Origin of the sequence: Alkalihalobacillus phoenicis, assembly GCF_047302405.1 — a bacterium.
Lineage (GTDB): Bacteria > Bacillota > Bacilli > Bacillales > Bacillaceae_D > Alkalihalobacillus.
In genome coordinates this window covers 1,384,115-1,499,457 of record NZ_CP154853.1, presented here as the reverse complement: position 1 = coordinate 1,499,457, position 115,343 = coordinate 1,384,115, and the positions used below count along the sequence as shown (strand labels likewise).

115 protein-coding genes, 2 pseudogenes, 5 riboswitches and 2 other annotated features (1 of these 124 cut by a window edge) are annotated in these 115,343 nt (G+C 37.7%); of the genes and pseudogenes, 20 read left to right on the top strand and 97 right to left on the bottom strand.

The window, feature by feature from the left end; genetic code table 11:
- Window positions 1-743 precede the first annotated feature (743 nt).
- Window positions 744-972: a binding site (T-box leader), on the top strand.
- Window positions 973-1,096: 124 nt separating this feature from the next.
- On the top strand, window positions 1,097-2,719 hold the full coding sequence (serA, locus tag AA0017_RS07135; protein WP_413380399.1) for a phosphoglycerate dehydrogenase: 1,623 nt from the start codon (window positions 1,097-1,099) through the stop codon (window positions 2,717-2,719).
- A 152-nt stretch (window positions 2,720-2,871) separates the two neighbouring features.
- Here serA and AA0017_RS07130 read toward each other — a convergent pair whose 3' ends face one another.
- The 19 genes from AA0017_RS07130 to AA0017_RS07040 form a co-directional block, all read right to left on the bottom strand.
- Complete coding sequence (locus AA0017_RS07130) at window positions 2,872-3,264, bottom strand: hypothetical protein (RefSeq protein WP_413380398.1); 393 nt, start codon at window positions 3,262-3,264, stop codon at window positions 2,872-2,874.
- A gap of 71 nt (window positions 3,265-3,335) precedes the next feature.
- Window positions 3,336-4,505, bottom strand: coding sequence for a peptidoglycan DD-metalloendopeptidase family protein (locus tag AA0017_RS07125; RefSeq protein WP_413380397.1), 1,170 nt, complete (start codon window positions 4,503-4,505; stop codon window positions 3,336-3,338).
- A 98-nt stretch (window positions 4,506-4,603) separates the two neighbouring features.
- Window positions 4,604-5,716 carry a Ger(x)C family spore germination protein gene (locus tag AA0017_RS07120; protein ID WP_413380396.1) on the bottom strand — a complete coding sequence of 371 codons (1,113 nt, stop codon included), beginning with the start codon at window positions 5,714-5,716 and terminating at the stop codon, window positions 4,604-4,606.
- The gene (locus tag AA0017_RS07115; protein WP_413380395.1) at window positions 5,697-6,815 is read right to left on the bottom strand and encodes a GerAB/ArcD/ProY family transporter; all 1,119 of its coding nucleotides are present in this window, start codon (window positions 6,813-6,815) and stop codon (window positions 5,697-5,699) included. Before AA0017_RS07115 ends, AA0017_RS07120 begins: the two co-directional genes overlap by 20 nt.
- 26 nt (window positions 6,816-6,841) lie before the next feature.
- Window positions 6,842-8,338: a spore germination protein gene (locus tag AA0017_RS07110; protein ID WP_413380394.1), complete on the bottom strand. Its 1,497-nt coding sequence runs from the start codon at window positions 8,336-8,338 to the stop codon at window positions 6,842-6,844.
- 165 nt (window positions 8,339-8,503) lie between these two features.
- On the bottom strand, window positions 8,504-9,442 hold the full coding sequence (locus tag AA0017_RS07105) for a VanW family protein (RefSeq protein ID WP_413380392.1): 939 nt from the start codon (window positions 9,440-9,442) through the stop codon (window positions 8,504-8,506).
- Window positions 9,443-9,801: 359 nt separating this feature from the next.
- Window positions 9,802-10,383, bottom strand: a complete 582-nt coding sequence (locus AA0017_RS07100) for a cob(I)yrinic acid a,c-diamide adenosyltransferase (protein WP_413380390.1) — start codon at window positions 10,381-10,383, stop codon at window positions 9,802-9,804.
- Window positions 10,384-10,576: 193 nt separating this feature from the next.
- Window positions 10,577-11,917, bottom strand: a complete 1,341-nt coding sequence (locus AA0017_RS07095) for a heme ABC transporter ATP-binding protein (protein WP_413380389.1) — start codon at window positions 11,915-11,917, stop codon at window positions 10,577-10,579.
- Between the two features lie 13 nt (window positions 11,918-11,930).
- Complete coding sequence (locus tag AA0017_RS07090; protein WP_413380388.1) at window positions 11,931-12,989, bottom strand: FecCD family ABC transporter permease; 1,059 nt, start codon at window positions 12,987-12,989, stop codon at window positions 11,931-11,933.
- Complete coding sequence (locus tag AA0017_RS07085; protein WP_413380387.1) at window positions 12,952-13,923, bottom strand: ABC transporter substrate-binding protein; 972 nt, start codon at window positions 13,921-13,923, stop codon at window positions 12,952-12,954. Before AA0017_RS07085 ends, AA0017_RS07090 begins: the two co-directional genes overlap by 38 nt.
- Before the next feature lie 179 nt (window positions 13,924-14,102).
- Window positions 14,103-14,243: riboswitch (cobalamin riboswitch) on the bottom strand.
- Window positions 14,244-15,203: 960 nt separating this feature from the next.
- Window positions 15,204-16,976 carry an ATP-binding protein gene (locus tag AA0017_RS07080; protein ID WP_413380386.1) on the bottom strand — a complete coding sequence of 591 codons (1,773 nt, stop codon included), beginning with the start codon at window positions 16,974-16,976 and terminating at the stop codon, window positions 15,204-15,206.
- A complete protein-coding gene (locus tag AA0017_RS07075; RefSeq protein WP_413380385.1) occupies window positions 16,976-17,692 on the bottom strand; it encodes a response regulator in 717 nt (238 codons plus the stop codon). Before AA0017_RS07075 ends, AA0017_RS07080 begins: the two co-directional genes overlap by 1 nt.
- 207 nt (window positions 17,693-17,899) lie before the next feature.
- Window positions 17,900-19,090 (bottom strand): c-type cytochrome biogenesis protein CcsB, encoded by a 1,191-nt coding sequence (ccsB, locus tag AA0017_RS07070; protein WP_413380384.1) that lies wholly within the window; start codon window positions 19,088-19,090, stop codon window positions 17,900-17,902.
- Between the two features lie 2 nt (window positions 19,091-19,092).
- Window positions 19,093-20,772, bottom strand: a complete 1,680-nt coding sequence (locus AA0017_RS07065; RefSeq protein ID WP_413380382.1) for a cytochrome c biogenesis protein ResB — start codon at window positions 20,770-20,772, stop codon at window positions 19,093-19,095.
- A gap of 13 nt (window positions 20,773-20,785) precedes the next feature.
- Window positions 20,786-21,313, bottom strand: coding sequence for a thiol-disulfide oxidoreductase ResA (resA, locus tag AA0017_RS07060; protein ID WP_413380381.1), 528 nt, complete (start codon window positions 21,311-21,313; stop codon window positions 20,786-20,788).
- 225 nt (window positions 21,314-21,538) lie between these two features.
- Complete coding sequence (locus tag AA0017_RS07055) at window positions 21,539-22,267, bottom strand: pseudouridine synthase (protein ID WP_413380380.1); 729 nt, start codon at window positions 22,265-22,267, stop codon at window positions 21,539-21,541.
- Window positions 22,268-23,046: 779 nt separating this feature from the next.
- Window positions 23,047-23,577 carry a spore maturation protein gene (locus tag AA0017_RS07050; RefSeq protein ID WP_413380379.1) on the bottom strand — a complete coding sequence of 177 codons (531 nt, stop codon included), beginning with the start codon at window positions 23,575-23,577 and terminating at the stop codon, window positions 23,047-23,049.
- Window positions 23,578-24,171: a nucleoside recognition domain-containing protein gene (locus AA0017_RS07045; protein WP_413380378.1), complete on the bottom strand. Its 594-nt coding sequence runs from the start codon at window positions 24,169-24,171 to the stop codon at window positions 23,578-23,580.
- Window positions 24,164-25,312 carry a D-alanyl-D-alanine carboxypeptidase family protein gene (locus AA0017_RS07040; RefSeq protein WP_413380377.1) on the bottom strand — a complete coding sequence of 383 codons (1,149 nt, stop codon included), beginning with the start codon at window positions 25,310-25,312 and terminating at the stop codon, window positions 24,164-24,166. The genes AA0017_RS07045 and AA0017_RS07040 overlap by 8 nt, the downstream gene beginning before the upstream one ends.
- Before the next feature lie 207 nt (window positions 25,313-25,519).
- On the opposite strand from AA0017_RS07040, the gene AA0017_RS07035 reads away from it, so the two are divergent.
- A complete protein-coding gene (locus tag AA0017_RS07035) occupies window positions 25,520-26,236 on the top strand; it encodes a DUF421 domain-containing protein (RefSeq protein ID WP_413380376.1) in 717 nt (238 codons plus the stop codon).
- 10 nt (window positions 26,237-26,246) lie between these two features.
- On the opposite strand, the gene AA0017_RS07030 is transcribed toward AA0017_RS07035, so the two are convergent.
- The 7 genes from AA0017_RS07030 to AA0017_RS07000 all read right to left on the bottom strand — a co-directional run bounded on the left by AA0017_RS07030 (window position 26,247) and on the right by AA0017_RS07000 (window position 29,907).
- Entirely contained in the window at window positions 26,247-27,095 is an 849-nt protein-coding gene (locus AA0017_RS07030; protein WP_413380375.1) for a DUF421 domain-containing protein, read from the bottom strand.
- Window positions 27,096-27,112: 17 nt separating this feature from the next.
- Window positions 27,113-27,319: a DUF1657 domain-containing protein gene (locus AA0017_RS07025; RefSeq protein WP_413380374.1), complete on the bottom strand. Its 207-nt coding sequence runs from the start codon at window positions 27,317-27,319 to the stop codon at window positions 27,113-27,115.
- Between the two features lie 8 nt (window positions 27,320-27,327).
- Window positions 27,328-27,678: a stage V sporulation protein AE gene (spoVAE, locus tag AA0017_RS07020; protein ID WP_413380372.1), complete on the bottom strand. Its 351-nt coding sequence runs from the start codon at window positions 27,676-27,678 to the stop codon at window positions 27,328-27,330.
- Window positions 27,675-28,691: a stage V sporulation protein AD gene (gene spoVAD / locus AA0017_RS07015; protein ID WP_413380370.1), complete on the bottom strand. Its 1,017-nt coding sequence runs from the start codon at window positions 28,689-28,691 to the stop codon at window positions 27,675-27,677. The genes spoVAE (AA0017_RS07020) and spoVAD (AA0017_RS07015) overlap by 4 nt, the downstream gene beginning before the upstream one ends.
- 1 nt (window position 28,692) lies before the next feature.
- Window positions 28,693-29,172: a stage V sporulation protein AC gene (gene spoVAC, locus AA0017_RS07010; RefSeq protein WP_413380369.1), complete on the bottom strand. Its 480-nt coding sequence runs from the start codon at window positions 29,170-29,172 to the stop codon at window positions 28,693-28,695.
- An 11-nt stretch (window positions 29,173-29,183) separates the two neighbouring features.
- Window positions 29,184-29,618: a hypothetical protein gene (locus AA0017_RS07005; protein WP_413380367.1), complete on the bottom strand. Its 435-nt coding sequence runs from the start codon at window positions 29,616-29,618 to the stop codon at window positions 29,184-29,186.
- An 85-nt stretch (window positions 29,619-29,703) separates the two neighbouring features.
- Window positions 29,704-29,907 (bottom strand): DUF1657 domain-containing protein, encoded by a 204-nt coding sequence (locus tag AA0017_RS07000; RefSeq protein WP_413380366.1) that lies wholly within the window; start codon window positions 29,905-29,907, stop codon window positions 29,704-29,706.
- Window positions 29,908-30,131: 224 nt separating this feature from the next.
- Here AA0017_RS07000 and AA0017_RS06995 point away from each other — a divergent pair, with 224 nt between their 5' ends.
- Both AA0017_RS06995 and cls read left to right on the top strand, forming a co-directional pair.
- The gene (locus AA0017_RS06995; RefSeq protein ID WP_413380364.1) at window positions 30,132-30,812 is read left to right on the top strand and encodes a DUF421 domain-containing protein; all 681 of its coding nucleotides are present in this window, start codon (window positions 30,132-30,134) and stop codon (window positions 30,810-30,812) included.
- A gap of 134 nt (window positions 30,813-30,946) precedes the next feature.
- Window positions 30,947-32,401 carry a cardiolipin synthase gene (gene cls, locus AA0017_RS06990; RefSeq protein WP_413380363.1) on the top strand — a complete coding sequence of 485 codons (1,455 nt, stop codon included), beginning with the start codon at window positions 30,947-30,949 and terminating at the stop codon, window positions 32,399-32,401.
- A 392-nt stretch (window positions 32,402-32,793) separates the two neighbouring features.
- Here the strand turns inward: cls and AA0017_RS06985 are convergent, their stop codons facing one another.
- From AA0017_RS06985 to AA0017_RS06975, 3 genes are all read right to left on the bottom strand, one after another.
- On the bottom strand, window positions 32,794-33,672 hold the full coding sequence (locus AA0017_RS06985; protein ID WP_413380361.1) for a superoxide dismutase: 879 nt from the start codon (window positions 33,670-33,672) through the stop codon (window positions 32,794-32,796).
- A gap of 86 nt (window positions 33,673-33,758) precedes the next feature.
- A complete protein-coding gene (gene scpB / locus AA0017_RS06980; RefSeq protein ID WP_413380360.1) occupies window positions 33,759-34,346 on the bottom strand; it encodes an SMC-Scp complex subunit ScpB in 588 nt (195 codons plus the stop codon).
- Window positions 34,339-35,106, bottom strand: a complete 768-nt coding sequence (locus AA0017_RS06975) for a segregation/condensation protein A (protein ID WP_413380359.1) — start codon at window positions 35,104-35,106, stop codon at window positions 34,339-34,341. Before AA0017_RS06975 ends, scpB begins: the two co-directional genes overlap by 8 nt.
- Before the next feature lie 161 nt (window positions 35,107-35,267).
- Between AA0017_RS06975 and AA0017_RS06970 the strand changes: the two genes are divergently transcribed.
- Window positions 35,268-35,798, top strand: coding sequence for a DUF309 domain-containing protein (locus AA0017_RS06970; protein WP_413380358.1), 531 nt, complete (start codon window positions 35,268-35,270; stop codon window positions 35,796-35,798).
- A gap of 114 nt (window positions 35,799-35,912) precedes the next feature.
- Here AA0017_RS06970 and ribE (AA0017_RS06965) read toward each other — a convergent pair whose 3' ends face one another.
- From ribE (AA0017_RS06965) to AA0017_RS06865, 21 genes are all read right to left on the bottom strand, one after another.
- A complete protein-coding gene (gene ribE, locus AA0017_RS06965) occupies window positions 35,913-36,380 on the bottom strand; it encodes a 6,7-dimethyl-8-ribityllumazine synthase (protein ID WP_413380357.1) in 468 nt (155 codons plus the stop codon).
- Between the two features lie 13 nt (window positions 36,381-36,393).
- Complete coding sequence (locus AA0017_RS06960) at window positions 36,394-37,605, bottom strand: bifunctional 3,4-dihydroxy-2-butanone-4-phosphate synthase/GTP cyclohydrolase II (protein ID WP_413382449.1); 1,212 nt, start codon at window positions 37,603-37,605, stop codon at window positions 36,394-36,396.
- Between the two features lie 28 nt (window positions 37,606-37,633).
- A complete protein-coding gene (ribE, locus tag AA0017_RS06955) occupies window positions 37,634-38,287 on the bottom strand; it encodes a riboflavin synthase (RefSeq protein ID WP_413380356.1) in 654 nt (217 codons plus the stop codon).
- A gap of 2 nt (window positions 38,288-38,289) precedes the next feature.
- Window positions 38,290-39,369, bottom strand: coding sequence for a bifunctional diaminohydroxyphosphoribosylaminopyrimidine deaminase/5-amino-6-(5-phosphoribosylamino)uracil reductase RibD (gene ribD, locus AA0017_RS06950; RefSeq protein WP_413380355.1), 1,080 nt, complete (start codon window positions 39,367-39,369; stop codon window positions 38,290-38,292).
- 193 nt (window positions 39,370-39,562) lie between these two features.
- A riboswitch (FMN riboswitch) is annotated at window positions 39,563-39,717 on the bottom strand.
- A gap of 225 nt (window positions 39,718-39,942) precedes the next feature.
- Entirely contained in the window at window positions 39,943-42,126 is a 2,184-nt protein-coding gene (locus tag AA0017_RS06945) for a malate synthase G (protein WP_413380354.1), read from the bottom strand.
- Window positions 42,127-42,275: 149 nt separating this feature from the next.
- Window positions 42,276-42,398 carry a hypothetical protein gene (locus AA0017_RS06940; protein ID WP_413380352.1) on the bottom strand — a complete coding sequence of 41 codons (123 nt, stop codon included), beginning with the start codon at window positions 42,396-42,398 and terminating at the stop codon, window positions 42,276-42,278.
- Window positions 42,399-42,557: 159 nt separating this feature from the next.
- Window positions 42,558-43,841 carry an isocitrate lyase gene (gene aceA / locus AA0017_RS06935; protein WP_413380350.1) on the bottom strand — a complete coding sequence of 428 codons (1,284 nt, stop codon included), beginning with the start codon at window positions 43,839-43,841 and terminating at the stop codon, window positions 42,558-42,560.
- A 453-nt stretch (window positions 43,842-44,294) separates the two neighbouring features.
- Window positions 44,295-45,470, bottom strand: coding sequence for an acetyl-CoA C-acetyltransferase (locus AA0017_RS06930; protein WP_413380348.1), 1,176 nt, complete (start codon window positions 45,468-45,470; stop codon window positions 44,295-44,297).
- Between the two features lie 29 nt (window positions 45,471-45,499).
- Window positions 45,500-47,044, bottom strand: coding sequence for an acyl-CoA carboxylase subunit beta (locus AA0017_RS06925; protein ID WP_413380347.1), 1,545 nt, complete (start codon window positions 47,042-47,044; stop codon window positions 45,500-45,502).
- A 43-nt stretch (window positions 47,045-47,087) separates the two neighbouring features.
- Complete coding sequence (locus AA0017_RS06920; protein ID WP_413380345.1) at window positions 47,088-47,981, bottom strand: hydroxymethylglutaryl-CoA lyase; 894 nt, start codon at window positions 47,979-47,981, stop codon at window positions 47,088-47,090.
- 23 nt (window positions 47,982-48,004) lie between these two features.
- Window positions 48,005-48,217, bottom strand: coding sequence for an acetyl-CoA carboxylase biotin carboxyl carrier protein subunit (locus AA0017_RS06915; RefSeq protein ID WP_413380344.1), 213 nt, complete (start codon window positions 48,215-48,217; stop codon window positions 48,005-48,007).
- A 22-nt stretch (window positions 48,218-48,239) separates the two neighbouring features.
- Window positions 48,240-49,583, bottom strand: coding sequence for an acetyl-CoA carboxylase biotin carboxylase subunit (locus tag AA0017_RS06910; RefSeq protein ID WP_413380343.1), 1,344 nt, complete (start codon window positions 49,581-49,583; stop codon window positions 48,240-48,242).
- A 43-nt stretch (window positions 49,584-49,626) separates the two neighbouring features.
- The gene (locus AA0017_RS06905; RefSeq protein ID WP_413380342.1) at window positions 49,627-50,766 is read right to left on the bottom strand and encodes an acyl-CoA dehydrogenase; all 1,140 of its coding nucleotides are present in this window, start codon (window positions 50,764-50,766) and stop codon (window positions 49,627-49,629) included.
- A 547-nt stretch (window positions 50,767-51,313) separates the two neighbouring features.
- Window positions 51,314-51,796: an SMI1/KNR4 family protein gene (locus AA0017_RS06900; protein ID WP_413380341.1), complete on the bottom strand. Its 483-nt coding sequence runs from the start codon at window positions 51,794-51,796 to the stop codon at window positions 51,314-51,316.
- Window positions 51,797-51,814: 18 nt separating this feature from the next.
- Window positions 51,815-52,786 carry an AEC family transporter gene (locus AA0017_RS06895; RefSeq protein ID WP_413380340.1) on the bottom strand — a complete coding sequence of 324 codons (972 nt, stop codon included), beginning with the start codon at window positions 52,784-52,786 and terminating at the stop codon, window positions 51,815-51,817.
- Between the two features lie 16 nt (window positions 52,787-52,802).
- Window positions 52,803-54,500, bottom strand: coding sequence for a M3 family oligoendopeptidase (locus AA0017_RS06890; protein ID WP_413380339.1), 1,698 nt, complete (start codon window positions 54,498-54,500; stop codon window positions 52,803-52,805).
- An 87-nt stretch (window positions 54,501-54,587) separates the two neighbouring features.
- Entirely contained in the window at window positions 54,588-55,400 is an 813-nt protein-coding gene (locus tag AA0017_RS06885; protein ID WP_413380338.1) for a TIGR03943 family putative permease subunit, read from the bottom strand.
- Between the two features lie 11 nt (window positions 55,401-55,411).
- Complete coding sequence (locus AA0017_RS06880) at window positions 55,412-56,401, bottom strand: permease (RefSeq protein ID WP_413380337.1); 990 nt, start codon at window positions 56,399-56,401, stop codon at window positions 55,412-55,414.
- A 124-nt stretch (window positions 56,402-56,525) separates the two neighbouring features.
- Window positions 56,526-57,164: an SIMPL domain-containing protein gene (locus tag AA0017_RS06875; protein WP_413380336.1), complete on the bottom strand. Its 639-nt coding sequence runs from the start codon at window positions 57,162-57,164 to the stop codon at window positions 56,526-56,528.
- A gap of 265 nt (window positions 57,165-57,429) precedes the next feature.
- Window positions 57,430-59,139: an ABC transporter ATP-binding protein gene (locus AA0017_RS06870; RefSeq protein WP_413380335.1), complete on the bottom strand. Its 1,710-nt coding sequence runs from the start codon at window positions 59,137-59,139 to the stop codon at window positions 57,430-57,432.
- Between the two features lie 270 nt (window positions 59,140-59,409).
- Window positions 59,410-59,979: a small multi-drug export protein gene (locus tag AA0017_RS06865; RefSeq protein ID WP_413380334.1), complete on the bottom strand. Its 570-nt coding sequence runs from the start codon at window positions 59,977-59,979 to the stop codon at window positions 59,410-59,412.
- Between the two features lie 136 nt (window positions 59,980-60,115).
- Between AA0017_RS06865 and AA0017_RS06860 the strand changes: the two genes are divergently transcribed.
- From AA0017_RS06860 to AA0017_RS06850, 3 genes are read left to right on the top strand one after another with little or no spacing between them, the layout of a single operon-like run.
- The gene (locus tag AA0017_RS06860; RefSeq protein WP_413380333.1) at window positions 60,116-60,913 is read left to right on the top strand and encodes a hypothetical protein; all 798 of its coding nucleotides are present in this window, start codon (window positions 60,116-60,118) and stop codon (window positions 60,911-60,913) included.
- 3 nt (window positions 60,914-60,916) lie between these two features.
- A complete protein-coding gene (locus tag AA0017_RS06855; RefSeq protein ID WP_413380332.1) occupies window positions 60,917-61,300 on the top strand; it encodes a GntR family transcriptional regulator in 384 nt (127 codons plus the stop codon).
- Window positions 61,297-61,986: an ABC transporter ATP-binding protein gene (locus AA0017_RS06850; protein WP_413380331.1), complete on the top strand. Its 690-nt coding sequence runs from the start codon at window positions 61,297-61,299 to the stop codon at window positions 61,984-61,986. Before AA0017_RS06855 ends, AA0017_RS06850 begins: the two co-directional genes overlap by 4 nt.
- 252 nt (window positions 61,987-62,238) lie before the next feature.
- Here AA0017_RS06850 and tnpA read toward each other — a convergent pair whose 3' ends face one another.
- The 4 genes from tnpA to mmgD form a co-directional block, all read right to left on the bottom strand.
- Window positions 62,239-62,700, bottom strand: a complete 462-nt coding sequence (tnpA, locus tag AA0017_RS06845) for an IS200/IS605 family transposase (RefSeq protein WP_413382362.1) — start codon at window positions 62,698-62,700, stop codon at window positions 62,239-62,241.
- Between the two features lie 196 nt (window positions 62,701-62,896).
- Entirely contained in the window at window positions 62,897-63,811 is a 915-nt protein-coding gene (gene prpB / locus AA0017_RS06840) for a methylisocitrate lyase (RefSeq protein ID WP_413380329.1), read from the bottom strand.
- A gap of 11 nt (window positions 63,812-63,822) precedes the next feature.
- Complete coding sequence (locus tag AA0017_RS06835) at window positions 63,823-65,259, bottom strand: bifunctional 2-methylcitrate dehydratase/aconitate hydratase (RefSeq protein WP_413380327.1); 1,437 nt, start codon at window positions 65,257-65,259, stop codon at window positions 63,823-63,825.
- 18 nt (window positions 65,260-65,277) lie between these two features.
- Window positions 65,278-66,387, bottom strand: coding sequence for a citrate synthase (mmgD, locus tag AA0017_RS06830; protein WP_413382446.1), 1,110 nt, complete (start codon window positions 66,385-66,387; stop codon window positions 65,278-65,280).
- Between the two features lie 191 nt (window positions 66,388-66,578).
- Between mmgD and AA0017_RS06825 the strand changes: the two genes are divergently transcribed.
- Window positions 66,579-67,448 carry a LysR family transcriptional regulator gene (locus AA0017_RS06825; RefSeq protein ID WP_413380326.1) on the top strand — a complete coding sequence of 290 codons (870 nt, stop codon included), beginning with the start codon at window positions 66,579-66,581 and terminating at the stop codon, window positions 67,446-67,448.
- Between the two features lie 62 nt (window positions 67,449-67,510).
- On the opposite strand, the gene AA0017_RS06820 is transcribed toward AA0017_RS06825, so the two are convergent.
- Entirely contained in the window at window positions 67,511-67,960 is a 450-nt protein-coding gene (locus tag AA0017_RS06820) for a DUF2512 family protein (RefSeq protein ID WP_413380324.1), read from the bottom strand.
- A 260-nt stretch (window positions 67,961-68,220) separates the two neighbouring features.
- On the opposite strand from AA0017_RS06820, the gene AA0017_RS06815 reads away from it, so the two are divergent.
- Entirely contained in the window at window positions 68,221-68,592 is a 372-nt protein-coding gene (locus AA0017_RS06815; protein WP_413380323.1) for an iron chaperone, read from the top strand.
- A gap of 28 nt (window positions 68,593-68,620) precedes the next feature.
- Entirely contained in the window at window positions 68,621-69,097 is a 477-nt protein-coding gene (locus tag AA0017_RS06810; protein WP_413380322.1) for a hypothetical protein, read from the top strand.
- Window positions 69,098-69,583: 486 nt separating this feature from the next.
- On the opposite strand, the pseudogene AA0017_RS06805 reads toward AA0017_RS06810, so the two are convergent.
- Window positions 69,584-69,827: pseudogene (locus tag AA0017_RS06805) on the bottom strand (peptidylprolyl isomerase); the annotation flags it as partial.
- Between the two features lie 804 nt (window positions 69,828-70,631).
- On the opposite strand from AA0017_RS06805, the gene AA0017_RS06800 reads away from it, so the two are divergent.
- Together AA0017_RS06800 and AA0017_RS06795 are read left to right on the top strand one after the other, a co-directional pair.
- On the top strand, window positions 70,632-70,814 hold the full coding sequence (locus AA0017_RS06800; RefSeq protein ID WP_413380321.1) for a hypothetical protein: 183 nt from the start codon (window positions 70,632-70,634) through the stop codon (window positions 70,812-70,814).
- Window positions 70,815-70,955: 141 nt separating this feature from the next.
- Complete coding sequence (locus AA0017_RS06795) at window positions 70,956-71,147, top strand: hypothetical protein (protein WP_413380320.1); 192 nt, start codon at window positions 70,956-70,958, stop codon at window positions 71,145-71,147.
- A gap of 451 nt (window positions 71,148-71,598) precedes the next feature.
- Here AA0017_RS06795 and AA0017_RS06790 read toward each other — a convergent pair whose 3' ends face one another.
- The 6 genes from AA0017_RS06790 to AA0017_RS06765 form a co-directional block, all read right to left on the bottom strand.
- Complete coding sequence (locus tag AA0017_RS06790; protein ID WP_413382443.1) at window positions 71,599-71,763, bottom strand: DNA N-6-adenine-methyltransferase; 165 nt, start codon at window positions 71,761-71,763, stop codon at window positions 71,599-71,601.
- 76 nt (window positions 71,764-71,839) lie between these two features.
- Window positions 71,840-72,196 carry an HNH endonuclease gene (locus AA0017_RS06785; protein ID WP_413380318.1) on the bottom strand — a complete coding sequence of 119 codons (357 nt, stop codon included), beginning with the start codon at window positions 72,194-72,196 and terminating at the stop codon, window positions 71,840-71,842.
- Entirely contained in the window at window positions 72,193-72,582 is a 390-nt protein-coding gene (locus AA0017_RS06780) for a hypothetical protein (protein ID WP_413380317.1), read from the bottom strand. Before AA0017_RS06780 ends, AA0017_RS06785 begins: the two co-directional genes overlap by 4 nt.
- Window positions 72,583-73,146: 564 nt before the next feature.
- Entirely contained in the window at window positions 73,147-73,926 is a 780-nt protein-coding gene (locus AA0017_RS06775; protein WP_413380316.1) for a hypothetical protein, read from the bottom strand.
- A 254-nt stretch (window positions 73,927-74,180) separates the two neighbouring features.
- Window positions 74,181-74,537 carry a hypothetical protein gene (locus tag AA0017_RS06770; protein WP_413380315.1) on the bottom strand — a complete coding sequence of 119 codons (357 nt, stop codon included), beginning with the start codon at window positions 74,535-74,537 and terminating at the stop codon, window positions 74,181-74,183.
- 397 nt (window positions 74,538-74,934) lie between these two features.
- On the bottom strand, window positions 74,935-75,429 hold the full coding sequence (locus AA0017_RS06765; RefSeq protein ID WP_413380314.1) for a hypothetical protein: 495 nt from the start codon (window positions 75,427-75,429) through the stop codon (window positions 74,935-74,937).
- Between the two features lie 592 nt (window positions 75,430-76,021).
- Here AA0017_RS06765 and AA0017_RS06760 point away from each other — a divergent pair.
- Window positions 76,022-77,698 (top strand): IS1182 family transposase, encoded by a 1,677-nt coding sequence (locus AA0017_RS06760; RefSeq protein ID WP_413377571.1) that lies wholly within the window; start codon window positions 76,022-76,024, stop codon window positions 77,696-77,698.
- 27 nt (window positions 77,699-77,725) lie between these two features.
- Here AA0017_RS06760 and AA0017_RS06755 read toward each other — a convergent pair whose 3' ends face one another.
- From AA0017_RS06755 to AA0017_RS06695, 13 genes are all read right to left on the bottom strand, one after another.
- Window positions 77,726-78,160 (bottom strand): peptidylprolyl isomerase, encoded by a 435-nt coding sequence (locus tag AA0017_RS06755; RefSeq protein WP_413380313.1) that lies wholly within the window; start codon window positions 78,158-78,160, stop codon window positions 77,726-77,728.
- 112 nt (window positions 78,161-78,272) lie between these two features.
- On the bottom strand, window positions 78,273-79,592 hold the full coding sequence (gene lysA / locus AA0017_RS06750) for a diaminopimelate decarboxylase (protein ID WP_413380312.1): 1,320 nt from the start codon (window positions 79,590-79,592) through the stop codon (window positions 78,273-78,275).
- Window positions 79,593-79,715: 123 nt separating this feature from the next.
- A riboswitch (Lysine riboswitch) is annotated at window positions 79,716-79,894 on the bottom strand.
- An 87-nt stretch (window positions 79,895-79,981) separates the two neighbouring features.
- Entirely contained in the window at window positions 79,982-81,466 is a 1,485-nt protein-coding gene (locus tag AA0017_RS06745) for a spore germination protein (RefSeq protein ID WP_413380311.1), read from the bottom strand.
- Window positions 81,447-82,025 carry a stage V sporulation protein AE gene (locus AA0017_RS06740; RefSeq protein WP_413382440.1) on the bottom strand — a complete coding sequence of 193 codons (579 nt, stop codon included), beginning with the start codon at window positions 82,023-82,025 and terminating at the stop codon, window positions 81,447-81,449. Before AA0017_RS06740 ends, AA0017_RS06745 begins: the two co-directional genes overlap by 20 nt.
- Before the next feature lie 7 nt (window positions 82,026-82,032).
- Window positions 82,033-82,383 carry a stage V sporulation protein AE gene (gene spoVAE / locus AA0017_RS06735; RefSeq protein WP_413380310.1) on the bottom strand — a complete coding sequence of 117 codons (351 nt, stop codon included), beginning with the start codon at window positions 82,381-82,383 and terminating at the stop codon, window positions 82,033-82,035.
- Between the two features lie 3 nt (window positions 82,384-82,386).
- On the bottom strand, window positions 82,387-83,391 hold the full coding sequence (spoVAD, locus tag AA0017_RS06730) for a stage V sporulation protein AD (protein WP_413380309.1): 1,005 nt from the start codon (window positions 83,389-83,391) through the stop codon (window positions 82,387-82,389).
- A gap of 27 nt (window positions 83,392-83,418) precedes the next feature.
- On the bottom strand, window positions 83,419-83,877 hold the full coding sequence (gene spoVAC / locus AA0017_RS06725; protein WP_413380307.1) for a stage V sporulation protein AC: 459 nt from the start codon (window positions 83,875-83,877) through the stop codon (window positions 83,419-83,421).
- Window positions 83,878-85,109: 1,232 nt separating this feature from the next.
- Window positions 85,110-86,351: an ABC transporter permease gene (locus tag AA0017_RS06720; protein ID WP_413380306.1), complete on the bottom strand. Its 1,242-nt coding sequence runs from the start codon at window positions 86,349-86,351 to the stop codon at window positions 85,110-85,112.
- The gene (locus AA0017_RS06715; protein ID WP_413380304.1) at window positions 86,344-87,270 is read right to left on the bottom strand and encodes an ABC transporter ATP-binding protein; all 927 of its coding nucleotides are present in this window, start codon (window positions 87,268-87,270) and stop codon (window positions 86,344-86,346) included. The genes AA0017_RS06720 and AA0017_RS06715 overlap by 8 nt, the downstream gene beginning before the upstream one ends.
- A gap of 316 nt (window positions 87,271-87,586) precedes the next feature.
- A complete protein-coding gene (gene sigF, locus AA0017_RS06710; protein ID WP_413380302.1) occupies window positions 87,587-88,360 on the bottom strand; it encodes an RNA polymerase sporulation sigma factor SigF in 774 nt (257 codons plus the stop codon).
- A 12-nt stretch (window positions 88,361-88,372) separates the two neighbouring features.
- Window positions 88,373-88,816, bottom strand: a complete 444-nt coding sequence (spoIIAB, locus tag AA0017_RS06705; protein WP_413380301.1) for an anti-sigma F factor — start codon at window positions 88,814-88,816, stop codon at window positions 88,373-88,375.
- The gene (gene spoIIAA / locus AA0017_RS06700) at window positions 88,817-89,167 is read right to left on the bottom strand and encodes an anti-sigma F factor antagonist (RefSeq protein ID WP_003324817.1); all 351 of its coding nucleotides are present in this window, start codon (window positions 89,165-89,167) and stop codon (window positions 88,817-88,819) included. It lies immediately after the preceding gene.
- 122 nt (window positions 89,168-89,289) lie between these two features.
- A complete protein-coding gene (locus AA0017_RS06695) occupies window positions 89,290-90,456 on the bottom strand; it encodes a D-alanyl-D-alanine carboxypeptidase family protein (RefSeq protein ID WP_413380300.1) in 1,167 nt (388 codons plus the stop codon).
- Between the two features lie 243 nt (window positions 90,457-90,699).
- On the opposite strand from AA0017_RS06695, the gene AA0017_RS06690 reads away from it, so the two are divergent.
- Together AA0017_RS06690 and AA0017_RS06685 are read left to right on the top strand one after the other, a co-directional pair.
- The gene (locus tag AA0017_RS06690; protein ID WP_413380299.1) at window positions 90,700-91,506 is read left to right on the top strand and encodes an alpha/beta hydrolase family protein; all 807 of its coding nucleotides are present in this window, start codon (window positions 90,700-90,702) and stop codon (window positions 91,504-91,506) included.
- A 149-nt stretch (window positions 91,507-91,655) separates the two neighbouring features.
- On the top strand, window positions 91,656-91,988 hold the full coding sequence (locus tag AA0017_RS06685) for a heme oxygenase (protein ID WP_413380297.1): 333 nt from the start codon (window positions 91,656-91,658) through the stop codon (window positions 91,986-91,988).
- A 6-nt stretch (window positions 91,989-91,994) separates the two neighbouring features.
- On the opposite strand, the gene AA0017_RS06680 is transcribed toward AA0017_RS06685, so the two are convergent.
- The 10 genes from AA0017_RS06680 to AA0017_RS06635 all read right to left on the bottom strand — a co-directional run bounded on the left by AA0017_RS06680 (window position 91,995) and on the right by AA0017_RS06635 (window position 99,677).
- Window positions 91,995-92,207, bottom strand: coding sequence for a hypothetical protein (locus tag AA0017_RS06680; protein WP_413380296.1), 213 nt, complete (start codon window positions 92,205-92,207; stop codon window positions 91,995-91,997).
- Between the two features lie 79 nt (window positions 92,208-92,286).
- Complete coding sequence (locus AA0017_RS06675) at window positions 92,287-92,709, bottom strand: organic hydroperoxide resistance protein (protein WP_413380294.1); 423 nt, start codon at window positions 92,707-92,709, stop codon at window positions 92,287-92,289.
- A gap of 131 nt (window positions 92,710-92,840) precedes the next feature.
- Complete coding sequence (locus tag AA0017_RS06670) at window positions 92,841-94,145, bottom strand: pyrimidine-nucleoside phosphorylase (protein WP_413380292.1); 1,305 nt, start codon at window positions 94,143-94,145, stop codon at window positions 92,841-92,843.
- 21 nt (window positions 94,146-94,166) lie between these two features.
- Window positions 94,167-94,985 (bottom strand): purine-nucleoside phosphorylase, encoded by an 819-nt coding sequence (locus AA0017_RS06665; protein WP_413380291.1) that lies wholly within the window; start codon window positions 94,983-94,985, stop codon window positions 94,167-94,169.
- Window positions 94,986-94,998: 13 nt separating this feature from the next.
- Complete coding sequence (gene deoB / locus AA0017_RS06660; RefSeq protein ID WP_413382437.1) at window positions 94,999-96,198, bottom strand: phosphopentomutase; 1,200 nt, start codon at window positions 96,196-96,198, stop codon at window positions 94,999-95,001.
- Between the two features lie 111 nt (window positions 96,199-96,309).
- On the bottom strand, window positions 96,310-97,200 hold the full coding sequence (gene xerD / locus AA0017_RS06655; protein ID WP_413380289.1) for a site-specific tyrosine recombinase XerD: 891 nt from the start codon (window positions 97,198-97,200) through the stop codon (window positions 96,310-96,312).
- 19 nt (window positions 97,201-97,219) lie between these two features.
- Window positions 97,220-97,450: a YqzK family protein gene (locus AA0017_RS06650; RefSeq protein WP_413380287.1), complete on the bottom strand. Its 231-nt coding sequence runs from the start codon at window positions 97,448-97,450 to the stop codon at window positions 97,220-97,222.
- Window positions 97,451-97,803: 353 nt separating this feature from the next.
- On the bottom strand, window positions 97,804-98,286 hold the full coding sequence (locus AA0017_RS06645; protein ID WP_003321575.1) for a Fur family transcriptional regulator: 483 nt from the start codon (window positions 98,284-98,286) through the stop codon (window positions 97,804-97,806).
- A gap of 117 nt (window positions 98,287-98,403) precedes the next feature.
- Window positions 98,404-99,045 (bottom strand): stage II sporulation protein M, encoded by a 642-nt coding sequence (gene spoIIM / locus AA0017_RS06640; RefSeq protein WP_413380286.1) that lies wholly within the window; start codon window positions 99,043-99,045, stop codon window positions 98,404-98,406.
- A 92-nt stretch (window positions 99,046-99,137) separates the two neighbouring features.
- Window positions 99,138-99,677 carry an NUDIX domain-containing protein gene (locus AA0017_RS06635; RefSeq protein ID WP_413380285.1) on the bottom strand — a complete coding sequence of 180 codons (540 nt, stop codon included), beginning with the start codon at window positions 99,675-99,677 and terminating at the stop codon, window positions 99,138-99,140.
- A gap of 119 nt (window positions 99,678-99,796) precedes the next feature.
- Here AA0017_RS06635 and mciZ point away from each other — a divergent pair, with 119 nt between their 5' ends.
- Window positions 99,797-99,985 (top strand): Z-ring formation inhibitor MciZ, encoded by a 189-nt coding sequence (gene mciZ, locus AA0017_RS06630; RefSeq protein ID WP_413380283.1) that lies wholly within the window; start codon window positions 99,797-99,799, stop codon window positions 99,983-99,985.
- Here mciZ and AA0017_RS06625 read toward each other — a convergent pair.
- The 4 genes from AA0017_RS06625 to AA0017_RS06610 form a co-directional block, all read right to left on the bottom strand.
- The gene (locus tag AA0017_RS06625) at window positions 99,916-100,998 is read right to left on the bottom strand and encodes a DUF3866 family protein (protein ID WP_413380282.1); all 1,083 of its coding nucleotides are present in this window, start codon (window positions 100,996-100,998) and stop codon (window positions 99,916-99,918) included. The two genes, mciZ and AA0017_RS06625, sit on opposite strands and share 70 nt — an antisense overlap.
- Window positions 100,999-101,737: 739 nt before the next feature.
- Window positions 101,738-102,265 (bottom strand): TlpA family protein disulfide reductase, encoded by a 528-nt coding sequence (locus AA0017_RS06620; RefSeq protein WP_413380281.1) that lies wholly within the window; start codon window positions 102,263-102,265, stop codon window positions 101,738-101,740.
- 278 nt (window positions 102,266-102,543) lie between these two features.
- Window positions 102,544-104,106 (bottom strand): SPFH domain-containing protein, encoded by a 1,563-nt coding sequence (locus AA0017_RS06615; protein WP_413380280.1) that lies wholly within the window; start codon window positions 104,104-104,106, stop codon window positions 102,544-102,546.
- Between the two features lie 24 nt (window positions 104,107-104,130).
- Window positions 104,131-104,655 carry an NfeD family protein gene (locus AA0017_RS06610; protein WP_413380279.1) on the bottom strand — a complete coding sequence of 175 codons (525 nt, stop codon included), beginning with the start codon at window positions 104,653-104,655 and terminating at the stop codon, window positions 104,131-104,133.
- Between the two features lie 236 nt (window positions 104,656-104,891).
- Window positions 104,892-105,141, top strand: a binding site (T-box leader).
- Between the two features lie 58 nt (window positions 105,142-105,199).
- On the opposite strand from AA0017_RS06610, the gene AA0017_RS06605 reads away from it, so the two are divergent.
- Window positions 105,200-106,201 carry a tryptophan--tRNA ligase gene (locus tag AA0017_RS06605; protein WP_413380278.1) on the top strand — a complete coding sequence of 334 codons (1,002 nt, stop codon included), beginning with the start codon at window positions 105,200-105,202 and terminating at the stop codon, window positions 106,199-106,201.
- Window positions 106,202-106,505: 304 nt separating this feature from the next.
- Here the strand turns inward: AA0017_RS06605 and AA0017_RS06600 are convergent, their stop codons facing one another.
- The 5 genes and pseudogenes from AA0017_RS06600 to AA0017_RS06580 form a co-directional block, all read right to left on the bottom strand.
- Window positions 106,506-107,144 (bottom strand): SDR family oxidoreductase, encoded by a 639-nt coding sequence (locus AA0017_RS06600; protein ID WP_413380277.1) that lies wholly within the window; start codon window positions 107,142-107,144, stop codon window positions 106,506-106,508.
- A 167-nt stretch (window positions 107,145-107,311) separates the two neighbouring features.
- Entirely contained in the window at window positions 107,312-107,842 is a 531-nt protein-coding gene (locus AA0017_RS06595) for a 1,2-dihydroxy-3-keto-5-methylthiopentene dioxygenase (protein WP_413380276.1), read from the bottom strand.
- Entirely contained in the window at window positions 107,820-108,470 is a 651-nt protein-coding gene (locus AA0017_RS06590) for a methylthioribulose 1-phosphate dehydratase (protein ID WP_413380275.1), read from the bottom strand. The genes AA0017_RS06595 and AA0017_RS06590 overlap by 23 nt, the downstream gene beginning before the upstream one ends.
- Window positions 108,467-109,129: pseudogene (locus tag AA0017_RS06585) on the bottom strand (2-hydroxy-3-keto-5-methylthiopentenyl-1-phosphate phosphatase). Before AA0017_RS06585 ends, AA0017_RS06590 begins: the two are co-directional and overlap by 4 nt.
- Window positions 109,126-110,328 (bottom strand): 2,3-diketo-5-methylthiopentyl-1-phosphate enolase, encoded by a 1,203-nt coding sequence (locus AA0017_RS06580; RefSeq protein WP_413380273.1) that lies wholly within the window; start codon window positions 110,326-110,328, stop codon window positions 109,126-109,128. Before AA0017_RS06580 ends, AA0017_RS06585 begins: the two are co-directional and overlap by 4 nt.
- A gap of 106 nt (window positions 110,329-110,434) precedes the next feature.
- Window positions 110,435-110,538: riboswitch (SAM riboswitch) on the bottom strand.
- A 296-nt stretch (window positions 110,539-110,834) separates the two neighbouring features.
- Window positions 110,835-110,937: riboswitch (SAM riboswitch) on the top strand.
- 80 nt (window positions 110,938-111,017) lie between these two features.
- Here AA0017_RS06580 and mtnK point away from each other — a divergent pair.
- Together mtnK and mtnA are read left to right on the top strand one after the other, a co-directional pair.
- Window positions 111,018-112,235: an S-methyl-5-thioribose kinase gene (gene mtnK, locus AA0017_RS06575; protein ID WP_413380272.1), complete on the top strand. Its 1,218-nt coding sequence runs from the start codon at window positions 111,018-111,020 to the stop codon at window positions 112,233-112,235.
- On the top strand, window positions 112,232-113,287 hold the full coding sequence (gene mtnA, locus AA0017_RS06570) for an S-methyl-5-thioribose-1-phosphate isomerase (protein ID WP_413380271.1): 1,056 nt from the start codon (window positions 112,232-112,234) through the stop codon (window positions 113,285-113,287). The genes mtnK and mtnA overlap by 4 nt, the downstream gene beginning before the upstream one ends.
- A gap of 543 nt (window positions 113,288-113,830) precedes the next feature.
- Here the strand turns inward: mtnA and AA0017_RS06565 are convergent.
- The 3 genes in view from AA0017_RS06565 to AA0017_RS06555 are tightly spaced (at most 14 nt apart) and all read right to left on the bottom strand, a layout consistent with a single transcriptional unit that may run on beyond the window.
- Entirely contained in the window at window positions 113,831-114,289 is a 459-nt protein-coding gene (locus AA0017_RS06565; protein WP_413380269.1) for a GNAT family N-acetyltransferase, read from the bottom strand.
- 14 nt (window positions 114,290-114,303) lie between these two features.
- Window positions 114,304-115,017, bottom strand: a complete 714-nt coding sequence (locus AA0017_RS06560) for a GntR family transcriptional regulator (RefSeq protein WP_413380268.1) — start codon at window positions 115,015-115,017, stop codon at window positions 114,304-114,306.
- 7 nt (window positions 115,018-115,024) lie between these two features.
- Window positions 115,025-115,343, bottom strand: the final stretch of a protein-coding gene (locus tag AA0017_RS06555) for a sugar kinase (RefSeq protein ID WP_413380267.1). It continues 695 nt past the right edge of the window; only the last 319 of its 1,014 coding nucleotides appear in the window; the start codon falls outside the window, past its right edge; it ends in the stop codon at window positions 115,025-115,027.

The following is a 115,343-nucleotide window of genomic DNA, read 5'->3' as shown; positions in this document are numbered from 1 at the left end:
CGGGGTCTCATTGGACGGTTTATTCCTGCGGGAGTCTCCGTGTCTGTTTGTCCGCTAGATCATGGAATCGAATCTAGGTTCGGTTTTCTCATTGAATAAAAAAACAGTCATTCCTTCAAAGGACATGAGCTTGAGAATGATTTTTCTCCTTCCATGACTCATTCCGTTACAGTTGTAAAAAATCAGTGTGGATGCTCTGTACGTTAGCTAGATGATCGAGCTGGTTTCGATTTGAATCATGTCTTTTCATTACGGCAGACTTAGGAAAAAAATAGGTGGCAACTACCTATTTAGTCCCACAACCAACAAAGTGAAGAAGAAGAAGGTTCTTCTGCGTTAGAAATAGCTGATTGAGAATGGCCCTATCATCATAGCATCTCCCCTACACTTAGCGGACAAAACCATACGGAGACTCCCGCGGGAATAAACCGTGGAGCGAGACCCCGCAAGGCTTGCCGAGGAGGCTCGCAAGGTTCCCGCAGGACGCGGAGTATGGTTTTGGTAGCGACAGCCGAAGCGCTTCATTTTGCTGCACAGACTCCTTCAACAGCCTGCGAAGAGATGGGTTCAGACTGTCAGCGATTGAACCGTTCATGTAAAGTCAATTTGAGTATGGTATCACCCTAAAGTCAATCTCTATCAACGGTTAGGGGTCAATTATACGCTGCGAAAGTTGAGTAATTAAAAAATGCTAATTGACAGATCATTGTTGATATGATAAATTATCTAACAATTAGCAATCATTAAAAACTTCGATGAAGAATGAAAAAATGGTTTCAATTGTAGAGAGCTAGTGGTCGGTGCAAACTAGTTTGAGCCATTTTGGATAGCCCTTCTGAGTTGATGTGTTGAATGAACTTATTAGTAGACACATCCGGATAATCCGTTATCTTTTGACTAAAGTAGTCTCTAAGATGCACAGCTGTGCATAAAACGAGGGTGGTACCGCGGTTAATACCTTCCGCCCCTCACATACCGTGAGGGGTGGAAGGTTTTTTGTGTACCGCTTTCATTTTATTTCGTCTTTTCAGAAAAAAGAGAATTGACTATGTTACAGCAAAGCGTTACAGTAAAACCAAAAGAGGAGTGTAGAGAAATGAGTGATCAAGCAGTGGCTGAAAAAGTAAAAGCGGTGGAAACACAAACAAAATACCATATTTTAGTATCTGATTCTATGAGTGAGGAAGGGTTATTACCTTTATTAAAAAGTGACCGGGTTGAATGTGTCCAAAAAAACGTTGATCATGTTTTAGATTTAACACCATTTGATGCTCTACTCGTTCGTAGTGCGACTAAAGTAACAGGCGAATTACTCGATCAAATGCCCAACTTAAAAATCGTGGCCCGTGCAGGAGTTGGGGTCGATAATATTGACTTAGATGCAGCGACAAAGCGCGGTGTTGTCGTCGTAAACGCTCCCGATGGAAATACAATCTCAACAGCTGAACATACGTTTGCGATGATTTGCTCCTTGCTTAGAAAAATCCCTCAAGCGAATGCTTCCATCAAAAGCGGAAATTGGGATCGCAAATCATTCCAAGGCTCGGAATTACGCGGCAAAACACTTGGAATCGTTGGGTTTGGTCGAATCGGAACCCAAATCGCCCAACGAGCCAAAGCGTTTGAAATGCCTTTACTCGTCTTTGATCCTTTTTTAACCAAAGAACGGGCCGAAAAAATTGGTGTCACCCAAGCATCATTAGATGAGTTATTGGAAAATGCTGATATTATTACAGTCCATACGCCGTTAACGAAAGAAACAAAAGGGCTTCTAGGAATGAAAAATATCGCCAAAACTAAACAAGGTGTCTTTTTAATCAACTGTGCTCGAGGTGGAATTATTGATGAGCAGGCTCTCAAACATTATTTAGCGAACGGTCATATTGCCGGTGCTGCGTTAGATGTATTTGAAGAAGAACCAGCTACCGATCGAGAATTAATTGATTGTGAAAATGTCATTACAACACCGCATATTGCTGCTTCTACCGTTGAAGCCCAATTAAATGTTGCTTCTCAAGTATCAGAAGAAGTATTACATTTCTTAGAAGGTGAACCAGCCAAAAATTCTATTAACCTTCCAGCCTTATCAAAAGAAGTATATGAAAAGGTCAAACCATTTTATGATTTATCGAAAAAAATGGGAACCTTACTTTCACAAGTCATGAAAACACCAGTAAAAGAAATTGAAGTGTTTTATAGTGGGACCGTCACTAATTTTGAGACGACCGTGACGACTCGAAGTTTAATTGCAGGCTTTTTGCAACCACGTGTAGATGCTGCTGTTAATGATGTTAATGCATCATTAATCGCCAAGGAAAGAGGCATTAGTTTTGGTGAGAAGCACGTAACAAAATCCTATGGTTATTCTAATTTAATCCATGCAATTGTTCACGGGGAAGATCGTCATTTTGAGATTCAAGGTACGTATATTAAAGAGTACGGGGCAAGAATTGTGAATGTCAATGGATTTAATGTTGATTTTGTACCTCACGGGCATATCCTTTATATTCAGCATAACGACCGTCCAGGTGTTATCGGTCGGATGGGACAGTTACTTGCTGAACATAATGTTAATATTGCGACGATGCAAGTAGGTCGTAAAGAAGAAGGCGGAGAAGCGATTATGATGCTTACTGTCGACAAACCTGTAACAGATTCGTTAATTGAAGCTTTAACAAATATTGACGAAATTATATTTGCTAATAAAATCGAAGCATAAAAAGATGCTAAAGATGGGGTAACTATCTCTGCTTGTCGACCGGCTCGTTTCACGAGACTTTGTCGACAAGCTTTTTTGGCATTAGAGAGAGTAGCCGCTGTAGGCGCTCAGACTCTATTCCCTGGATGGAAGTACTTTGTTTTTCCTTTTCCTTATCCCCAAATATATTGAAATAAAAGGTCCAGTTGTTCCTCTTTACGCCTCTTTAAATAAACAAGTCCTTTTTCTGTCACTTGAATAAACTCTTGTTTACTTTCCACAAAGCCCTCTTTAAAAGCCACATTTAAATAAAACTCATACAATAGTCGAAATTCGTGCTCATTTATGTGATTTTTTGTTCCATAACCAAATGCTCGATTATGGGAACGCCAAAAGCGAGGGTGAATCTCTTTTTCATTTATAAGACGAATCGTTTTATGTCTTTTGATTTTCTTTAACATAAATAGAAAGCCATCAATTAAGTCAATTTGAGTTCCGGATAAATCCGTTTGCTCATTCAATAATTTTAATAAAGTTGTGTTCACAAACGATTGATCCCTATCCATAGTCATTCTCCATGTCAAATATTTAGTTCTATTCTACCATAGAACGACTATATTCTACATAGTTCTGCATTTTATTCAGAATCTTCCGCCAAAGATAATAACAACTTCAAGCCTGGATGAATCATGTCCCCTTCTAATTGGTTAAACTCCTTTAGGTCAGAAACAGATAGATGATACTCATTGGCAAGCTGATATAAATTTTCTCCTTGTTTGACAATATGGATTGGCTCTTCTACAAGTTGTTCATAAACAATAATCGTCTCACCAATTTGCAGTAAGTCGCTAGTTTTATCATTCCATCCTTTAATCTCTTCAACACTTACATGATATTTAGTCGCAATGGCCCACAATGTATCATCTTTTTCGATCACAATTTCATGAGTTACTTCTAATGGTTCTGACGTGCTCTGTTCGACATCCGTTAAAATGGTCTCCGCTCTTTCCACACCGACACGAGCGGACTGAATTTCGCCATCACTCTCACTAACTACTTCGTTTTTCTCTGTTTTTAACTCTTCTAATTCGGCATTTATTTTTTCTAAAACGGAAGCAACGGTTTCTTCAACCATCGCCATTGCATCCGTATAGTCTTCTTCTACTGACTCCGTTTCTAAAATTTTCTCTTCCTTTACTACCTCCCTCTCTTCGTCCAATAAATCTTCGTCAATATAACGACTCATCGTTTGGATAGCTTGGTCATCCATATAATCCAAAGCCGCATATAAAGAAGACGGTTCGTTAGACAAAAAGATAAGCGGGTCGATAGAAGCTGATTTTTCAATATCCCATTCTCCATGATGCATTTCAAAATGAAGATGATTTCCATGAGAACGACCTGTGTTCCCTACTGTCCCAATCATTTGTTTTGCTTGTACGATTTGCCCTTCTTCTACACCCCGATGATCTAAATGAGCATAGACGGTCTCGATATCACTTTCTTCATGTTTAATAAAAACAACATTTCCATAGGAATCAGAATAATACGATTTTGTGACAATTCCTTCTTCAATCGAAATGACTGGTGTTCCTTCTGGAGCTGCAATATCGAGCCCGAAATGCCCTCCACCTCTTGAACCATATGTATCGGTTATTTCTCCAATTGTTGGCCATACAAAACTTTCTTGCCATTTTTCTATAAAATGACTATCAGCCTTTGCTGTTTGATTAGTCCCTAAAAATAAAATTCCTATAAATAAAGCGATCGACAAAGCGATAACCACTCTTTTCATTAAATCAAGCATAAAAGCCTCCTTTAAATATCCATGCCGTTTAGCTCCTTTTTTTGTTAAAGCTTTAGACTAACACTACCCTATGACAGCATGACCCATTTTATGCTTGATTATTCAACAGCACCTGTTTGAGCTATTTCCACCTCTGCCTTGACATCAAATTCAACTGTACGATAAATGGAATTGATCCATACGTCGGGATCCCATTTTCTCGTATGACTTCTGTACAATTCTCCGACACCAATCGGATCGATATTGAGGTCTTGACACAATTGCAGAAGCTCTTTAGCGTTCGATTCGATCGTGTTAGCAATCGATTCTTCTATGGTTTTTCTATCCTTTCCATCACGTAAATTCACATCACCACCCGTATCATAAATCACCGATTCTACCTTTATCGTATAGGTAACATGTGGGTACCCCCTGTTTTTATCTAACGTTGAATCAAGCTTACTTTTGATCACTTCTATAACAACCGGTGTTTCTTGAGCGATTCCTTCAATATGAAACTGATGAAAGTTATGCTTCGATCGCTTTCGCATTAATTTCAAATAAAAACTTTGATCTAGTGTTAATTTGGTCTTCAGTTGGTCACGATCAAACAAAGCTAGACCTGTTATTTCTACTTCCAAACCGCCTATTCTTTTTATGATCGGCAAGGCAGGATCTCTTGCATCACTATACATACTAAATAAAAACTCATGCAGATTTGCTCTTGGAACTTGCCCGTTCTCTTGGTTTTGCTCAAGCAGGTCTGGAATGTAGACACCCGTTTGCTCTCCCGTTCCTACCTCTGCATTTAGAATATCAGATGCTTCACTTTCTTCAACAACTGCCATTAAGATACGATTACCAACAGTTGGATCTTTATACAAAGGTAAAACATAAGGCTCTAATCCTTTATTAGCTAGCTCTTCCCCAAATAGGACTACACGTAATTGTCCTGTTACTAATGGTTTTTGTGAACGATTACTCAAATCGTTTATAATGGCTCGAGGTGTCTCACCTTCCCCTTGCAACGCTTCTTGTTTTAAGGACTGTTCTGATACTTGCTCAGTAAATGTCGGATAGTTAACCGTTACTTTCACTAAATTCTCTTCCGAACCGGTGTCATAACCAATCGCCCTGATGATAGAAAGCTCATCAATAACTTCAGAATCAACATTACAACTCGTTAAAATAAACAAACAAATAACTATGATACTACATACCTGCCGTTTCATTTGTATCTCCCTTCTTAAACTTATAAACAATCGTCTGTAAAAGGACTAGAAAAGGAATATAAACAAAGGCAAAATAAAAACCAATTTGATTAAAAACGCCCGCTATAGCCTCAATAGCTGCTCGTGATGGAATTAAGGCCGCACTTGTACATAATAAAATGACAATGACAATGAGAACATGGCGTTGATTTAAACTAAAGACACGTTTTACTAAACGGCTCCCTGCCCAAATCGCTAGGGCGATATTCGGAGCCACCACAAACATCCATACCGTTATACCGACATATTCAAACCTCTCCAAAAAGGGAAATTCGATCACTTTAAACAAGGTTAACAAAGCCCAGATCGTTTTATTAATTTGTTCTTCACTATAAAAAAATAAACAAATGAGCGTAATATACGTATACAATAACGTTGTAAATGCTGCCCCTAACTGTGACCATTTTTGGCTCAGCTCTTTATGTTTTAAAAAAGGGAAATAGACAAGTAATAATTCAAACCCACTATAACTAAACGTTGCGACCTTGGCCCCTTCAATCACCTCTACTATACTGTGTTTCCAAACCGGAACGATATTATTATATTGAGCAAATTCTAATGTCATCAAAAATAACGGATAAATCGGTAAAGTGATAAGGAAACTTAAAAAGGCCAAACCAACTACTGTTCGAAAGCCCCCTGAGACCACATAATAAAAAAATGGAATCGACAGTAAAGCAAAAAACCAAGTCGGTAAATCTTCAAATACCCAAACCTGGACAATTTCAATATATGTTCTTAATATAATTAACGCCAAAAACAAAAGAAATGTAGCAATGAGCAAACTTAGGAGCCCACCAATCCATTTTCCGAATAACTCTTGATGAACTTTAATAATATCTCCGTCTGCTCTTTTTAAGATAATATACATACAAGCGATACTAAAACTCACTAATAACCCGGCAAGAATGACCGAAATCCAAGCATCATACCCTGTTTCTTTAACGATTTCACTTTGAAAACTTAAGACCCCAACTCCTACTTGCATAGAATGGATAATAAAAAAGGACAGAAAGGGTGAAATCAAATATTTTTCTTTTATTACTTTCTCTCCACTCATTGTTTCGCTCCTTTTTTATCGATTAACTACTCATCAATATCATGCTTTTTATTTGCTTCAAAAAAATCAAAGCGTTTTTTCTTTTGAGGTCTTAAATAAACGGGCCTTGATGACATCCAGCTAAAAGGCAATCGAATAAAAGCATCTTTCCAATCAGTAAATCTAGGTGGATATATCGGTGATAAATAGGGGCGCCCAAGTGATTGCAAATGCAATAAATGAACAATCGTAAAAAGCAATGCAGCACCAATTCCAATTAAACCAAACCAAGCAGACATAAGTAAGAATGGAAAGCGGATAATTCGAATCGTATTACCAATTTGATAAATAGGGGTTGTAAACGAAGCTAATGCAGCTAATGCCACAATAATTAACAGGATATTGCTCGTTAACCCAGCCTCAACGGAAGCTTGTCCAATGACAATACCGCCAACGATTCCAATCGTTTGTCCTACCTTTGTTGGTAATCTTGCCCCAGCCTCTCTTAATAATTCAATCGTTAATTCTAAAAACACCGCTTCAATAATCGGCGGAAAGGGGATCGTAATTCTAGACCCGATTATCGGTCCTAACAAATCTTTTGGAATAAGTTCGTAATGATAAGTTAAAACCGCTACATAAATGGGTGAAGCCAATGCAGAAAAGGTTACAGCAAAAAAGCGTAATAACCTAGTAAAAGAGGCAACTTGCCAACCTAAATAATAATCTTCTAAAGATGAAAAGAACTCAACTAAAGTAGTTGGGCCAAATACAACTTCAGGAGAACCATCCACTATAAAAGCCACTTTCCCTTCTGCTAAAACAGCCGATACTCGTTCTGGTCTTTCTGTGTTGATAAATTGTGGAAAAACCGATAAAGAGTCATCTGAAATCATCTGGGCAATGCTCCCAGAGTCAATGATTTGGTCATAATCAATCGCTTCTAGTCGTTGTTGCATCGTTCGTAAATTCTCTTCATCAACAATGCCTTCCACATATAATATAGCTATTCTTGTTTTTGTTAATTTCCCTAAGACTAATTTTTTTGTTTTTAATTCACCAATTGGAAGTCGTTTACGAATTAAATTTAAGTTCGTATCTAACGATTCAATAAATGACTCTTGTGGTCCTGTTACACTAAATTCAACCTCAGGCTGTGAAACTTCTCGATCAGAGGCTACACTTACTTCCAATAGAGCATACTGTTTTGGACTTGTTAAACTTTCAAGTAATAATTGCCCCCTCATTAATGATTCTTTAACATGATAACCTTTTGTAACCATTTCTTTTTTATTAATTGGAATAGTGTTAATCACTTTAGCTAAATCATTTGATTCAGCTTTATTCAAATAAGGAAGAAAATCCCTTATAATTCGATCCGGATCAACTAAAGTGCTAAAATAAGAAATCCTATACTCATGATGATTTATTTGATGGTGGAATTGCACAAAATCATCGGAGGATTTTAAGCTATTGACCACATCTTCAATGGATTCTGTCTTTTCGTTGTACTTAATCTTTTCTTTCATCCACCTTAATAACATAAGTCCCCCCCAATTTAGACTTTAGAATTCTCTCAGTTAGTATGATTTTCATGAAAAGGAATTATACAACTTATTATGACCATTCTACTTTTTTAACGAATTAAAAAAGCTAAGCCATAAGAAGGGAACTCTCATAGATTAGCTTACTCATAGTAAAATTTTTATTTATAAATGATTTTCTTCCTTTGTTAAAACTTGAATCGTAATCGAACCATTATCGACCGCCGTTTTTAAAATAACTGGATAGGAATAGGGATTTTTAAATTTAAAATCTGGCCCGCCCCACGAAACGGTCGCATCTCGTCCTGTTGGCACATAACCAATTTCCCTTGAATGGGTGTAGTGCTCGACGATTTCCAGACCGGCCTCATCAATTGCATTAAATAAAGTCGAGGATGTTTGGCATATTCCACCACCTATCCCCATAACAAACTCTTTATTAACAATTTCCATCGCTTCTTGATAACCTCTCCCTACTGTTCGTTCACCAACAACTACATTAAAAGAAAATGAATCACCTGGACCTAATATGACACGATCGATCGCACTTGCTGATAACTCAATATTTGTCGTTCGTCCACTGACACTCGCATCAAAATACGTTTTATACTCACCGATCACTAATTCATCAATACCAATCACATCTTCTTCTTTAACATTTGGTTCTGTCACATATATAGGCATTTGTAATTCCTCTTGACCTCGCTCCAAATCCATTAGTAGCTCCACTAATTCTTTTTCAGATAAAATCACTCTACTTTGGCCAGGAATAATGGTGCCATCTTCTGCTAGACTAGCATTTTGTAATGGTGTATCAATCGATTGTGCAAATGTGCTTGCTAAAGCTTCCAGCTGTTCTTGATTCAGATTCTGATTCCGATTGTTCATATAACCATAGTCATTTAGATTGATCTTATGATGCTCATCATTATAAGTATCAAATAAAACAAGCTCCCAGATAACATCCATTTTCTCGATTTGATTAATTGGTTCGCTAATCGGATGAAGAGCGGCCACATATGGGCTTTTCTCTTCCTGTTCTTGCATCCAATTAGTACAACCAACTAGTAATAGAAATGATGATAAAAAAATTGTTTTCTTCAAATGACTCCCCTCCATTTATAACCACAGAGCATTATATGAAAACAACGTAAGACTAATGCAAAAAAAGGAAGAAGAAAAAAACTCATCATGAAGAAGCCCGTAGAAAGCCTAGTTAACTCCTAGAACGAGAGAAAAAACAGAATTCTCACTTTTTCATAAAAAAAGCGATTCCGACTAGTTGAGCCGGAACCACTGAAAAAATCTTGTTAGTATTAGAATAAGTTTGGATGATTGGGTTTACTCCATTTTGGTCATTATCTTTGCCATATTATCAACAAAACATCATGTTTTTGAACGATTTTCTTTCATTAAAAATACATTCACTTTTTCAGTGACCGCGTGGAGCTGAAGTGTTTTTATTAATTTTCCTTCTTGCTTTCACGAAACACGATCGCACTTCTTTCATATTCGACATCCTGGATAGCTAAACGAGCGTTAACAGCTCGTGCCACTACGAAGAAAAAGTCCGACAAACGATTCATATACTTAAACACTAACGGATGAATGTCTTCTTGTTTTTGTAAGGAAGCGATCTGCCTCTCTGCTCTTCTTGTAATGGTTCGACAAACATGAATAAGGGCTGCTAATTCTGAACCACCAGGCAAAATAAATTTTTGTAACGGTGGGGCTTCTTCCATATATCGATCCATTTTCACTTCTAGTTGATCAATCATTTCTTGTTTCGTTTTATACGGAGGTTCTTTCTCTTTTTTTACAATCGCTAAATCACCACCACAATCAAAAAGCTCATGCTGAATCATAAGAAAATCAGCTCGGATATCAGCTAATAGAGAAAGATCCATTTTCGCTACAACTAGTGCTACGAATGCATTTAGTTCATCGATCGTTCCATACGCCTCAATTCGAATATCATCTTTATCAACACGCCCTCCAATCACACCCGTTTTACCTTCATCTCCGGTTCTCGTATAAAGTTTCATCATAAACCTCCTGTAATATAAAGCGAAGCCTGTTCGTTCAGAAGCGAGAATACTAAGGAACAACGCTAAGTTCGCGTCATCCTGCCGCAACGCCTTGTACCCACGTCCTGTGGGCAAGAACAGCTGATGAAAATGCTTTTTGTCTTCATTCAGATGGGCGATTTTTCTTGAGCTTCTAACAGGCGTAGCTGGATTAATATTCTAAAAATCCTTCCTGAGCAAAGAGTCCATTCAAAGTTTGGATAATTGCCTCTGACAACTTAAGCTGTACTTCACTCTTTTGATAAAAATCATTAATGGTTTCACCTATTTGACTAGCTGCAACCAACAGACTATCTTGATTGCCCTCTACTAAACTTTTTTGATTTCCAACAGCTAAATAAGACGACATTTTGGCTTCTGTTAAAAGCATTAGTGCTTGTAAAAAAGCCTGTTCAGATAAAGCCCCTTCGACAAAAACAAAAAGATGGATGTTTCGCTTTTGTTGACCAATTTGTTCGATACTTCCCACTACTAAAATCTCTGTTTTTTCAATTTTAGTTTTAGACTGTATTGTCTTGACAATCGTTCCTTCTGTAACGAGAACTCCCTTTTTCTCTTCTTCTGTTTTTGTATAATCAAGACCAAATGACTGGCTCCAGCCACTATTCGAAAAGTTAGAATAAAACTTCCACATATGCTCACTCTCAATCGCCAAACGACTCTCTTTATTTGACATATAGAGTGCGTTTATTAATCCGTTGATTCCACCTTTTTGTTCAAACGGTTCCAATGTAATAAGTGGCTTTGCTATATTTGGATGTTCATGGCGCTGAATCGAGGCGTTATACACTTTTTTTAATTGAGTCTCATTCATTACTCGATTCGTCTCAGCTAAATCTACCTCACATCCATTATCCATTAAAAGAAGACGATCACAATAAAGGCTAGCCAAATTTAAATCATGCAAGACCGCTATGACCGTTAAACCTGTTTCTTCTGTCCAATTTTTTAAAGCACCCAATAAACTCATCTGATGCGATAAATCCAGATGATTCGTTGGTTCGTCCAATAATAACACTTCAGGTTGTTGAGCTAGTGCACGTGCTAGTAGGACTCTCTGACACTCCCCACCACTTAATGTATGGAGTAACTTATGTTGAAATGCCTTTGTATTTGTATCTATAAGGGCTTGCTCGATAACCAGTTCATCTTCTTTTGTTAATTGTTGAAGCCAACCTTTTTGGTATGGGTATCTTCCTAAAGAAACAATTTCTCTTACATCATAATGAAAAGAGAGTTCCGACATTTGTGGTAAAACGGCAACAAGTCTTGCTAGTTCCTTTGAATGATAGGAACTTATGTTTTTCCCATGAAGAGTGATTGAACCTTGTGTGAGCTTTAGACTACCATTGATCGCATTCATCAACGTCGATTTCCCGCTTCCATTAGGACCAACAATCCCAAAAAACTCTCCTTTTGGAATGGCAAATGAAATATTGTTGACGACTTTTTTTTTATGATATTGGACAGAGACTTGCTCAACTTTCAACATCGAATCCCTCCTGTCATACTTGTTCTTTTCTTTGACGAATTAAGATAATTGCAAAGATAGGGGCCCCAATCATCGCTGTAATGACACCAATCGGTAATTCCGTTGGAGCGATAATCGTCCGGGCAACTAAATCCGTTAAGGCGAGAAATCCGGCTCCCACAAACATTGATAAAGGTAATAGGTGACGGTGATTGGCTCCCCATAATAATCTTGTAATATGGGGAACGACTAATCCCACAAAACCAATGGTCCCAGCAACAGCCACGGCACCACCGGTTATAATAGTCGCCCCAATTAAAATCACATATTTACGGATGCGTACATTAACACCTAACTGTCTAGCTGTTTCTTCTCCAAAAGCTAATGCATTTAACTCTTGTCGGTTAAAAAATAATAAAAGAAAACCGATGACTAATAAGGCGAATGCCATCCCCACATAATTCCAGCCCCGCATCGCTACACTCCCCATTAACCAACCGATAATTTGTCTCAGTTCTTCCCCTGTTAAAGCGATCATTAAAGAAATAAACGCCCCTAAAAAAGAACTAAATACGATTCCTGCTAAAATAATCGTTTCACTTGACATGGAACGTTGTACCATTCTAGAAAAGCTAATAACGAGGATTAACGTCATAAAAGCAGAAAATATGCTAACGACAGGTAATGTAAAAAAACCTAATCCTGGAATTGTTATCCCAAAAAAAAGGACAAAAACAGCTCCTACCGCCCCTCCCGATGAAACACCGAGAGTATAGGGGTCCGCCAGTGGGTTTTTCAAAAAACCTTGAAAGGCTGCTCCAGCTAATGCCAAACTTGCCCCTACAATCATTGCGAGCAGCACTCGTGGCAAACGAATTTGCATGACAATGTTCACAATATTCGCTTCGAACGGTTCATTAATTGGGAAATTTAAACCTTCCGCTAAAATAATTTGAATAACCATCTTAAACGGAATTTCAACACTCCCTTTACTGACAGATAAAATTAAAGCAAAGAAACAAAAAGCAACGACAACCGTGTATTGTATAACTCGATTATTGATTAAAAATCTCTGGATAAATGGCAGCAGCAAGTTCTTCAGCCCCTTCAACTAACCTGGGACCTGATCTTGTCACAGTATCCGAATCAACATCATAAATTTGATTGTTTTTAACAGCTGGAACATCTTGCCACCCTGGACGATTTAAGATTGCTTCTGCTGATTGCTCAACATAGTCACCATACGTTGTAATAATAATATCCGGTTGAAAATGGACCGCCTCTTCCTCAGTAAATGCAATCCAACCTTTAAATTGATTGGCTACATTCACAGCATTCATTAATTGAAGCAGCTCATCAATAAATGTATCGGCACCAGCTGAATAAATTTCTGGTGCAGGAGAAATTTCGACCCATACTGTTTTTTCATCACTTATTTCACTTACTTTTTTATTTATTTCCATTAAAGCCTGCTGCATCGTTTCAGTAAGCTCCAAACCTTTATCTACTTGATTTGTTATCATGGCCAGCCATTCAATGACTTCATATGTATCTTCTAATGATGATGCATCCTCTACCGCGATGACATGAATCCCTGCTTCTTTCACTTGTTTCAAACCTTCTCCATAACCCGTTACAGTTGATTCATGTGCAATAACTAAATCAGGATTTAACGAAATGACCTTTTCAACATTAAATTCCATCTCACCAACACTTTCAACCTCTAATACTTCCTGTGGATAATTGTCCCAATCCAGACGCCCAATTACCTTTTCTCCAACATCAAGGGCAAATAAAGTTTCAGTCACACTCGGAAATAAGGAAATGATGGTTTCTGGTTCCTCAAGTGTGATCGTCTCACCAAACGCATCAACGACCTCCACTTGATAGCCGTTTTTGTCCTCCTTTGTTAATTCCTTTTCTTCCACCTCTTCAACTGAAGAAATCGCTTCAGGTTCGTTTGCATAACAACCTAGTAATAAAATAGATAAAATCAGTGCAACAAAAAACCAGCTTCTATTTTTCATTTTTAATTCCCCTTCTATATCGCTCTTTATTTAGTCAAAAAGGCACTCCCCTATCGAGAGGAATGCCTGACTGTTTTAGCCACCAATTCATTTTGTTTAATAATAAAAATGGAGAGTCAAAAACTCACCCTCTTTAAACAAAATATTTTCGACTATTGTTTTCCCTTTGTCCTCGAAGGTTTTTACAATGATAATTAGGCAAGTAATCTGACTTATGCTTTTCCATTTCGAAAAAACAATCACAGTGGCGGGACCGTGTTGGAATAACACCAACTTCCCTATTTAACATATAAAATATGACCTAATTGTTAAATATATAAAATTAATAACTCAACTTTCGCAGCGTATAATGGACCCTTAACCGTCGATAGAGATTGACTTTAGGGCAGTACAATACTCAAATTGACTTTACATGAACGATTCAATCGTTGACAGTCTGAACACATCTCTTCGTAGGCTGTTGAAGGAATCTGTTCACTAGGATTAAGCAGCGCTTCGGCTGTCGCTACCAAAACCATACTCCGCGTCCTGCAGGAACCTGGCGAGCCTCCTCGGTACGACCTGTGGGGTCTCGCTCCACGGTTTATTCCTGCGGGAGTCTCCGTATGGTTTTGTCCGCTAAGTGTCGTGGAGATGCTTGGTGATATGGCTCTTTCCAAATCAGCTATTTCTAACGCAGAAGGACCTTCTTCACTTTGTTGGTTATGGAACTAAATAGGTCGTTGCCACCTATTTTTTTCCTAAGTCTGCAGTCATGAAAAGACAGGATTCTAATCGAAACAAGCTCGATCATCTAGCTAACGTACAGAGCATCAACACTGATTTGTTTACAACTGTAACGGAATTAGTCATTGAAGGAGAAAAACCATTCTCAAGCTAATGTACTTTGAAGTCATGACTGTTTTTTATTCAATGAGAAAACCGAACCTAGATTCGATTCCATGATCTAGCGGACAAACAGACACGGAGACTCCCGCAGGAATAAACCGTCCAATGAGACCCCGCAAGCGTGAAACGCTGAGGAGGCTCATGAGGTTCTCGGCAAGGACGCGGAGTGTCTGTTTGGGAGCGACCGCCGAAGCACATTGTACATTGTATATTTTTTTCTTGATGCACAGTTTATCCGTTTTGTGTGATAGTGCGTTCTCGCTTTTCGAACATGTCAAGGGCATTTGTTTAAGAGCTTCCCTTTCGCTCTGCCAACTCGTTGAACGGATTTTCTCGATGCGAAAGTTGAGTTAATGAATATACGATAAAAATAACTCTCGGTTTTCTTCCCTTTAACGACTGACGATCGGTAACTTAAAAGAGAAGCAAGTTCCTTCGTTTAATTTGCTACGAACCGTAATTTCCCCTTTATGTGAATCAATAATGTTTTTAGCAATAGCAAGTCCAAGACCTGTTCCACCTTTAGCTCGAGTTCTTGCTTTATCAGCCTTATAAAAACGTTCGAAAACATATGGCAAATCTTGTTCGGCAATTCCCGTTCCGTTATCATCGACATCAAATAAAAAGTAATTTTCGTCACGATTTACTTTTACGGTCACTAGCCCACCTTTTGGCGTATGACGAATGGCATTATGAATTAAGTTCGTTAAGACTTGTTCAATCCGATCAGGATCAAAATAGCCCATCGGTAAATCCGGTGTTGTTTCTAGTTTTAGAGAAATCTCTTCATCTTTTGCTAAGCCATTAAACTTGCGGACAACCTTTTGAATATAAGTGTGAATATCCATTTCATCCTTTTGTAAATCAACATAGCCCGCTTCCATTCGAGCGATATCAAGCAGTTCATTAACAAGCCGCCCCATTCTTAATGACTCATCATAAATAATCCGAGCCAATTCCTTTTTCTCTTCATGACTTTCAGCTATATCATCAATAATCGCTTCACTGTACCCTTGTAACATAGAAATGGGCGTACGGAGCTCATGAGAAACATTCGCAATAAAATCTTTTCGTAATTTATCATGCTGTCGCTCCTCAGTCATATCTCGAATTACAGCGACAGCCCCACGGATTTGCTCCGCATCATAGAGTGGTGTCATTAATATAGCCCAACTCCGACCTTGAATATTCATCTCCAACTGTTGCTCTTTCTCACCAGCCACAACCTTTTGGAAGAGATTATTCAATTCTACTGGAGTCATTTTTTGATTAACGACACCATCTTCGTATAACCATGACTCTAAAAAACGCTCAGCAGGAGGGTTTGTAATCATAATTTCACCTTGCCGATTAAACGTAATAACCCCATCAGCCATACTAATTAAAATTCGGGAAAGCTGTTCTTTCTCCTGATTTAATTCAGTAATGGAGACGTTTAAATCTCGTGCCATTCGATTAAAGGCCATTCCTAATAAGCCAATTTCATCATGACTGACAATCGGGATTTTCGATTCAAATTTCCCTCTAGCTAGTTCAAGAGCCGCTTCACGCATTCTTCTTAATGGGGCGGTAATTCTTGTTGAAAGAAAAAAAGCAAAAACCGTTGTCAAAACAATCGCGATTCCAGCAGATAAATAAATAATACTTTTTGTTTCTCGAGACGTTTCTTCAATAACCTCTAAAGATTGATATAAAAAAACGGCACTATTATCTAATTCATTCGTTCTTAACGGAACACCTGCGACCATAAGTTCAGGTGCGGTATAATTGGAATCATCCATCATAAATTTGCCTTCTTCTATGACGACGGCTTCCCCTTCAAATACACGTGATAACCTTTCATTCTGATAAAACACTTCTAATGGTAAATTCCAACTTCCAGGCTCGACTTTATCCATCACTTTTTCTCCTTGATTGACAAGGATAATGTTGATTTCTAAAAGCTCTGTATATTGACCAATCCTCATTAAAGCTTCATCTTGATCCGTATATCCGTCATAAATATTCGCAATCATATTCGCATGATGGGCGAGTTGAGATTCCGCCTCTTGAATATGGAATTTTTCAAATGAACGTAATAACATCACCATTAAAATCGTTAACACGACCGTCACGAGCAAAAGAAATGTAAACCATAATTTCCCAACAACACTTCGCCAAAGCATTACTCTTTTTGACCTTCAAACTTGTAACCGACACCCCAAACCGTTGAGATCATCGCAGCAGCGTCTTGCGAAATACGGTTTAACTTTTCTCTTAGTCGTTTAATATGAGTATCTACTGTACGCAGATCACCAAAAAAATCATAATTCCAGACATCTTTTAAAAGTTGCTCACGCGAAAACACTTTATCAGGTGCTTGGGCTAAATAATGCAGTAATTCATACTCTTTAGGTGTTAAATTAATTTCTTGACCTGAAACAGTTACACGGTGGGCATCATTATCAATCACAAGATTTTGAAAAACGAGCATATCTTTTGCCTGCGTTTCCGTTTGCAAAAACTTCGTCGTAGAAGAACGTCTTAGTAAGGCTTTAACCCGTAGAACAACCTCTCTCGGGCTAAACGGTTTTACGATGTAATCGTCTGTTCCAGCTTCAAAACCTTGAACCCGATTGGCTTCTTCCCCTTTTGCTGTTAACATCATAACAGGGGTTGCTTTCGTTTTTCTTAATTCTAAACAAACTTCAAGCCCATCCATTCCAGGCATCATTAAATCAAGCAAAATTAAATCATAATCTTGCTCTAATGCTTTTTGTAAGGCTATCTCGCCATTTTCCGCTTCTTCGACTTGATAGTTTTCGCGCTCTAAATACATTTTTAACAATCTACGAATACGATCCTCATCATCTACAACTAAAATACGTGCTTCTTTTTCCATTGAATACGCCTCCTATAATCAAAAGCGAAGTCCGTTTGCTTAATCTAACGAACATAGCTTACATTAGTTAATCTTTTAAAATACGCTCCCACCATTTGTACTTGTCTTTATTGTAACATCTTTCCTAATCCTTATTAATAAAGAAAATCGTTACTACAAATAGAGGATTTAAATAAAGAGACCCGTGCATTCGCAGGGTCTCAAAGGTCATCCCGCATAGGAATGTAGTCCAGCAATAACTAAATTAACAAATACAAGGTTAAACATAATGATCGCAAAACCGATAACACCCAGCCATGCTGATCGTTCGCCATGCCATCCTTTTGATAAACGTAAATGTAAATAGGCGGCATAAAAAAGGAATGTAATCAGAGCCCAGACCTCTTTAGGGTCCCATCCCCAAAATCTCGACCAAGCAACTTGTGCCCAAATCATCGCAAAGATAAGTCCACCTAATGTGAATACAGGGAAACCGATCGCGATCGCACGATAACTAACTTCATCAATCGTTTGCGGGCTAATGCCTTTTATTAATGGCTGGAATATGGCGGCCACACGTTTTCTCGCAATTAATCGAATTAATACATATAAAATGGCTCCAGCAAAAAAGGACCAAAGAACGGTATTTAAATCATCTGAACGAATGATCGCTGGGGCATTAATAACAGGTTCAAAACGCTCACTAGATAAAAGTGTTCCTTCATGTGGACCGATAATCGCCGGCATTTCGTAAACAATAGAGGCTTCCACGCCATTTTCATTAATATAATTGAACTCCGCTTCATAACCTACTGCATTAAAGATATTTGTAATTAAAATAAAACCGACCGTACTAATTAACCCATACATAATTAATTCTAATGAAACGGTCTTCTTATTCCGTTTTGTAAAATCAATAGTCCGGATTAAATAAATTAAACCAGCTGCAAAACCAATCGCTAATATCCCTTGACCTAATGCAGTTGTGATCACGTGGATTTTCAACCAGTTACTTTGCAGGGCAGGAATAAGTGGAGCAATTTCTCTCGGAAAAACAGATGCATAAGCAATAATTAACATGACGACTGGCATCGTAAATAATCCTAATACATTCGTACGGTAAATTGCATATAAAATCACAAAGGCGATTCCGATCGCAATTCCGAGGAATGTCATATATTCAAACATGTTAGAAACTGGGGCATGACCAGCTGCTATCCATCTTGTTACAAAATAACCTAATGAAAATAAACTTGCTATTACCGAAACAACAAAACCATATATTCCCCATTTATTATTTTTAATTTCTCCTTGCTTGTTGCGAAAGTTTTTCCCCGGTAATGATACGGCGAAAAAAATCGTCGCAGCAAGATAGAGGAAAAAGGCAACGAGTAAAAGATTCGAACTTAAAGCTGCCATTTTTAACCCTCCTGATTCCTTTTTTGATTTTCTAATTCATCTTGTTTCTCTTTTTCTTCAGACTGATCAATAGGTGCTAAAAGCCCCGTATCTTTAATGACTTCCCCAATGTCTGTTCTTAAAGTTAACCAGTTTTTATTCGTATGACCAGCAATCCAAACTTCTCCGCTAATACGCTGGAACCAAATACGACGGTGAGCCCAATAAGAACCTTGAATCAAACCGATCATAAAGATAGCTCCACCAGCAATTAATAATGGAAGCGTTAAGTCTTTTCTAACCCCAAGACCTGTGACATTGCTCATTTCAACATCAATAAATGATAGTTTAAAATCATGGTCTACATCTGCTACAGCTTGACCAGTCCCTGGCAATTCATAGTTTTGCATAATGCCGACAAAACTTCGCTCACCCTCTGGTGTCTCAGGTGTAACCGTATTAAAAATAAAGGCAGGATTATCCGGGATGCTAGAACGTGTAGATGGTTCATTGTTACTGTTTAAATAATAGTTTGGAAAGTATTCAACTATGGTTACGGTATACCCATCACCAAGATTATACACTTTTTCCGGATCATTTAAATCAATGTCTAAACGTCCAAATCGTTCTCCTGTTTCTTTATTTTCAACTGTAAAACTCATGTTTTGTAATTCATTCAACTTATAATCAAGCTGATAAAAATTAAACCCTTTATATTTTAATGGTTCATTTACTCGTATTTCCGAGCGAGCTACCTCTTCTAAATCACCGACAACGCCAACAGGTGCATCAGGATCCGCTTCATATAAAACAGCATTGGTCTGATAGGTTTTGACAACTGTACCGTCTGCACGTTCTATCGAATCTTTAAAGATTTCATCATCAGGGTCATAAAATTCAATGATAAATTGTTCGTTCCCAATATATAATTCTTGATTGGTCCCCGGAACAACTGTATATTCCCCTTCCCGAACCCAAACATGCTCGTCCACATAAAAACCTGGAAAATAACGTAACATACAACCCATTAAAAAGATAATAAGTCCAAGATGATTCACATAAGGACCCCAACGAGAAAAACGTCCCTTTTCTGCGACTAGATTTCCATTTTCTTCACGAACGTTGTATTTCTTATCCTTCAATCTACCTTTTAACACATCAAATTGCTCATCAATGTCCTCAATTTGTGAAGAACCAAAAACTCGTTGTCTTTTCATAAAATTTTGGTGACGAGTAATCCGTTGTTTCTTAAGAGCACGATAGAGTGGGACAACTCGGTCAAGACTTGCGATGATTAAGGAAACCCCAAGTGCGGCAATTAAAGCCATATACCACCACGAGCTATATAAATTATGAAAACCTAACTGATAGTATAGTTGCCCTAATGTTCCATACTCTTCTTGATAAAACACTGCTGGATCTTCTCCACCGATATAAAATTGCTGAGGGAAAATCGTTCCAAATATCGAGGCAACAAGTAAAATAACGATAATCCAAATTCCGACTTTAACAGATGAAAAAAACATCCAAATCTTATCAATAATATTAGATTTATACGTTTGAGAGCGTCTAGCTACACCTTCATAACGCATATTTAATAATGGTTTATCATCATTTTCGTTGCCTAAAGGCTTCCCACATGACTCACAGATAATTGTGCCATGTGGATTTAAATGTCCACATTCACATTTGATCTTATCCATTGTTACACCTCAATTATGAAGAAGGCTTGATTTCTTCCATAAACTCTCTAATAATTTCTTCTGTTAATAAACCTGTAAAAACGCGAACGATTGTCCCTTCCTCATCGACCAACACCGTTGTTGGAAGTGGCCGGATACCGTAAGCATCAATCACATTTCGTCCATTATCAATCACAACAGGAAAAGTTAAATCTAACCGAGATGCAAAACGTTCGACGGTTAATGGTGGTTCACTTGCATTAACGGCAACGATTTCAATCCCTTGATCTTTATACTCTTGATAAAGTTCCTCCATGATTGGCATTTCTCTTACACATGGTGGACAAAATGTTCCCCAAAAATTGATAAAAACACCTTTACCTTTTAGTTCATCTAATACAATCATCTCACCATCTAAATCCTCGAGGGCAAAATTAACCGCTTCATTTCCAGCTTTTGCTACACTTTTATCCGCAAAGAAGTTGTAATAAAATGTATAGCCAATCGCAACGGCCATAACAACTAAAATCGATGATCGCATTATTAAACGTTTTGTCTTCACTTTTACGTCCTCCCTTCTCCAGGTCCCGATAATTCTTTACCTATTTCAGAACCTCTAAGTGCCCCACAAAGAAATCTTGACATGAATAAGAAAGTCATCACCTTCATTTAACGGTTTTTTCTAATGACTTTTCAAATAAATTATGTAAGGCTATTTTTAGACAATAAGTTCATAAAATAGCCCAGTCTCATTATAACCTTAATTATTTAAATCTATCACTTTGCTTTATGACGGTTTAGTGACAGCTAACTCTTTTAAATGTTTTACTTCAATAGGCTTTAAAACCCGAGCGTCTCCTGGATTTAATCCATGTAAATTTAAAAAGCTGTACTGTTCTCTTTTTAACTTCATAACAGGATAACCAAGTGCTTCAAACATGCGACGAACTTGTCGATTTCTACCTTCATGAATTGTTAGTTGAATAATGGCCGTTTGCTTTTTCTTATCAAACGAAAGTATTTTCGCTTTTGCTGGTGCAGTCATCCCGTCTTCTAATCGAATACCTGTTACTAGTTTTTTTATTTCTTCTCTAGTAGGAATTCCTTTTACTTTGGCAACATAAACTTTTTCTATGTTAAATTTCGGGTGCATTAATTGATTCGCTAATTCGCCATCATTTGTCATTAATAATAAACCAGATGTATCGTAATCCAAACGACCAACAGGGAAAAGACGTGTTGCCGTTTCAATATAATCTGTGACAACTTTTCGACCTTTCTCATCCTTGACACTCGATATAACAGAAGTAGGTTTATAAAGGATATAATAAGCAGGCTCTTCTCGATCGATCGGAACACCATTCACTTCTATCTTATCTTTATTCGGTGTTACCTTCACTCCTAACTCTGTCACTCTTTTACCATTGACTGTAACTCTTCCATCCAAAATAAGCTGTTCGGCTTTACGTCTTGACGCAATCCCAGCTTGGGCAATCACTTTTTGTAACCGTTCCATTCCATTCACCTCACCTAACATGATAACTCTCTGCTTGCGAATATACAAGCGAGGAAATTCTCAGCCGGGTAAAGGTTAGTTCTAAAACCCCCATTTTGAGCAATTTATTTTGTGAGCTCATTATTGTAAACCTATACTCTTCAGGTTATTCAACAAGTGACAGGCACTTGACAAATGACATTGACGTCCTATGATTCCTTTTCCGGCTTTTATTTGCTGGCTTTGGGCTTCATTGGCCTCCTATGATTCCCTTTGCGGCTTTTATTCAATGGCTTTGGGATTCATTGAGAGCCTTTGATTCCCTTTGTGGCTTTTATTTAATGGCTTCGGGCTTCATTGAGGGCCTTTGATTCCCTTTGTGGCTTTTATTTGCTGGCTTCGGGCTTCATTGACCCCCTATGATTCCCTTTGTGGCTTTTATTCAATGGCTTCCGGCTTCATTGACCCCCTATGATTCCCTTTCCAGCTCTTATTTGCTGACTTCCGGCTTCATTGGCCTCCTATGATTCCCTTTCCGGCTCTTATTTGTTGGCTTTGGGCTTCATTGGCCTCCTATGATCCCCTTTCCAGCTCTTTTTCAACTGCTTCCGGCTTCATAGGGGATTTTTTTGACAAGTGACAGTGGGCACGTGTCGAATCACGAGCTTTAATTCTCATTCCTCCTTTAATAACTGACTTCAGCACTCATTTCCATCATTACTACAATACACAAAAAGAGGATGTCCAAATTAAGCACAGCACTTAACGGAAATCCTCTTTCTTTTACTCTTTCATCTTGATTATCCAAACACTAAAGTTACAACAACAATCGCAGCGATTAAACCAACGATATCAGCTAAGAGGCCAACTTTTAAAGCATCACCCATTTTCTTAATACCGACAGCTCCAAAATAGACAGTTAAAATATAGAGGGTTGTATCAGTACTCCCTTGCATTGTCGCTGCAAGTCGACCGATAAAAGAATCTGGTCCGTATGTTGCAATTAAATCAGTCGTCATTCCTAATGCACCGGTCCCAGAAATCGGGCGAATCATCGCAAGTGGCACAACCTCAGCTGGTACGCCGATAAATGATAAAAGAGGCTTTAACAAATCTACTATAAAGTCCATTGCTCCTGAAGCTCTAAAAACAGAGATGGCCACAAGCATCCCCACCAAAAATGGGATGATGGAAATCGCTAAACCGAACCCATCCTTCGCACCCTCAACAAAAGTCTCATAAGTTGGAACTTTTTTTAATGTTCCATATAATAAAATAAATCCAATTAAAGCGGGGATGATCCATATGGAAATAAATGTAATGATAGCCAATTAGGCTCTCCCCTTTCTTTTACGACGATAATAAAAATATCGGTCGATCAAAATCGCTCCTACCATAGAAATGAGCGAGGCAATTAAAGTCGTACCGACGATTTCAGTCGGATTTGCTGAGCCATACGTCATCCGAATCGAAATCACTGTCGTTGGAATTAAAGAAAGACCTGCTGTATTAATGGCAAGCAATGTGATCATTGACCGACTTGCTGAATCTTTACCACCATTTAATCCTTTCAACTCCTCCATCGCTTTAATTCCCATTGGGGTTGCCGCATTACCTAAACCAAACATGTTCGCTGTCATATTTGATAAAATATATCCCATTGCAGGATGATCAGTAGGCACCTCTGGAAAAAGTCGTTTAAAAATCGGCCTCATTAACTGGGCAAAACTTTTAAGTAAACCCGCTACTTCAGCAATTTTCATTAACCCTAACCAAAAAACTAATATACTAATTAAACCAATACAAATCGTCACCGCTTCTTTTGCCCCCGAAAATACCGCTGCATTCACTTCAGCAATCGTTCCGTTAAATGCAGCAAATATTAGTCCAATAAGAAGCAATGAGACCCAGATGATATTAATCAACGATTTTTACTCCAATAGTATGAATAAAAAAATGAAACCACTTTGACCAAAATCCTTTTTTCTCCGCCTTTTCGGGGCCATCATAATATAAGGGAGTTTTTTGGATTAATTCTTCTTGTAAATAAAACTCAACCTTACCAATAGGAGACGGAGCTTCAAAGTTTTCGTGTTCCTTCTTTTCAGGTGGCTTAATTAACGTCAATTCTCTTTTTAGATTCTCTTTTTCATTCACAGTTAATGGATACGTAATCTCCGTCTTAGAAATAATATGGTTTTCGTAAAAATCATCTTTAATTCCTTTTACTTGTCCTTCAGGTAAAATCGTTTCGATGTCATATTCAGAAAAACCCCATTCAAATAAATTCATATGATCATGCCAGTCACTTGGGGCATTAATCGTTACGACAATTAAATCCATCTCTTCTTTAGTCGCTGTTGAGACAAGTGTTCTTTTGGCTCTTTTCGTGTAACCTGTTTTTCCACCAGTTGAATGTGGATAAAACTCTGTTAACATCCGATTTTTATTTTTCCAAACACGGATATCTCCCCCTTCATCAACACGATGTGATTTCGTTTTCGATATCGTTTGGAAATCTTCACTTTGCATAGCGTATTGGGTTAATAGAGCCATATCATAAACACTTGAATAATGATCCTCATGATCATCTAAACCATGTGGGTTTTGAAACATTGTATTTGACATCCCGATCTCTTCTGCCTTTTGATTCATTAGGAGAACGAATCCTTCCAAACTTCCACCAACATGCTCAGCAATCGCCACTGCTGCATCATTTCCACTTCTAAGCATCAAACCATAAACAAGGTCTTCTAATTTAATTTTTTCGTTTAGTCGAAGAAAAATAGATGAACCTTCCGTGCCGAACGCCCGATCCGATACAGTCACAATCTCATCAAGTTGCCCAGATTCAATCGCCAATATCGCCGTCATTATTTTCGTAATACTAGCTATTCGTAATGGCTCATGTTCTTGTTTAGCATATAAGACTCTTCCTGATGATTGCTCCATTAAAATCACCGCTTGGGCTGAAACCGAAAAATTACGTTGATTGGCTGCTTGTGTCAAGTCTGAAAAAGGCAAAAGAAGCAAGAAGACAAGCACAGTTAGTACACTTTTTTTCATGAATTTCATCCAATCACCCACAATCCCTTTCAAGTAATAGTTTTATTTTGATTAAGGAACGCTTTTATAAAGAGAGCATGTCTCCTCTTAACAAAATGTATGCGGGACAACGATTGTTATGACATTTTTCAAAATTTCGTTTAAGAGATTATCGAATCGAACATACTAAAAGTTATATTATGGAAAAGGAGTATGAGGGATGCCATTATGTTAATTCAGGAACTAGCTATTGTCTTAATTCGTATTTTTTCGATATTCCCACTTCTTTTAGTCGTTACATTAGTGATGGGCAAACGTTCTATTGGGGAATTGCCTATCTTTGATTTTCTTATTGTTATGAGCTTAGCTTCTGTAGCAGGGGCAGACATTGCCGATCCTAGTATTCCCCATATTCATACCGCATTTGCGATCATTGTTATCGCTCTCTTTCAAAAATTCACAGCGAGACTTTTAATTAAAAATCGAAAGTTCGGAAAATGGATTACATTTGAGCCAACAGTCGTGATCCAAAAAGGAAAATTATTAGCAGGTAATATTGAATCAATTCGTTATTCAATCGATAATATTTTACAATTACTGAGACAAAAAGGCATTTTTGATATTGAAGATGTTGAATTAGGCATTATTGAAGCAAATGGGGATATAAGCGTTCAAAAAAAGCCTGAGAAAGCAACTCCGGCTTTAGAAGATATGGATTTACAACAAAAATCGAGTGGCATTTCGTACCCTGTTATTCTTGATGGTACGTTTCAATTAGAAATCATGGAAAAGCTCGGGATCACTGAAGAGAGAATTAGAAATTATGTAGAAGAAAGAGGCGTTATCCGTCTTGAAGATGTTTTTCTTTGCACATTGAACGGCAAAGGTGAACTCCATCTCTCCTATACACGGGAGGATAATCAAATTCAATTAATTCAGCATTAATTGAATTTGATTACCGCAAATCTCGTTCAATCTCTAAATAAGCTTCATTTATTTGCTCTGCACACCTTTTAAACATTTCTTTAGCCGTCTGGTTATCAGTATCTAATGAATAAAGTTGTAAATCTGCTTGAATTTTTTGCATAGTAGCTTTTAATAAAGGTATGGTCACAGGATCCTGCTGTTGTAAACTATCATCAAATAAATCAACATAGAGGTCTCCATTCGCATCAATTTGGGCTAGGAAAACACTTTCTAGTGAGACATCTTGTTTGGCTAACTCTGTTTGAAGCCAATCGCGGTTTAAACCACGATTCCCGAGATTTTGGTCAAGAATTCGGCCGTCAGCGACGACGGTTTCTGGCTGTTTATTTTTTTTCGTACTGCTTCTAGCCACTGCTTGCTTTTTGTCTTCCTTTAATAAAACATTTAGTTCACCATTTGTTTCGAGCATAGCGAATTCAACATCAGCAAATTGAAAGACATCTTTTTTACGTAGTTTTCTCAAAAGCTCATCCCCTGTTATATGCTGCTTATTTAAAGCATCTTCAAGGATTTTACCCCCTTGAATAACAGGTGTCCCTTTGCCAAATAACAAGACTCGAAACTTTGCGCTTTTTACAGACAAATAATAGATTAAAGCTGTAACCGTTGACCATACAATTAAGGCCGTAAAAGCCAAAGCAGATGGTATAGAAAGCATCGTTGCACTTATAGCAGCAATAATAACAATACTAGTTAATAAAGCAAATTCAAAAAACGAGCTTTCCCCCATCGGCTTTTTAACAATGATTTTGGACACGATGTATAATATAATAATCGCAACCATGGACCGTACGATTATCTCGACCCACCCTGGCATGATGAACCCTCCTTTCCTTAATTCCCTTTATATTGAGGCTCTTGTCTTTCTAGCTCTGCTACTCTTTTTTCTAATTCATGAATCACTGTTTTTGTTTTTAAACTTGCTTGATGAAATCGATTCCTTTTATCATGACCCTCAGCCTGTAATGAAATGGTCATTAGAGTTGCCTCGACCCCTTTTAATGAAGCTAACGTTCCTTTAACTTGACTTGCCACTGTCATGTTCTCACCTATCCTTTTGGTTTAAAAATTAAGGCCGCCATAAACCCGAAAATAATCGCCGCCGAAATACCTGCACTTGTCACTTCAAAAATGCCTGTAATAACACCAATCAATCCATTTACTTCCGCTTCTGCCATCGCCCCATGAACTAAAGAATTCCCAAAACTCGTAATCGGTACGGTCGCTCCAGCACCGGCAAAATCGATTAACGGTTCATATAACCCTAACCCATCGAGCACGGCTCCCGTTACAACCAAGGCTGTCATCGTATGAGCTGGTGTTAATTTCGCTACGTCCATTAATAATTGACCAATGACACAAATGAGACCACCTACAAGAAACGCCCACAAAAAGATCAAAACATCACACCTCCCGCTTCAATGGATACAGCATGTGCAATTGTTGGAATCGACTCTTTTTGCTGAAAAGAAAGTGGAGATAGTAAGGCACCAGTCGCTACAACTAAAATACGTTTAAATTCGCCACGTTTCATTCGATTTAATAAATGTCCATAAACAACCGATGCTGAACAGCCTGGGCCACTTCCACCTGCTAAAACCGGTTGACCTTCACGATAAATTAAAAGTCCACAATCTTGGAATTGTTCCTTTGTATAGTCCATATTTTTCTCTTTTAACAATTCTCTCGTAATACCAAGTCCTATTTTCCCTAAATCACCACTGACAATTAAGTCATAATGATCAAATGGAAGTTCAAGATCGCGAAAATGTGCTTCTATTGTATCAACGGCAGCAGGTGCCATTGCCGCCCCCATATTAAACGGATCAGAAATTCCCATATCAATGACTTTGCCAATGGTAGCTGAGGTAACGACCGGTCCATTTCCTTCTTTGGCGACTATAGCTGCTCCCGCTGCTGTTGCCGTCCATTGTGAGGTCGGTGGTTTTTGACTACCATATTCGGTCGGATAACGAAACTGCTTTTCAGTTGCGGTATTATGACTTGAAGCCACCGTGGCAATATAGTTCGCTCCCTCATTGTTAATAATAAATGACGCCAGGGCTAAGCCTTCCATCGAAGTCGAACAAGCACCAAATAAACCGATGTAAGGAATTGAAAGTGTTCGTCCCGCAAATGAAGATGGTGTGAGTTGATTGACTAAATCTCCGGCCATCATAAAAGTAATTTGTTCCTTCGTTAACTTCTCTTTTTCAATCGCTATTTGGACCGCCTCTTCAATTAAAACTTTTTGGGCCTTTTCATAGGAATCCTCTCCTAACCACAAATCATCGTGAAGTTTATCAAAATCACGAGCAATCGCTCCATTTGCCTCAAATGGTCCTGCGACCGTCCCTGTCGAAATAATAACTGGCTTTTTTTCAAATACCCATGATTGATGACCTTTCAACATTTCATAACCCTCCCCAATTAATTAAAATCGTTTTTATAAGAGCTATGACAAAAGCCGCAAACGTACCGAAAACGATCACCGAACCTGCTAATTTAAACATATTTCCACCGACACCAAGCACCAGTCCTTCTGTACGGTGTTCAATCGCAGCTGAAGCAATTGAATTGGCAAAACCAGTAACTGGAACAGCCGTCCCTGCACCAGAAAATTGAGCAAAGCGGTCATACACCCCTAAACCAGTAAATAAAGCAGCAAGAAAAATCAAGACTGCTACTGTCGGATTACCAGCCGTTCGTTCTGTAAAATCAAAAAACGTATAAAACATAATGTTTAATGCTTGCCCGATAATGCAAATAAATCCACCAACAAGAAAGGCTCGGATGCAGTTTTTTACGACTGGTCTTTTGATCTCATATCTTTTGGCGACGGCTTGGTATGCTTGTTGGGTTGGCGTTGATTGTTTTTGTTTACTATTTGACATGAAATCACCTTCTATCCTTTCATATATTTTTCAATTTTCCTTACTTTCTCTTTTAAATCCTTTTCCTTGATCGTCTCATTTTTTAGTTCTTTCTCTAGTTTCTCAAGCTCCATATAAACTTTTCTATCTGTTGAGACATGGATTTCATCTTCTGAGTATCGCTCCTTTATTTTGTCAAAACCTTCTTTTCTAATTTCCTTTAAACGAAACCGAGAAAATTGTTTCACTTTTGGGGCCACATAAATTTTGTCTTCAAAAGAAACCGCATGAACTTCAATTATTTCATTCATCTTCATTAATGTTTTTTTACTTTCATTCGCTTTCGTTTGATCAAAAGTGTCATTTTCGACTATTAATGATTGGGTTGTTGGCTCATTGACTGAAAGATTTTGGCACCCACTTATCAAAACGATAAGTACAAATAATGGAATCATTATTTTTTTCATTTTATCCCTACACTCCATTTTTATTTATGTAGAATTTGGGTTTTCCCATAAGGTCGTTTAAATAACCTTATGGGAGCCCAATTTATTACTGCCGATATTGTGGTTCTTCTTGCATCACTTGTTCAACGCGCGGCTCTAAATTATCAACAATCGTTTGAGTTTGCTGGGCCATTTGTTTATAAAGCTGTTTTGCTTGTTGATTATCGGTTTCTAAAGAAAAAGTTTCTAAACTTGCTTGAGCACTTTTTAAACCAGCCACCGTTTGTTGCATTTTTGCGATTACAGTCATGAATTAAACTCCTCCTTCAAAATCAGAATGCCTTTCATTGTTATGATTTGATTTTGCCGCCAAACTATTAGTTACAATTTTTGTAAACCAGATCATTTCATTAAAAAGGGTAAGAATAACTTTCCAATATAATTGGGCCCATTTTGAAAGACACTACAAATAAAGAATGATTTATTTCGTTTAGTATCGGTGATTAATCACAGTTAAGGACAGGTGTTTTCATTATGAATACGAACTTTGCATCGTTAACGATCGAATTATTTGTTGGCTTCTTCGCCTTGTTAGTTTTAACAAAGTTTTTAGGCAAAAATCAGATTACTCAATTGACTCCTTTTGACTTTATTTCTGCTCTCGTTCTAGGGGAATTAGTCGGGAATGCGATTTACGATCCATCAATCGGTCTTCATTATGTGCTTTATGCGATTGTATTTTGGGGCACTTTAATTTTCTTTATTGAGATGATTACACAAAAAATTAGAGAATCGAGGTCAATCTTAGAAGGAAAACCTTCCTTAATTATTACGAATGGTCAAATCCAATATGAAGAACTAAAAAAGAATAAACTTGATCTTAATCAATTACAGCATTTATTAAGAGAAAAAGATGTCTTTTCGATTCGTGAAGTACAAAACGGAATTTTGGAAACAAATGGAACAGTCAGCGTAATGAAAAAATATCGTTTTGACACCCCAACAAATGAAGATTTAAAAATCCCTGCTAAAAGTGTCAACTTACCCATTGTTTTAATAATGGATGGGGAAATCATTTACGATAGTTTAGATTTTTTACACAAAAAGGAATCTTGGCTCTTAGATGAGTTAACGAATCAAGGCATTGCTGGGCCAAAAGCAGTTTTATATGCTGATTGGGTTCCAAATGAAGGGTTTGAAATTCAAACGTTTTGAACCAAAATTATGGTGAAATAAGGGAAATCAATTTCATCCTTCCTATGGATCGGTTATTATAGAATGGAAGCAAAACTTTCATTAATAAATAGGTTGTTTAAGCTTTCATGTCAGAATGTGTAGGTAGGTAGATAATGGACATCGTTTCAACTTTTGTTATTATCCTTTTTATTACAAATTTCATCTTTGCGACTATTCTCATTTTTATTGAGAGAAAGGATCCAGCTGCCACATGGGCTTGGTTACTTGTCCTTTACTTTATTCCTTTTTTAGGTTTTGTCATTTATTTATTGTTAGGCCAAAACTTAACGAGGAGTAAACTTTTTTATTGGGAGGGCATAAAAAAAATCGGATTAGAAAGTTCAATTTTGGAACAAAAAGAGCAATTACAAGATCCTAAATTTACGTTTCGAAATGAGATGGTCGAACAAAATCGTGATTTAATTTTTATGCATTTAATGAATAACGATGCCTTGTTAACGAAAAAAAATCATATCGATATTTATTACGATGGAAAGGAAAAGTTTAACACTTTATTTGAGGACATCGATAGGGCAACCTCATTTATTCATATTCAATATTATATTTTTAAAAATGATGATCTCGGGAAAAAGCTCATTAAATTATTAACTAAAAAAGCAGCCCAAGGAGTTACCGTTCGATTGTTATATGATGATTTAGGTTCTAGAAAGCTTCGTAAAAAACATCTTGCTGAGCTCGAGAATGCAGGTGGCGAAGTCGGGGTCTTTTTCCCATCTAGCTTCACGATTATTAATTTGCGTTTAAATTATCGTAATCATCGTAAATTAGTTAATATCGATGGGAAAATTGGCTATTTAGGTGGTTTTAATGTCGGCAATGAGTATTTAGGAAAAAAAGAGAAGTTTGGTTACTGGCGAGACACACATTTGCGGATACTCGGACAATCCGTTCATGCGATCCAGACTCGTTTTATTTTAGATTGGAATCAAGCTGTGAAGAAAAAAGCGATTCAATACGAGGATCGTTATTTTCCAACTATTGATGAATTAGAAAATGAAAATACACCGATGCAGATCGTTTCAAGTGGTCCCGACTCTGAATGGGAACAAATTAAGAATGGCTATGTGAAAATGATCGCTCAAGCTAAGGATTCGATTTTGATTCAAACTCCTTATTTTATCCCGGATCAAACTTTATTTGATATTTTAAAAATCGCTGCCCTATCAGGGGTCGATGTTAAAGTGATGATCCCTAATAAGCCCGACCATCCATTTGTATATTGGGCTACTTATTCCTATGTTGGCGAATTATTAAAAGCAGGAGCACGTATCTATATATATGATAATGGTTTCATTCATGCAAAAACGCTCATTATTGATCGGAGTATCAATGCAGTTGGTACAGCAAATATAGATATGCGCAGTTTTAAATTAAATTTTGAAGTTACGGCTTTTATTTATGACCAAAATACATCTGAAAATTTAGCTCAAATGTTTGAGGAAGACATGAAATTATCCTTTGAATTAACACAGGAATTATACGATAATCGCTCGACATGGATTCGTTTTAAAGAATCGATATCAAGGCTTCTTTCCCCCATTTTGTAAATGTTTTTAAATTTTTAATCATTGTTGCTTTCAAGAACACGGCCTTACTTATTTAGTCCCCACTGAAATAGTTCTGTTAGTTAGGTTTGGATGCTTCGGCTTACTTCGCCAGCTCCATACCCTACACGTTCCGCGGGTGAACCGAGAGCCTCCTCGCGACTAATCGCTGCGAGGTCTCTCGTGTTTCACTATTCCCGCAGGAGTCTCCGGGTATTACGCTGGCTACGCTTTGGTCAAAGAAAAATCTGCTTAAGCCAAAATCGCTCATCTAATGAATCACCTAATTGTTTGAAATTCTTCCCAATTAAAAGTGACAATGAGATTTTTCAATGGTCTTACAAAGTTGCTGTGCGGTCTTACTGATTCCATAAAGTGAGACTTTTTTTGATGTACTAAGCTAACTTCCAGCGAATTGTTTCTGCTTGTTGAAAACGATTTGAAACAGCCGGCCAGTTAACGATATTCCACCATTGTTCGACATAATCCTTTTTCTCATTTAAATACTGTAAATAATAAGCGTGCTCCCATACATCAAGGACCAATAACGGAATCATATCTTGCTGAGAGAGGTTTTGATGCTTTTCCGCTTGTAATATTTCTAATCTACCAGCACGTGGTGCCCAAACGAGCATGACCCACCCTCCTCCTTCCACTTGATCAGCCGCTTCTGTGAAATGCTCCTTCATTTGTTCAAAACTACTAAAATCACGCTCGATTGCTTGAAGTAAAGCTCCTTCAGGCTGGCCCCCTCCATCAGGTGCCATAACCTCCCAAAAGATCGAATGTAAATAATGCCCTGCACCATGGAAAGCTGCTTCTCGCTCCCAATGTTTAATTAAATCAAAATCGCCTGTTTGCCTCGCTTCTTTCATCTTATTTTCCGCTTTGTTCAGTCCATCCACATAGCTTCGATGATGTTTATCATGATGTAAATACATAATTTCCTTTGCGATATATGGTTCTAATGCATCATAACTATATGGAAGTGGCGGAAGTTGATGCCCACCTATTGGGACGAGCGGCTCTCTTCCTTCTGCTCGAACGGCCCGTTTATGTTGTTGGGACAAAGTATATACTTTTGCCACCAATTCTGAGACGTATTGCTCATCACCGGGTTGCTTTTCTCGTTCCTCCACTAAAGCCGTTTCAATTTGAGCTAATAATTGAACAAACTCTTCTTTTTCTCTTCCTTCTAAAAGTTGTAATTCCTGCATAATTTGTTCCTTATTTTCCTCATACCACTTTTGAACTTCTTCTAAATAAGAACTCATGGTTCCCTCCTAAATATCATGATGTTCCTATATTATGAGTAGTCAGCCTATATGTTCTTATTTTTAAGCAAAGAAAAAAACAGAGGTTAATCCTCTGTTTGCTCTATTTCTAAATCACGCATAAATAAATCGGCATCTTCATCTATATCCTCTGCATCGGTATGCTCAGGTAATGGAGGAAGCTCATCTATCGTTTTTAAACCAAAATGATCTAAAAATTGCGGTGTCGTTCCATATAAAATGGGTCGCCCTGTTCCTTTTGCTCGACCAGCTTCTTTAATTAAAAGCTTAGAGCTTAATGACTGTAACGCTTTTTCTGATTTGACCCCACGAATTTCTTCAATTTCAATTCGCGTAATCGGCTGTTTATACGCAACGATCGCTAACGTTTCAAGAGCGGCTTGTGATAACCCTGTATGAATAGGAGAAATAGCCAACGCTTTAATATAACTTAAATGCTCTGCTTTTGTTGCTAAACGATACGTATTCGCTATTTCAATGATTTGTAACCCTCTTGATTTTTTTTTATATTCCTCTTTTAACTGCTCTAATGCAAGCTGTATTTCCACTTTCTCAACATTAATAATCTCAAATAACTGGGCTTCAGATAATCCTTCATCACCTGAAACAAAAAGTAAACTTTCTATTACCGCAACTAACTCTTTTTTATGCACGGAACGTCTCCTCTTCCATTTGGTAAATCATAATACTTGAAAAGTTCTCAGACTGTTGACATGAGATGGCTTTTGTTTTCATTAATTCTAATATAGCCAAAAACGTTACGACCATTTGGGAACGATCACTCGGCTCAAATAATTGTTCAAATGCACATTTCCCTTGGTTGATCAGTAAATAATCAATGACTTCATTCATTCTATCTTCAATCGAATATTCCTGATTTCTTACCGTTCTTGTTTGTGGTGCTTTTAGCTTCTGCCTTTTTAAAAGTTTCTGGTAAGCTGATAACATATCAAATAAAGAAACCCCTTGAATCGTGATGTCGCGTTTTTCTTGCTCTGATACATAAGGCTCTAAATCCTCTGGTGCTCTCGTTAAAACAAAACTTCTCTCTTCTTCTTTATCTTTTAAATCAGAAGCCGCTTCTTTATACTTTCGATATTCAACTAAGCGACTTATTAATTCTTCGCGCGGGTCATCTTCTTCATCTAAATCATAAACATCTTCCTCATAATCAAGCTCTTGATTAGGGAGAAGCATTTTGGACTTAATGGCTAGAAGAGTTGCGGCCATCACTAAATACTCACTGGCAATATCTAATTGAATTTCCTGCATCGTATGTATATAAGACAAATACTGATCGGTTATTTTGGCAACTGGGATGTCGTATATATCGACCTCGGCCTGATTAATTAAATGAAGCAATAAATCAAGAGGACCTTCAAAACTGTCCAATTTCACTTGGTATGAACTCATTCAGCCATCACTAGCACTTCCTATTAGCTTATTATTTTCATTGAATTATATCATATTTCCTCAGACACCGTAATGGTCTTTTCCTTGTCAGTCACTTCACAAGACAAATTGTTTGATGATACAATAATAGATAATAACAAGTGATTAAAGGATGGTTTACGATGTATCCGAATGCCTATATTGATTATTTAACTTATTTTCATGTTAATCAAGACTACTTTGAATGCCATGAAGTACTAGAAGAATATTGGAAGGAAAAAACAGCCAAACACCGTGATATTATTTGGGTTGGGCTTATCCAGCTTTCAGTTGGTTTATATCATGAACGGCGAGGGAATATTCTCGGTGCCAATAAAATGCTTTCAAGAGCTGCCAGCATTTTTACGAATAATCAGCCTGCATTAGAAAAATTATCGCTTGACCCTAAATTACTTATAAAGGCGGTAAAAGAACGAATCGCACAATTACCCAATCATAAAAACAATCCATTTGAACCTATTCAACTTCCCTTACTTGATCATTCTTTGTTAGTAAAAATGGAAAAAAGAAGAGGAGAGTTAAAGCTTGATTGGCAAAAAGATGGAGTAGTCCCCGATCCGTTTATCATCAACAAACATCGTTTACGAGATAGAAGCGACGTTATTGAAGAACGCGAACTTGAACTATTAAAGCGACAAAGAAGTTCAACCTAAAGAAAAGTCCTGTTCGCCATCATTTGTTGATGAACTGAACGGGACTTTTTTTATGAGATTGTTTTAATTTCATACTAATTTTTTAAAACGCTCTCGATTTTAACTTTCAAACCATTACTCAAAGGCTCTCCCTAAATTAGCCATTTCAATCGCTGCTGTTGCTGCATCCCAACCTTTATTGCCCGCTTTTGTTCCAGCACGTTCAACTGCTTGTTCAATCGTATCTGTCGTTAAGACACCAAAAATAACCGGTTTTCCTGATGATAAAGCTAAAGAAGAAACTCCTTTTGCTACTTCATTACACACATAATCAAAGTGAGGAGTTGCCCCACGAATAACTGTTCCTAATGTAATCACAGCATCATATTTCCCTGTATCAAGCATTTTTTTCGCGGCAAATGGAATTTCAAAAGCTCCAGGCACCCAAGCTACATCAATATCCGCTTCAGAAACTCCGTGACGAACTAAGCCATCCTGTGCCCCACTTAAAAGTTTACTCGTAATAAACTCATTAAATCGACCCACGACAATCCCTACTTTTAACCCTGTTGCGACTAAATTACCTTCATATGTTTTCCCCATCATAATTCCTCCTCTAATTTGTTGTTGAATGAAAATTCAATAAATGTCCAAGTTTTTCCGTTTTTGTTCGTAAATACTGTTCATTATCACGATTATGTGGAAGTTGTAATGGCACTCGTTCTTTTACAACTAAACCATAACCGGTAAGCCCTGTAATTTTCCGCGGATTATTCGTTAAGAGTTGCATTTCTCTAACCCCTAAATCACGTAAAATTTGTGCACCAATCCCGTAATCCCGTAAGTCAGCTGGAAATCCTAATTTCTCATTTGCTTCAACTGTATCATAGCCTTCTTCTTGCAGCTTATATGCCTTTAATTTATTTAGCAAACCAATCCCACGGCCTTCTTGCCTCATATAAAGCAAAATGCCCTTACCAGCTTTTTCAATTTGAGCTAACGCAGCATGTAACTGTGGACCACAATCACAACGATGTGAACCAAACACATCTCCGGTTAAACATTCCGAATGAACTCGAACTAGTGTTGGTTCATCACTTGATATATCTCCTTTAACTAAAGCAATACTTTCCACTTGATCGAGAACATTGCTATAACCTATCGCTTTAAAATGACCAAAATCAGTTGGTAGTTCAATTTCAACTTCTTTTTGAATAAGAGTTTCCATTTGCCGTCTGTAATGAATTAAATCCTGAATCGTAATCATTTTTAAATCGTGCTCATTGGCCAGTTTTTTCAATTCAGGAACACGGGCCATTGAACCATCTTCATTCATAATCTCACAAATAACGCCACCTGGATTTTTAGACCCGGCCAGCCTTGCTAAATCGACTGCCGCTTCCGTATGTCCCGCTCTTCTTAACACACCACCGTCCTTAGCAACGAGTGGAAAGATATGACCAGGCTTTTTAAAGTCCGCTTTTGTTGCCGTCTCTGCCATTAATTCTTGAACCGTTGTAGCTCGTTCAAAAGCCGAAATACCTGTTGTTGTTGTATGGTGGTCCACACTAACCGTAAAGGCCGTTCCATGAGGGTCCGTATTCACATCAACCATTGGGACTAATTCAAGACTTTTAGCTCGTTCTTCTGTAATCGGTACACAAACGAGACCACGCCCATAAGTGACCATAAAGTTTATGACATCTGGGGTTGTTTTATCGGCTAACGAAAGAAAATCGCCTTCATTTTCCCGATCTTCATCGTCACATACGATAATAACCTCGCCTCTTTTTAAAGCGTCAATTGCTTCTCGAATCGAATCAAATATTTGTTCATCTGCCACAATAATCCCTCCTTTATTTGAATCCGTTCTCTTCTAAAAATTGTGAAGTCATTGTATCTTGTTTAGGGTGAGGACTTTTTTGTTTGTTAAGCATTTTCTCAATATATTTCCCTAAGATATCACATTCAATGTTGACAATATCGCCAACTTCTTTTGTTCCTAAAATCGTTTCTTCTAACGTATGCGGAATGATTGAAATCGTAAATCGGTCGGTGTCGACACGAAATAACGTTAAACTAATTCCATCAACAGTAATTGAGCCTTTATAAACCATATAATCAGTTAATGATTCCTTCACTTGCACTTGATAATAAATCGCATTATGCTCACGTTGTTTTGAAATAATTTTACCAATTCCATCGACATGCCCAGAAACGATATGTCCCCCAAACCTTCCATCCGCTTTCATCGCTCGTTCTAAATTGACTTTACTCCCTCGATTTAGTCCATTTAAACTCGTGGCTCTAACCGTTTCAGGCATCATATCAACACTAAAGCTCTGATGATTAAATTCGGTTACTGTTAAACAAACACCATTTACAGAAATACTATCACCCAAATGTACATCTGCTAAAACCTTTCTTGCATTTATTTTCATAACAATCGCTTCACCATTTTGTTTCACCGTGGCAATTTCGCCAATTTCCTCGACAATTCCAGTAAACATTCTCAACCCTCCCGCACTTTTGAAATGATTTTTATATCTGGTCCAAGCTGCTCGATGCTCACAAATTCCAAACGTAAATGTTCGGCTAAAGACTGAATTCCGTTCCCTCCTGAAAAAGTCGGAGCCCTTTCACCAGCAAGCATCTTCGGGGCAAAATAAGTAATGACTTGTTGGACCAGTTTCTTTTCGATAAATTGTCCGTGAATTTGTGATCCACCTTCAACAAATAAGGAGGTGATTTCCTTTTGACCAAGTGTACGAAGCACATCATTTAAATCTGTACCAATCTGATAAACTTCGACTCCTACACTTTGTAGCTTTTTCACTTTTTCTAAAGGCGTTTCTCGATTTGTAAACACCCATGTAGGAGCAAGTCCATCTGTTACAAGCTTTGAATCGAGTGGGATTCGTAGTTCACTATCTAAGACAATTCGAATTGGGTTTTTCCCACCGAATTCAAGTCGCGTTGTTAAAGCTGGATTATCAGCAAGAACTGTCCCAATCCCTACCAAAATCGCATCATGTTTATGCCTGTATTGGTGTACATCCTCCCGAGCTTCCTCACTCGTAATCCACTTACTTTCACCTGTAACCGTTGCTATTTTTCCATCTAAAGTCATCGCTGCTTTTAACGTGACATACGGCTGTTTAGTTAATATATAATAAAAGAAGACTTCATTTAATTGAATCGCTTCTTCTTCACATACACCTACTGTCACTTGAATGCCTGCTTTTTTTAAACGAGTAATACCTGTACCTGATACTTGCGGATTTGGATCAACCGTAGCGACCACAACTCTTTTTACTTTTTTTTCGACTAACAAATCAGCACAAGGTGGGGTTTTACCATAATGGCTACAAGGTTCCAACGTCACATAAACGGTTGAACCTTCTGCTTTTTCATCTGCCATTTGTAAGGCAAGTACTTCCGCATGACCTTCGCCACGTTTGAGGTGAGCACCAAAACCAACGACCTGGCCATCCTTCACAACAACTGCACCTACCATAGGGTTTGGGGACGTTTGCCCTTCTGTTTTTTCAGCCAATCGAATCGCCAGCTTCATATATTCCTGATCCGTCACTTCCATCACCTCCTAATAAAAACGAAAAAACCCCGAAAGATAAACTCTCCCGGGGGTATGTAAAAACTAGCACTGAATAAGCCTAATTGTAGCCATATTTAAATAAACCGGTAGCTCCGTTTTTTTAAATAAAGCAAATAGACGCAAACAAACTATCAAAAAAGACAGATTGATTGTGTAAACAAATAGACATGCTCTCCTTCTCCCATCCAGACTATTACTGTCGGTCCTAGACTTACACTAGGTCAGCCGTTCATTAACTAAAAGCTAATGAGCGGGTCACGGACTAAGAGGGTAAAAACCCTCATCACCGCCGGTGGGGAATTGCACCCCGCCCCGAAGGATCATATGAAATTTTCTCCAATCAAAGTATAAACATTGGATTGATATGAATTTTATCACCCGTACTTTAAAATTGCAAGAAATTAAATTTTAACCTATTATACTCCAACCTTATTCGAGCGGAAACACTTTCTTACAAAAAAGCTTGCCAACTATCCCATTTCAGAGATTTTGTCGACAAGCTGAACTAAACATTTGAATGCGTTTGACTATGTGTTATTCTGATTCTATTTATATACTTTGTTTTTGTAAATGTTCTTCTTTTTCTTTCAGTCGATAGCGATGTAAAATTGGCTCCGTATAACCATTTGGTTGCTCCCTACCTTTAAGCACTAGTTCCAGCGCCGCTTCAAATGCGTTAGAACGTTGCCCATTATGCACTAATACTCGGTATGTCTTATCATCACGGTTTTGTTCGTCCACGACTTTGGCCATTCGATAAAAGGTGTCGATGACTTGTTCTTCTGTACAAATCTGATGATGTAACCAATTGGCGATATGTTGACTTGAGATTCTTAATGTCGCTCGATCTTCCATTAGTCCGACATTATGAATATCTGGTACTTTCGAGCAACCAACCCCTTGATGAACCCACCGTACAACATACCCTAATATTCCTTGTACATTGTTATCTAATTCATTTTGAATCGTTTGCCTATCCCAAGCACGCTCTTTTGAAATCGGCGGTGTTAAGATCTCCTCTAAGTACGAATGATTATCCTCCCTTTTTTTCATTTGAACATCGACTACATTAATTTGATGATAATGAATCGCATGTAAAGTGGCCGCTGTTGGAGATGGAACCCAGGCTGTATTTGCTCCTGACTTCGGGTGATCACTTTTTAGCTCTAACATTGCCTTCATCTCATCTGGCATAGCCCACATCCCTTTACCGATCTGAGCACGTTGTTGAAACCCCGTTTTTAAGCCACTTTTTACATTTGACCGTTCATAAGCCCGTAACCATTTCTCCTGCTTCATTTCTGCTTTCGGAACGACTGACCCTAATTCCATTGAAGTAAAGATTTCATCACCCGTACGGTCTAAAAAGCCTGTATTAATAAAGGCAATCCGTTCTTTTACTTTTTCAATACAATTGATTAAATTAACGGATGTACGACGTTCTTCATCCATTACCCCTATTTTTAATGTATAGCGCTCCATTTCTAACATATCTTCCACCATATTAAATATTCGGTTCGCGAACTCAACTTCTTCGGAACCATGCATTTTCGGTTTCACGATATAAATCGAACGTTCCTTTGAATTTTTAAGTTCACTTAAGCCCATAATAGAATGTTTCGCAATAAGGCTTGTTATAACCGCATCAATAATACCCTCTGGCACTTCTTGACCAACCTTATCTAAAATGAGATTTGAGGTCATAAGATGGCCGACATTACGAATAAACATAAGGGAACGGCCTGATAGGGAAAATTCCTCTCCATTCCCTCTTCTATAATGGCGATCTTGATTTAACTGCCGAAGTAGCTGCACACCATTTTTCGTAAAAGTCGATGTTAAATTTCCTTTCATTAACCCAAGCCAGTTACGATAAATATGCACTTTATCAGTTGTATCAACAGCTGCGACCGAATCTTCACAATCCATGATTGTCGTTAAAGCCGATTCTAAAATAATATCTTTAATACCTGCCTGATCAAACTGCCCAATTTCATCATGTCGATCAATTTTAATTTCGAAATGAAGTTGATGATTTTGACAAAGGATTGTTTTCGGTTCATCCAGTTCACCAACATAACCAATAAACTTCTTCGGATCTTTTAATTTAGTCACTTGACCATTTTCTAACGCAATAGAAAGCGTTCCTGCTGTGATTTGATATTGTTTCGCCTCACTATGACTTCCTTGCTCTAAAGGAATGACTTTATCGAGAAATAACTTTGTATACTCGACAACTTTCTTCCCTCTTAATGGATTGTATTGAGTTGTTCTTTTAGTATCTTCACTTTCATCTATCACATTTGTTCCATAAAGGGCATCATACAGACTACCCCATCTCGCGTTCGCTGCATTAATCGCATATCTTGCATTGTCTAAAGGAACAACGAGTTGCGGGCCAGCTTGCCTAGCAATTTCCTCATCGACATTCTCTGTTGTAATATGAAAATCAGCCACCCGCTTTTCTAAATAACCGATTTCCGTTAAAAACTCTTGATATGCCTTTGGTTCAAACGCACGATTATCTTGATACCATTGATTTATTTGCTCCTGTAAATGCACTCGCTTTGATAACAATTGATTATTAATTGGACTTAATATTTCAATCAGATTTTCAAACTTTGCCCAAAACTGATTTTTATCTAAATTTAATCCGATTAACGCTTCTTTTTCAACAAAGTGAACAAGCTCTTCTGCCACTTGAATTTGTCCGAACTTTTTATACGGTTTCAATTAGTCATACCTCCCAACACTTTTAAAAAAAGAAGGGTTGTTCAAGACATTCAACCCTTCTTGCCTAAATATAATTCGCAATATTCCGTCTTTATTTCCGAGAAATCGTTCTATGACCGAGAAGTGAACGTTTTAAAATAGGGTAGAATTTATTCTGTTTCTTTTCTTAAACAATGGTCACATTTTGTCATATACGTATCTGTTGGTGTCTTAACTGGGTGCCCACAATCCGCACAAATGATCATACTTGTTTTAGTTGTTGTCGTTTTCATAATAAACCCTCCCTATTTTTGATAATAAATAAAATGAATTTTCCATCACATTGGCTTTTAACCAATCTAACTAGATGAAGCATTCCTTCTAAATAAAGACTAAGCGTCTATCACACTTGCCCTCCTCCACTTCTCGGAGATTTGAAGGGATTACTTCTTTCAGCTTGAAATAAACTGTTCTGTTTCCGTTGAGTTTTTCATTGCGGTTGTAGAAGAAGTTCCCCCCGTAATGATTTGAGACACTTCATCAAAATAACCGGTGCCAACTTCTCTTTGGTGCCTTGTAGCTGTATAACCATATTTTTCACTCGCAAATTCTTCTTGTTGTAGTTTTGAATAAGCGGCCATGCCATGTTCCTTATAACCTCGTGCAAGTTCAAACATGCTATGATTTAATGCATGGAAACCTGCAAGTGTTACAAATTGGAATTTATATCCCATCGTTCCAAGTTCTCTTTGATATTTTTCAATCGTCTCATCATCAAGTTTTGCTTTCCAATTAAACGATGGTGAACAATTGTAGGCAAGCAATTTATCTGGGTACTGAGCATGTATAGCATCAGCGAACGCTTTTGCTTCCTCTAGATTCGGTTCTGCTGTTTCGCACCAAATTAAATCGGCATATGGAGCATAAGCAAGCCCTCTTGCAATCGCTTGATCAATCCCTGGTGTTGTTCGGTAAAAGCCTTCTGGAGTACGTTCATCTGTCATAAATGGTGCATCATAAGGATCAATATTACTAGTAATTAAGTCAGCTGCATTCGCATCTGTGCGAGCAATCAATACGGTTGGAACATCTAATACGTCTGCTGCTAATCGTGCTGAGATTAAGTTTTTAATCGCTTGTTGCGTCGGCAATAACACTTTCCCACCGAGGTGACCACATTTTTTCTCTGAAGCAAGTTGGTCTTCAAAGTGAACGCCGGCTGCTCCTGCCTCTATCATGCCTTTCATTAATTCAAAGACATTTAGTTGACCACCGAATCCAGCTTCCGCATCAGCGACAATTGGAGCAAACCAGTCTGTATCATTTTTACCTTCCATATGTTCAATTTGATCGGCTCGTTGCAAAGCTTGATTAATTCTTTTCACAACAGATGGGACACTATTTGCTGGATATAAGCTTTGATCCGGATACATCTGTCCAGATAAATTAGCATCTGCTGCTACTTGCCAACCACTTAAATAAATGGCCTTTAAGCCCGCTTTTACTTGTTGAACGGCTTGGTTTCCAGTTAGGGCCCCAAGCGCATGAATATAATCCTCTTCATTCAGCGATTCCCAAAGTCTTTTAGCCCCTCTTTCGGCCAATGTATATTCAATTTGTACGGAACCTCTTAATTTCAATACCTCTTCAGCTGAATAAGGTCTTGTAATTCCATTCCAGCGACTCTCATTTTGCCACGTCTCCTGCAATGCTTTTAATTGTCGATTATGATCCATGTTTCCCCACGCCTTTCTCCTCGTTTTTGATTTCATTTTTTGTTTCTTAAGTATTTTTAAAACAGAACTTCATCAAAATAAGCGTCAAACATTTACCATTATTTACATTTATTAAAGAAGTGTGACACCCCTTCCTAACTTGTTAAAACTATTATATAACAGATTAAATTGTTTGTGAATAGTTTTCTTAAAAATAGTTTTATTATTGATATTAAAGCATTTTATTGTTATGCAACAGATAAACTCAAAAACGTTGATGTATCAATATTTTTGGGTTTTTTCTCCATTCATTTTTTTATTCAAAAAAATTCAATGCAATCAATGCTTTTTTCGCTGCCATAAACTTGAAAAAATGAGCCAAAATAAAAATGCCTGTGAGATACAGTTCCTCACAGGCATTTTGTCTACAGTCTACTTTGATTAGAAAGAAAATGTATGTTTGATAAAGCTCACTTAAACTTCGATCATCATAGCGTCCCCTTGACCACCACCACTACAAATGGCGGCAATCCCTATTCCTCCTCCTCTTCGTTTGAGTTCATAAGCGAGTGTTAATAAAATTCGGGCTCCACTAGCTCCAATTGGATGACCAAGGGCGACTGCCCCACCATTTACATTAACCTTATCAGGGCTTAAGTCAGCTATTTTATTACTAGCAAGTGCAACGGCGGCAAAGGCTTCATTAATTTCAAACAACGTAATATCACTTACCTTTTTTCCAGTTTTCTCAAGAAGTTTCTCGATCACTAAACCTGGTGTTTGTGGGAAATCTTTTGCTTGTGTAGCAACCTCAGCATGCGCAAGAATTGTTGCTAACGGTTCTATCCCTTGATTATGAGCCTCTTCTTCATTCATTAAAACAAGGGCTGCTGCCCCATCGTTGACACCTGGTGCATTTCCAGCCGTAATCGTTCCACCCTGACCAAAAATTGGCTTTAAAGCGGATAAAGCTTCTAAACTTGCCTTTGCTCGCGGTGCTTCATCCTTCTCGATTAGAATCGGTTCTCCCTTGCGAGGTTGGATTTGCACCGGGACAATTTCTTCTGCTAATCGTCCTGATTCGATCGCTTTAACAGCTCGCTTGTGGCTTCTATAAGCCCACTTATCCTGTTCATCACGCGATATTTCTAGTAGAGCCGCTGTTTCATTTCCATAATGCCCCATATGAACACCTGTAAAACTACAAGATAAGCCATCATGAATCATCAGATCAACTAGGGAAGCATCCCCCATTCGTGCGCCCCACCTTGCCTTTGGCAGCACATAGGGGGTGTTTGACATCGATTCCATCCCTCCGGCAACGATAATTTTTTCATCACCTACACGGATGAGCTGATCGGCTAATGAAACCGCTCTCAAACCTGAGGCACATACTTTATTAATCGTCTCTGTTTTTACGTGCCAGGGTAACCCAGCTGCCCTGGCCGCTTGTCTTGAAGTGATTTGTCCTTGCCCAGCTTGAAGGACATGGCCAAAAATCACTTCATCAACCTGATCGTTTTTAAGACTCGCTCGACTAACCGCTTCTTTAATCGCAATTCCGCCTAATTCTACGGCTGATAATGAGCTTAAATGGCCACCAAATTTCCCAAACGGTGTCCTTGCCCCACTGACAATGACTGATTTCATAGACTAAAACCTCCTTCTTTTACCCTGAATTAAACAGGATAAACAGGGTGCTTACGATTCGTAAAATCAATGTGCTTAGATTGATAGAGCTCGTATCTTTTGACAAGTTCTTGTCTTAATTCGTTTCCATGAATGATTCCGTCAATCACCATTTCTGATGCTAATCGATACACATCAATGTCCGCTTTATATTCAGCTCGTTTTTCTTCAATAAAAGCCGCCCTTTGTTCCTCTGGAAGCTCACTAATTTTTTTGGCATAAACAGCATTGACCGCAGCTTCTGGTCCCATTACCGCAATTTGGGCACTAGGTAGAGCAAGGCAGCAATCTGGTTCGAATGCAGGACCACACATCGCATACAGTCCCGCCCCATAGGCCTTACGAACAATGATCGAAATTTTTGGAACCGTCGCTTCTGAAATCGCCGCAACCATTTTGGCTCCGTGACGAATGATTCCAGCTTGCTCAACCTTTGTTCCAATCATAAATCCTGGGACATCTGTTAAGAAAAGCAAAGGAATATGATAAGCATCACATAAATTCACAAATTTGGTTACTTTATCAGCCGAGTCTGGGAAAAGCACCCCACCTTTAACACGTGGTTGATTGGCAACGATACCGACTGAACGTCCATTCAGTCTCGCGACACCGGTAATAATTTCTGCTGCAAATAACTTCTTAATCTCAAAAAAGGAATCCTCATCAACAACTCGCTCAATTAACTCGTACATATTAAAAGGCATGTTCTGATTTGCCGGGATAATATCTTCAATGGTCTTTTCAAAACTCTTCGGCTCCATCGCCTTACTTATCGCTGGACGTTTGGAATAATTGGCCGGAAAATAGGAAAGGTATTGACGCCCAAGAGCAATGGCTTCTTGTTCATTCGCTGCCAATATATCACCACAACCGGAAACCGAGCAATGCATTCTCGCCCCACCCATTTCCTCTAATGTGACTTTCTCGCCAATAACCATCTCCGCCATTCTTGGTGAACCTAAATACATTGAAGCATTTTGATCAACCATGATGACAATATCACAAAAGGCGGGAATATAAGCTCCACCAGCTGCTGAAGGTCCAAATAACAAACAAACTTGCGGAACTCGCCCAGATAATTTTATTTGATTATAGAATATTCGTCCTGCTCCTCGTCTCCCCGGAAACATTTCAACTTGATCGGTAATACGTGCTCCAGCCGAATCGACTAAATAAAAGATCGGGACATTTAATTTTTCAGCGGTTTCTTGAATTCGAATCATTTTTTCAACCGTTCTTGCCCCCCACGAACCTGCTTTAATAGTCGAATCATTCGCCATCACGCATACCGTTTGACCTTCAATTTTCCCAGTGCCTGTTACGACTCCATCCGCAGCCAACCCCTCTGACTCACAATTAGCAAATAAACCATCTTCTACAAACGAATCTTGATCAAATAAAAGATTCAGTCGTTCTCTAACAAATAATTTACTTTTTTTTGCATTGCTTTCGTGATACTTAACCGCCCCACCTTTTTGAAGAGATTCAATTCTAGTTTGTAATTCTTGTTGGAGTTTTTCAGTGTTTAATGACATACGCCTTCCTCCTCATCAAGCAAACTTTAGCTAAAAAATCTTTTTATCTATTCATTTGTAAACTATAACTAGGTAAAGGACGCCCCAACTTCCTTTCAATAAATTGAGCCGCTGCGATGATTTTTTCTAAGCTGATCCCTGTCTCAACTCCGATCTGCTCGAGCATATACAATAAATCGTCGGTTGCAACATTGCCCGAAGCACCTGGTGCATATGGACACCCACCTATTCCAGCGGTTGAGCAATCAAAGGTAGTAATGCCACTATCAATCGCGACGACAACATTAGCTAACCCTAAACCACGCGTATTATGAAAATGTAAGGCTAATTTCTCTCGCGGAAACCTTTTTAATAAAACATTCAAAACATCCTCCACCTGCTTAGGGTTCGCAATCCCGATTGTATCGCCGAGTGAAAGCTCATCAACTCCACTTTCTAATAACGCTTCCGACACTTTGATCACTTGATCCAAATCGATCTTTCCTTCATAAGGGCAGCCAAAAACCGTCGAGATATATCCTCTTGTTTTTTTACCAGCAGCGAGGGCGTTTTGAACCACTTCATTTAAAATGGGAAAGGTCTCATCAATCGACTTCGCAATATTTTTTTGGTTATGGGTTTCACTAGCTGACATAAATACCGCTATTTCATCGATTTTAGCTTTTAGCGCATTTTCTAAACCTCTTTGATTTGGAACGAGAGCTGAATAAGTCACGCCTTTAACACGCTTTATTTGTGTCGCCACTTCATAGGAATCTCTTAGAGCTGGAATCCATTTAGGTGGGACAAAAGAAGTCACTTCAATCGACTTTAAGCCGCTTTCTGATAATCTATCAATCCAGGCGATCTTATCTTCTGTCGCAACCCACTTTTTTTCATTTTGCAAGCCGTCACGTGGCCCAACTTCCTTCAGCGTGATTTCCTTCATCCACTTCACAAAATCACATCCTCTTGCTTCGTTTATTCCAATTCTAAAATGACATCTCCTTCGTTTATAAATTCACCTTCACTTGTTTTCACTTCTTTTACAACGGCTGCTATTTCTGCGGTAATCGGGATTTCCATTTTCATCGATTCTAAAATGGCGACTTCTTGACCAACCTCAACTGAGTCTCCTTTTTTTACGAGTAGCTTCCAAACATTCCCTGCCATACTTGCTTTAACTTGTGCCATTTGTTATTTTCCTCCTATCAAGTTAAGAAACGGTTATATATCGGTTCAGAAAATCTGTCGTTGTATCTCCTTTTTGAAAGGCTTCATGCTGAAAAATCTCAATTAACAAAGGGATATTTGTTTTAATTCCTTCAATTTTGTATTCTTTTAAAGCGTTGACCATTTTTTTGATCGCTTGCTCCCGTGTGTCGGCATGGACGATTAATTTGGCAATCATCGGATCATAAAAAGGCGTGACAGCCGAGCCTTCTTCCACTGCCATCTCATGTCGAATTCCTTCTCCTTCAGGTCGATTTAAAGTTGTAATTGTACCAGGTGAAGGGTAAAAGGTTTTTGGGTCTTCTGCATAAATACGTGCTTCTATCGCATGACCATTATTTAAAATATCTTCTTGCTTCAAAATAATCGGTTCTCCTTGGGCAATATCAATTTGAGCTTCTACTAAATCAAGCTTTGTAATTTCCTCTGTCACTGGATGTTCAACTTGTAATCTCGTATTCATTTCAAGAAAATAATAGTTTTGTTGTTCATCAACGATAAACTCAATCGTTCCAGCATTTTCATAACCGATCGCCCTAGCTGCTTTGACGGCAGCTTCTCCCATTTTCTTTCGTGTTTCTTTCGTTAAGAAAACAGATGGAGCTTCTTCAATCACTTTCTGATGCCTTCGTTGAATCGAGCACTCACGCTCCCATAAATAAATCGTTTCTCCGCTTTTATCCGCCAAAATTTGTACTTCGATATGACGTGGATTATGAATGTATTTTTCCATATACATCGAACCTTCTCCAAAAAAGCTGAGGGCTCTTTTTTGATTGCCAGCAAATGCTTTTTCAAGCTCTGATGGATCATGAGCCAGTTGCATCCCAATACCTCCACCGCCTGCTGAAGCTTTTAACATAACGGGGTACTCTATTTCCTCTGCCACTAAAAGAGCTTCCTTTACATCTGTTAAAGGATGTTCGATACCTGGAACAATCGGAACACCTGCTTTTATCATCTGCTTTCGTGCTTCAATTTTGCTACCCATTTTTTTTATTACATCCGCTGTGGGACCAATAAAAACAAGTTTCTCTGCTTCACACCTTTCGACAAATTCAGCATTTTCTGATAAAAGACCATAGCCAGGATGAATAGCACTTACATTAGTTTTCTTAGCTATTTCTATGATTTTATCGATGTTTAAATAACTTTCAGATACACGAGGCCCACCTAATAAATACGCTTCATCTGCTTCTTTTACAAATGGAGAATTGCTATCTGCCTCCGAATAAACAGCAACCGTTTGGATGGATAACTTTTTACAAGTTCTTATAATTCTAGAGGCTATTTCACCGCGGTTCGCAATTAATATTTTTTGAAACATAAAAGTCTCCTTTTTATTAGAGTCTGTTATTTTTTCACCTCATTTAACAACCAATTTCACGAGCAATGACCATCCGTTGAACTTCAGACGTCCCTTCACCTATTTCAAGTAATTTCGCATCCCGGAAAAAACGTTCAACTTGGTATTCCTTCATATAACCATAACCACCATGAATTTGAATCGCTTGGTCACAAACCTTCATACATATCTCGGAAGCATATAACTTCGCCATCGCGGCTTCTTTTTTAAACTTTTTCCCTTGATCTTTTAACCAAGCCGCTTTAAAGACCATATTTCGTGCTAATTCAATATTCATGGCCATATCAGCCAACTTGAATTGAATGGCCTGAAATTGAGAAAGACTTTGGCCAAACTGTTTTCTTTCCTTTGCATATTGTAACGATTTCTCATAAGCACCTTGAGCAATTCCAACAGCCATGGCCCCTATTCCAATTCTTCCCCCGTCCAAAGTCGCAAGAAACTGCTTGAAACCATTGCCTTCCACACCTAATAAATCTCCATTGGTAACGCTTACATTTTCAAGTACTAGTTCAGTCGTATTGGATGAATGAAGCCCTAATTTTTCATATTGATCATAAATTTTAAACCCAGGATCATTCGTTGGTACGATAAAAGCACTTATCCCGTTTATCCCCTTAGATTTATCAGTAACCGCAGTCAAAGCAAGATTTTTAGCAAAGCTTGCATTTGTAATAAAACATTTTGTCCCTGTGATTTCCCAATGATCCCCTTTTCGTTCGGCCTTCGTTTGTGTTCCACCCGCATCAGAACCAGCATTCGGCTCCGTTAAACCAAACGCCCCTAAATATTCACCGGTACAAAGTGGTGTTAAGTACTTTTGTTTTTGTGCTTCTGTTCCAAATAAATACAATGGTGCTCCCCCAAGTGAAATATGGGCTGAGTATGTTATTCCAGTTGAGCCACATACCCGACTTAACTCTTCAACAACAATCGCAAAGCTGATCGTGTCAGCTTCGGCACCACCATACTTTTCTGGAAAGGGTAAGCCCATTAGCCCTAGTTTGGCTAATTTTTTATAAATCGGTAGAGGAAACTCCCCTGTTCGATCCCTTTCATCCGCCTCTGGAGCTACTTCATTCTCAGCAAAATCTCGAATCAATTTCTTAATCATCGTTTGTTCCTTCGTTAGTTCAAAATGCACACGGCTTCAACCCTTTCTATTGGCATTTCAGAAAAACTTCTCTTGAACAATCGCTTTCCTATTAAACTCTCTTTTGCCTTTTACAACGGTGTCAAACTTAGCTTTTACGGATTGAGTTCTTTGTTGAGAAATCACTGGTTCGGTTTGTTCTGACTATTAATTGGATAGTTATCTTTAAAGGGGACTTGTTGAGTAAAAATAGGTGTGTAATGAAATGTTACAATTTAATCTTAATCAAACAAAGTGGAAAATTCAAGCAAAACCTTAAAAGCCATTTGGTGCTAGGGTTTGAAAAAATGCTTTTAGGTAGGCACGCTTTTTTTATTACTTATGCTCTAATTTTCGCACCTTAATTTCGACCAATTGGCTTTTTCATTACTTATCACTAATTACTCGCACTCTAATTTCGGCAACCCGGCTTTTTCATTACTTATCACCGATTATTCGCCCCTCAATTTCTGCAACTCATACATTTCATTCCTTCACATCACTAACAAAGCAACAAAAAACCAGCTAAATTTAGGACTAGCCCTAAATAAAAAACCATTCAATTGAATGGTTTTTTACTCTCCTCATATTGAATAAATAATCCAATAAACTGCTCAAACGTCTCGGCCACTTCAATCTCTCGCCACACTCCATCCTCTTCATAAAAAAAGACAACACATGGCTCTTCTAAATTCGTACGATAATCAAAAGCCAGCCAGCTAAACAAATCACCCGTTATTAAAATAAGTCCATTCGGTAAATGAAACTCTTCAATAAAAACATCAGAAAGACCTACTCCTTTTTCTAATTCAATTTCTTGCAAATAATGAATGACATACGGGAGCTCTTCACTTGGATAAATCGGTACGGCCAATTCGCCACCATTTTGGATTTTCATCAATTGTTTATAAAGATTTGGCAAAGATAAGTTAAGGCTTGTTTCCACCGAGAACAGAAGGTCATCCGTTAACATCTCGCCTGGTTTATACACACTACGTTCTTTCCATACTTCTTTTAATTGTTGCTTTGTCCAACTTTTCATGATCACCCTCCATATTCGTTATTGTACCAAGAGATAAAGAATCGGCAAAACAACCACTAACATGGACGTGCTGACAATCCAATTAGCATTCGCTAACTCGATCTCCAATTTATATAACTGTGCTGGGACTAAAGCCATTACAGCTGGAGGCATGGCCGCTAAGATTAAAATGACCTTGATTAAGAGTCCATCTTGATAAGAGCCTAACCCTAAAAAATAAGCTACTCCTACAACCACTACTGGAACAAGGACAGATTTTATAAAAGCTAAAGTAAAACCTTCTTTTAGATAAGTCCGAACTGATTTGACTCGCATTGTAAATCCTAAAGGCACGACTAATAAAAAAGTGGCCAAAGGAACAAGAAATTCATTTAAAGTGCCAAAAAATTCAGGTCGCTCTATCGTTGAGAAGTTTAAACCTACTCCAAGACAAACGGCTATAAGTGTAACCATAATAAAAGGATCTTTTATTAATTGTTTTAATTTTGACTTTTTAGCTTCCTTTTCACCAGCTTCACCGTATCTCTTCGCAACTGGAAAACAAACGGTATAATAAAATAATTCCTCAAACAAACGAAACATGGCCGCAATCGCTAATCCCATTTCACCTAAAAATAAAAAACAAAATAACATTCCGAATGAACCTAGATTGGAGAAACTACCGCTAACAAACATAGCACCTGTTTGTTTTTTATTATGCTGATAAATTCTCGCTGCGATTAAGGCAAAAACCCCGCCTATGAGTAGCGTGAATATACCTATTACTGGTAAAAATAAAAACTCCATTTCTTGAATTTCAACGATCCAAAAAGCCCCGATTAATATAAGAGGATTCATTCCTAAAATAACAAATGGGATCATATTTTTGATCAGTTTATCTAAAGGAATATGGGCCGGGAGCTTCTGTGTTTCAATTAAAAACCTAAGGAGGCGACCTCCAATTAGGCCGCCAACAATAATTCCAATCGCTAATAAAAAAGTAGTAAACATGTCTCCTTCTTCCTAACTATTCTTGCTCTAGCAGAGTCAACTCTGTCTCAAGAAATTCCACCAATTCTTTAATCATTTCTTCAGAAAAATCAAAGCGAATCCCCGCCTTTTCATAAACTTCAGCTAATGATTTTGAACTTCCTAGAGCCATTGCCTCTTTATAGTTTGTTAATGTTTGATTTTTGTTTTCTTTATATTGACGATACATTTGCACGGCACCTAATTGGGCAATGACATATTCAATATAATAAAATGGCACTTCAAAAATATGTAAAACGCCAAGCCATGCTATTTCACGCCATTTTTCAAAACCGGACCAATCAACAAAATTACTATCGATTTCTGTTAACAATTCCGCATATTTTTGGTTTCTTTCTTCCACCGAATGGTTTGGATATTCATACAGCCAATGCTGAAATTGATCAATGACAACACCAACTGGTAAAAATTGAATAATTCCTTTAATTTGCTCTTTTTTCGCTCGAATGAAATCTGCTTTTGTTGGATAAAATTGCTCCCATTTATCCATCGTTAACAACTCCATCGTCATACTTGCTAGTTCACTAGATTCCATCGGAGTTTCACGATAGATTTGGAGCGGTAACTCCTTTTTAAAATCATTATGAATACAATGTCCCATCTCATGAAATAAAGTGATCATATCATCGTGTGTTTTGGCATGATTCATAAAAATAAAGGAGAGTTCTGAAACCGGTAACGGGGCACAAAAACCACCGGGAGACTTTCCTTTTCTACTTTCTAAATCAAGCATCCCTTTTTGATTCATCTGCTCAATTAATTCAGCAAATCTTGGGTCTAATTCTCCAAGCACTTTTCGAACTCCAGCAATCAATTCATCTGTATTTGAAAATGGTTTTAAACGTTCTTCTCCTGCCAACACAGCTGATACATCCCATGGTAAATAGGGATCAACGCCCAGTTTTTTAGCATGCTCTTTTTGTAATTTTTCTTTTAACGGTTTTACATGTTTGGCAATACTAGCCGCTAATGTTTTACAGTCTTCCGGAGAATAATCAAATCGTTCGTATTTTTTAAACATATAGTCTCGATAATTAGCTAGATTGGCGTACTCTGCTTTTTTCTGCCTAATTTCTATTAATTCGGACATGATTTTTTGGAGCGGCTCCTCCGATTCGATAAACTTCTCTCGCATGGCCGCCATTGCTTTTTCTCTTTTCTTTCGATCGGTATCTTGTAAAAAAGGAGATAATTGTGGAAGGGTTAACTGCTCCCCTTCCCACTCGACGACCGAGGCTCCTGTAATTTCAAAATAGTTGGTGGCGAGTCTGTCTTCTTCAATTTCGAGCTTCACATTTTCTTTTCGAAATAAACTTTCGGCATTCTTTTTTCGTTTGAGCATAAACGCGTACTCTTCTTCTGGGAGCTGTTCTAATGCTTTAGATGCAAGCAGTTTTTGATCGAGTTTAGCTTCATACTGCTTCACAAGTGGTTCGATTACCTCTTGATCTTGTTCAAAAGCTTTTTTGGCTTCTTCGCTATCATTGTAACTATTAAAATCAATATAATGACCTGTTAATGCCTCTTCAATCGCATCAAGAAGTTTGGTTTCTTCTTGCAAATAGAAAAGAATGTCCTCTGCAGACTGTAAAGGGAGTTGCAAAAGCTGCTCAAATTGGTCGGATAATTGTTGCGTATTCGAGAAATCAATCACTTCTTGATAAAATTTCGTCATTTTTTCAGCTCCTTTTCTCTTATCCTATCAAATAATCATCTAGAAAACGACCGCTTGCCCTATATTTAGTCTCTTTTTTGCTAGCTATTAGTTACCTGTTAATAAAGTCGGATAAACATAAGGCAACTCAGGTTGATAGACAGAAACCATCTCACTTACATCAATATGTGGAATTACCCTTCCCTCATACTCCCTTGTTTGAATCACTCCACGAACGGTTACCCAGCCAGAATTTAAATGTTCGCTATGCTCAGCTGATTGAACGATAAATCCATATCCAATCGCATCGGCCACACAGCATGTAAAGGCAAATCGTGCAATCGCAAGTTCCCCTTTCTCTAGAGATGGATCATCATGCACAAACCCAGTAAACTCAATTTCTTTGCCAATATATGAGTCTAGGCGTAAGTGTAATAACGCAAGTACATCTAAAAACATTTCATCTTGGACAATAAGCCTACCATTTTGCTCAACTTCCATTGCCACCATTGTATAATGCTCCTCAATAAAATCGCTATTTCTCTCTACCCGTTCATCTGATAGTGGAAAAGTATAAGAAATTCCTTTTAGTTCCGCCATCTTCGTTGAAAGGGCATAGTCTGGCAAAATAAATCCAATCACAAGAATGAGAAATAATAATAGTAATGTACTATTTTTCCCCTTTTTCGTTTCCGAATCAGCCACACAAGTACATGAAGTCGGTTCCTTTGCTGTACTTCTCCAAATTTGACTTAAACCTAATAGAAGGAAAAAGACCATACCGATAATCACAATAAAATGCATAGAAGGAGCCACGTAATAATCAAGCGATCCGGATAAAACCATCGCTAGCAATAATAAACCAAATCCTAATAATAAAATACCAGAGAAATAGGTATAGCTTCCATTTATTTTGTTCATTAAGATCCTCCTTAAATCACGGCGATAACGAGCATTGTCAAAAATACGACGACCGTAACCACTACATGAAAAGCGAGAATAAATCGCCATTTGAAGGTTGAAAGCATCATGAGTGTATTTTTTAAATCAAGCATTGGTCCATAGATAAGAAAAGAAAGGGTCGCTTCAAAAGAAAAAGTACGTCCAAAGGAAGCGGCTATAAAAGCATCGGCTTCCGAACATAATGAGAGTAAATAACCTAAACCCATCATCATCATAATGCCAAAAACCGTTGTATCGCCTGTTAACGCCAGCCAGTCCCTTGCAAAAAAGGTTTGAAATAAACTCGCTAAAAAAGCACCTATCACAAAATAACGAGCCATAAACAAAAAATCATCGGCTGTATGATAAAAAATCCCTTTAATCCCTTTCTCATGTACATGTTCTTTATGTTCACTCACCTCATCATCAAGCAACACATCTGTTTTCCCACGGTGACGAAAAATAACATACATGATAATCGCAATGAGGCATGTACAAATAAAGGCTAGTCCCATCCGCCACCCAACCATTGACCAGTCAAGATTAAAGGCATAATACGTTGAAGCGGCCACAATCGGGTTTAAAATCGGCGCAGCCGTCATAAACGCAACGGCGACATGGATTGGAACCCCTTTTCGAATGAAATTACGAATGACAGGAACGATCGCACATTCACAAATCGGTAATAGACATGCAAGAATTAAAGCTGGAATTAAACTTAAAAAAGGATGTTTTGGAATCCACTTTGAAATATGACTTGGTTTAATATAAAGACCAATAAGAGCTGACATCAGAGCACCCGCGAGCAAAAATGGAAAGGCCTCTATTAAAATACTAAGAAAAATCGTCAAAAAAGAAACAGTTGTCTCTGCTAAAACAAAGGACCACTCTGCTTGCTTAAAAGCTGGGAAAGCGACAAGTAAAATGACGATCCCAACTAAAAGAATAAAACCAAACACATCTGTAAAGAAAGCTTTCATCCTATCGCTCCTTTCATCCCCTTTACTATATCTATTAAAATAGAGAGGATATAGAACCTATGAAAGCTGATTTACTAGATTTGTTTGGTTTTTTATTTGAATCTATTAAAATTCTTTGCTATTTTTACGAGCGTCGATATTCGTAAACGGCCTCAACATTTGCTTGAACTTGTAATTGTCCAAGCTGGACGGGTGTATGAGAAGAGGCTTCAAATGAATGTATGCGCGGTGTAAAAGGTTGAACAGGTGCACTTAATTCTTTGACTGCAATCGGAACCTTATCTAAATGAACACCTATTTCCGCAGTTAATACCGTTGCTTTTCTAGTAACATCAGCAATTGCTAATGATAATGCTTCATCATAAGCAGCTTTTTCATCCTGCAGCGTAAACTGAATTGCCTGCACTCGATTAGCTCCATTTAAAACGGCCGCATCGACAACTTCTCCTGTTAAATCAATCTGATCAAGAGTGATTTGCACAATATGAGTAAGACGGTAAGCTCGAAATACTTGTTGGCCATCCTGATAGTCATACATAGGTACTAGCTGATATTCGATTGTACGAATATCATTTGCTGGAACACCTAATTGTTGGAGAGCCGCAATAATTTGATTCATTTTCTCCCCATTTTCAACTTGTACCGTTTCAACAAGGCTCCCTTCTGTTTCAACCCCAAGCTGAATCACACTCTGATCAGGTGTAGCACTAACCTCCCCCGTACCATTTACAATTAATCGATCTTTGCCATGTTCAAGATTCATAATTAACCTCCTTAAATATAAAGCGGAATCCGTTTGGTCAGAAGCGAGAAAAAATACAGGGCGGCTGTTGAAGACGCTCTTTGTCTTCATTAAGACGACCGATTTTTCTCGAGCTTCTAACGGATGCAGCTAGACTGAATATAAAGCGGAATCCGTTTGCCTAGAAGCGAGAAAAATATACGTTTATACTTATTCTAACGATAAAAACACAAGAACATAAAATATAAAAAGGCCGCAAATCGTTATCATTTGCGGCTAGCTCTCTTTACCCAAACTGAGCATAATGAAGGCGGCTATAGACACCATCTTGCTCGATTAATTCTTCATGTTTTCCTTGTTCCGTAATCCCCTCTTTTGTAACGACAATAATGCGATCGGCATTTTTAATCGTCGCTAAACGGTGAGCAATAACTAACGTTGTTCTCCCTTTTGAAAGTTCGGCTAATGACTGCTGAATCGCCATCTCTGTTTCTGTATCAAGGGCAGACGTTGCTTCATCCAAAATGAGAATCGGTGGGTTTTTCAAAAACATCCGGGCAATCGCCAATCTTTGTTTCTGTCCACCAGATAACTTCACGCCTCTTTCTCCAATCACCGTTTGTAAACCTTCTGGTTGTGAACGAAGGAAATCATCTAGCTGAGCTTTTTTAGCGGCTTCATAAATCTCCTCATCCGTTGCATCCAGCTTTCCATAAGCAATATTTTCACGAATCGTACCCGAGAATAAAAAGACGTCCTGCTGCACGATCCCAATTTGCGTGCGTAATGATTGTAAAGTAATGTCTTGGATGTTATGGCCATCGACATAGATATTCCCTTCTCCTACTTCATAAAAACGAGGCAATAAGCTACATAATGTCGTTTTACCAGCTCCTGATGGTCCAACAAAAGCAACCGTTTCCCCTGGTTGAATCGACAAGCTAATATTATCTAAAATATTCTCTTTTCCACCATATCCAAATGTGACATTTTGATAGGAAATCGCCCCATTTACGGTCATATCTTTTGCGTTTGGATGATCATCGATATCGGGTTCCGTATCCATAATTTCAGTATATCGTTTAAAACCAGCAATTCCTTTTGGATAACTTTCAATAACCGCATTAATTTTTTGAATCGGTCCAAGTAAAATATTCGATAATAAAATAAAGGCAACAAATTCACCATACGTTAATTCCTGATTAATGACAAAAAAGGTCCCAAAAAGAAGTGTAAATAAAGTCACGACTCGCATAAACATATAGTTGGACATGACGTTTTGTGCCATAATTTTGTATGATTCAAGTTTCGTTTGACGATACATTTGATTGTTTTTGGCAAATTGTTTCTGCTCGTATTCTTCATTAGCAAAGGCTTGAACGACACGAATTCCACCGATACTATCTTCCACACGAGAATTGATTTCCGCGACATCACCAAACATTTTGCGGAACGTTTTGGTCATTTTTTTATTAAAATGAATCGCAAAAATCATCAATAATGGAATGACGATAAACGAAATAATCGCAAGCTTCCAGTTGATGCCGAGCATAATTAAAAAAGCTCCAAGCAAGGTCATTAATGCAACAAATACGTCCTCTGGCCCATGATGGGCAACTTCACCAATTTCCTCAAGGTCCTTTGTTAATCTCGAAATCGAATGACCTGTTTTATTATTGTCATAATAGCCAAAGGAAAGCTTTTGCATATGGCCAAACAACTTTTGCCTCATATCTGTTTCAATATTAATTCCAAGCTTATGCCCCCAATAAGTGACAACAAAATGGAGAAATGTATTTAGACCATAAATAACAAGAAGACCTACACACGCCCAAATGATGATATGCCATTCCCCTTGTGGCAACAAACGGTCAATGACTTGGTTAACCGCGAGCGGAAACGCCAACTCAAGCAAACCTACTAAAATGGCACACGAAAAATCTAGAATAAAGAGCCATTTGTACGGCTTGTAATAAGAAAAAAATCGTCTTAACAATCTATCTCACTCTCCCTAACAAGTTCACTTTCTTTTTGGTACTTAGATAGACGAAATAATTAACAAAAAAAAAGCTTTATTTGTCTCTATAAATAAAAGAAAATAAACTAATTGATAATGATAATCAATTATAAACTGATTTCCAAACATTTTCAATGCTCAATTGAGAGCTTTTGGCAAATAAAAAAGAATGAAGAGGTCTAAAACTCCTTCATTCGAAATGAAACAAACTTATTCATTATTCTATTTATAATCGTTTCTCTTTTCAGGTCAGCTATAACGCTCTAATAAATCATATAAGAAACCACCATTATGACCAAGATCCAAGAAATCCAAAGCAAAATAGGAAATCACTCCGGTTACGACAGCCCAGCCGATTACACTACCTAACACCCAGGCAGTTACTAACTTCTTGCTGCTTCCAAGTGAAATAGCTAACAGTACAGCTAAATGACTTCCAACAAAAACAGGACCAAGAAGAGCTAAACCTGGAAGTCCGTATCGATTCATGATTTTTTCCGCTCTTGCATTTTTTTTATTTGAAACTTTTCCTTTTCTCTCTCTTCTTTCCCTCTGCCATTCTCTAATTCGATCAGCCAAAGCAATCACTAAAATAACCGTAATGACATTCCCCGCTACCCCAACTAAAGTAACAAGAAAAACATTTAATCCGGCAAGGGCGCCGACAGGAATCGTAAATACAACTTCAATAAATGGTGTCGCCGCCGCTAAAAAAACAATAATGTAGGCAATAATAAAAGCGATAATCAATCTCCTCCAATTTTTCATAATTTCTTTTATTTTACCTGTTCCTCTTAAAATGTAAAGAATTTGTCTCAATATCCTTCATTTTGAATTAAGTAACGGTTAAAGAAGACCATTTTTCCATAATATTGATAAATTCATTGACGCCTCAACTTGTTCTAGTGTACTATTAAATTAACACACTAGAACAAAATGTATAGGAGGAATAAATATGAGTGCTTGGATTCAATTAGTCAAAAAAGAATTTCGTTTAGGTATTGGGATGCTCTATGCCGTTTTGGGAGGAACAACGGTCGTCACAATCTTTAGTTTTATCGCCTCCTCTATTGTTGGTGGAGTGGCCTATGAACAGATAACAATGTTAGCTTTGTTACTTTTATTCTTTCATTTATTTTTTCTCATTATTTATCTCTTAAATAGTTTACAAAAAGAAAAAATCCATCTCTGGTTGCATAATCCCTTGCCCGGATATGCACTACTTTTAGCAAAAATGGTCGCAGGAGTTATCTCTATGGTTATTTCCATGACATTCTCGATTTTTCTTTTATTCATCCCTGTTCTGCTTGGGGGGGTAAACTTTTCACTCGAGCATGGTGGCATATCTGTTTTCCCAGAAGCAATCACGCTTTTTCTTTCTTTGTTTTTTAATTTTTCATTTCAAATGATGATCGTTTTTCTTTTCTTTTGGGTCATTTATCTATTTTCACAAAAATATATGAGCACAGGATTCAGTTTTATCCTAACCATGTTTCTCTTTTTCTTATCGATGTTTATCTATGGTCAATTTACACAAACCAGTTTTTTTTCTGTATTAACGAATTGGGGATTAATCTCACTTGAAAATACAACGAGCTGGTTCAACTTCTCCCATTCAATAAACGAAATATCAATTACAATTGAGCAAACTATTCCCTCTTTTTATATGGGGAGATATGTAATAGAAGGATTTATTCTCATTGGGTTATTTTTGATTACGAGTTGGACTCTTGATCGAAAAATTGAGGTGTAATCTATGAGCGATACTTTTCATTCTTCAAAACCAATCTACAGTCAACTAGTGGAACGAATAAAAAAAGAAATTGTTCGTAATGATTTAAAACCAGGGGATAAGCTTCCTTCTGTACGGGAGATGGCTCTTCAATCTGGAGTCAATCCGAATACCGTGCAGCGAACGTATCGTGAATTAGAGTCAGAAAAAATCGCTGAATCAAAACGTGGCCAAGGAACATATGTAACCGAGAATCAAGTCGTACTCGAAGAAATGCGACAGCGGTTAAAAAAAGAGGAGATTTCTCAATTTGTCAGTAGTATGTATGAGATGGGTTATCAAAAGGAAGAGATTTTAACGGGGTTAGAAGAATTTTTTAATAAATATAATCGAGGTGAAAAAGGATGATTCGATTTTCAAATGTGACAAAACAATATAAAAAGAAAACAGCATTAACGGATGTAAATCTTGAGTTATCGCTCGGTAAAATCATTGGTTTAATTGGTGAAAATGGCAGCGGAAAATCAACCCTCTTAAAATTAATTGCTGGACTCGTCCACCCTACAAATGGCGAGGTCACCATATCCGCGGAAAAAGCAAATCGTCGAATCGCCGCAAAAGTAAGTTATTTATCTGATCTTGATCACTTTTACTCTTTTATGACCGTTTCGGATACGCTCGCTTTTTATCAAAGTCAATTTGCTGATTTTAATATGGAAAGAGCAAAGGAAATGATTGATTTTATGAACTTAGTAGGCAGAGACAAAGTTAAACATTTATCCAAAGGAAATCGCAGTCGTCTAAAAATTACCTTAGCCTTAGCCCGCGATGTTCCAATCGTCCTTTTGGATGAACCGCTGTCCGGATTAGACCCACTTGTACGCGACTCGATTATTAAAAGCCTCATTTCCTTTATTAATTTAGATAAACAACTGATTTTAATTACGACCCATGAAGTAATGGAAGTTGAAATGATTTTAGATGAAGTCATCGTCCTAAAAGAAGGTCAAATCATCGGTCACAATCATGTAGATGATTTGAGAACTCGTGAGAATAAAGGAGTATTGGATTGGATGAAATCACTTTATGCATAGCGAAAAACTCAAAATGATGAATTTTTTATTCGCACCGTAATTTTGCATATTACGATTTTTCTTTCCCTATACTTATCCCCCTTTTTCCATATTCCTCTTAAAACGCATGATTCCACTAAAATCAAAACCACCAGTGTGAACTGGTGGTTTACTCTGCGGCTGAAAGCCTTTCTTACCGGCCTAGGCCTTAAAGGCCCACTGAACCGGTTTCCCTTTTGCACCACATTCACCCACTAATTCTAAAGAATTTCTTTATCTCTTCTTATTTTTCTCTCCGGTAAACGGGTCATAGTCTTCGAACAATGATAACTGATCACCCATATAGTCTTCTTTTAGCTGATTCCTAATGTATTCTTGTATCTGCTTCTTGTTTCTTCCCACTGTATCAACATAGAAGCCTCTACACCAAAACTTCCTGTTCCCGTAGCGATACTTCAAATTGGCATGTCGATCAAATATCATGAGACTACTTTTCCCTTTTAAGTACCCCATGAATTGTGACACACTTAACTTCGGCGGAATACTTACTAACATATGGATGTGATCCGGACAAGCATTTGCTTCATGAATCACGACCCCTTTTCTTTCACATAAATCTCTTATGATCTGTCCGATACTTTTTTTGTATTTTCCATAGATGATTTGTCTTCTGTATTTTGGTGCAAACACGATGTGATACTTACAATTCCATGTTGTGTGTGCTAAACTATTCATGTCCTTCACAGGGCATACCTCCTTCTTTGGTGCGATGAAGCGGTCGGGAAACCAACTTTATCCTACCATGAAGTGAGGTTTTTTTTTAATACCACGCTTGAAGCTTTTTAGAACCCCCGGCATAGCCAGGGGTTTTCGAAACCACTAAAAACGGCTTCAAAAGATCGACTGATCTTTTGAAGCAGCTCTTACATTATCATTTATGTTCGATCTCATCTAAAATCGTTTTAGCAATCTTCTCATCAAGCTCTTCAAAGTCATCATATGAAATCGTTTCATACAATTCCTTCCTTGTTTGCATATCTTCAAGAGCCCCGACCTGTGTACCTTCCTTTTGGATCAGTTGAAACACACGTTCATAAGCTTTCGCTGCTACTCGCAATGAAGTAACAGGATAAATGACGATTTGATAACCTAATTTCTCAAATTCCTCCGCTGTTAAATAAGGAGTTTTCCCAAATTCGGTCATATTCGCTAATAAAGGAACTTTGATATGTTGGACAAATTGCTGAAATTCCGCTTCTGATTGTAAGGCTTCTGGGAAAATCGCATCTGCTCCAGCTTCAACATACGCTTTGGCACGCTCAATCGTCGCCGCTAACCCTTCATTTGCCCGAGCATCGGTTCTTGCCACGATGATAAGAGATGGTGTCGTCTTTTTAATCGCTTGAATTTTTTGGATCATTTCCTCTGTTGTCACGAGCTCTTTTCCGTTTAAATGCCCACATTTTTTCGGCAATTGTTGGTCTTCGATTTGAACAGCTGCGACATGGGCTTCATACATTTCTTGGGCCGTCCTCGCAACATTTAACACGCCACCAAAACCTGTATCGATGTCAACAAGTAGTGGCAAGTTGGTTGCTCGTATAATTTCACGAGCTCGTTCTGCCACTTCTGTAGACGTAATAATCCCTAAATCAGGTAAACCTTTACTAGCGGTATAAGCTGCTCCAGATAAATATAATGAGACAAAGCCTGCTTTTTTCGCGACTAATCCAGCCATTGCATCATGTGCTCCAGGAATTTGTAAAATCTCTTTTTTTTCGATGAGTTGCCTAAATTGTCTAGCTAATTCTTCTTGCGATATTGGTTGTTCAATAATCCAAGCCATACTTCCCCTCCTTACTTTACATATAATTCAACAAAGTCATGGACATACATCGTAGAAAGTTTTGCATAATCGTAACTGACCGCTTCTATTTCTTTTAGTTGCTTTTTGGAATAATGAGTTAATAAATTATGGTGATATTTTTCCGTGATTTTTGGTTTTGCTTCATCACGACGGAATCTGTGACCAAGTGGATATTCACATTCGACTTCCTCTGTGTAATGACCATCTTTAAAATAAACTTGAACGGCATTGGCAATGGAGCGTTTTTCCGGGTCGAGATACTCAGCCGTATAACGTTGATTCTCATTAATGACCATTTTGGCTCTTAATTGATCAATTCTAGGATCAGCAGCGACATCATCCTCATAATCCTCTGCCACAATATTGCCTTTTAATAAAGCAATCGCTGTAATATATTGTAGACAATGGTCACGGTCAGCTGGATTATTTAATGGACCTCTTTTATCAATAATCCGAATAGCTGACTCATGGGTCGTAATGACAATTTTATCAATTTCATCTAAACGATTGATCACTTGTGGATGAAGAGTAACTCCCGCTTCTGCTGCCGTTTGAGCATGAAATTCGGCTGGATAAGAAACTTTAAATAAGACATTCTCCATAACATAGCTCTGAAGTGGTTGGCTTAACACCAATTCCTTCTTATTAAATAGAACATCTTGGAAGCCCCACCCTGGTGCACTTAAAGCCGTTTGATAACCCATTTCACCTTTAACCGCCATTAAAGCAAGTCTAACGGCTCGGCTCGTCGCATCGCCTGCTGCCCAAGATTTACGAGAGCCCGTATTCGGTGCGTGGCGATACGTTCTTAAGCTTGAATTATCGATCCAAGCATTGGATAGAGCATTGATGATTTCTTCACGACTACCACCAAGCATTTTCGTCACGACCGCCGTTGTGGCAATTTTGACATACAGAACATGATCAAGTCCGACTCGATTTAAACTATTTTCTAAAGCAAGCACTCCTTGAATTTCATGAGCTTTAATCATCATTTCTAAAACTTCCAACATCTTAATGGGCTCTTGGCCTTTTTTTAATCTTTCTTGACTAACAAAATCAGCGACTGCTAAAATGCCCCCTAAATTATCAGATGGATGCCCCCATTCCGCTGCTAACCAAGTGTCATTATAATCCAACCAACGAATCATCGTTCCTATATTAAAAGCTCCTTGAATCGGATCGAGCACATGTGAAGTACCTGGGACACGAACACCACTCGGGACGATCGTTCCTGGTACCACTGGTCCGAGCAGCTTCGTACACTCTGGATAATTTAAGGCAAGAATGCCACAACCGAGTGTATCAATGAGCACATAGTGAGCAGTCGAAAAAGCTTCTTCGCTTGTAATCTCTTCATGTAACACATAATCGGCAATTTCCTCTAATAAAAGATCGGTTTTCTGGTTTTCATTCGTTTTAATCATCAACTATCATCCCTTTACTTAATAATCTTTGCCAATATAACGAACACGAGGGCGGAATAAACGGTTATTTGAATGCTGCTCAATCACATGTGCGGCGAGTCCTACCGTTCTCGCACTAAAAAAGATCGGTGTATATAGTTCAATTGGAATTCCAAGCTTCCAATAAACAGGTGCCGCGTAATAATCGAGGTTAGGATATAGTCCCTTCTCTTCCCGCATCACTTTTTCACCTGCCTCACACATTTCTAATAATAAGAAATCACCATCTTTTTCACTTAATTGTTTTAACGATTCCTTCATAATTAACGCTCTTGGATCCATCTTTTTCATATAAACACGATGTCCGAATCCCATTACCTTTTCTTTTTTGACAAGCTTTTGATATAATTGATCTTCAAAATCAGCGACCGTGGACGCATCATTTAACATATACATCACCGCTTCGTTCGCCCCACCGTGCAAATGTCCTTTTAAAGAGGCAACCGCTCCCGTTAAAGCTCCATACATATCCGAATTTGTTGAGGCAATTACCCTAGCCGCAAACGTTGAGTTTGGCATCTCATGCTCACTATATAAAAGTAAAGAGCGATCAAAAATTTTCGTTTGCCAGTCTTCTGGAACCTCTCCCGTTATCATGTATAAGAAGTTTGCACTATAAGTTAGAAGAGGATTTGGTAAAATAGCTTCTTTTCCATTGAGAATCCGATGAGCGTTAACCGTAACCGTTGGCAATTGGCCGAGTAGCTGGTAGCCACGTTGCTTATTTATGTCAAAACGACGGTTTTCAATATCTATATCATAACCAGCTAAAGCAGAGAGACCTGTACGTAGCCCGTCCATTGGATGCGTATTTTTCGGTAGTAATTTCATGATTGAAAAAATCTCCACCGGAAGATCGTAATGCTCTTTTAATTTTTCAACGGTCTTTTCTTTCTCCTGCTCTTCAGGTAGCTCTCCTTCCAGTAATAAATGGACAATGTCGAGATAATCGTTCGTTTTAGAAAGCTCGATTAAGTCATACCCTCGAATGACGATCTTCTCTTTTTCTGTATCTAAAAATGAAAGCTCTGTTTCTGCAGCTATAACTCCTTCTAAACCAGGACCATATTCTTTTAAGCTCATAAACACCATCCTTTACCTCATTTTGTTTACTTCTTAACCATTTCTTTGTAAACCCTTTCATACCTTCAAATAAATCAAAAAATAACAACAATTCGTTATCTGCCTTTATTATAAAATTGATCAAACAATTAGAAAAATATATAATTTTTATTAATAACGATAGATTTTTTCTATATCTGGGATCGGAGTGTTCGCTTTTGAAGAAACAGGATTGGGAAATGCTCGTCACCTTATTTCACACAGAAAACATAACTTTAGCTGCTGAAAAACTATTCGTATCACAACCTACCCTTACATCGAGGCTACAAAAGTTAGAAGAATATTACGGCGTTCAATTAATTATTCGAAAACAGCGCGGGGTAATGTTTACACCAGAAGGAGAAAAATTAGTCTTACATGCAAAAAAAATGTTAGCAGAACTACAAAACATCGAAGAAACGATTGATAATATGAAAAACCAAGTTTCAGGCACATTACGAGTCGGCGTCTCTAACTTTTTTGCCACCCATAAAATGCCCAAACTTTTAAGACTCTTTAAGCAAGTTTATCCAAATGTTGAATTTCAAGTCGTGACAGGCTGGAGTAGTGATATGTATCGCCTCATTTTAAATCAAGACGTCCATATTAGTTTTATTAAAGGGAATTTTGCTTGGAAGGGAAAAAAAGAATTACTATACGAAGAGGAAATTTGTGTCGCCTCTCCTTGGGAATTTAAGTGGGAGGAGCTACCTAGTTTACCGAGAATTGATTATCATACCGATGAAAATATGAGAAACCTGACCGAACGATGGTGGTATACGCTCTATCAGCAACCACCTAATATTAATATTCAAGTGAATCAAGTGGAAACGTGTAAGGAAATGATTATCAATGGATTAGGCTATGGAATATTGGCGACTTTAGTTGTCAGACCTTATTCAGAGTTAATTACCAAACCGTTAGTGCTCCCTTCTGGTGAAAGATTAACACGGCATACTTGGATGTATTATCACGAGTCCACCTTACAACTAAACCTTGTTCGCTCTTTTGTCGAGTTTATAAAAAAAATAGACGTCAAAGCTCTTTAAACATAAACAACATATAGGCACAAAAAAACACCTAAGCAGTTTCCTTTACTTAGGTGTTTCACTCATTTAGAGTCATCATCTCGTTCAATTTCTTCTTTATTTGGAGCAATTTCTTCTGAGGCTTCTGTTTGATAGCGGTAAGGAGCTGTTCTTTTTTCCAACTTTTCACCATTATTAAGTACATACATCAGTAAGTATTGGTGATAGTAATACTCAAAGATCGCTAAACCTGTTGCCGCTAATAACGATGGGAAAAATAAATTTGCTCCATTTGTTAAACTTTGACTGACGAACCAAATAAGGAAAAGGGCTAAACCAAAATCAGTGATCGTTGCGACCGTATTACTAATTCGTGGCATAATAAACAAATCGCCTAAATAAGAAACAACACTTACTACTAAAGAAAGAACGAACACATTGCCGATTGATACATGATAAAATAAACCAAAAATGATAAACAAAAAGGCAAAAGAGATCACCCATTTAAGTAATAACGCTTTGAAATATTGCATTTTTTTGACTCCTTTCCACTATAGTATGTTTCAACCCAAATGATCTATTCACCCATCGCAGATTCAACGGACTCTAGCGAATAAAAAATGGATTCACTTTTGAAAAAAATCTTTCATAACATAAGCCCTCATAAGGTCATGAAAATGATAAAATCTAAAGGTGAGAACATATCTAAGCAAGCCTGTAAGAAGATTTATCGACTAATGTGACAAACGAAAGTTCTCTAAAAGTTCCCATATTTATTTTAGGAGGAAACAACATGTACGTTTTTGAAGAATATTTAGCGAAAATTGATAATCCCGAGCATCGGGACCGAACGGAAGAAGTTTTAACTTGGGTAACGAAAGAATTTCCAAATTTAATGCCAAAAATAGCATGGAATCAGCCAATGTTTACCGATCATGATACATATATTATTGGCTTTAGTGTATCTAAACAGCATTTAGCCGTTGCCCCTGAAAAAGCAGGGATTGATCATTTTTCTGATGAAATTGTCGAGGCTGGCTACGATCATACGAAAGAGTTGGTTCGTATGAAGTGGAACCGTCCAATCGATTTCTCCTTACTTAAGAAAATGATCGATTTTAATATAATCGATAAAGCAGACTACACAACTTTTTGGAGGAAATAATAAAAGAAAAACTGGAGGGCCAAGTTAAATGACTGAAAAAACAAATGATACAAAAGTAACTGCCCCGTACTCTTTTAATTTTATTATTTTCTGTTACTCACTATTAAACAATCAAAATCAAATAATCCCAATAAAACTTACTAATAGTGAAAAGCTCGAAAGTATTATAAAAATAGAACAATGCTGGGAAGAGCAATGTAAGTTAATAGAAAGAGAACAAGAGTATGTTATTTATGGTTCAACAGAAATGACATTGCTCGCTAATATTTTCCCTAATATAAAGGAAAAAACAAAAAAAGAAATCCTATTAGCATTTAATTCAATTTGGTCTTATATCACTTCTGGACTTTTATTAGAACAAGTATGCATTGCTAATTTAGATAGGATTAAACAAATAAGGAAAATAGAAAAAGAACTTTTTGTTGTATACGGCCAAATACCCCCAAATTGTAGATTGCACCTGAAAAATATAGGTGATTTTATATGTATTAATGAGTATTTATAAAAGGATAACTTAATGTTTTAATACTATATTGGCTTCGAGAAAGAGGAATCAAGGAGTTATCTTTTGAAAAAAACGTCATCAATAAGTACGATTAAACAAACATAGAGAGGCTGGGACAAAACTCTCCTCTGATTTCGTTCTATTTATTGGAACTGAAGCGGATGGCAATGAATGGCGTTCGACTCACCGCTCCCGAAAATCATGCTCCGCGTCCTGTGGGGTGGCACCGAACTAACTAGCTTCGCTAGTGGATTTCGGTTCTGCCACTACTTCCCACGGGAGTCTCCGCATGTTTTCGTCCGCTAGGGCACAGGACGATCTCCGTTTTCACACTTGTAAGAAATAGCGTGAAGTAATAAAACTCAAAACGGTGAAATATGGAACCGAAAAACAAATAAAATAAGTTTCTTGGACTCGTTTTCTACTGTTTCTACCTAGTTATGTCCCATCCTCTTTCACATATTACTCTTCCCAAACTTTTACTTCTTACATTACATCACCTTGCTTGATGCGGTAAATTGAATCAAGACCTTCGACAACTTGACCGAATACGGTATGTACACCATCTAAATGTGGTTGTGGCTTATGAACGATAAAGAATTGGCTACCACCTGTATCTTTACCAGCGTGTGCCATTGAAAGAGCACCTGCTACGTGTTTGTGTGGGTTTCCGGCTGTTTCACAGTTAGATGCTGTAGCCAGGACCACCTGTTCCATTGCGTAAGGGACAGTCGACATTATAAATAGCTGCCTGTGCAGTCTGATCGCTCATGGTATTGACCTGGCCAAGAAACCTTTCCTCTGAACTAGTGGTGATACTCGCTTCTCTTTCTTCAATAGCCAGGTATTTAAAGAGACGATACTTCTCTAGTTCAGTCTCAACTGCTTCCTTAGTTCTTTTGCGGTCTAATTCTGGTAAATTAAAGTCGAAACTCATGTAATCACCTACTTTAATAAGCATGACTTTACTAGCAAATGCATATTATTATATTGCCGAAATATCACCATTTTTTAATTACCTGAAAGTGGTGATAAAATGTTTGATTTGTTAATTGGAGCTTTATTTCAGTTTATTATCGGTTTATCAAGCAGCTTCTTTTCAAGATTATTGTTTGAATAGTTCACCTCAAGAAAAGAAAAAAAGCAAGGATAAATGTAAGAGTAATTAGTGATAATTTCGGCACAGATCCATTCATTATTTGGATATGAATCGATCTGTGCTTCAATAAAATTAAAATAATAGAAAACTGAAAGTAAATCTAAATGACGCTCATTTTTATCCAAATACTCCTCTTTAAACTCTGAATAACACTCATCCTCATCCTTCCCTCTCCTTCATAATCATCCACAAATACAGTCCTTTTATCAATTCAAATCCCAATTGTCATTTTAATAAAGTAAAAATAATAGGAATTCAAGAAGCGATTTTACTCGCCCTTCTTACTCCATGAAAATCTTAAAGAGAACCATCCCCAAACAAACAAGGGAGTAAAATAACTTTTATGATAAAATTAGTATGAGGAGGGATTATTTTATGTCAAATGCTTTTAAAACACCTATATTAATTGGCATTTTATTTTTTCTGATTGCAGTACCTATATTCTTATTTATTGACTCACCTCAACCTTTTTTAGCTGGCTTGTTTGTTGCCTTTCTTATCTTTGAAATTTCTTTTTTCCATAACCATAACAAACAAAAAGAAAAGCATAAGAGTTAAAAGGCCTTTCTAGAGGTCTTTTTTTATGACTAGTATTTGGATACTGTTGTCGTCAGACTGCGAAACTATCATAAATTGGTTGAATTCATCAACCCTTAATGTTAACTTTAATTTAAATAGTGTTTACATTAGGAGGTAATGATGAAACAACATATACTTGTACTAATTTCAAACATTACAGCAATCTTATTTATTGTACTGATCTTTATGTACTACCTTGATCTATGGACAGCTTCTAGTTTTATTCAAATTTTGTTTTTCTTTATCATGGTAGCTGTTATCTATCAAGCTGGGTTTACTTTTGCAAAATATTTGAATAGAAAAGCTGGGTAAAATTATCCGGCTTTTTCTCACAGTATTTGGACAAAATTCAATAAGTTATCCCCCAACCATCTCTCAACCTCGCATTAAGCTGACATCGTTGTAAATACTCATAAAGCCAAACACGCTGCTCACCTTCTCTGCGATATAAGTGATACCAGCCTTTCCCTTTTGCTTTTTACGGGCCACAACCATCACCCTCTTTGAGCTAATTTCCCATCGACACTAACTTAGGTCGAAAAATTACAACTATACTCGGAAAAGGAACTGGATCTTTTGCGTTTCCAAACTTTAGCCGCCCTTTTACCAATCTAATTTCGGCTTTACCGAATACATAGTCATGAAACAAATCGATATCTGTCCTTGAAGGTACAGTTGCCCCTTTACACGACTCTTCGTATGCTTTACGTACCCAATCAATTTATCCTGGTATATAATTCTTTGAATGCCAACCGCGTTCGGTTCATCTTTTCTTCGTACAATTCGGATTACACGCAACTTCTGGCTTTTGGTAGGGAGGATTCATCCAAACGGTTCCTGTCCAACTTTGTTTCAAACCATCTTGTTCTGGCGAGAAGAATCTATCACATTTCTTATCTAACTCAGTCGCACAAACATTTTCAAAAATTTTTCTGAGGTGCGCGATTGTGCCCCTGCTACCTATCTCCCCATCGATTCAAAAAATTCACTTTGATAGGGGGGCATTACTTAAAATAGTCAGGCATACTGTCAGCTTTACCCTCATTTCCCTCGATTACATGGCATTTCGGGCATAATAATTTGAGATTATTAGGTTCAAACGTCAACCTTGCATTTATTTTGATAGGAACAACATGATGCACATGAGCTCTCTTACTATGCACAAACTTCTTACACCTCTGGCACAACCCCTTCTCCCTTTGATAAACAAATGAACGTACGCTATCCCATTGAGATGAGTTGTAATATTTCTTATTGTTGTGCTTGTAATTCTTCTTCCGCTTATATCTTCTCTTATGGTCCAAGCAGTAGAATCCCTTAGTGATTAGCTTAGTACATCCCTGCTCACCACAGTACTTCATTTGGTATCAGATGCATCAACTGCAGCATTTAATTCCTCTTGAATATAATTACGGATAGTATCTTCCTTCTTCATATTACCCGGTACGTTTATATTTTGACGTTCAGCAAAATCTAACAGTTGTTCAACATCCATATCTTCTATACCGTTCATTAACAATGGAGGTTGAGTGTCTTCATTTGTTGAACGAGTAATGGCAGGTCCAGTACTTGTAGTAATTACAGTCCTATCTTTTCCAATTGCTAAATCTACTCCACCAATCATACTCTTAGGGTTTTCAGTGACCTTGAATGAAGGAACCTTCCCTTTAGGAACAAACAACACTCTTTTCTCTTTATTGTCCCAGTACTCAGTTCCTTGTGATGTCTTACGTGTTTCTACAATCATGATTAACAACTCCTCTTTTTAATCGTTGTATTTTCTTCAAATTATCCACAAGTTCATATCAGCTCATTAAAGGCTCATAGAGTGCTTTTATCTACCCTTCGATAAAATTCACAACTAAATTAAAAACAAATCGTCTTATATGAGCTTTCTGTGCTCTAGCACCACATTCTATTATTAGCATCATACAATCTATTAACTTTATTGAGTTCTTTGATAACTGTAGTTATCCTTATCTCTCCTACTAATAGATTTTAAAAAATAAAAAAACCTTACAAATCATTTTTGTAAGATTGTTCAGAGGTATATTTCTTTAGATCTTTCTTTAGCGATCGTGCTCTAATGAAGAAACTATTTTGCTTGTCCTAGTATAGTAGGACATCGGTGTCCTAGTATTAGTGTACAACCTTGTCCTAGTATAGTGGTACACCCTAGCTGAAAGTATTTGTATATCAAGTTTTTTCGTTAGGTGTCCTAGTATTGGTGGACAACCTGCTAATTTCTCTATTTTGACTAGTATTTGATGATATGAAAAAGACCACTCAGTGGTGGTCGGAAAATGTTTATTTAATCTTTATTATCAACATACTTTAGCAAATCCACGATTTTACTACCTAATTCTCTGTATTTTTCTTCAATCATCTTTTTATCAAAATTGCCCACTTTGAAGTTATCGGCATGTTCAAAGTGATCATTAGGGCTTTGAAAAAAATTAGATTCCAGCAGGTTTTCAATCTCATAAATTGAATTCACTATTGTTTCTGGAAGTATGATTACGTACTTGTCTAGAAACTCAGTTATATCGGACTTCATATTTTTCTTAATATAGGATAACATCTTAAAATGCGAAACATAGTGAACATCAGGACGAAATATATTTTCCTGATTAATTATATCTACCTTTACGTTCTTATTAAAGAAGTCTTCTCCAATAAAGGTATCTATTTTTTTTATAATTTCTTCAAATTCTTTTCTAGAATAAACGAGGTCTTTGTTAGTGAAAACTGGAGGCTTCTTAGTTACGATATGGACATAATGCTTAGCTAAATTATTTACGAAAAGCCTATATTTGATTTTTGTATATTTATTGAAACGTTCCCACTCATACTTTTCTTTTAATGCATTCTTCATTCTTTCTTCTCTGTCTTTTAATTCCTTATCATGGTCTTTGATTATTTCATCCACGAAGTAGACAAGGAAAATTACAAATACTAATTGTACAAATAAATTTAGTAGAATTGACTCAAATGCATCTCTTTCAAATCCAAAAATAGATAACTGGACCAATCCAACAAGCAACAAGCCTAAAAACAATAGAATGAGCAATTTGTTTTTTGATTTTAGCATTTCACATCTCCTCTCAGCTTCCTAATTTCGCCAAAAAGAGACAAAAGTCCTGCTACATTTTCGATAATCTTATCAATTTAAGCTGTCCATCAACGCTAATTCCTTTGCTTTGTTTCTGATTGCTTCGTACTTAGCAGGTTGCCCTTCTTTAGGTGGATGGTACTTAATATTGTTTTCGATTTGTTGATTCATGATTACATCTCCTTTGCAAAATAAAAAAACACCCGTTCCGGATGTTTTTGATCTAATTAATTTTATTTGAAAACATACTGCAACACTTCGTCAAACTTTTCAAAAGATTTTCCGCCTATTTTAAACCTTAATACATCTATACCCGATTCGCCAAGAACGTGTAATTCATCTTCTAAATCTTTAATTTCATCTTCTATAATTGAATATGTCACTTTCGCAGATTTATGAAGTCTTTTGGGTGTAATAAAGATTTGTTCAGGTTCTCTTAATCGTCTATGTCTATCAAAAAGTTCTTTACTATTTTCGGAAATTTCCAAACTCGAAGTAGACCCTTGTAATACATAATTTAAAACATTTTTATAATCTACTTCCACATAGTCATTTTCTCTCGAAATTTGGAACTCTTTTTCTTCAAACATCTTTACAAAAGCCTCTGCTGCTTCTGCTCTTTTCTGGCGATAATAAAATTCTTTTTCATCTTGTAGATCAATAACTTTTTTAAATCATCAATTTTCGACACTATAATCCCCCTTTTTATACGTACTTTTTATCATTTACGACAAGAGAAGACTAAATTCCTGCATCTTTTTTATAAAACTGCTCTTTAATTCAGCAAGCAGTAAACCGTTCCGCTCCAAACCTTACACCGCTGGAGTCACGGCTTCTTAGGAGAATCGAGTATTAGCTATGGCCATTAGCTCTCTCCATGCTTTAGATTAATAGAAACTAATCTCATTACTCTCTGTTATTAATAAGCTAAAAATTTTATACTAAAGAATAAAAACCCCTCTTAATTAAGAAAAGTTTTAATGAGCATTAATTCTTATTTATAATTTCAACCAATTGAAGTATTGTAAGAACAAAAATTGCAACATTTAATATTATAACTGGAATTCTAAGAAAAATGTTAGTATTCGATTCAACAAAGCTTTTTACTATCTTAATAAAACCAGAAATAATCCCGTAAATCACAATAATGCTCAAAAATACTACTAATAAATTCACATATAGATTATCAGTAAAATAAATCAATAAGAAAACAATAACTCCTACAAAAAAACCAGCAACGATATCCTTTATACCACTCTCAAATTTCATATTAATTTTTCCTAACTCTAACAAAAATCCCATTAAACCAACTATTCCAAAAAATGCACCTATACCGTTAGTAAGAATAGGCCAAGTTAGAAAAGATGGATTTAGATATAAATAAAAAGATATTATTAAAAAAGCTAATGCAATCGCAATCCCCTCAATGAGTTTGTCCGCCTCACTTTTTTCAACTTTTTGTTTCTTATCTGTTTTAACCAATAGATATTCTCCTTTTATATTTTTAATAATTATACAACAAAAAGGACTATAATCCTGCATCTTATTTCAATAACAAAAGAACCGACCAAGGTTTCATACGTGACAGGTCGGCCTCAATCGATTCCCGATGATATAAATTTAACACGTATTTTTCCTAATGACACAAAGGTTCTGTATAATTTTTGTAGAATTTTTTTATAATAATTATATAAGAACTAATCCTAGTTGGTAGGCACATTTTTAAAGGAAATCGCTGAAGTAATTGGAATGGAGTTCGAATGGGCAATTAAACAAACATAAAAAGGGGCTGTCCCAAAAGTCATGAAAATGACCTTTGAGGGTTCAGCCCCTTTTTGAATATTATAAAGTGAGAGGGAAGACACCGCTCCCGAGATGGGTGGCACGCTTTCCGCAGGCGGGCGCTGAACTAACTGTCTACGCCAGTGGATTTCAGCCTGCCCTTTCCTCCTGCAGGAGTCGGCCACCCATCTCGTCCGCTACATTTCATTTTCTAGCAAAAAAAAGCACAAAAAAATCGCTCTTTCCTTTAGAATGGACTTACCACAGCACAAACCAAAGAGGAGCGATTTTTATGTGTAACCAAAAGGCTACTTTCCAAGATTATAACATGAACCAACTCTATCTTCCTATGGATTATTCTGATTTAATTCCTGAAAATCATATGGTTCATGTGGTGAACGATATGGTGAATGGATTAAAGGATGAAATCTTCTTCGAAGCGTATCAAGGAGGTGGGCGTCCTGCCTATCACCCTAAAATGATGACGAAGATTGTCCTATTTGGCTACACCCAAAAATGGTTTTCCTGTCGAGAGATCGCCAGAGCCCTAACGGAGAACCTTCCAATGATGTGGTTAGCTGCGGGGCAAACGCCAGATTTTCGAACGATCAATCGCTTTCGCTCTGAACGTTTAAAGCCTTTGATGGATCGTTTATTTACAGAGTTAACCAAACTATTAATCAAAGAAGGCTATATCGATGGTCAGCACTATTTCTTAGATGGAACCAAAATCGAAGCCAACGCGAATAAATATTCATTCGTTTGGAAAAAGAGTGTTCAAGGCTACGAAGAAAAACTTCAAGCTAAAGTAGAAGATCTATTAGAGGAGATCCACGAACAAATCCAAATCGATACGTCAGTGCTCCGAAAAGAAGATCCTCTTTTTCAAAAACAACGGCTTTCAAGCGAGGCTCTTGAGAGTGTCATTCAAGCACTAGAAGAAGAACTCCAACAAAAAGAATCGAAGTTCGAAGAAATCCAAGATGTAGAGAAGCAAAAAGAGACGAAACAAGAAATACGCTCTCTTAAGAAAGCACATAAAAAAGCCCAGACCGATTATCTTCCACGTCTGCAGAAATATGAAAAGTCCTTTCAGTTATTGGGGCACCGAAATAGTTACTCCAAAATAGATACCGATGCGACCTTTATGCGGATGAAGGACGATCATATGAACAACGGGCAATTGAAGGCGGGGTACAATTGGCAAATCGGGACTCAAAACCAATTTATTCTTTTTTACAGTCTTCACTCGAACCCAACGGATACACGCTGTTTAGTCCCACATGTTGAGGCCTTGAAACAAAGTGGTTTACCCTGGCCGAAACTTCTTGTGGCCGATGCCGGTTATGGAAGTGAGTCGAATTATGTGGCGATGGAAGATGAACCTTTTGAAACGCTCATTCCTTATAACACCTTTCGTCAGGAACAAAAACGTTCGTATTCCAAGAAGATATTTCATCCACACAACTGGAACTATGAAGAAGTCGATGATTTTTATTGGTGTCCGAACCACCGAAAAGTCCTGTTTAAGCGATACAGTCAACGTACGGACCGATATGGCTACATAAGAGACTTCAAGATTTATGAATGTGAATCATGTGAAGGTTGCCCATTTAAATCGGATTGTACAAAAGCCAAAGCCAACCGGCAGGTTCATTACAACCCGGTTTATGAAGAATTACGAGTGAAGCAAAACCGAAAACTAAATAGGGAAGAAGGCCGAGCACTTTACCAAAAAAGAAAAATCGAGGTGGAAAGTGTATTTGGTCATGTCAAACAGAACCTGGGCTTTCGACGATTACACTTACGAGGTAAAGAAAAAGTTCATGTGGAGCTCGGGCTTATCGCCCTCGCTCACAATATTAGGAAGCGAGCGACGATCAGTCGTCGCTCGAAAACCAAACTCTATCCATATTGTCCTAAAAAAAGAATCGAGAAGCTGAAACTTCTCGATTCTTTTTTTATTTAAGGGCTTTTAGGACAGCCCCTTCACATATTACTCTTCCCAAACTTTTACTTCTTGCATCACGTCACCTTGCTTGATGCGGTAAATTGAATCAAGACCTTCGACAACTTGACCGAATACGGTATGTACACCATCTAAATGTGGTTGTGGCTCATGAACGATAAAGAATTGGCTACCACCTGTGTCTTTACCAGCGTGTGCCATTGAAAGAGCACCTGCTACGTGTTTGTGTGGGTTTCCTGCTGTTTCACAATTGATGCTGTAGCCAGGACCGCCAGTCCCATTTCCAGTTGGGCAACCTCCTTGAGCAACAAAACCAGGAATAACACGGTGGAATGTTAACCCATTGTAATATTCCTTATTCGCTAAGTCCTCAAAGTTTTTCACTGTATTTGGTGCTGCTTCTTCATAAAAGTCGATGACGATTTTTTCGCCATTTTCAAACGTAATACTACCTTTTTTCATAATATGTATGCCTCCATTTATTAGATTCACCTTATTGTACACGAATTCATAATGAAAGTGAAATATAAGGAAGCTTTCTTTCTAAAATCATCAAGAGTACTTCCTTATATTGCTATTGTTTTACGACACTTACTAAAGGCTTATCTAATCGGATTAAGTCGGCATAACTTTCGCGCTCAATCACAATAGATGCATCGCCTTCCTCTACAAATACAACGGCAGGACGCGGAATTCGGTTATAGTTATTTGCCATGGAGTAACCGTATGCCCCTGTACAGAATACGGCTAAAATATCTTCATGATTCGCTTTTGGTAATGGCAAATCCCAAATGAGCATATCACCACTCTCACAGCATTTACCGGCGATTGAGTACACCTCTTCAGTTTGCTCAGCTGCTCGATTTGCAAGCACGGCCTCATATTTTGCTTGATATAAGGCTGGTCTTAAGTTATCACTCATCCCCCCATCAACAGATAAATAATGGCGAATTGAAGGGAGTTCTTTAGAAGAACCGATTGAATAAAGCGTTGTACCCGCATCTCCAACTAAGGAACGACCTGGCTCAATCCAAATTTCTGGAAGATCAATATTGTACTCCGTCGATTTTTCTTTGACAACACGGATCATCTCTTTAATATAATTACCAACTGGAAGTGGAGCATCTTCTTCCGTGTAACGGATTCCAAAGCCACCACCAAGATTTAAAACTTGCGGAACATATTGATAATTTTCACGCCATTGATGAATATATTGATAAATCTTTTCAACCGCCATCACAAAACCAGTTGTTTCAAAGATTTGCGAGCCAATATGACTATGGATGCCTAATAATTCAATTTTTTCTGCCTTTAAAGCACGTTCAATTGCTTCACCTGCTTGACCGCTTTCTAAATCAAATCCGAACTTAGAATCTTCTTGACCTGTTGAAATATAATCATGTGTATGAGCCTCAACCCCTGGTGTAATCCGTAACAAAATATTCATCTTTGTTTCTTTCTCTAAACAAATCCGACTTAATTGTTCAAGCTCATAAAAGTTATCAACGACAATACAACCAATTTTTGCTTCAACCGCCATTTCTAATTCACTTAAACTTTTGTTGTTACCATGAAAATGAATGCGCCCCATTGGAACATTGGCCTGGATTGCTGTATATAATTCCCCGCCTGAAACAACATCAAGGCTTAAGCCTAGTTCTGAAGCTAATTGAAACATCGCTAAACAGCTAAAAGCTTTACTAGCGTATGCTACTTGATAAGGTACACCCTCATCTATAAAAGCATCTTGAAATTGTTTAGCACGTTGTTTGATTAAGGCAGTGTCATAAACAAATAAAGGTGTCCCATATTGTTTAGCTAGTTGGACCGTATCAACCCCACCAATTTCTAAATGACCAAATTCATTAATTCGACTCGTTCCATGTGTATACATTTATCTCTCTCCTTTATACGCTCATCATCTCTTTTGTGGAGAACACCCATCATTGTTAAGCCTACTAAAAAAAGGAAAAACAGCTAGTTGTTACACTAGCTGTTTGCTGACGTAACCTCATTCAAAAAGAATAGTTCTCCACTGATCAAAATCAGTGACAGTCCGTTATTTATTCAATAACGACCCAGCTTTATAAATGGTGGTGCATTTATAAGCTTCGGCAAGTTGACCTTTCTACTTAAGTCAGTGCTATCCACTAGCTCTTTAAGTATACTCATTCGCCTTGCACCTCTACCCCACTTTCACATGAGGTTCATGAAATTGTTGCTATAACTTTACCATAATCATACGTTTGTCGCAACTAGATCATTCACCAATTATCAATCATTTTATTCTTTTTTCACATCCTGCTTGATTGGATCTTGTGGGCTTACAATACTCGGTCTCCATCGCATCGAAGGAACATTGGCACGAATAACGAGCTGCCATAATGCTGGGGGATCAAATGGAATAAATGGCCAAAAGTACGGCTTATTTAAAGGCTTAATCGCTGTCAAGCAAAGAATTAGAATAAGCGTTCCAATCACAAAGCCCGGTACTTTAAAAAAGCCGACCGCAAGCACGAGTAAAATCCTGACAATTCGAAGAGCCACTCCTAATTCATGACTAGGGGTTGCGAACATTCCAATCGCCCCTAAGGCAACATACAAAATAACCTCTGTTGTAAAATAGCCGACTTCAATCGCCATTTCCCCGATCAATAATGCAGCTACCAACCCTAATGCCGTCGCTAAAGGAGATGGCGTATGGACAGCAGCCATCCTCAGGAGCTCAATCCCAAATTCAGCAAATAGAATTTGCAGGAGAATCGGAATATTATTTGTTTCCTCAGGACCAATAAAATCTAAACCAGGCGGTAAAAGAGTCGGGTTAATGACAAGCAATAACCAAAACGGAATAATAAATAATGAGGCAAATATCCCAAGTGTTCTCGTCCACCTTAAAAAAGTACCTACAGCTGGTGCTTGTCGATATTCTTCTGCATGCTGAATATGGTGGAAAAACGTTGTCGGTGTAATAATAACGCTTGGTGATGTATCGACCATGATCAACACATGGCCCTCAAGTAAGTGAGTCGCAGCGACATCTGGCCTTTCCGTATAACGAACAAGCGGAAACGGATCGTACCCTTGTCTGACAATATATTCTTCAATCACTTTATCTGACATTGTGATCCCATCTATTTCAATCGCATCGAGCTCTTTTTTTAGAATATTAACAAGGTCTGGGTCGGCAATTCCTTCAATATACGAAATACAAATATCTGTTTTCGAACGAACACCTACCTTAGTAATCTCATGTCGTAATCGCTCATCTCGAATTCTTCGTCTCACTAAAGCCGTATTAATAATAATATTTTCGGTAAAACCATCTCGTGCCCCACGAACAACCCTTTCCGTATCTGGTTCTTCGGGCCCTCGACCTGGGTACGAACGCACATCAATAATAAACGCTTCATCATACCCTTCAACAATGATAAAAATAAGGCCAGAAAGCATTTGAGTAATCGCATTATTGACCGAATTCGTTTCTTCCACTTGAACATGTGTTAAATGATTTTTTATCGTTGCAAAAACTTCCGTCGTTTTTCGATTTCTTGCTCCGAGTTCCATGAGCTCCTTCAAAATTTCAATAATATATAAATTGTCTGTGAGACCTGTTACATAATAGATGCCAATTTTTTTGTCTAATATGACAAGTTCCCGAACCCCAACATCAAATGTTTGGTCAAGACCAAGCCTTTTTTCCAAGTAGGCGACATTCTCATCATAGCTTTTTGAAAAATACTTTTCCTCAACGGTTGGTTTTGTCATAAAATCCACTCCTTTCTAAAATTAGTTGCACCGCCCTTTTTGTAATAGGTGCTCCTTTTTGCACAAGATCAAAACCACCCATTTTCCCGATATCTCCTACACCGACGACTAGCGGCAGTTTAAACTCATCCAATATGTAAAGGGTATCGCCATTTATTCTCCCAATTTCTAAGTCTGGGAATCCTGCTTTGTCTACACCGTATTCAGTTAAGTTCCCAAAACGATCGATGCTCACATCAACTTTTGCCCATTCACGTGAATGAGTCGCGGAAGCAACGGCTATTGCTCCTAACACATTCATTTGCGGATGGTCATAGACAATTCTCATCGCATGCTCACCTAAACCTTCATAACGACTTCCACTATCATCAAACATAACTAAAACAGGACTATTTGGTGTTTTTAAAATAAGTTGCACTAATTCTTTTCCTGTCAAATGGGAAGGGTTTCCTGATGATTGACTGATACAACGCCCCCCTACTTCAGTTGCCGCTAATTGCACGGCCTTTTTGGCTGCATCGTCCCCATCCGTAATAAAGATGACATCACGTTTATCCAACACTTCATTACCCCCTCGGTTTAAAGAAAATAGCAGCTAAAAAACTAAACAAAATCGTTGATGAAAGACCGACAGATGTTACTTCAAACATCCCCATACCAATTCCAATAAACCCTTCTCTGCCACCTTCAAGCATGGCACCATGGACAAAGGAATGACCAAAATTGGTGATCGGAACAAAGGCCCCTGCTCCGGCAAAATCAATTAAACGATCATATAAATGAAACCCATCTAATAAAGCACCTAACGTGACTAGCACACAAAGAGTATGGATCGGTGATAGTTTCCCTAGATCAAGCAATGCTTGTCCTAAAAAACAAATAAGCCCTCCTACAAGAAAAGCCGCTACATATTCCATACTTTATCCCTCCGTTTGAAAGGAAATCGCATGAGCAATACATGGAATCGATTCCTTTTGATAAATCATAAAAGGATTTAATAAAGCGCCGGTCGCAACAACAAGTAACCTCTTTAATTTCCCTTTTTTCATTTCATTAAATAAATGCCCAAAGGTGACGACCGCACAACATGCCGCCCCACTTCCTCCAGAAAAGACACTTTGTCCAGGATCATATATCATCACACCACAATCATCATAGTTTTTTGGAAGAGTAATTCCCTCATCTTCCAATAGCTTATGCAAAATTCCAGATCCTACACGTGCTAAATCACCTGTGACGATTAAGTCATAGTCTTCCACCGTCGTATTTGTATTTTGTAAATGAGTTTTAATCGTATCTGCAGCTGCTGGAGCCATGGCCGCTCCAAATTGAAAAGGATTTTTAATCTCGTAATCAATAACTTTGCCAATCGTTGCCGAGTGAATGCGAATCTGATTTTTTTCATTGCTTATCAAACAAGCTCCCGCCCCTGTCACTGTAAAAGAAGAAGTTTCCGAACGTTGGACTGCAAACTCTGTTGGGTAACGAAATTGTCTTTCTGCCGTAGAATGATGACTACTCGTCGCAACTAGTACCGAATCGGCATGATCTCCATCAAGCAATAAAGCCCCGATGGCCATCGCTTCCATCGAGGTAGCACATGCAGAAAACACCCCTAAATAGGGAATAGGTAAATCCTTTGCTATGTAATTAGATGTCACCATTTGATTCAATAAATCACCCGCAATAAAAAAATCAATATCGTCGATTTTTCTTCTTGCTTTTTCTAAACTAATTTCAATCGCTTCTTTCATCAATTTCCGCTCCGCCAATTCCCATGTTTCAGCTCCACAATAAAGTTCATCATAATATTTATCATAGCTTTCTGTTAACGGACCTTCCCCTTCTCTTGGACCAACAACTGTCCCTGTCGATTGGACATAAATAGGAGTTTTATAAACCCATGTTTGTTTTTTAAAACGCATCACGACAACTCCTCTACTCAATTTCTCTTAGTTAATAATAAATTGGATTAATAAACGAATAAGACCGACAATATAAGAAGCTAGAACACCAAAGGCAATAATGGCTCCCGTCAACTTGAACATATGAGCCCCTACCCCATAAACTAACCCCTCACTTCGATATTCTAATGCTGCACTCGTCATCGCATTTGTAAAACCTGTGACCGGTACTAACGTTCCCGCACCTGCATATTGTCCGAATCGGTCAAAAATTCCTAAGCCTGTTAATAAAGCCGTGATGACAATAATCGTCGATAACATTAAACTTCTCGCTTCGATTTCATTAATAGCTAATGACGAAAGATAGAAATTACTAATCCATTGCCCTGCCATACAGATAAGTCCACCGATACAAAACGCTTTAAATCCCTTATTTAAAAAACCTCGTTTCGGTTGAAAAAGCTCAATGTTTTTATGATATTGTTGAATTTGTTTTGAGTTTGCCATCATAGGAACTCCTTTATTTAGTTTAAAGATGCCAGTTATTTTTATGCTGCCTGATCTGGTACAGCAATAAGAAAGCCTGAACCTACGTGCCAGCTCACTGAAAAGTGTTCTACTCGTTAAATTATGGTTACATTAGTTAGCTTACTCCACTCGCTGCATGCCCTACGCCGGGAGCCTCCTCGCTAATGCTGCGGGGTCTCCCGTCCTTCACTAGTCCCGCAGGAGTCTCCGGGCATTCCACTCGCTCCGCTTTGGTCATCAAAAAACGATTCGAGCTAACTATTAGCAAATAACTTTGAATGAAATTATTTCTCTTCTAGTCATAGAATCCTATTTTTTCAGTGGTTTTATTAGTATGTGACATCCTCCCTATTTCATTCTTAGGCATTTATCCATTAAGAAGATCAAAAAACGCCATTCATTATGAATGACGTTTCACTTTTAAATGTTATTGTCTCAACTTTCGCAGAGTATGATTGACTCTTAACCGTTGATAGAGATTGATTTTAGGGCGATACCATACTCAAATTGACTTTACATGGACGATTCAATCGTTGACAGTCTGAACACATCTCTTCGTAGGCTGTTGAAGGAATCTGTTCACTAAAATGAAGCGCTTCCGCTGTCGCGACCAAAACCATACTCCGCTAAGTGTAGGGGAGATGCTTGATGATATGGCCATTCTCAATCAGCTATTTCTAACGCAGAAGGACCTTCTTCTTCACTTTGTTGGTTATGGAACTAAATAGGGAGTTGCCACCTATTTTTTTCCTAAGTCTGCCGTCATGAAAAGACAGGATTCAAATCGAAACCAGCTCGATCATCTAGCTAACGTACAGAGCATCCACACTGATTTGTTTACAACTGTAACGGAATGAGTCATGGAAGGAGAAAAATCATTCTCAAGCTAATGCCCTTTGAAGTCATGACTGTTTTTTTATTCAATGAGAAAACCGAACCTAGATTCGATTCCATTATCTAGCGGACAAACAGACACGCAGACTCCCGCAGGAATAAACCGTCCAATGAGACCCCGCAAGCGTGAAACGCTGAGGAGGCTCATGAGGTTCTCGGCAAGGACGCGGAGTGTCTGTTTGGGAGCGACCGCCAGAGGGCCTATTATTGTGTGATAGTGCGTTCTCGCTTTTCAAACGTGTCAAGGGCATTTGTTTAAGAGCTTCCCTTTCGCTTTGCCAACTAGTTGAACGGATTTTCTCGATGCGAAAGTTGAGTTATTGTTTAATCCATTTTAAGATTTCTTTTGGTGTTGCATTTTTGCCGTACATTAGAATGCCTGTTTTAAATACTTTTCCTGCTAGTTTCATTAACAGCCAAATCGAGACAAATAAAATCACTAATGAAATGATGATTTCAATCCATGGCCATTGTTCGAGCATCGAGAGGCGAATAATGAGGACACCTGGTGCTGTGAAGGGAACATAACTTCCAATTTGAGCAATCAACCCTTCTGGATCAGCCAAAATCGGTCCAATTAAAATAAATGGTAACCAAGGTAACATAAAGACAATCCCTTGGAAGTTACTAGTAGAACTCACTTCATCGACAGTTGCTCCGATTCCAACAAAAATTGACGCAAATAATAAGTAACCCGCAATCGCGATTACGACAAGGACAAGCAATTCTGGTACGAATAAATAACTTAATAAAGGAAAATCGACATACCAGACAAGGAAAGGTAAAATCAGAACAATCCATCCTGTTACTTGAATGATTCCAAGTGCAAAGTAGCCGATGATTTTTCCTTGCATCAAATCATATGGTGTAATCGAGGACAAAATCATTTCTGACACTTTTTCTTTCTTTTCCTGTGAGGCACTTGTAAAAATCATCATCCCTGTAATAACAACTGAAAATAAGATGACCCCAGCAAATATTCCTGGAACTAACCGCTCTAAAAATGAAAATTCACTTGCTGCTGCTTCCGTTTCTCCACTACCATCGGCCGGATTACTCTCTTGAACTTGCGGCTCAAAAACAATTGGTGCGGTTGCTACAGTCGCTTCTTCTACTTCAAAACCTAATTGCTCTAATTGAATTTGTTTCAGTGACGATTGTAAAGCCTGTAAAACATACACATCCGCTTCACTCAAATCATCGCTCATGTGAACGGGAATATGCCCCGTCAAAATTTCTTCTTCTGTGAGCGAAAGATAAACACTATTTTCTAGTTCTTTTAATTCTTCTAACATTAAACCTTCGTTAACGATATGATCTTCTACTTCCCAATTTAAAGCCTCTAAGTTAAGTTCATTTTCTAGTTCAGCCCATAATTCCAATGGATCGTTTATATAAACATTTAATGCCGCCTCTTCTCCATCACCACCACTAAATAACATAGGAATGGAGAAGAATAAAAGAAATAACAACGGTGTGGATACAATCGAAATAATGAATGATTTATTTAATAAATTTCGTTTAATTTCCCATTTCGCCACTTTTAAACTATTACGCATTGAGAAACTCCTTTCCATTCAACCGATCAGAAGCAATATCAATAAAAATCTCATGCAAAGAAATACGATCAATCGTTAATTCTTGAATATCGAGTTCAACTGACAAATGTCTAATCCAATCATTGATTTGAACATCTTTCGTTAAAAATAGTGTGGAGCGCTCCCCTGTTTGTTCAACACGTTCAACGTTATTTAATCGTTCTAAGGTGGAAAGATCGTTTTCTCCAATAATCGTACATTTAAAGTTCGCAAATTTCCGTTTTACTTCATCTAAAGAACCATAAATCACTTTTTGACCACGGTGAATCATAAATAATCGATCACAAAGCTCCTCAACAATATTCATTTGATGAGACGATAATAAAATTGCTGTTCCGTTATTAGCCAATTGTTTAATTTCTTTTTTGAACAACTCTTGACTGACTGGATCCAATCCTGAAAAAGGCTCATCCAAAATTAATAATTCAGGTTCATGGATAATCGAAGCGATAAATTGAACCTTTTGAGCCATTCCTTTAGAAAGCTCCTCTATTGAACTTTTATCTTTCCCTTCTAATCCTAACCTCTTTAACAAATCTAGTGCTCGCTCACGGGCTTTTTTCAGCGGATAATCTTTTAAGTCAGCAAAATAAAGAAGTAAATCAATCACCTTTACACTTTTATATAACCCACGTTCCTCGGGTAAATAGCCAATTTTCGCACGTGGAACATGTTTGACTTGTTCTCCCAAAAAGCTGATTTCTCCTTCATCCGGATACATAATCCCCATGATGTTGCGGATAGAGGTTGATTTCCCGGCACCATTTGGACCAAGAATCGCCATAATCTCCCCTTTATGTACTTCAAATGTAATATCTGAAATGACTTTTTTGTCTTTAAACGCTTTGCCAAGTCCTTCTACTTTTAAAACTGGCTCCATTTCTCATCTCCCTTTCTTATTCTCATATATGTGTATACGTCCTTTCTCAAAAAAGGTTTCAACATATTCGACTTACACTCAGTTTCCTCATTTACCATTTACTCCTTTTTCCGCACCAATCTGATAAAACTTTTTTTAAACTTTGCCGATTCGTTTCTTAATTATCACGGTTATTAGAACCTTAATCCGAGCAACACACCACTTTCATTACTAATTCAAGTTTATTTGAACCCTTTTTCCGCTATCTACATACAAAAAAACAAGCCTATATGAAATAAAAACTAGGCTTGCCTTTAAAAATACTTGCTCACTTTAACTAACCTTCTACCTCATCAGTCATCACTTGTTTCATCTGTTCTAGAATTTTCTTCTCTAATCGAGACACTTGTACTTGTGAAATGCCTAATCGTTCGGCTACTTCCGATTGAGTTTGGTCTTTATAATAGCGAAGATAAACGATTAAACGTTCCCGTTCCTCCAAATCACGAATCGCCTCTTTTAAAGCGATTTTGTCAAACCATCTCGTCTCCGATTGATCGGCAATTTGATCAAGCAATGTAATCGGATCCCCATCATTTTCATAGACAGTCTCATGAATGGAAGAAAGCGATTTGCTAGCCTCCCCTGCAAAGACCACCTCTTCTGGAGGAATTTCTAAATGTTCGGCAATTTCATTTACAGTTGGAACACGCCCGAGTGATTTCGTCAGCTCGTCTTTTACTTTCCGAATTTTATTGCCTAATTCTTTAATTGAGCGACTGACTTTAACCGTCCCATCATCTCTTAAAAAGCGCTGAATTTCTCCGATAATCATCGGAACGGCGTATGTTGAAAATTTCACATCATAGGACAAATCAAACTTATCGACTGATTTAATTAAGCCAATACAACCAATTTGAAATAAATCATCAGGATCGTAACCACGATTCATAAACCTTTGGACAACAGACCAAACGAGCCTCGTATTTCGATTGACGATTAAATCTCTTGCTTCTTGATCGCCAGCCTGACTTTTTTCGATTAAAGACTTTACTTCCTTATCCGACAACTGCGCCTGCTTCTTTTTGGTTTGTTTCACCTCTACATCCATAGGCACGACCCCTTAATTAAATATGGCTTTAGTTTTAGTAAGGTGCTTTTTCAAATAAATCGACGTGCCAATCATCGGTTCAGAATTCACTTTCATTTCATCCATAAAGTTTTCCATAATCGTAAAGCCCATTCCGGAACGCTCTAATTCTGGTTTTGTTGTGAATAAAGGTTGTTTCGCTTCTTCAATATCGGTAATGCCCATTCCTTCATCACGAATCGTTAATTCAATCGTTTGGTCATCCAAAACGGCATGAATATAGACCATTCCTTCTGGATCATTTCCATAGCCATGAATGATCGAGTTCGTAACGGCTTCTGAAACGACCGTTTTAAGTTCAGTCATTTCATCCATAGTCGGATCTAATTGGGCGATAAAAGCTCCGACCGTCACACGAGCAAACGATTCATTTTCACTTTTGGCAGAAAAACGGATTTCCATTTCATTTTTTGACATTTAAGCCACCCCTAACGTTTGAAGTGCAAACTGTTCATTTTTTTCTAAGCGGATGATTTTAAATAATCCCGACATTTCAAATAAACGCTTAACAGCTGGAGAGATCGAACAAACGACCATTTCCCCACCTAATGCTTTGACATATTTATATCGCCCTAAAATCACTCCAAGCCCAGAACTATCCATAAATGAAAGCTGCTCTAAGCTTAAGACAATATGTTTAACTTGAGTTTGCTTTAGTTTTTCTTCCACTTGTGTTCGGAGTGTTTCTGCCGTATGATGATCCAATTCTCCTTCAAGACGAACGAGCAATACCTTATCCTTATGCTCTAAATCAATGATCAAACTCATCTGATTCAACTCCCTTTTTTTCCTGACTTTTTTAATTGCTAGAGAGTAGTTCGCCTTTATTTTTATAAATCCCTTCTCGCCTGACAAAACTAGATCGTTTTCGAAAAAAGTAGTGTTTTTTTTTAATTTGCTCCGAATTTCGATAAAACTCGTTTAAATAATTGCCACCAAGAGGCACTGTCGACATCTTCTCCTGATACAAGTGGGGACTCACTTAACACCTTCCCGTCTTTTTCAAGGAATAAAGTGCCTAAAGTATCTCCTTTTTGAATCGGTGCTCTTACATCTTCCTTCCATTCAATTCGTTCGACAACATCATCTATGTTTTCACCTTTTTTCGTTAGAAGAGAAATCGATTCACTCGTTAAAACAGGAACTTTCTTTTTATCTCCTTTAATCACTGAAATTTCTTCAATCAGATAATCCCGTTCATACATCGGGTGTGTCATGTATTGACTGAATGAATAGTCGAGCATTGCTGTAATTTGGGCATTTCGTTCTTTTGGTGTTGGTGCTCCCATAATAATCGTGATGACACGCATTCCATTTTTTTCAGCTGTTGCCGTTAAACAATACATGGCTTCTCTTGTAAAACCTGTTTTTAGTCCATCGACCCCAGGGTAGAATTTCACTAGTTTATTTGTATTCACCAACCAAAACTCTTTCTCTGTTCCTTTACGCAAATAATCCTCATAAATACTTGTGAACTTTGTAATATCTTCATACTTTAAAAGCTCTTTTGAAATAATCGCGAGATCATGCGCCGTCGTATAATGATCGGCAGCTGGGAGCCCATTTGAGTTCATAAAATTCGTATTTTCTAAACCTAGTTCCTTCGCTTTTTGATTCATCATTTTGATAAATTCGTCTTCCGTACCCGCAATATGTTCGGCCATTGCTACAGATGCATCATTTCCAGAAGCAATCGCAATCGCTTTTAACATATCCGTAACCGTCATTTCTTCACCTGGCTCGAGGAAAACTTGGGAACCTCCCATCGAGGCCGCATTTTCACTCGTGCGGATCATATCTTCATATTTTAAGGCCCCTTTATCAATCTGTTCCATAATTAGAAGCATCGTCATGATTTTAGTCATACTTGCTGGTGGTAGTTTTTCATGACTATTTTTTTCAAACAAAACTTGCCCCGTATCCCTTTCGATCACAATCGCTGAGGAAGAGTGTTCAGCCAATTCAGCCTGCTGCTTCTCTTCTGCTGCTTGTGCTAATGGAGCAAAGAAAAAACTAATTAAAATACTTAAAACAATAAATCCTTTGAATTTCTTCATAATTGACCCTCCGACTTAACATTTTTCTTTGAATTTTGAGGACGTTTAAATACTACCGACGTCACAACTCACTACTTTCCAGTTTTTCCAGTAAACGAGTTTCCTATACGAATGATTCGTTTAATTAAAAGTCTTCAAACAGGAGAAATTTTTTAGAAGAATTGCTTTTTTAATTCAAATCGAGCTATAATAAAACCAAGTAAATAAATAGGAATAATGTATTTTAAAAGGGAGTGTTAAATGATGAGAAAAGAAAATATCACGATAACAGTCGGTACAAGAGAATTATCTGCTGTTTTTGAATCCCAATATGAGTATGAGCCGCACATCCACCCTCTCATCCTTTTTATTCATGGATTTGCCGGCAACAAAGTCGGGGAACATCGGCTCTTTGTGAAAGCCGCTAAACATTTTCACCGCTTAGGTTATGCGACATTACGATTTGACTTTTCAGGTTGTGGAGAAAGCTCTGGAGACTACGAAGACGTGACCGTCACAAAACAAATAGAAGAATTAAAAGCCATTATCAATCATATAAAACATGTCTATAAAGTAAAGGACAAAAACCTCATTTTATTGGGCCATAGTTTAGGTGGTGGAATTGCCGCTTTAACAGCAAGTGAAATCACAGGACTACAAAAAGTGATCCTATGGGCACCTGTTGCAAACCCTTATGAAGAGATTCTTTCCATAACAGGTGAAAGTGCCGAAACACTTGCAAAATCGAATGGACTCTTTGATTTTTCTGGTTTTTTATTAAGTGAAGAATTTTTCAATGATTTAAAAAAACATAGACCGCTCGAAAACATCAAACGTTATCAAGGTGATTTGCTAGTTTTGCATGGAGAACGTGACCAAGACATTTCCGTTCAAAATGTAGCTAAGTATCAAGAAGCTTTTTTAACTCATCATTCACCTGGCCTATTTTCAGCAGAGTTCATTTCATTTGCCGATCACACTTTTACAAATAGCAATTGGGAGCAAGAATTATTTAAAAAAACAAGTGAACATCTGGCTTACGGTCCAAAAGTAAAGAGCAACAATCTGTGAAAAAAGAACCAATCAGAAAAACCTAATCATGTTTCCGGCCTGAATTCAAGCTTGCTAATACAGTTCGAGAAGGAAGCTCAGATTAGCCTTCTCCTTATAAAATTGGTACAATTAAATGGAATAGGTAAATGATTGAAGGAGGAAACTTAATGTATATCGTAACGAATCGAATCAAAATCAAAAAAGGCTTTGCTGAAAAAATGGCCCCTAATTTTACCAAACCGGGTCCCCTTCAAGAAATGAAAGGCTTTATCAAAGTCGAAACGACGATCAGGCAAAACATAGAAGAACATGATGAATTAAGTGTCAATATGTATTGGGAAGAATTAGAAAACTTTGAAGCTTGGAAAACGAGCGATGCTTTTAAACAAGCTCATGCAAGACCGAAATCAGATTCAAATGAAGAGAAAAAAGACTCGCCAATGCTCGGCAGCGAAATCGTGATCGCCAAAGTCGCCACAACGATTGAAGCAATATCATAAGCCCTTTTAAAAAGCCGATAGATTCATCGGCTTTTTGTATGCCTCATCTCTTTCTTTACTCACAACATTCACTCTCTGACTCTTTATTTTATAGTTACGATTTTTTTGAAGAGCACTTTTTCTTTGTGATTCTGCGTTTTGTTGTCTCCCTCCTTGTTTGGATACCTCTTTTCTCGTCGCTCCTTCCCTTTTGTTGTCTCCATCTTTTTTGCTAACCACTACCCTTTACTTTTTTCTCGACTTCCAACCCAAATAACCCCAATAAGCATGATGCCTACTGGGGTTATTCATATCATCGTTATTTCGTAATTACATTTAATGTCACTTCTACATTGCCTCGTGTTGCTTTTGAGTATGGGCAAAAGTCGTGAGCTTTATGTACAAGCTCATTTGCTTCCTCATCCGATACACCTTGAACGAGGGCATTTAATGTAACGGCAATTTTAAAACCACCATCACTTGAATCCTTTACTAAACTTACTTCGGCTTCAATTTCAGATTCGATTTCTTTTTTTGCCTTTGATGCCATTAAATTTAAAGCACCATCAAAGCAAGATGCGTAACCTGCGGCAAATAATTGCTCTGGGTTTGTCGCATCGTTAACCTCTTCCCCTGCTTTTGGCATCTTTAATTTTAAATCAATGACACCATTCTCTGATTGAACATGTCCTTCACGTCCACCATGTGCTTTTGCTTGTGCTGTTAAAATTGTATCTCCCATTATCTAAACCCCTTCCTAATTTAAGAACACTCTGTTTAACTATTCACTTTTTCAGTCATAATTAAACACCTTTATATTAATTCGACAAAAAAAGATCATACCCTTCTAAAAAGAGTATGATCGATCCATTTTTAATGTTTGATAATCTCATGAATGAGTGTAGGAGGGGTCACTAACTCATTTGTTAATCGATACGCATCATAGATAATTTGTTGTGCTTCTTCTACCTGCTTGTCATTACTATGTAACGTAACAAGTGACTCTCCTTGTTCAACATAATCACCGATTTTTTTGTTTAAAACAAGACCAACTGCTAAATCAATTTCAGCCTCTTTTGTTGGTCGACCTGCACCTAACTTCATAGCGGCCGTTCCAATCTTGTCGGCGATGATTTCCGCTACGTAGCCGCTTTTTGGTGATGGAACTTCTAGCTTATAAGTGGCCACTGGTAATTTTTCAAGCTGATCAACAATCGAATCGTCTCCACCTTGAGCCCGAATAAATGTTTTAAAGGTTTCAAGAGCTTTGCCGCTACGAATCACTTCTTCAAGCTTAGTCCTCGCTTCTTCAATCGAACTTGCTTTTTCAGCTAAATAAACCATATAACTGCCTAATGTTAAACATAATTCATGTAAATCATCTGGGCCTTCCCCTTTTAACAGTTCAATGGCTTCTTTCACTTCTAACGCATTTCCAACCGTTCGTCCTAAAGGTTGATTCATATCAGAAATAATCGCCATCGTATTTCGACCTAGTTCATTCCCAATCTCGACCATTGCCGTCGCTAATTCTTTCGCTTGTTCGAACTCCTTCATAAAAGCACCAGAGCCAACTTTTACATCTAAAACAATCGCTTCTGCCCCAGAGGCAATTTTTTTACTCATAACGGAGCTTGCAATGAGCGGAATCGAATTAACCGTTGCGGTCACATCACGTAAACTGTATAGCTTTTTATCAGCTGGTGTTAAATTATTCGTTTGACCAACAACCGCTACTTTATGTTCATTTACTTGTTTTAAAAACTGTTCCGTGTCCATTTCAACCGAAAAACCTGGGATCGCTTCGAGTTTATCAAGAGTTCCCCCTGTATGGCCTAAACCACGACCCGACATTTTCGCAACCGGTACCCCTAATGAAGCAACGAGTGGCGCTAAAGCAATCGTCGTTTTATCACCGACACCGCCAGTAGAATGTTTATCTACTTTTATTCCTTCAAGCGAAGATAAGTCAATCTTATCGCCCGAATCGACCATCGCCATTGTCAATTCAGCCCGCTCTGCTTTTGTCATATCTCGAAAAAAGATCGCCATTGATAAAGCTGACATTTGATAGTCAGGGATATCGCCTTTAGTATAATTAGAAATAATAAAACGAATTTCGTCTTTTGTTAGCTCGATTCCATCTCTTTTTTTCTCAATTAAATCAACCATCCTCATCTAGCATCCCCCGTTCACAATTTACATTTTTTTGATTGTCTCTTTTACTAATTGAAGAAAATCATTTTTTACTCGTTCCGTCGTTTCAATAACTTCATCATGTGATAATGGCTGTGGTAGAATCCCTGCTGCCATATTCGAAATGCATGAAATTCCTAAAACCTTTAAGCCAGTATGACGAGCTACAATCACTTCTGGAACCGTAGACATTCCAACGGCATCTCCGCCAATTGCTCGAATCATGCGAACTTCTGCCGGAGTTTCATAACATGGACCTGTGTTGGCCACATAAACACCTTTTTGAACTTTAATTCCTAATTCATCGGCAACTGACTCGGCAACCTCACGTAATTGTGGGCAATAAGCTGTTGACATATCAGGAAAACGAACACCTAGTTCTGGATCATTTGGTCCAATTAATGGATTTTGGTACATATTATTAATATGATCGGTAATTAGCATTAAATCTCCAGCTTCAAACTCCATATTAACTCCACCAGCAGCATTGGTAACAATTAATTGTTCAACCCCTAGCTCCTTCATAACACGGACAGGATATGTCACATGATCTAGTGGATAACCTTCATAATAATGAAATCTCCCTTGCATGGCGACCACATTTTTTCCTTTTAATTCACCAAATACAAGTTGACCTGCGTGCCCTTCAACCGTAGACACCGGAAAATGAGGAATATCTGAGTAAGAGATCTTAATTGGATTTTCAATTTCATCCGCTAATAAACCAAGTCCTGAGCCTAAAATAAGACCCATTTTTGGTACTTGAATTTTTTTCTCTTTTAAATAATCGACTGTTTCTAATAATTTCACTTTAGTTGTCATTTTTATAATCCCCCTATAACTCTTTTAAAAAGCTCGTTCCTAATTTCGGTAAAGCAACAGCAAAGTTTTCAGCAATCGTGGCCCCTATGTCGGCAAATGTATCTTTTACTCCTAATGAAGTTCCCGATTGTTGATCTTTTGTATACGTTAACAAAGGTACAAATTCTCTCGTATGATCCGTTCCTTTAAAAGTCGGATCATTGCCGTGGTCTGCCGTTATAATTAATAGATCTTTCTCTTTTAATTGATTCATTACTTCAATTAATTGTCGGTCAAATTGTTCTAAAGCTTCACCATAACCGATTGGATCTCTTCTATGCCCATATTTCGCATCAAAATCTACGAGGTTTAAAAAGGCTAATCCTGTAAAATCTCGCTCCATCACGTTAAGTAATTTTTCCATGCCATCATCATTTGAGACGGTTCGAATCGCATCAGTAATTCCTTCGCCATCATAAATATCAGAAATTTTTCCTAAGGCAATCGAATCAAAACCACCATCTATTAATTCATTCATTACAGTACGATCAAATGGTTTTAAAGCGTAATCATGTCGATTAGCCGTTCGCTCCCATGCGCCCTCTGCTCCAATAAATGGTCTCGCAATAATTCGCCCTAAACGATAAGGAGGTTTGAGCGTCATTTGACGAGCTTTTAAACAAATTTCATACAGTTCTTCTAAAGGAACAACCTCTTCATGAGCCGCAATTTGTAAGACCGAGTCGGCTGATGTATACACAATTAAATCTCCTGAGCGGACATGTTCTGCCCCTAACTCATCTAAAATTTCTGTTCCAGATGCGACTTTATTCCCGATTATTTTTCGACCTGTTTCTTTTTCAAGTTGCTCAATCAAATCTGGAGGAAAACCTTCTGGAAACACCTGAAAAGGTTCTTTAATATGTAAGCCCATAATCTCCCAATGTCCGGTCATTGTATCTTTCCCACTTGATGCTTCTTGCATTTTTCCATAATGACCAATTGGTTGTTCGACTTTTTCTACCCCTTTAATCGGTTCAATATGGGCTAAACCCAATTTCGCCATAGTTGGCAGCTTCAACCCATTCATCGCCTTGGCAATATTCCCTAAGGTGTGCGAACCAACATCACCAAATTGATCCGCATCTGGAGCTTCTCCAATCCCAACGGAATCCATGACAATTAAAAATATTCTTTCATAATCTCTCACTAATAAATCCCTCCAATTTCCCATTCTTTTCATTATGTTATTATACCCAACTCTCTCAATACGAACAAAAGCTGAAACGTCAGAAGTCTGACCTTTGATTGTAAAAAAGAAAATTTATCCTCACCAATTCCTCCTTTAGGCACGTGGATGGAACTGGGAATAAACATCTTTTAATCTCGTTTTTGTCACATGAGTATAAATTTGAGTTGTTGATATATCAACATGTCCAAGCATTTCTTGTACCGCTCGCAAATCGGCTCCATTTTCTAATAAGTGAGTGGCAAATGAATGCCTTAACGTATGGGGAGATAATTCTTTTGTTATCCCAGCATCCTTTGTTAATTGCTTTAAGATCTTCCAAAAACCTTGTCTCGTTAATGGTCGCCCGTAATGATTCACAAATAAGCTATCATGTTGATTCTTTTTTAACAAGGGACCTCTCGCTTTATCCAAATAACGCTCGATTTCCTTTACAGCTGTACTGCCTATAGGAATAATTCTTTCTTTATTACCTTTTCCAATACAACGAATAAAGCCCATTGATAAATGAATATCACTTAAACTTAATTGGGTCATTTCAGTTACCCGGATCCCTGTTGCGTACAAGAGCTCTAGCATCGCCTTATTTCGGATTTGGATTGGTTTCGTTCCATCCGCCATTTCTAGTAAAGCCTCTACTTCTTCTAATGCTAATATTTTTGGGAGTCGTTTTGAGGCTTTTGGCATTTCGATTAAATCAGATGGATCATGCTCCAAATGTCGTTCCCTCACTTGATATTGATGAAAGGCTCGAATTGTTGATAATGTTCTAGCAAGTGTCGAAGCGGCTTTTCCTTGTTCTTTTAAGAAAAACAAATATTGCCGAATGGAATCTCGTTTAACCGCTTGGTAGGAGGTTATTTGTTCAACCTTTTGTAAGTATCTTTGATAAGCAATCAAATCTCGTCGGTAGGACAGTATTGTATTTTCGCTTAATCCTCGTTCAATTCGAATATACTCGATAAAATCAGTTATCATTTTATCCAAAAGTAAACGCCCCTCATTATTATTCACCTAGACGGTAGAACCACATTAATCGATTAGTCATGGTATCCGGTTCAGCTGAATCCATTTGAAAAACTTTGACCGCTTTTCCAAGTGGCTCATCGTATCGGTGCATGCTTTCATACTCGGCACTTATCCATAGAATACCATAATAAAACAAAGCTGTGCATCCCATAAATATGATAAATACTTTTAATGTTTGTCCGACTAAAGCGATTTTCGATTGAAACATTGCCTCGTCCCCCTTTAATTATAAAGCGAAGTCCGTTTGGGCAGAAGCGAGAATACTAAGGAACAACGCTAAGTTCGCGACGTCAATCACCACGCCTTGTACCCACATCCTGTGGGCAAGGGCGACTGTTGAAGACGCTTTTTGTCTTCATAAAGACGACCGATTTTTCTCGAGCTTCTAACGGACGCAGCTAGCCTGATAAAGCGAAGCCTGTTTGTTTATAAGGCCCCCTGTTACAAGCTATGCCAAAAAGGGGAACGAATATACCAATCGAAAGAAATAATTGGTCTAACTTTCCGTTAAAACCGAAAAAAGCCTTCTTAATAAAAAGAAAGACTTTTTAATGTATACCATTAAACGGTTTCCGTATTCTTTTCATTTTCCGCGTCCTGCTTTTCTTTGTCATGACAACGATAGCAAATCCCATGAAAAGTAAGACGATGATCTTTAATTTTAAAGTTAAAGTCCCGTTCAACGATTGCTTCAACATCTCCTAATAAATCCTGTTGAATTTCATCAACGGCTCCACATTCTATACATACTAAATGATGATGAAAATGAGCGGCACCTTCCTGGCGTAAATCAAATCTAGAAACCCCATCACCAAAATTAATTTTATCGACGATTTTTAAATCTGCTAGAAGTTCTAATGTGCGATATACAGTCGCCAAACCAATCTCTGGTGATTTTTCTTTAACGAGGAGGTAAACATCTTCTGCACTTAAATGATCTTCCTCATGTTCCAATAAGACACGTACAGTCGCTTCACGTTGTGGTGTCAATTTATAACTCTGTGAGTGTAAGTGCTTTTTAATACGCTCTAATCGCTTTTCCATCTCTAAAAGCCTCCCCTCTAGCATCTAACCTTCCTTTATTATAATAAGTGGGGAATATCGTGTCAATCGATAATGATTATTATTTAGAACTAGATATTTATTATCATATTAGAATTATTACATGAAAGAACTAATTACAAACTTCATTAACAAGGGTGATAAATAGGCCTCACAAAAAGAAGCAATCCCCACCGCAGCACCGATACATAATATTAAAAAGGAATAACGCAAAAATTGCGGAAAGAACGGCATCACTTGTTTTCGTAAAAATTGCTGACGAATCATCTTTATACAAAAGGCTGTACCCGCGGTCCCAACAATAATAAAAACGGGAACTAAAATAAAATTTTGTGGCATCACAGCGACAAATGAAAGCATAAACCCTTGTAATCCAAGTTGATTGACTAAAAAGCCAACCGTAAACCCAACAACAACCCCTTTTATAAATAACAAAATGAGAATGACAGGTAAGCCAATAATCGATAATCCAAGCAGCCACATTAAGCCAATGTATTTTGCATAATGAATAAAACTCTGACTAAAAATCTCAGAGGATGCAGCCACATGACCTTCTGAAACTTGTCCAAAAAACTGCATTAAATACAGATTCAAATCATGTTTTTGCGTTAAGCTCATACTATTGACAACAATCGCCCCAAAAATAATTCCCATTAAAAATAAAACGGTCGTAAACAAATAGATAGAACGATTTTCTTCCAAATGTGCGGCAATGACTTGCTTGAATCCACTCGTTCTCATTTAAATCCTCCCTCTCCATAACCACTTATTCAAACTCTATGAAAGAGAGAGTAAATCTATGACTAGAAACTCGTAAAAGCTCCTAGGTTTGTTTATCCATTTTGTAACATTCTCATATATTGAACAGCGTAGATCGTCTTCGCATCGTGAATCTTTTGCTCTTTAATCATTTGCTCTGCTTCTTCCAGCGATATTTCTAAAACGTCTAAAAACTCATCAGCATCTAAAGATATTTCACGTTTTGTTAACCCTTCTGCCACATAAATATAAATCAATTCGTCCGCAAATCCAGGTGACGTATAAAAAGAAACAATAAATTCCATACTGTCAGATACATAGCCCGTTTCTTCTTGTAACTCTCTTTTGGCGCAAAGTAAAGGTTCTTCATTTACATCAAGCTTACCAGCTGGAATTTCGATAATGACTTTTTCTAATGCTTTTCGATATTGACGCACCATGACAATTTTTCCATCGGATGTAATCGGGATAACCCCTACCGCACCAGGATGTTTAACAACTTCTCGTTTACTTTGTTCACCATTAGGCAGTATGACATCTTCAAGTTGTAAGGAAATGATTCGTCCTTTGTAAATATCTTGTTTCCCTATTGTTTTCTCTATCAAATGATCCAAAACTATCATTCCTTTGTTCTATTTTATTTTTCTCGCTCATAAAAGTGTATCACAAGCTGTTTCTTCAGTCGCATCCAATCGATTTCATTTTAAATTTTTAATAGAAGGAGACGATTCATTTGAAAATATTTGTTCATGCAAATGGTGTCAGACTAACAGGGAAAGCGTGGGAAATTAAGGCGAAATTAAAAGAAGCTAGTCAACATTATCACTACGTCAAAGAATGGAGTGAGACCGTTTACCCACCCAAGCCTAAGCTCACTTTAGTTGATTCAGCAACAGCTAAAAAGAAAATGGGATCATCTTGAAACGTTCGCCCCATTGTTTTAATTTCTTGCCCATAAAAATGAAACGCTTGCTCGATAATCGGTTCTTGCCCTTTCAACTCTGACCAGACAATATCATGTTCGACCAATGAATTTTCTTGGCTTAACTGTTTTTCAATTAATTGCTGATCGGAGGTTTTCATTTCAGGAAATGGCAAAATGGAACGTGCATAAGTAAATTGAAACAAAGCCGTTCTCGTATGATGGCTTAACCCTTGTTGTCTTTGTCGTTTATCATGGAATGAAAGTCTCGGAATCCAGACTGGGATACCATCTAACGCTCCAATTACATTAGCCCATTTTGCTTGTTCAATACCAGAAAAACCATATTTTGTACCCGTGCCAACAACACCTGGTCCAACAGACACGACAACTAAATCGGCTTCTAGATATTGGGTCGCAAATTGTAAGGCTGTTTGTAAGGTCGTTGCCTCATACATGCCACCAAACGCTTGACCAATTGTAATGGAATAAAAATGTTCATATGAATGAAGCTTTTGTAAATGCTCACTAACGGACAAAGCTAACGCTGCTTGATCATCAAAAATGACACATACTTTTGCCTCTTGATGTAGGAGCTGAGCGATTGAAAAAACAAGTGGGACCATACTATGGAGCTCTGCTAATAATATTTTCTGCTCACGTAAGGTAAACTTTTCCGAAAAGAGGGAATGAAATGGACTTTCTTGTGATTCAACGGCCATCACACTATGCTGCATCGGAGTATACCTCAATTTCATAATATGGCCATTATCTTCAGAATGCTCATAATCACTTGACTTTTCGTAGTTAGCTTTCACAAAATCATACCCACCCGTACCAAGCCGTAATAAAGAGGCTGTCACATTAACTAAAACGACATCCCCTTTTTGAACAGGATTTGTAAAAGCCTTATATAAAATCGCCTTTTTTGAAAACTGATCCGTCTCGAGCCACTGTACCTGCTTATCCTCACTAATAACCCGAAGGACTTTTACCAGCTCCTCACGATACATATACTCACCCGCCCTAATCCCAGAATACTACTAGCATATCTCAAATTTATGGAATTTATGATCTGAAATGAAAAAGTAAAGCTAAGGACAAACAAGTATTACTCATATTGGAGAATGATGAGGAAACGGAAAAGCCTCTTGCAGAATGGCTCAAACTCTTTAATCTGAATGTTCCATGCACTTGGCGTTTATGCGACCTTTACTTTGACGTCGAACTCTCCGCTTATTCGGCTTATTCTTTCCAGCTCGCTTTGCTTTTACGTCGAACCCTCTCTTATTCGGCTTATTCTTTCCTACTCGCTTTGCTTTTACGTCGAACCCTCTCTTATTCGGCTTATTCTTTCCAGCTCGCTTTGCTTTGACGTCGAACCCTCTCTTATTCGGCTTATTCTTTCCAGCTCGCTTTGCTTTGACGTCGAACCCTCCGCCTATTCAGCTTATTTTTTCCAGCTCGCTTTGCCTTTACGTCGAACCCTCTCTTATTCAGCTTATTTTTTCCAGCTCGCTTTACTTTGACGTCGAACCCTCTCTTATTCGGCTTATTCTTTCCTACTCGTTTTACTTTTACGTCGAACTCCCTCTTATTCGGCTTATTCTTTCCAGCTCGCTTTACTTTTACGTCGAACTCTCCGCTTATTCGGCTTATTCTTTCCAGCTCGCTTTGCTTTTACGTCGAATTAATCTAGCCCCCTAATTCCCGCTCTCTTTTCAAAAAAAAAAAGAAAGCAGTACATATATACTACTCTCTTTTAGACAACAAAGGCTCAATACTATGTTCGAGCATTTCTTTATTCACTTCACCTTTAAAAACATCTTTAATAATACCTTCTTGATTAATCACATACGTCCTCGGAAATCCAGTTGTAATATGATATTCTTCATATACCTTACCTTCCTCATCAAAAAAGACAGGTAACGTTAATCCAATTTCTTCTATAAATTCAGGAGCATCCGTTAAAGTTCGTTCAAACTTTTGCATATTAATCGTTAATACTGTGACATCATTGCCGTACTCTTCATCTATCTCCATTAAATCCGGCATTTCTCTAATACACGGTTCACACCACGAAGCCCAAGCATTCAATACAATGACATCACCAAAAAAATCACTTAAACTTTTTGTCTCCTCTTTATACATTGGCAATGTAAAATCAATCGCTTCCATACCTGGTTCATTTCCTACCTCAATTCGGTCTGTTATAAAAAAAGTCACAACAATCCCGATAATAGCTGCTGTAATTATGATAATTGTTACGAGCTTATTCACTTATGCGTCCCCCTCAAATATCCTACTATCTCATTATAGAAATAGAAGAGAAACGGAGCAAGTATATGGAGTGACTATTTTGTTACAGCTTAGATCCACGGTCCCCCTTAGACGGAGGCATCTACCCAAAATCATTTCTAATCCAAACCTTCAACCACATAAAAAAGCTAATGAAAGCCACTAGTTAGCCTTCATTAGCTCCTATTTATTTAGTTTGTCTTTGATTCATTTGAATATAAACGAAAACTCTCAAACTCTATTATCCTACGACTTATTTTTTAAGAGGCATCCTCGGTAGAATCATTTTTAGCTTTTAAGTCCTGAGTAGGATCATTTTTAGTCTTTAATTCCTCAGATAACTGGTCAATCGACTGTTTCACATTCCCTTTTCCAGAGAAATTTTCAATCAGTTCCTTGACATCAATACCAGATGATTCTTTTAAAGTTGTTTGTAGAGTAGACATTAAGTCCGTCGCATAGGACGTTACTTTATTAGCCCCACTCCCTTCACCATTTCCACCTGTATCCACAACCGTAATCTTATCAATATTAGAAAGCGGACTCGCAATTTCTTTTGCGTAATTAGGTAACATTTCCAAGATCATATCAAGCATAGCCGCTTGACCGTACATTTCAAATGCTTCAGCAATTTTCTCTTTCGCTTCGGCTTCGGCAAGACCTTTAAGTCGGATAACTTCGGCTTCACTTTCCCCTTTTGCTCTTTCCGCTTCGGCATGTGCTAAACCATCGACACGTACCTTCTCAGCTTCTGCTTTTGCCATTGCTTCCACACGATATTTCTCGGCATCGGCTTCTGTAACTTGTTTCCACTTCGTTGCTTCTGCCGCCTGTTCAACAGCATAACGATCGGCATCGGCTTTTTTCTTCACTTCTGAATCATATTGACGCTCTCGTCTTTGAATCTCTTTTTCTTCTAATTCAATTTGTTTTTGACGCTCAATAATTTGAACTTGCATTTGTTGCTCCGTTACTTCCTGTTTCGCTCTTGCCTCTTCCAAGTGATACGATTGGTCTGCTCTCGCTTTTGCTTTATCTTGCTCTGTTCTGAATTCTGCAACTTTTAATTGATTCACTTTTTCCGCTTCGGCAATTTCTGTCGCTCTTTCTAATTCAGAGCGTTTGGCTTCTTTGCTTGCTTCCGCTTGTTTAATTCTTGTTTCCTTCTCCGCTTCAGCTGTTGCAATATCAGCGTCTCGTTTAATTTGAGCAATTCTTGGCTTACCAAGTGACTCTAAATAACCATTGTTATCTCGTAAATCTTTAATCGTAAAGGAAACGATGATAAGACCCATTTTTGCTAAATCTTGTGAAGCTACTTTCTGAACCTCTTGTGAAAAACGCTCACGATTTCGATAAATCTCTTCTACCGTCATCGTCCCTAAAATGGAACGCAAATGACCTTCTAGTACTTCCTTCGCTTCTTGCTCACGCTCTGCTTTAGGTTTTCCTAAATATTGTTCCGCAGCTGTAGCAATTTCTCCAATCGAGCTACCAATTTTAATGATTGCAGTTCCATCGGCAATAACCGGAACACCTTGCTCCGTATAAACTTCTGGCGTTTGTACATCTAGTTTACTAGATAATAGTGTTAGTGGTTCCGCTTGTTGGAAAACAGGCAAGACAAACGTACCACCACCACGAACAATTTTTATTTTATTACCGATCGCATCGGTATTAACATTTTTTGAACCTAAAAAACTTCCTGTCACGATTAACGCTTCATCGGGACCAGCCGTTCGATATTTCGTAACAAAAACAGCTACTAATGCAATCACAATCGCAACTACTAAACCTATAACAATAAAAGGTGCTTCTAACATTTTTTAGCCTCCACTATCCATTTTTTATACATCTAATTGCTCGTTTTCTCGCTCTGCTACATAGAGAATTCCTGCTTGAATATCAATCACAATCACTTCTGTACCTGAAGCAATCGCTGGACCTTCAAAGCTTTTAGCTGACCTTGAGATATGACCACTATGATCTCTAATCATGATTTCACCAAAACCGTCCTCTGGAATCGAAATAATAACCTCAGCAATTCGTCCGCGTAAATCATCTTCACTATAACCTAACGTCGCCTCTGCATTGGATAATGGCACAAGAATAAAAACATTTAATAATGTGACTAACAGTAAGGCAACCCCAATCGAAATCGCGATAATAACAAAGGAATTAATCGGTAAAAACTCTAATAAATATCCAGAAGCACAGAAAAAGGTAAGAAATGACAGAACGAGTACAGGGTTGAAAATTCCATCAAGAAACCCAAGAATAGCATCTAAAAAATCGCTCAGAAGTAAATAAAGAATCGTAATCGCTGCTCCGATAATTAAACCAATAAAATATATCTGTTGGATATCCTCCATGGTTCTCCTCCTCTCGTTCTCATAATTGGAAATCCTTTAGCGTAATTAAAAGGTCTTCCTATGTAGGCAATACCTCCCTTCATTTGTATTTATTAACTAATAATCTATACGTTCTAGTTTAAAAAATGTTTCAGTTGAACACAATTAAATTTTAAAAATTTATTTTATTTTAATTTTCAAAAAGGCTTGCATTCTCATTTTATTTCCATTACAATCAATAAAAATTCAAATATATGGATAAAGCATAGATAAAGAAGAGTAAACAATTTGCGGCAGTTAAGAGAGCTGGTGGTTGGTGTGAATCAGTCTGCAACAATTGTTGAATGGGCTTTGGAGCTTTCAGGCTGAACGAATAGTAGGACTTGACGAAACGCCTTATCGTTACAAAAGGCAGCGTATCGAAATGATCTTTATTTCCGTACGTCGATAAGTGCGTTTTTTAATAAAAACGAACAAAGGTGGTACCACGGGTCTCCCGTCCTTTTTTTGAGGACGGGAGACTTTTTTATTTATATAATGAAAAAACCTAAAAGGGGATAAGAGGATGAAGCGAATTATAACTGGAATTAAACCAACAGGAAACATTCATATTGGAAATTTTGCTGGGGCGGTTAAACCAGCTCTTAACTTCATGGAAGATAATCAACTTGAGCCTTTCTATTTTATTGCGAATATGCATGCTTTAAATTCTGTTAAAGATGCACAACTATTAAAAAAACAGACATTAGAAGTGGCCGCGACCTGGATTGCACTTGGGTTAGATCCAAAAAAAGCGACCTTTTATCGACAGTCAGATATTCCTGAATTATTGGAGTTAAACTGGATTTTGTCAAACTTAACAGCAAAAGGGCTGATGAACCGTGCTCATGCTTATAAAGCAATTGTTGATAAAAATAAACGGGCCAATATTGATACGGACACAGGTGTGAACATGGGTCTCTTTAACTACCCTATTTTAATGTCTGCCGATATATTAATCTTTAATGCTGATATCGTTCCAGTTGGCAAAGATCAAATCCAACATATTGAAATTGCCCGTGATTTAGCTGACCATTTTAACCAAACTTATGGAAAAACATTTACATTACCAAACTATTTTATTGAAAAAGAAGTCGCCGTCTTACCTGGGCTGGATGGTCGTAAAATGAGTAAAAGTTATCAAAATACAATTCCACTCTTCTCTGAACCAAAGACTTTAAAGAAGTTAATTAAGCAAGTAAAGACAGATTCATCATCACCAACTGAAAGAAAAGACTACTCCTCCTCTCCTTTGTTTACGATGTATCAAACTTTTGCTACGGCAAGTGAAACGATAGAAATGAAAGAACATTACGAAAAAGGAATCGGTTGGGGAGAAGTAAAAGAGGCCCTCTATACAGTCATGAATCGAGAATTAGAGAAACCAAGAGTTAAATATAAAGAATTAATCGCCCATCCAGCCGAAATTGAAAAAGTCTTAGCAGTGGGGGCCGAAAAAGCTCGAACTCATTCGGCAAAAAAATTAACGGAAATCAAAGAAACAATCGGGTTACTATCATTGTATTAAATGTGCGGAAACTATAAAATCAAGAGCTTCTAAGTTAAATCGCACCAAAATCTGGCACAGGACGAGTCTTCATTACTAATTCACAGTTATTTCGCACCCTAATCCGGATCAGAGTGGATTCTCATTACCTATTCACTGCTATTCGAACCCTAATCCGGATCAGCTCACATTTTCATTACCTATTTAACTATTATCCGCCACATCTGAATGAAAAAACGAGTGACGGTCTACCGTCACTCGAAACTCCTCTATATTTAGAAGCACTTTCTATTTAGCCACTTTTTTTATTAACTCATATTTCCTTTTAGACTTTATTTAAGGCTGATTCAATTTCTTCTTCCCCATTTAAAATTTCAAAGGTTTTGCGATACGTATTTTCTTTTTCTAGCACGGAAACGAGTACTTTAGCAACATCTGCTCTCGTAATCGTATTATCACGATTTTTAATTTCTTCTTCCAATTTAATCTTACCTAAAGGTTCGTCATTACTTAACGAGCCTGGACGAACGATCGTATAATTTAAATTACTTCTTTTTAAATGATCATCAGCTAATTTTTTTGCTACTAAGTAATGACGAATTCGGTCACTCTTATCAGGGTCAACCGTTCCCATTGAGCTCAGCATGACAAAACGTTTTATCTTATGTTTAATCGTTTCATCCACAACCTTTATCGCTCCCCATAAATCAATTAAGATCGTCTTATCAGCACCCGTTGTACCACCCGATCCAGCCGCAAAAATAACAGCATCGATGCCTTCGAAGGCATGAGAAAAATCCTGCTCTAAATCAGCCAATATAACTTCATCAGCTCCAATCTTTTTCAATAAATCAGCTTGTTCTTTCTTTCGAATCATTGCATATGTAGTGTGGCCTTGATCTTTTAATTCCTTAATCGCTTCTTTTGCTACCTGTCCATTTGCGCCAACTAATAGTACATTCACATTATCAACTCCTTAACCATGTTCTACCCGATATGAATAAATTTAAACTCAACACCCTTTTCATACGAATGTGACTCCCCTAAAAACCACATCCATTTTTGCAAATGTGAAAATAAACAAAGAGTTAGGCAATCATTTAATTGACCCAACTCTTATCCATAAACTTCTTATGAAGGTTGCTCCTCTTTATCGTAAACAGGAACCCATCCTTCTTTTGTTTTAAATATACGAACCGCAACGACTTTACGATCCTCTTGTAAAGTAAAGTAATGACGATAATACTCTGGTACAGAAATCAGATCACCTGGCTCAAGTTCAACATCAAACCATCTTTTATCTTTGCTTTCAATCGCAAATATACCATGACCACTGACGATAAAACGAACTTCATCATCTGTATGATGGTGCTCATTTAAGAAGTTCTTTAAAAGGTCATCTAAATTCGGTGTTGAATCAGATAAAGAAATAACATCTGCCGTTAGATAGCCTCGACGTGCAGAAATATCAGCAATTTCATTCTTATAAACGTCTAAAATTTCTTCTTTGTTTTCATCTGTTAACGTGAAGTTTTCCACTAAATGCTCGGGTAAATTACCTGTTCCCCACTGTTCATAAATAACATCTTGTGCCTCTAAATAGGAAACTAATTCCTCTCCTGCGATTCTTTCGTCATTATCATGAAAACGTAACGTTGCCATTTTCAATTCCTCCTCTAATTAATTGTTTATATTGTAATTGTCGTAAGTGAAACGAACATAGAAATTCAAATGCTTCAAGGTGTTTTTTAGCTTCAAAACCCGTTCGTCCCCAGACGGTAATACCATGATTACGAATGAGTACACCTTTTACTTCAGGTGTGATTTGAGCGGCTAACTTTTTCGCTAAGGTGGGAATATGAGCATGATTTTCAATAATCGGTAAGTTGATTTCGCCATCCTCTTCCCAAATGCCAAATGCTTTAATTAATTCTTGCCCTTTAAATGTGATAAAACCTTTGTCTCCATACAAATCTGAAATGAGATTATTATCCAATGTATGAATATGCAAACTACAGCCCGCATCCGTTTTTTGATAGATTTCAGTATGTAAAAGCGTTTCGGCTGAAGGTTTTAAGTGTGTTTTCTCAACCGCTATACCCGATTCATTGACGAGTAAAAAATCTTCATCTGTTCTTTTACGTTTATCTTTGCCGCTTGCTGTCACTAAAAAAGTAAGCGGATCAGAGCTTATTTTTATCGATAAATTCCCACTCGTTCCTGGAAACCAATCCCTTGCTGCTAGTTCATCTTTAATATCTGCAAGTTCGTTCCAACGCTCATCACTCATAATGTTACCTCCTTACTTTTTAATTGCTCAACAATTTCGTGGAAATTTTCAAACGATGAATAAGGCAATTGTAATTCCTCACATTTTTCCTTTAAAAAATCACGAGCAAAAACATAATCGGCTAATTTTGCTGCTTCAAAATCAGTGACAGAATCACCAATCACAATTTTATAATAATCGTCATCAGAAAATTTTCTTAATATCGTCGGCTTACAACAACCACAATCCTTTGCACAAAACGAATCACAAGCATTTGGCTACGTAATGATCAGCTTTTCAGTTGAATCATCATGACCATTGCAATAAATGGAACTAGCCGCAATGGAAAAGGGCTCAAGGATGGGATAAACAAAAAAGTCTATTCCTCCACTTACGACGTAAAAGGGGATGTTTTGCTCCTTTGTATAATCCAATAATTGCCTAAATCCATCTCGAATCACGACAGTATCTAATAAATAGGTAAGTATTGCTTCCTTTTTCTCACTTGGAATAAGAGAAAAAAGCTTACCAACACCTTCTTTTATAGAAATTTCTTGGTTTAAAATCTTATTCTTAATTTGCTCCGATTCCGGTGGGGCAAATTGTTTCATTAAAGCAATGATATTATCGGTTTCTGTAATCGTGCCATCGAAATCACAAAAGATAACCGGCTTCCTCATGGTTTTAAATAGCCCCATGCATCTATCGCTTTTTTCAATGCGTCACTATTCTCCGACACTTCTGGTAAACTCTTTCCTTCTAAAACTCCATCTATAGCATCACGGAATGCCCTACCACCGGCCGCTGCCCCATCTGGATGCCCGTGAATTCCTCCCCCAGCATTAATCACAATGTCGTGACCAAAGTCTTTGATGATCTTTTCTGTCATTCCGGCGTGAATCCCTGCTGATGGAACAGGAAAAGCTTGTTTATAAATGTTATCAACCACCTGGAGATTTTGAGTAATTGCATCTGTTTCTCCTTTATCTAAGGCAACACTACCGTATGGGGATGGAAAGAGGACTAAATCCGCTCCTGCCATTCTTAATAACTTCCCTAATAATAAGGAATAAGAAAATCCATAATTCGTAGATGCAGTCATCGCTCCACTGACAGCTGGATGTGCCAATATTGGGACATCGATATCTGGATCTTCTCGTAATGATTGTAAAACGTCTAATCCATAAGCAAAGACATTAAATAATAACGCAGGGGCCCCGAGATCAACTGCCTCTTTGGCTCTTTCCTTTAATTCAAACGTTCTTCCCGTTAGATTAACCGCATAAAGGGGACGATGACCAGTTGCTGCAGCCGCTTCCGTTATGGCCGCCAATCCGACTGGAACTCTTTCGACTAATGGTGTTAACTCATTTTCAAATAAAATCTCATCATCTTTAACAAAATCAACTCCTCCAAGAGCTTGGACGAGCATTTGTTCATGTAAAGAATCTAAGGAACGACCTATGGCCGCTTTAAAAATACTCATTAAAAGAGGACGATTTTGAACATCAACAATTTCACGAACACCTTCAATCCCATATCTCGGACCGGGAAAATAGGTTTTTAATTCAGGTGAAAAATCTAAATCGATTAATTTGACTTGACCATCTAATGAAAGTTTGCCAAAAGTTGTTGTTAATATAGCTGGTAAATCGGCACTGAAGTTCGCACTAGGATAAGTTATCGTAATAAGACCCTTATTATCGGGTAACTCCTTCACTCGTTCAACATAACCTTTATGAGCCTTTAATTGCTCTTTTTCAACACTCGGTAAGTTCGTCCAAGAGCCAACGGTTAACCCTAATGCAATTCCTTCTGCTTTTTTCTCTAGCTGTTCCTTTGTTCCATTTATTAGGTATGTCGCTGTTACATGACTCATTTAACATTTCCCTCTCTCTTATTCTCCTAATTCGAGCTTCTTTAAGTCGCAAATCATTCAAAAAACCTCTCCATATATATAGGGAGAGGTGAATCGTACATTCACTCTCTCATCTATCAATCTAATGACTGTAAGAATTAGCACCGTGTTTGTTATAAACCGGTTGCCGGGTTTCATAGGGCTCATCCCTCCACCTGCTCTTGATAAGAGATATTTGATTATCTGACCATTTTAGTCTGAAATATAAATTCCTTGTTCTATATAATGCCAGTAGCCCCACCAAATTGTCAATCTTTTTTTAATATTATTTTTTATTCAAAAATTTATTTTTTTGCCTTCGTTTATCATTTACTATTCTTATCAAGTTAACTTAGTAAGTGACCAAGCTCTGGTGTTCAACTTAGACCTTTTTATGTGTAAAAAAGAACTTGACGTTATCTATCTAAATCGATTATAGTTATTTTTAAGAATTCTTTTCTATATCTTTTGAAAATTCAATAAAATCACTCTTATCCTGAGTAGGTAGAGGGAATTGGCCCGATGACACCGCAGCAACCGACCTTATTGGCACGGTGCTACATCCAACAGACATTGTCTGGTAGATAAGAGAGGCGAATGTCTCACACCTATTCACCTCTTTCTGTCAATCAGAAAGAGGTTTTTATTATTTATTAAAGGAGCAATGCGTAATGACCGTTCAAACGAAAAAACAATATGAAGAATTAAATACGGAAACAGCCGTGTCTTATTTAATCAATCTTGGTCTTATTAAAACGGATGAAGAGACAGTTGTTTCCGAAATCGGAGACGGAAATTTAAACTATGTTTTCCATATTATCAGTCAAACAATAGGACGTTCATTTATTATCAAGCAGGCCCTCCCATACGCAAAAGTTGTTGGAGAAAGTTGGCCACTTACACTTGACCGTGCACGAATTGAAGCATCAGCCTTAAAAGAAGCCGCAAAAGTCGTACCCGAATTAGTTCCAACAGTCTTTCATACCGATGAAGAGTTAGCGCTGACCGTAATGGAGGATTTAAGTGAATTAACGATTTTAAGAACAGGATTAATTCAAGGAAATAAATATCCCCTTGTAGCCCAACATATTGGTACATACTTAGCACATACCCTTTTTACAACTTCAACATTTGGTTTAAATCAACAAGAAACGAAAAAATTTGCCGTTACTTATTCGAATCCTGAGTTATGTAAAATAACAGAAGATCTTGTATTCACTGACCCTTATTTCGATAGCGAAACGAATAATTTTGAGGAACATTTAGCACCTCAAGTGCATGAGCTATGGCAAGATAAAGAATTAAAAAAAGAAGTCGCAAAATTAAAATATCTTTTCTTAACAAAGTCTGAAACCTTAATCCATGGCGATTTACATACAGGGAGTATTTTTGTATCTGAAACAGAAACGAAAGTCATCGATCCTGAGTTTTCCTTCTATGGTCCGTTCGGTTTTGATATCGCCGCCTTTTTAGCCAATCTAATCATGAATTATATCGCTCAAGAAGGTCATCAAAAAGATCCTGAAAAGAAAGAAGATTTACAAAACTATTTACTTGATACAATCGAGAAAACATGGGATATTTTTTCTAATGAGTTTAAAAAGCTTTGGTTAGAAACATCCATTGAACCTTTTTCAAAATTAGAAGGTTATGTCGATGACGTATTAGCCGATATTTGGCAAGATACACTTGGTTTTACTGGTTGCAAAATGATTCGCCGGATGATCGGTTTAGCTCATGTCCATGATGTAGATAGCATCGAATCCGCCGAAATTCGTTTACGTGTACAAACAAGTATCATTGACCTTGGTCGTAAACTCATAGTAGAGAGAAAACAAATTGAGGGAGCTTTAAAACTTGTCTCAAATGTGGAGGGAGCCTACCAATGACCGTACAATCCGTTGAATGGAAAAATGATTCCATCGTCATTCTTGATCAGCAGCAACTTCCTCATGAAATCGTTTATGAACACTTAACAACGATTGAACATGTATGGGAGAGCATTACCTATTTAAAAGTAAGAGGAGCACCTGCGATAGGCATCGTCGCTGCTTTTGGATTAGCTTTATGGGCCCGTTCCAAACAATCCAATCAACTTGAACTCTTTTTAGATGAATTTGAAAAACAAAGAGACTATTTGGCAAGCAGCAGGCCAACAGCAGTCAATCTTTTTTGGGCGATTGATCGTATGGTTAAAACAGTAAAAAAAGCTCATAGTGTTGTAGAAGCAAAAGATTTAGCCGTTGCAGAAGCGATTGCGATTCAAAAAGAAGATGCAGAAACATGCCGAAGTATCGGTGAAAATGGTTTATCGTTACTAAAAAATGGCGATACCGTGATGACAATCTGTAATGCAGGAGCTATTGCCACGGCAAAATATGGCACAGCCCTTGCTCCGTTTTATTTAGCAAAGGAACAAAATTTGACATTAAAAGCATTTGCTTGTGAAACAAGGCCCGTCTTACAAGGCTCTCGTTTAACGGCTTGGGAATTGCAGCAACTAGGTGTTGATGTGACCCTCATTACGGATAGTATGGCCGCCCATACATTAAAAACGAAGGAAATCAATGCCGTAATCGTAGGGGCAGACCGAATTGCGGCAAACGGAGATACTGCGAACAAAATTGGAACATATGGTTTAGCATTACTCGCAAAAGCTCATGACATTCCTTTTTACGTCGCCGCACCTTTTTCGACCATCGATCTTGAAACATTAACTGGTGATGATATCCCAATTGAAGAAAGAGCCGCTGAGGAAATTACTCACCTCCAAGGAAAAGCAATTGCTCCAGCTGCTACTCAAGTATTTAATCCGGCCTTTGATGTCACACCATCAGAATTAATTACCGGGATTATTACCGAATATGGCGTCGTCAGAGGAGATTATCAAACGGAACTAACGAACTTATATTCCAGTGAGATTGAGACGATAAAAGTTTAATAAACTTGTAAATGAAGTGACGATACTAGCGTAACATCCCATAGTATCGCCACTTTTTTTCGTATACAGCACTTATTTATGTGACGCGCCCTTCTTTTTCTATCCATATTTCGTGTCGTCTATTATGCTTTATGACGTGCTCCCTCCCTCCTCTCTCATATTTCGCGTCGTATTTCATGGTTTGCGACGTGCTCCCTCTCTCCCTTCTCATATTCCGTGTCGTATATTATGCTTTATGACGTGCTCCCTCCCTCCTCTCTCATATTTCGTGTCGTATATTATGCTTTATGACGTGCTCCCTCCCTCCTTTCACATATTCCACGTCGTATCTCATGCTTTACGACTCGCTCCCTCTCTCCTTCTACATATTCCGCGTCGTATATCATGCTTTATGACGTGCTCCCTGCCTCCTCTCTCATATCCGGTGTCGTATACCGCGTTTTACGATTCACTCCTCATATCCAAGCTTTCCGATCAAAAAACGATAAGAAGATAAATCTCTTCTTACCGTTTATACAAATATGCTTAATCTTCTTATATTCCCTACCTTAGCATACCAACATAGATGCCATTATTTGAACCTGGTATTTCAATAGCCCCTACAGCTTTTTTATAAAATTCAACGGGCCCAGCTCCACCAATAATAGCATAAGCATAGCCCATCCGCTTCATTTCATCTAGACTTTGAATAAGCAATTGCAAACCAATCCCTCGTCCCCGTTCTGATTCCGCGACACCGGTTGGTCCAAAAAAATTTAAAGTTGTTACATTAAAACAAGCAAATCCAATAATATTTTGTCCCTCTACCGCGATAAAGCAAGAAGACGGAGTTTGAGATAACGCAACATCGACCTCACTTGCCCATTGTTCTGAGAAATTGGTCCTGACCCAATCCATGACAATATGTTTTTCAGGGGGTAATGGTTTACGAATCTTCCAGGTTTGGCTGTTTGATTGTTCAAGCTTTGGTAATGAATAAAGTGGAACTAATAAATCTCCCATTTTCGCCTCCAAATTTATGCATCGTAATTCACAACGTACAATTGTAAATTCGTATTATAATAACCTTCACTAAATTCAGTCACTTCACCATTTTCATCCATTGAATATCTTAATCTTTTTAATAATGGAGTATCGATAACAATTTCCAATAATTCAGCAATATGAGGTGATGATTGGCAGACGGCAAATTCATCTCGGAATTTATCTAAAACAAGCTCATGCTCAGCTAATAATTCATAAAGGGATTGATCGTTTAAATCATCCTCATCAAAGTCTGCTAACTCAATCGATAAAAAGTGAGTGAAATGAATATATGGCGTATTATTTAAATAATATAATCGCTCTACTCTTACACATTCTTTACCAAATAGTCGATATGGTTCTGAACCCATTTCATTTTGAACAATTTCTGATTTTAAAACCTTTTTCTTTATTTTATGCCCTTTTTCAACTAAAACCTCCGTAAAACGTTTCCCTTTTGAAAGTTTTGAGGCAGAAGTGTTACGAATAACCTTAGTTCCTTTTCCACTCTTTTTTTCTAAATATCCTTCTTGTACAAGTTCTTTAATCGCATTTCGTACCGTAATTTTACTTACATCAAACTCTTCTTCTAATTGAATTTCTGAAGGGATATTCTCGCCAATTGGGTATACACCATGTAAAATACGATCCTTAATCACATTCCTAATTTGTAAATATAACGGTCCTTTTTTTCTACTAATATTCATTTCTTCTCTACCTTTCTACATCGCCCACCGATTCTGACATGATTTGAAAAATATCATATTCAGAAGACATCGGCGTATCACCAACTATTGAATGTGCAATCATCCCTGCTGTAGTTGCAAAAGCAACGGTCTTATCTGGTGAAAAACCTTTATAATATCCGTGGATAATCCCACTCGTAAAGGCGTCGCCACTTCCAATTCTGTCATGAACAGCAAACGTTAATGTTTTGGAAAAAGACATCGATTGCTCTAAGTACATAAACCCAGTCAAGGAGTGGTTATTATCTCCATGTATCTCTCGATGCGTACCTGCAATTAATTCAATG

Coding starts and splice junctions, on each gene's coding strand:
- serA (WP_413380399.1), top strand. CDS start 1,097: ATGAGTGATCAAGCAGTGGCTGAAAAAGTAAAAGCGGTGGAAACACAA.
- AA0017_RS07130 (WP_413380398.1), bottom strand. CDS start 3,264: ATGGATAGGGATCAATCGTTTGTGAACACAACTTTATTAAAATTATTG.
- AA0017_RS07125 (WP_413380397.1), bottom strand. CDS start 4,505: ATGCTTGATTTAATGAAAAGAGTGGTTATCGCTTTGTCGATCGCTTTA.
- AA0017_RS07120 (WP_413380396.1), bottom strand. CDS start 5,716: ATGAAACGGCAGGTATGTAGTATCATAGTTATTTGTTTGTTTATTTTA.
- AA0017_RS07115 (WP_413380395.1), bottom strand. CDS start 6,815: ATGAGTGGAGAGAAAGTAATAAAAGAAAAATATTTGATTTCACCCTTT.
- AA0017_RS07110 (WP_413380394.1), bottom strand. CDS start 8,338: ATGTTATTAAGGTGGATGAAAGAAAAGATTAAGTACAACGAAAAGACA.
- AA0017_RS07100 (WP_413380390.1), bottom strand. CDS start 10,383: ATGAAACTTTATACGAGAACCGGAGATGAAGGTAAAACGGGTGTGATT.
- AA0017_RS07095 (WP_413380389.1), bottom strand. CDS start 11,917: ATGTTGAAAGTTGAGCAAGTCTCTGTCCAATATCATAAAAAAAAAGTC.
- AA0017_RS07085 (WP_413380387.1), bottom strand. CDS start 13,923: ATGAAAAATAGAAGCTGGTTTTTTGTTGCACTGATTTTATCTATTTTA.
- AA0017_RS07080 (WP_413380386.1), bottom strand. CDS start 16,976: ATGCTTTGGCGAAGTGTTGTTGGGAAATTATGGTTTACATTTCTTTTG.
- AA0017_RS07075 (WP_413380385.1), bottom strand. CDS start 17,692: ATGGAAAAAGAAGCACGTATTTTAGTTGTAGATGATGAGGATCGTATT.
- ccsB (WP_413380384.1), bottom strand. CDS start 19,090: ATGGCAGCTTTAAGTTCGAATCTTTTACTCGTTGCCTTTTTCCTCTAT.
- AA0017_RS07065 (WP_413380382.1), bottom strand. CDS start 20,772: ATGGATAAGATCAAATGTGAATGTGGACATTTAAATCCACATGGCACA.
- AA0017_RS07055 (WP_413380380.1), bottom strand. CDS start 22,267: ATGGAACGGTTACAAAAAGTGATTGCCCAAGCTGGGATTGCGTCAAGA.
- AA0017_RS07040 (WP_413380377.1), bottom strand. CDS start 25,312: ATGAAAAAAAGTGTACTAACTGTGCTTGTCTTCTTGCTTCTTTTGCCT.
- AA0017_RS07035 (WP_413380376.1), top strand. CDS start 25,520: ATGTTAATTCAGGAACTAGCTATTGTCTTAATTCGTATTTTTTCGATA.
- AA0017_RS07030 (WP_413380375.1), bottom strand. CDS start 27,095: ATGCCAGGGTGGGTCGAGATAATCGTACGGTCCATGGTTGCGATTATT.
- AA0017_RS07025 (WP_413380374.1), bottom strand. CDS start 27,319: ATGACAGTGGCAAGTCAAGTTAAAGGAACGTTAGCTTCATTAAAAGGG.
- spoVAD (WP_413380370.1), bottom strand. CDS start 28,691: ATGTTGAAAGGTCATCAATCATGGGTATTTGAAAAAAAGCCAGTTATT.
- spoVAC (WP_413380369.1), bottom strand. CDS start 29,172: ATGTCAAATAGTAAACAAAAACAATCAACGCCAACCCAACAAGCATAC.
- AA0017_RS07005 (WP_413380367.1), bottom strand. CDS start 29,618: ATGAAAAAAATAATGATTCCATTATTTGTACTTATCGTTTTGATAAGT.
- AA0017_RS07000 (WP_413380366.1), bottom strand. CDS start 29,907: ATGACTGTAATCGCAAAAATGCAACAAACGGTGGCTGGTTTAAAAAGT.
- AA0017_RS06995 (WP_413380364.1), top strand. CDS start 30,132: ATGAATACGAACTTTGCATCGTTAACGATCGAATTATTTGTTGGCTTC.
- cls (WP_413380363.1), top strand. CDS start 30,947: ATGGACATCGTTTCAACTTTTGTTATTATCCTTTTTATTACAAATTTC.
- AA0017_RS06985 (WP_413380361.1), bottom strand. CDS start 33,672: ATGAGTTCTTATTTAGAAGAAGTTCAAAAGTGGTATGAGGAAAATAAG.
- AA0017_RS06975 (WP_413380359.1), bottom strand. CDS start 35,106: ATGAGTTCATACCAAGTGAAATTGGACAGTTTTGAAGGTCCTCTTGAT.
- AA0017_RS06970 (WP_413380358.1), top strand. CDS start 35,268: ATGTATCCGAATGCCTATATTGATTATTTAACTTATTTTCATGTTAAT.
- ribE (WP_413380357.1), bottom strand. CDS start 36,380: ATGGGGAAAACATATGAAGGTAATTTAGTCGCAACAGGGTTAAAAGTA.
- ribE (WP_413380356.1), bottom strand. CDS start 38,287: ATGTTTACTGGAATTGTCGAGGAAATTGGCGAAATTGCCACGGTGAAA.
- AA0017_RS06940 (WP_413380352.1), bottom strand. CDS start 42,398: ATGAAAACGACAACAACTAAAACAAGTATGATCATTTGTGCGGATTGT.
- aceA (WP_413380350.1), bottom strand. CDS start 43,841: ATGGATCATAATCGACAATTAAAAGCATTGCAGGAGACGTGGCAAAAT.
- AA0017_RS06930 (WP_413380348.1), bottom strand. CDS start 45,470: ATGAAATCAGTCATTGTCAGTGGGGCAAGGACACCGTTTGGGAAATTT.
- AA0017_RS06925 (WP_413380347.1), bottom strand. CDS start 47,044: ATGTCATTAAACACTGAAAAACTCCAACAAGAATTACAAACTAGAATT.
- AA0017_RS06915 (WP_413380344.1), bottom strand. CDS start 48,217: ATGGCACAAGTTAAAGCAAGTATGGCAGGGAATGTTTGGAAGCTACTC.
- AA0017_RS06910 (WP_413380343.1), bottom strand. CDS start 49,583: ATGTTTCAAAAAATATTAATTGCGAACCGCGGTGAAATAGCCTCTAGA.
- AA0017_RS06900 (WP_413380341.1), bottom strand. CDS start 51,796: ATGAAAAGTTGGACAAAGCAACAATTAAAAGAAGTATGGAAAGAACGT.
- AA0017_RS06895 (WP_413380340.1), bottom strand. CDS start 52,786: ATGTTTACTACTTTTTTATTAGCGATTGGAATTATTGTTGGCGGCCTA.
- AA0017_RS06890 (WP_413380339.1), bottom strand. CDS start 54,500: ATGACGAAATTTTATCAAGAAGTGATTGATTTCTCGAATACGCAACAA.
- AA0017_RS06885 (WP_413380338.1), bottom strand. CDS start 55,400: ATGAACAAAATAAATGGAAGCTATACCTATTTCTCTGGTATTTTATTA.
- AA0017_RS06880 (WP_413380337.1), bottom strand. CDS start 56,401: ATGAAAGCTTTCTTTACAGATGTGTTTGGTTTTATTCTTTTAGTTGGG.
- AA0017_RS06875 (WP_413380336.1), bottom strand. CDS start 57,164: ATGAATCTTGAACATGGCAAAGATCGATTAATTGTAAATGGTACGGGG.
- AA0017_RS06860 (WP_413380333.1), top strand. CDS start 60,116: ATGAGTGCTTGGATTCAATTAGTCAAAAAAGAATTTCGTTTAGGTATT.
- AA0017_RS06855 (WP_413380332.1), top strand. CDS start 60,917: ATGAGCGATACTTTTCATTCTTCAAAACCAATCTACAGTCAACTAGTG.
- AA0017_RS06850 (WP_413380331.1), top strand. CDS start 61,297: ATGATTCGATTTTCAAATGTGACAAAACAATATAAAAAGAAAACAGCA.
- tnpA (WP_413382362.1), bottom strand. CDS start 62,700: ATGAATAGTTTAGCACACACAACATGGAATTGTAAGTATCACATCGTG.
- prpB (WP_413380329.1), bottom strand. CDS start 63,811: ATGGCTTGGATTATTGAACAACCAATATCGCAAGAAGAATTAGCTAGA.
- AA0017_RS06835 (WP_413380327.1), bottom strand. CDS start 65,259: ATGATTAAAACGAATGAAAACCAGAAAACCGATCTTTTATTAGAGGAA.
- AA0017_RS06820 (WP_413380324.1), bottom strand. CDS start 67,960: ATGCAATATTTCAAAGCGTTATTACTTAAATGGGTGATCTCTTTTGCC.
- AA0017_RS06815 (WP_413380323.1), top strand. CDS start 68,221: ATGTACGTTTTTGAAGAATATTTAGCGAAAATTGATAATCCCGAGCAT.
- AA0017_RS06810 (WP_413380322.1), top strand. CDS start 68,621: ATGACTGAAAAAACAAATGATACAAAAGTAACTGCCCCGTACTCTTTT.
- AA0017_RS06800 (WP_413380321.1), top strand. CDS start 70,632: ATGTCAAATGCTTTTAAAACACCTATATTAATTGGCATTTTATTTTTT.
- AA0017_RS06795 (WP_413380320.1), top strand. CDS start 70,956: ATGAAACAACATATACTTGTACTAATTTCAAACATTACAGCAATCTTA.
- AA0017_RS06785 (WP_413380318.1), bottom strand. CDS start 72,196: ATGAAGTACTGTGGTGAGCAGGGATGTACTAAGCTAATCACTAAGGGA.
- AA0017_RS06780 (WP_413380317.1), bottom strand. CDS start 72,582: ATGATTGTAGAAACACGTAAGACATCACAAGGAACTGAGTACTGGGAC.
- AA0017_RS06775 (WP_413380316.1), bottom strand. CDS start 73,926: ATGCTAAAATCAAAAAACAAATTGCTCATTCTATTGTTTTTAGGCTTG.
- AA0017_RS06770 (WP_413380315.1), bottom strand. CDS start 74,537: ATGTTTGAAGAAAAAGAGTTCCAAATTTCGAGAGAAAATGACTATGTG.
- AA0017_RS06760 (WP_413377571.1), top strand. CDS start 76,022: ATGTGTAACCAAAAGGCTACTTTCCAAGATTATAACATGAACCAACTC.
- AA0017_RS06755 (WP_413380313.1), bottom strand. CDS start 78,160: ATGAAAAAAGGTAGTATTACGTTTGAAAATGGCGAAAAAATCGTCATC.
- lysA (WP_413380312.1), bottom strand. CDS start 79,592: ATGTATACACATGGAACGAGTCGAATTAATGAATTTGGTCATTTAGAA.
- AA0017_RS06745 (WP_413380311.1), bottom strand. CDS start 81,466: ATGACAAAACCAACCGTTGAGGAAAAGTATTTTTCAAAAAGCTATGAT.
- spoVAE (WP_413380310.1), bottom strand. CDS start 82,383: ATGGAATATGTAGCGGCTTTTCTTGTAGGAGGGCTTATTTGTTTTTTA.
- spoVAD (WP_413380309.1), bottom strand. CDS start 83,391: ATGCGTTTTAAAAAACAAACATGGGTTTATAAAACTCCTATTTATGTC.
- spoVAC (WP_413380307.1), bottom strand. CDS start 83,877: ATGGCAAACTCAAAACAAATTCAACAATATCATAAAAACATTGAGCTT.
- AA0017_RS06720 (WP_413380306.1), bottom strand. CDS start 86,351: ATGCGTAATAGTTTAAAAGTGGCGAAATGGGAAATTAAACGAAATTTA.
- AA0017_RS06715 (WP_413380304.1), bottom strand. CDS start 87,270: ATGGAGCCAGTTTTAAAAGTAGAAGGACTTGGCAAAGCGTTTAAAGAC.
- sigF (WP_413380302.1), bottom strand. CDS start 88,360: ATGGATGTAGAGGTGAAACAAACCAAAAAGAAGCAGGCGCAGTTGTCG.
- spoIIAB (WP_413380301.1), bottom strand. CDS start 88,816: ATGTCAAAAAATGAAATGGAAATCCGTTTTTCTGCCAAAAGTGAAAAT.
- spoIIAA (WP_003324817.1), bottom strand. CDS start 89,167: ATGAGTTTGATCATTGATTTAGAGCATAAGGATAAGGTATTGCTCGTT.
- AA0017_RS06695 (WP_413380300.1), bottom strand. CDS start 90,456: ATGAAGAAATTCAAAGGATTTATTGTTTTAAGTATTTTAATTAGTTTT.
- AA0017_RS06690 (WP_413380299.1), top strand. CDS start 90,700: ATGAGAAAAGAAAATATCACGATAACAGTCGGTACAAGAGAATTATCT.
- AA0017_RS06685 (WP_413380297.1), top strand. CDS start 91,656: ATGTATATCGTAACGAATCGAATCAAAATCAAAAAAGGCTTTGCTGAA.
- AA0017_RS06675 (WP_413380294.1), bottom strand. CDS start 92,709: ATGGGAGATACAATTTTAACAGCACAAGCAAAAGCACATGGTGGACGT.
- AA0017_RS06670 (WP_413380292.1), bottom strand. CDS start 94,145: ATGAGGATGGTTGATTTAATTGAGAAAAAAAGAGATGGAATCGAGCTA.
- AA0017_RS06665 (WP_413380291.1), bottom strand. CDS start 94,985: ATGACAACTAAAGTGAAATTATTAGAAACAGTCGATTATTTAAAAGAG.
- deoB (WP_413382437.1), bottom strand. CDS start 96,198: ATGGGAAATTGGAGGGATTTATTAGTGAGAGATTATGAAAGAATATTT.
- AA0017_RS06650 (WP_413380287.1), bottom strand. CDS start 97,450: ATGTTTCAATCGAAAATCGCTTTAGTCGGACAAACATTAAAAGTATTT.
- AA0017_RS06645 (WP_003321575.1), bottom strand. CDS start 98,286: ATGGAAAAGCGATTAGAGCGTATTAAAAAGCACTTACACTCACAGAGT.
- spoIIM (WP_413380286.1), bottom strand. CDS start 99,045: ATGAGAACGAGTGGATTCAAGCAAGTCATTGCCGCACATTTGGAAGAA.
- AA0017_RS06625 (WP_413380282.1), bottom strand. CDS start 100,998: ATGTATCGTGAGGAGCTGGTAAAAGTCCTTCGGGTTATTAGTGAGGAT.
- AA0017_RS06615 (WP_413380280.1), bottom strand. CDS start 104,106: ATGTTAGAAGCACCTTTTATTGTTATAGGTTTAGTAGTTGCGATTGTG.
- AA0017_RS06610 (WP_413380279.1), bottom strand. CDS start 104,655: ATGGAGGATATCCAACAGATATATTTTATTGGTTTAATTATCGGAGCA.
- AA0017_RS06605 (WP_413380278.1), top strand. CDS start 105,200: ATGAAGCGAATTATAACTGGAATTAAACCAACAGGAAACATTCATATT.
- AA0017_RS06595 (WP_413380276.1), bottom strand. CDS start 107,842: ATGGCAACGTTACGTTTTCATGATAATGACGAAAGAATCGCAGGAGAG.
- AA0017_RS06590 (WP_413380275.1), bottom strand. CDS start 108,470: ATGAGTGATGAGCGTTGGAACGAACTTGCAGATATTAAAGATGAACTA.
- AA0017_RS06580 (WP_413380273.1), bottom strand. CDS start 110,328: ATGAGTCATGTAACAGCGACATACCTAATAAATGGAACAAAGGAACAG.
- mtnK (WP_413380272.1), top strand. CDS start 111,018: ATGACCGTTCAAACGAAAAAACAATATGAAGAATTAAATACGGAAACA.
- mtnA (WP_413380271.1), top strand. CDS start 112,232: ATGACCGTACAATCCGTTGAATGGAAAAATGATTCCATCGTCATTCTT.
- AA0017_RS06565 (WP_413380269.1), bottom strand. CDS start 114,289: ATGGGAGATTTATTAGTTCCACTTTATTCATTACCAAAGCTTGAACAA.
- AA0017_RS06560 (WP_413380268.1), bottom strand. CDS start 115,017: ATGAATATTAGTAGAAAAAAAGGACCGTTATATTTACAAATTAGGAAT.